The 112649-nt window shown below is 55.0% G+C and carries 108 protein-coding genes, 3 tRNA genes, 4 pseudogenes and 1 riboswitch (1 of these 116 only partly in view); of the genes and pseudogenes, 45 read left to right on the top strand and 70 right to left on the bottom strand.

Annotated features, from left to right (window positions below; genetic code table 11):
* Window positions 1–367: 367 nt before the first annotated feature.
* The 4 genes and pseudogenes from ACXAGA_RS10160 to ACXAGA_RS10145 all read right to left on the bottom strand — a co-directional run.
* Window positions 368–538 (bottom strand): annotated as a pseudogene (locus ACXAGA_RS10160) (IS3 family transposase); the annotation flags it as partial.
* Window positions 471–695 (bottom strand): IS110 family transposase, encoded by a 225-nt coding sequence (locus ACXAGA_RS10155; protein ID WP_420845597.1) that lies wholly within the window; start codon window positions 693–695, stop codon window positions 471–473. The gene ACXAGA_RS10155 and the pseudogene ACXAGA_RS10160, both read right to left, overlap by 68 nt.
* A 454-nt stretch (window positions 696–1149) precedes the next feature.
* Window positions 1150–1368 (bottom strand): annotated as a pseudogene (locus ACXAGA_RS10150) (transposase); the annotation flags it as partial.
* Between the two features lie 97 nt (window positions 1369–1465).
* Window positions 1466–6601, bottom strand: a complete 5136-nt coding sequence (locus tag ACXAGA_RS10145) for a RecQ family ATP-dependent DNA helicase (protein ID WP_475117353.1) — start codon at window positions 6599–6601, stop codon at window positions 1466–1468.
* 407 nt (window positions 6602–7008) lie between these two features.
* Here ACXAGA_RS10145 and ACXAGA_RS10140 point away from each other — a divergent pair, with 407 nt between their 5' ends.
* From ACXAGA_RS10140 to ACXAGA_RS10110, 7 genes are read left to right on the top strand one after another with little or no spacing between them, the layout of a single operon-like run.
* Window positions 7009–8175, top strand: a complete 1167-nt coding sequence (locus ACXAGA_RS10140; RefSeq protein ID WP_475117352.1) for a nucleotide sugar dehydrogenase — start codon at window positions 7009–7011, stop codon at window positions 8173–8175.
* 4 nt (window positions 8176–8179) lie between these two features.
* On the top strand, window positions 8180–9190 hold the full coding sequence (locus tag ACXAGA_RS10135; protein ID WP_475117351.1) for an NAD-dependent epimerase/dehydratase family protein: 1011 nt from the start codon (window positions 8180–8182) through the stop codon (window positions 9188–9190).
* Window position 9191: 1 nt separating this feature from the next.
* Window positions 9192–9635, top strand: coding sequence for a hypothetical protein (locus tag ACXAGA_RS10130; RefSeq protein ID WP_475117350.1), 444 nt, complete (start codon window positions 9192–9194; stop codon window positions 9633–9635).
* Window positions 9632–10099: a glycosyltransferase gene (locus ACXAGA_RS10125; protein ID WP_475117349.1), complete on the top strand. Its 468-nt coding sequence runs from the start codon at window positions 9632–9634 to the stop codon at window positions 10097–10099. Before ACXAGA_RS10130 ends, ACXAGA_RS10125 begins: the two co-directional genes overlap by 4 nt.
* Before the next feature lie 10 nt (window positions 10100–10109).
* Entirely contained in the window at window positions 10110–10946 is an 837-nt protein-coding gene (locus ACXAGA_RS10120; protein WP_475117348.1) for a glycosyltransferase family 2 protein, read from the top strand.
* A 5-nt stretch (window positions 10947–10951) separates the two neighbouring features.
* On the top strand, window positions 10952–12229 hold the full coding sequence (locus ACXAGA_RS10115; RefSeq protein ID WP_475117347.1) for a hypothetical protein: 1278 nt from the start codon (window positions 10952–10954) through the stop codon (window positions 12227–12229).
* The gene (locus tag ACXAGA_RS10110) at window positions 12222–13388 is read left to right on the top strand and encodes a hypothetical protein (RefSeq protein WP_475117346.1); all 1167 of its coding nucleotides are present in this window, start codon (window positions 12222–12224) and stop codon (window positions 13386–13388) included. The genes ACXAGA_RS10115 and ACXAGA_RS10110 overlap by 8 nt, the downstream gene beginning before the upstream one ends.
* A gap of 603 nt (window positions 13389–13991) precedes the next feature.
* Here the strand turns inward: ACXAGA_RS10110 and ACXAGA_RS10105 are convergent.
* The 4 genes and pseudogenes from ACXAGA_RS10105 to ACXAGA_RS10090 all read right to left on the bottom strand — a co-directional run bounded on the left by ACXAGA_RS10105 (window position 13992) and on the right by ACXAGA_RS10090 (window position 18236).
* Window positions 13992–14704: pseudogene (locus tag ACXAGA_RS10105) on the bottom strand (IS5 family transposase).
* A 241-nt stretch (window positions 14705–14945) separates the two neighbouring features.
* Window positions 14946–16922, bottom strand: a complete 1977-nt coding sequence (locus ACXAGA_RS10100; RefSeq protein ID WP_475117345.1) for a hypothetical protein — start codon at window positions 16920–16922, stop codon at window positions 14946–14948.
* Complete coding sequence (locus ACXAGA_RS10095) at window positions 16922–17662, bottom strand: hypothetical protein (protein WP_475117344.1); 741 nt, start codon at window positions 17660–17662, stop codon at window positions 16922–16924. The genes ACXAGA_RS10100 and ACXAGA_RS10095 overlap by 1 nt, the downstream gene beginning before the upstream one ends.
* A 394-nt stretch (window positions 17663–18056) precedes the next feature.
* Complete coding sequence (locus ACXAGA_RS10090; RefSeq protein WP_475117343.1) at window positions 18057–18236, bottom strand: hypothetical protein; 180 nt, start codon at window positions 18234–18236, stop codon at window positions 18057–18059.
* A 477-nt stretch (window positions 18237–18713) separates the two neighbouring features.
* Between ACXAGA_RS10090 and ACXAGA_RS10085 the strand changes: the two genes are divergently transcribed.
* Window positions 18714–18938, top strand: a complete 225-nt coding sequence (locus tag ACXAGA_RS10085) for a hypothetical protein (RefSeq protein WP_475117342.1) — start codon at window positions 18714–18716, stop codon at window positions 18936–18938.
* On the opposite strand, the gene ACXAGA_RS10080 is transcribed toward ACXAGA_RS10085, so the two are convergent.
* From ACXAGA_RS10080 to ACXAGA_RS10070, 3 genes and pseudogenes are all read right to left on the bottom strand, one after another.
* The gene (locus tag ACXAGA_RS10080) at window positions 18904–19959 is read right to left on the bottom strand and encodes a hypothetical protein (protein WP_475117364.1); all 1056 of its coding nucleotides are present in this window, start codon (window positions 19957–19959) and stop codon (window positions 18904–18906) included. The genes ACXAGA_RS10085 and ACXAGA_RS10080 overlap by 35 nt on opposite strands.
* Before the next feature lie 93 nt (window positions 19960–20052).
* Window positions 20053–20223: pseudogene (locus tag ACXAGA_RS10075) on the bottom strand (DUF6538 domain-containing protein); the annotation flags it as partial.
* A 140-nt stretch (window positions 20224–20363) separates the two neighbouring features.
* A tRNA-Ser gene (locus tag ACXAGA_RS10070) sits at window positions 20364–20453 on the bottom strand.
* Window positions 20454–20633: 180 nt separating this feature from the next.
* Between ACXAGA_RS10070 and ACXAGA_RS10065 the strand changes: the two genes are divergently transcribed.
* From ACXAGA_RS10065 to ACXAGA_RS10035, 7 genes are read left to right on the top strand one after another with little or no spacing between them, the layout of a single operon-like run.
* Entirely contained in the window at window positions 20634–21479 is an 846-nt protein-coding gene (locus ACXAGA_RS10065) for an SPOR domain-containing protein (RefSeq protein ID WP_475117341.1), read from the top strand.
* 9 nt (window positions 21480–21488) lie between these two features.
* Window positions 21489–22673, top strand: coding sequence for a D-alanyl-D-alanine carboxypeptidase family protein (locus ACXAGA_RS10060; RefSeq protein ID WP_475117340.1), 1185 nt, complete (start codon window positions 21489–21491; stop codon window positions 22671–22673).
* Window positions 22674–22682: 9 nt separating this feature from the next.
* Window positions 22683–23300, top strand: a complete 618-nt coding sequence (tmk, locus tag ACXAGA_RS10055) for a dTMP kinase (RefSeq protein ID WP_475117339.1) — start codon at window positions 22683–22685, stop codon at window positions 23298–23300.
* Complete coding sequence (locus ACXAGA_RS10050) at window positions 23297–24427, top strand: DNA polymerase III subunit delta' (protein WP_475117338.1); 1131 nt, start codon at window positions 23297–23299, stop codon at window positions 24425–24427. Before tmk ends, ACXAGA_RS10050 begins: the two co-directional genes overlap by 4 nt.
* Window positions 24428–24434: 7 nt before the next feature.
* Window positions 24435–25220: a TatD family hydrolase gene (locus tag ACXAGA_RS10045; protein WP_475117337.1), complete on the top strand. Its 786-nt coding sequence runs from the start codon at window positions 24435–24437 to the stop codon at window positions 25218–25220.
* Complete coding sequence (locus tag ACXAGA_RS10040) at window positions 25220–26017, top strand: MBL fold metallo-hydrolase (RefSeq protein WP_475117336.1); 798 nt, start codon at window positions 25220–25222, stop codon at window positions 26015–26017. Before ACXAGA_RS10045 ends, ACXAGA_RS10040 begins: the two co-directional genes overlap by 1 nt.
* Before the next feature lie 31 nt (window positions 26018–26048).
* Window positions 26049–26978: an AEC family transporter gene (locus ACXAGA_RS10035; protein WP_475117335.1), complete on the top strand. Its 930-nt coding sequence runs from the start codon at window positions 26049–26051 to the stop codon at window positions 26976–26978.
* A gap of 28 nt (window positions 26979–27006) precedes the next feature.
* Here the strand turns inward: ACXAGA_RS10035 and ACXAGA_RS10030 are convergent, their stop codons facing one another.
* The 7 genes from ACXAGA_RS10030 to ACXAGA_RS10000 all read right to left on the bottom strand — a co-directional run bounded on the left by ACXAGA_RS10030 (window position 27007) and on the right by ACXAGA_RS10000 (window position 35405).
* Window positions 27007–27900: an ABC transporter permease gene (locus tag ACXAGA_RS10030; RefSeq protein WP_086450080.1), complete on the bottom strand. Its 894-nt coding sequence runs from the start codon at window positions 27898–27900 to the stop codon at window positions 27007–27009.
* Window positions 27901–27905: 5 nt separating this feature from the next.
* A complete protein-coding gene (locus ACXAGA_RS10025; RefSeq protein WP_475117334.1) occupies window positions 27906–29447 on the bottom strand; it encodes an ABC transporter permease in 1542 nt (513 codons plus the stop codon).
* Between the two features lie 86 nt (window positions 29448–29533).
* On the bottom strand, window positions 29534–30643 hold the full coding sequence (locus ACXAGA_RS10020) for an extracellular solute-binding protein (RefSeq protein WP_475117333.1): 1110 nt from the start codon (window positions 30641–30643) through the stop codon (window positions 29534–29536).
* Between the two features lie 91 nt (window positions 30644–30734).
* Window positions 30735–31835, bottom strand: a complete 1101-nt coding sequence (locus ACXAGA_RS10015; protein ID WP_475117332.1) for an ABC transporter ATP-binding protein — start codon at window positions 31833–31835, stop codon at window positions 30735–30737.
* A 222-nt stretch (window positions 31836–32057) separates the two neighbouring features.
* On the bottom strand, window positions 32058–34616 hold the full coding sequence (locus ACXAGA_RS10010) for a Hint domain-containing protein (RefSeq protein WP_475117331.1): 2559 nt from the start codon (window positions 34614–34616) through the stop codon (window positions 32058–32060).
* A gap of 146 nt (window positions 34617–34762) precedes the next feature.
* Window positions 34763–34848: transfer RNA gene (locus tag ACXAGA_RS10005), tRNA-Leu, on the bottom strand.
* Window positions 34849–34907: 59 nt separating this feature from the next.
* Complete coding sequence (locus ACXAGA_RS10000) at window positions 34908–35405, bottom strand: DUF2306 domain-containing protein (protein ID WP_475117330.1); 498 nt, start codon at window positions 35403–35405, stop codon at window positions 34908–34910.
* Window positions 35406–35506: 101 nt separating this feature from the next.
* Between ACXAGA_RS10000 and ACXAGA_RS09995 the strand changes: the two genes are divergently transcribed.
* The 4 genes from ACXAGA_RS09995 to ACXAGA_RS09980 all read left to right on the top strand — a co-directional run bounded on the left by ACXAGA_RS09995 (window position 35507) and on the right by ACXAGA_RS09980 (window position 39528).
* A complete protein-coding gene (locus ACXAGA_RS09995; protein WP_475117329.1) occupies window positions 35507–36292 on the top strand; it encodes a LytTR family DNA-binding domain-containing protein in 786 nt (261 codons plus the stop codon).
* 3 nt (window positions 36293–36295) lie between these two features.
* Window positions 36296–36955 (top strand): lipoyl(octanoyl) transferase LipB, encoded by a 660-nt coding sequence (gene lipB / locus ACXAGA_RS09990; protein WP_475117328.1) that lies wholly within the window; start codon window positions 36296–36298, stop codon window positions 36953–36955.
* Between the two features lie 271 nt (window positions 36956–37226).
* On the top strand, window positions 37227–38900 hold the full coding sequence (locus ACXAGA_RS09985; RefSeq protein ID WP_475117327.1) for a cytochrome c oxidase subunit I: 1674 nt from the start codon (window positions 37227–37229) through the stop codon (window positions 38898–38900).
* 121 nt (window positions 38901–39021) lie between these two features.
* Window positions 39022–39528, top strand: a complete 507-nt coding sequence (locus ACXAGA_RS09980; protein ID WP_475117326.1) for a DUF2244 domain-containing protein — start codon at window positions 39022–39024, stop codon at window positions 39526–39528.
* Window positions 39529–39567: 39 nt separating this feature from the next.
* On the opposite strand, the gene ACXAGA_RS09975 is transcribed toward ACXAGA_RS09980, so the two are convergent.
* Window positions 39568–40020: a GatB/YqeY domain-containing protein gene (locus ACXAGA_RS09975; RefSeq protein ID WP_475117325.1), complete on the bottom strand. Its 453-nt coding sequence runs from the start codon at window positions 40018–40020 to the stop codon at window positions 39568–39570.
* Between the two features lie 155 nt (window positions 40021–40175).
* Between ACXAGA_RS09975 and carA the strand changes: the two genes are divergently transcribed.
* On the top strand, window positions 40176–41336 hold the full coding sequence (gene carA, locus ACXAGA_RS09970) for a glutamine-hydrolyzing carbamoyl-phosphate synthase small subunit (RefSeq protein ID WP_475117324.1): 1161 nt from the start codon (window positions 40176–40178) through the stop codon (window positions 41334–41336).
* Window positions 41337–41529: 193 nt separating this feature from the next.
* Window positions 41530–43245, top strand: a complete 1716-nt coding sequence (locus tag ACXAGA_RS09965) for a glycosyltransferase (protein WP_475117323.1) — start codon at window positions 41530–41532, stop codon at window positions 43243–43245.
* On the opposite strand, the gene ACXAGA_RS09960 is transcribed toward ACXAGA_RS09965, so the two are convergent.
* A complete protein-coding gene (locus ACXAGA_RS09960) occupies window positions 43242–43889 on the bottom strand; it encodes a GntR family transcriptional regulator (RefSeq protein ID WP_086450069.1) in 648 nt (215 codons plus the stop codon). The two genes, ACXAGA_RS09965 and ACXAGA_RS09960, sit on opposite strands and share 4 nt — an antisense overlap.
* A gap of 99 nt (window positions 43890–43988) precedes the next feature.
* On the opposite strand from ACXAGA_RS09960, the gene ACXAGA_RS09955 reads away from it, so the two are divergent.
* Window positions 43989–44633 carry a pyrimidine 5'-nucleotidase gene (locus tag ACXAGA_RS09955; protein WP_475117322.1) on the top strand — a complete coding sequence of 215 codons (645 nt, stop codon included), beginning with the start codon at window positions 43989–43991 and terminating at the stop codon, window positions 44631–44633.
* 41 nt (window positions 44634–44674) lie between these two features.
* Window positions 44675–45874 carry a UbiH/UbiF family hydroxylase gene (locus tag ACXAGA_RS09950; RefSeq protein WP_475117321.1) on the top strand — a complete coding sequence of 400 codons (1200 nt, stop codon included), beginning with the start codon at window positions 44675–44677 and terminating at the stop codon, window positions 45872–45874.
* Between the two features lie 3 nt (window positions 45875–45877).
* Here ACXAGA_RS09950 and ACXAGA_RS09945 read toward each other — a convergent pair whose 3' ends face one another.
* The 3 genes from ACXAGA_RS09945 to ACXAGA_RS09935 all read right to left on the bottom strand — a co-directional run bounded on the left by ACXAGA_RS09945 (window position 45878) and on the right by ACXAGA_RS09935 (window position 47387).
* Window positions 45878–46417, bottom strand: coding sequence for a hypothetical protein (locus tag ACXAGA_RS09945; RefSeq protein ID WP_475117320.1), 540 nt, complete (start codon window positions 46415–46417; stop codon window positions 45878–45880).
* Between the two features lie 62 nt (window positions 46418–46479).
* The gene (locus ACXAGA_RS09940) at window positions 46480–46935 is read right to left on the bottom strand and encodes an Lrp/AsnC family transcriptional regulator (RefSeq protein ID WP_475117319.1); all 456 of its coding nucleotides are present in this window, start codon (window positions 46933–46935) and stop codon (window positions 46480–46482) included.
* Complete coding sequence (locus ACXAGA_RS09935; RefSeq protein WP_475117363.1) at window positions 46932–47387, bottom strand: Lrp/AsnC family transcriptional regulator; 456 nt, start codon at window positions 47385–47387, stop codon at window positions 46932–46934. The genes ACXAGA_RS09940 and ACXAGA_RS09935 overlap by 4 nt, the downstream gene beginning before the upstream one ends.
* Before the next feature lie 137 nt (window positions 47388–47524).
* On the opposite strand from ACXAGA_RS09935, the gene ilvC reads away from it, so the two are divergent.
* Window positions 47525–48547 carry a ketol-acid reductoisomerase gene (ilvC, locus tag ACXAGA_RS09930; RefSeq protein ID WP_475117318.1) on the top strand — a complete coding sequence of 341 codons (1023 nt, stop codon included), beginning with the start codon at window positions 47525–47527 and terminating at the stop codon, window positions 48545–48547.
* Between the two features lie 69 nt (window positions 48548–48616).
* On the opposite strand, the gene ACXAGA_RS09925 is transcribed toward ilvC, so the two are convergent.
* From ACXAGA_RS09925 to ACXAGA_RS09885, 9 genes are all read right to left on the bottom strand, one after another.
* Window positions 48617–48757, bottom strand: coding sequence for a hypothetical protein (locus ACXAGA_RS09925; RefSeq protein ID WP_475117317.1), 141 nt, complete (start codon window positions 48755–48757; stop codon window positions 48617–48619).
* A gap of 100 nt (window positions 48758–48857) precedes the next feature.
* A complete protein-coding gene (gene glmM, locus ACXAGA_RS09920; protein WP_475117316.1) occupies window positions 48858–50201 on the bottom strand; it encodes a phosphoglucosamine mutase in 1344 nt (447 codons plus the stop codon).
* Complete coding sequence (folP, locus tag ACXAGA_RS09915; RefSeq protein ID WP_475117315.1) at window positions 50191–51177, bottom strand: dihydropteroate synthase; 987 nt, start codon at window positions 51175–51177, stop codon at window positions 50191–50193. The genes glmM and folP overlap by 11 nt, the downstream gene beginning before the upstream one ends.
* Window positions 51178–51203: 26 nt before the next feature.
* Window positions 51204–52124 carry a dihydroneopterin aldolase gene (locus ACXAGA_RS09910; RefSeq protein WP_475117314.1) on the bottom strand — a complete coding sequence of 307 codons (921 nt, stop codon included), beginning with the start codon at window positions 52122–52124 and terminating at the stop codon, window positions 51204–51206.
* A gap of 90 nt (window positions 52125–52214) precedes the next feature.
* Window positions 52215–52871, bottom strand: a complete 657-nt coding sequence (locus ACXAGA_RS09905; RefSeq protein ID WP_475117313.1) for a cell wall hydrolase — start codon at window positions 52869–52871, stop codon at window positions 52215–52217.
* Window positions 52872–53044: 173 nt separating this feature from the next.
* The gene (locus ACXAGA_RS09900) at window positions 53045–55546 is read right to left on the bottom strand and encodes a putative PEP-binding protein (protein WP_475117362.1); all 2502 of its coding nucleotides are present in this window, start codon (window positions 55544–55546) and stop codon (window positions 53045–53047) included.
* A 125-nt stretch (window positions 55547–55671) separates the two neighbouring features.
* The gene (gene glyS / locus ACXAGA_RS09895) at window positions 55672–57732 is read right to left on the bottom strand and encodes a glycine--tRNA ligase subunit beta (RefSeq protein ID WP_475117312.1); all 2061 of its coding nucleotides are present in this window, start codon (window positions 57730–57732) and stop codon (window positions 55672–55674) included.
* The gene (locus tag ACXAGA_RS09890) at window positions 57732–58265 is read right to left on the bottom strand and encodes a DUF6446 family protein (protein ID WP_475117311.1); all 534 of its coding nucleotides are present in this window, start codon (window positions 58263–58265) and stop codon (window positions 57732–57734) included. Before ACXAGA_RS09890 ends, glyS begins: the two co-directional genes overlap by 1 nt.
* Window positions 58262–59194: a glycine--tRNA ligase subunit alpha gene (locus tag ACXAGA_RS09885; RefSeq protein ID WP_475117310.1), complete on the bottom strand. Its 933-nt coding sequence runs from the start codon at window positions 59192–59194 to the stop codon at window positions 58262–58264. The genes ACXAGA_RS09890 and ACXAGA_RS09885 overlap by 4 nt, the downstream gene beginning before the upstream one ends.
* Before the next feature lie 175 nt (window positions 59195–59369).
* Between ACXAGA_RS09885 and ACXAGA_RS09880 the strand changes: the two genes are divergently transcribed.
* On the top strand, window positions 59370–61124 hold the full coding sequence (locus ACXAGA_RS09880) for a trypsin-like peptidase domain-containing protein (protein WP_475117309.1): 1755 nt from the start codon (window positions 59370–59372) through the stop codon (window positions 61122–61124).
* Window positions 61125–61181: 57 nt separating this feature from the next.
* Here the strand turns inward: ACXAGA_RS09880 and ACXAGA_RS09875 are convergent, their stop codons facing one another.
* From ACXAGA_RS09875 to metZ, 4 genes are all read right to left on the bottom strand, one after another.
* Window positions 61182–62630 (bottom strand): TrkH family potassium uptake protein, encoded by a 1449-nt coding sequence (locus ACXAGA_RS09875; protein ID WP_475117308.1) that lies wholly within the window; start codon window positions 62628–62630, stop codon window positions 61182–61184.
* 76 nt (window positions 62631–62706) lie between these two features.
* A complete protein-coding gene (locus ACXAGA_RS09870; protein ID WP_475117307.1) occupies window positions 62707–62934 on the bottom strand; it encodes a hypothetical protein in 228 nt (75 codons plus the stop codon).
* A 128-nt stretch (window positions 62935–63062) separates the two neighbouring features.
* Window positions 63063–64163, bottom strand: coding sequence for a GTP cyclohydrolase FolE2 (gene folE2, locus ACXAGA_RS09865; protein ID WP_475117306.1), 1101 nt, complete (start codon window positions 64161–64163; stop codon window positions 63063–63065).
* 107 nt (window positions 64164–64270) lie between these two features.
* Window positions 64271–65449 carry an O-succinylhomoserine sulfhydrylase gene (gene metZ, locus ACXAGA_RS09860; protein WP_475117305.1) on the bottom strand — a complete coding sequence of 393 codons (1179 nt, stop codon included), beginning with the start codon at window positions 65447–65449 and terminating at the stop codon, window positions 64271–64273.
* A gap of 52 nt (window positions 65450–65501) precedes the next feature.
* Window positions 65502–65578, bottom strand: a riboswitch (SAM riboswitch).
* A 93-nt stretch (window positions 65579–65671) separates the two neighbouring features.
* Here metZ and ACXAGA_RS09855 point away from each other — a divergent pair.
* Together ACXAGA_RS09855 and ACXAGA_RS09850 are read left to right on the top strand one after the other, a co-directional pair.
* Window positions 65672–66367 (top strand): glutathione S-transferase N-terminal domain-containing protein, encoded by a 696-nt coding sequence (locus tag ACXAGA_RS09855; protein WP_475117304.1) that lies wholly within the window; start codon window positions 65672–65674, stop codon window positions 66365–66367.
* Entirely contained in the window at window positions 66364–66651 is a 288-nt protein-coding gene (locus ACXAGA_RS09850) for a Dabb family protein (RefSeq protein WP_475117303.1), read from the top strand. Before ACXAGA_RS09855 ends, ACXAGA_RS09850 begins: the two co-directional genes overlap by 4 nt.
* Here ACXAGA_RS09850 and ACXAGA_RS09845 read toward each other — a convergent pair.
* From ACXAGA_RS09845 to ftsY, 3 genes are read right to left on the bottom strand one after another with little or no spacing between them, the layout of a single operon-like run.
* Entirely contained in the window at window positions 66641–67243 is a 603-nt protein-coding gene (locus tag ACXAGA_RS09845) for an inner membrane-spanning protein YciB (protein ID WP_475117302.1), read from the bottom strand. The genes ACXAGA_RS09850 and ACXAGA_RS09845 overlap by 11 nt on opposite strands.
* A complete protein-coding gene (locus tag ACXAGA_RS09840) occupies window positions 67244–68146 on the bottom strand; it encodes a DMT family transporter (protein WP_475117301.1) in 903 nt (300 codons plus the stop codon).
* 15 nt (window positions 68147–68161) lie between these two features.
* Window positions 68162–69241, bottom strand: a complete 1080-nt coding sequence (gene ftsY / locus ACXAGA_RS09835) for a signal recognition particle-docking protein FtsY (protein ID WP_475117300.1) — start codon at window positions 69239–69241, stop codon at window positions 68162–68164.
* Window positions 69242–69341: 100 nt separating this feature from the next.
* On the opposite strand from ftsY, the gene ACXAGA_RS09830 reads away from it, so the two are divergent.
* Entirely contained in the window at window positions 69342–70364 is a 1023-nt protein-coding gene (locus tag ACXAGA_RS09830) for an alkane 1-monooxygenase (RefSeq protein ID WP_475117299.1), read from the top strand.
* 46 nt (window positions 70365–70410) lie between these two features.
* A complete protein-coding gene (locus tag ACXAGA_RS09825) occupies window positions 70411–70797 on the top strand; it encodes a hypothetical protein (protein WP_475117298.1) in 387 nt (128 codons plus the stop codon).
* A 3-nt stretch (window positions 70798–70800) separates the two neighbouring features.
* Here the strand turns inward: ACXAGA_RS09825 and xseA are convergent, their stop codons facing one another.
* Window positions 70801–72279 (bottom strand): exodeoxyribonuclease VII large subunit, encoded by a 1479-nt coding sequence (gene xseA, locus ACXAGA_RS09820; RefSeq protein WP_475117297.1) that lies wholly within the window; start codon window positions 72277–72279, stop codon window positions 70801–70803.
* A gap of 72 nt (window positions 72280–72351) precedes the next feature.
* Here xseA and purD point away from each other — a divergent pair, with 72 nt between their 5' ends.
* Complete coding sequence (gene purD, locus ACXAGA_RS09815) at window positions 72352–73614, top strand: phosphoribosylamine--glycine ligase (protein ID WP_475117296.1); 1263 nt, start codon at window positions 72352–72354, stop codon at window positions 73612–73614.
* A 64-nt stretch (window positions 73615–73678) separates the two neighbouring features.
* Here purD and ACXAGA_RS09810 read toward each other — a convergent pair whose 3' ends face one another.
* From ACXAGA_RS09810 to ACXAGA_RS09790, 5 genes are all read right to left on the bottom strand, one after another.
* Window positions 73679–74182, bottom strand: a complete 504-nt coding sequence (locus ACXAGA_RS09810) for a CarD family transcriptional regulator (protein ID WP_086450045.1) — start codon at window positions 74180–74182, stop codon at window positions 73679–73681.
* A gap of 235 nt (window positions 74183–74417) precedes the next feature.
* Window positions 74418–74753: a ferredoxin FdxA gene (gene fdxA, locus ACXAGA_RS09805; RefSeq protein WP_475117295.1), complete on the bottom strand. Its 336-nt coding sequence runs from the start codon at window positions 74751–74753 to the stop codon at window positions 74418–74420.
* 49 nt (window positions 74754–74802) lie between these two features.
* Window positions 74803–75201 (bottom strand): RNA-binding S4 domain-containing protein, encoded by a 399-nt coding sequence (locus ACXAGA_RS09800; RefSeq protein ID WP_475117294.1) that lies wholly within the window; start codon window positions 75199–75201, stop codon window positions 74803–74805.
* Complete coding sequence (locus ACXAGA_RS09795) at window positions 75201–78020, bottom strand: helicase-related protein (RefSeq protein ID WP_475117293.1); 2820 nt, start codon at window positions 78018–78020, stop codon at window positions 75201–75203. Before ACXAGA_RS09795 ends, ACXAGA_RS09800 begins: the two co-directional genes overlap by 1 nt.
* A gap of 27 nt (window positions 78021–78047) precedes the next feature.
* Window positions 78048–78602 (bottom strand): tetratricopeptide repeat protein, encoded by a 555-nt coding sequence (locus tag ACXAGA_RS09790; protein ID WP_475117292.1) that lies wholly within the window; start codon window positions 78600–78602, stop codon window positions 78048–78050.
* A gap of 75 nt (window positions 78603–78677) precedes the next feature.
* On the opposite strand from ACXAGA_RS09790, the gene ACXAGA_RS09785 reads away from it, so the two are divergent.
* The 6 genes from ACXAGA_RS09785 (at window position 78678) to ACXAGA_RS09760 (ending at window position 83277) form a co-directional block, all read left to right on the top strand.
* The gene (locus tag ACXAGA_RS09785) at window positions 78678–78965 is read left to right on the top strand and encodes an SCP2 sterol-binding domain-containing protein (protein ID WP_475117291.1); all 288 of its coding nucleotides are present in this window, start codon (window positions 78678–78680) and stop codon (window positions 78963–78965) included.
* On the top strand, window positions 78965–79903 hold the full coding sequence (locus ACXAGA_RS09780; protein ID WP_475117290.1) for an alpha/beta hydrolase: 939 nt from the start codon (window positions 78965–78967) through the stop codon (window positions 79901–79903). The genes ACXAGA_RS09785 and ACXAGA_RS09780 overlap by 1 nt, the downstream gene beginning before the upstream one ends.
* A 62-nt stretch (window positions 79904–79965) precedes the next feature.
* Window positions 79966–81783: a M3 family oligoendopeptidase gene (locus tag ACXAGA_RS09775; protein ID WP_475117289.1), complete on the top strand. Its 1818-nt coding sequence runs from the start codon at window positions 79966–79968 to the stop codon at window positions 81781–81783.
* A 38-nt stretch (window positions 81784–81821) separates the two neighbouring features.
* Complete coding sequence (locus ACXAGA_RS09770; protein ID WP_475117288.1) at window positions 81822–82283, top strand: histidine phosphatase family protein; 462 nt, start codon at window positions 81822–81824, stop codon at window positions 82281–82283.
* A gap of 95 nt (window positions 82284–82378) precedes the next feature.
* Window positions 82379–82957: a membrane dipeptidase gene (locus ACXAGA_RS09765; protein ID WP_475117287.1), complete on the top strand. Its 579-nt coding sequence runs from the start codon at window positions 82379–82381 to the stop codon at window positions 82955–82957.
* Window positions 82954–83277, top strand: a complete 324-nt coding sequence (locus tag ACXAGA_RS09760) for a membrane dipeptidase (protein WP_475117286.1) — start codon at window positions 82954–82956, stop codon at window positions 83275–83277. Before ACXAGA_RS09765 ends, ACXAGA_RS09760 begins: the two co-directional genes overlap by 4 nt.
* Here the strand turns inward: ACXAGA_RS09760 and ACXAGA_RS09755 are convergent.
* The 5 genes from ACXAGA_RS09755 to ACXAGA_RS09735 all read right to left on the bottom strand — a co-directional run bounded on the left by ACXAGA_RS09755 (window position 83274) and on the right by ACXAGA_RS09735 (window position 87132).
* The gene (locus ACXAGA_RS09755; protein WP_475117285.1) at window positions 83274–83564 is read right to left on the bottom strand and encodes a DUF4389 domain-containing protein; all 291 of its coding nucleotides are present in this window, start codon (window positions 83562–83564) and stop codon (window positions 83274–83276) included. The genes ACXAGA_RS09760 and ACXAGA_RS09755 overlap by 4 nt on opposite strands.
* Window positions 83565–83605: 41 nt before the next feature.
* Entirely contained in the window at window positions 83606–84586 is a 981-nt protein-coding gene (locus ACXAGA_RS09750) for a Gfo/Idh/MocA family protein (RefSeq protein ID WP_475117284.1), read from the bottom strand.
* Between the two features lie 114 nt (window positions 84587–84700).
* Window positions 84701–85600 (bottom strand): RNA polymerase sigma factor RpoH, encoded by a 900-nt coding sequence (gene rpoH / locus ACXAGA_RS09745; protein WP_475117283.1) that lies wholly within the window; start codon window positions 85598–85600, stop codon window positions 84701–84703.
* Window positions 85601–85762: 162 nt separating this feature from the next.
* Complete coding sequence (locus ACXAGA_RS09740; RefSeq protein ID WP_475117282.1) at window positions 85763–86026, bottom strand: peptidase; 264 nt, start codon at window positions 86024–86026, stop codon at window positions 85763–85765.
* Between the two features lie 74 nt (window positions 86027–86100).
* Window positions 86101–87132 (bottom strand): RluA family pseudouridine synthase, encoded by a 1032-nt coding sequence (locus ACXAGA_RS09735; RefSeq protein ID WP_475117281.1) that lies wholly within the window; start codon window positions 87130–87132, stop codon window positions 86101–86103.
* Between ACXAGA_RS09735 and ACXAGA_RS09730 the strand changes: the two genes are divergently transcribed.
* Complete coding sequence (locus tag ACXAGA_RS09730) at window positions 87131–87427, top strand: DUF6476 family protein (RefSeq protein WP_475117280.1); 297 nt, start codon at window positions 87131–87133, stop codon at window positions 87425–87427. The two genes, ACXAGA_RS09735 and ACXAGA_RS09730, sit on opposite strands and share 2 nt — an antisense overlap.
* Here the strand turns inward: ACXAGA_RS09730 and ACXAGA_RS09725 are convergent, their stop codons facing one another.
* The 5 genes from ACXAGA_RS09725 to ACXAGA_RS09705 form a co-directional block, all read right to left on the bottom strand.
* On the bottom strand, window positions 87428–88333 hold the full coding sequence (locus ACXAGA_RS09725) for a DMT family transporter (protein WP_475117279.1): 906 nt from the start codon (window positions 88331–88333) through the stop codon (window positions 87428–87430).
* Between the two features lie 46 nt (window positions 88334–88379).
* A complete protein-coding gene (gene lysE, locus ACXAGA_RS09720; protein ID WP_475117278.1) occupies window positions 88380–88982 on the bottom strand; it encodes an L-lysine exporter in 603 nt (200 codons plus the stop codon).
* A gap of 84 nt (window positions 88983–89066) precedes the next feature.
* On the bottom strand, window positions 89067–89810 hold the full coding sequence (locus ACXAGA_RS09715; RefSeq protein WP_475117277.1) for a YebC/PmpR family DNA-binding transcriptional regulator: 744 nt from the start codon (window positions 89808–89810) through the stop codon (window positions 89067–89069).
* A 90-nt stretch (window positions 89811–89900) separates the two neighbouring features.
* A complete protein-coding gene (locus tag ACXAGA_RS09710) occupies window positions 89901–91688 on the bottom strand; it encodes an SLC13 family permease (protein ID WP_475117276.1) in 1788 nt (595 codons plus the stop codon).
* Between the two features lie 71 nt (window positions 91689–91759).
* The gene (locus tag ACXAGA_RS09705) at window positions 91760–92581 is read right to left on the bottom strand and encodes a TIGR00282 family metallophosphoesterase (RefSeq protein WP_475117275.1); all 822 of its coding nucleotides are present in this window, start codon (window positions 92579–92581) and stop codon (window positions 91760–91762) included.
* Window positions 92582–92737: 156 nt separating this feature from the next.
* Here ACXAGA_RS09705 and ACXAGA_RS09700 point away from each other — a divergent pair, with 156 nt between their 5' ends.
* Entirely contained in the window at window positions 92738–93079 is a 342-nt protein-coding gene (locus ACXAGA_RS09700; protein WP_475117274.1) for a copper resistance CopC family protein, read from the top strand.
* Window positions 93076–93912, top strand: coding sequence for a copper resistance D family protein (locus ACXAGA_RS09695; protein ID WP_475117273.1), 837 nt, complete (start codon window positions 93076–93078; stop codon window positions 93910–93912). The genes ACXAGA_RS09700 and ACXAGA_RS09695 overlap by 4 nt, the downstream gene beginning before the upstream one ends.
* 47 nt (window positions 93913–93959) lie before the next feature.
* Here the strand turns inward: ACXAGA_RS09695 and proS are convergent, their stop codons facing one another.
* Both proS and ACXAGA_RS09685 read right to left on the bottom strand, forming a co-directional pair.
* The gene (gene proS / locus ACXAGA_RS09690; RefSeq protein WP_475117272.1) at window positions 93960–95315 is read right to left on the bottom strand and encodes a proline--tRNA ligase; all 1356 of its coding nucleotides are present in this window, start codon (window positions 95313–95315) and stop codon (window positions 93960–93962) included.
* A gap of 140 nt (window positions 95316–95455) precedes the next feature.
* Window positions 95456–95532: transfer RNA gene (locus ACXAGA_RS09685), tRNA-His, on the bottom strand.
* 124 nt (window positions 95533–95656) lie between these two features.
* On the opposite strand from ACXAGA_RS09685, the gene ACXAGA_RS09680 reads away from it, so the two are divergent.
* Complete coding sequence (locus ACXAGA_RS09680) at window positions 95657–95857, top strand: DUF6324 family protein (RefSeq protein ID WP_475117271.1); 201 nt, start codon at window positions 95657–95659, stop codon at window positions 95855–95857.
* On the opposite strand, the gene ACXAGA_RS09675 is transcribed toward ACXAGA_RS09680, so the two are convergent.
* The 7 genes from ACXAGA_RS09675 to ACXAGA_RS09645 all read right to left on the bottom strand — a co-directional run bounded on the left by ACXAGA_RS09675 (window position 95841) and on the right by ACXAGA_RS09645 (window position 100105).
* A complete protein-coding gene (locus ACXAGA_RS09675; protein WP_475117270.1) occupies window positions 95841–96302 on the bottom strand; it encodes an MmcB family DNA repair protein in 462 nt (153 codons plus the stop codon). The two genes, ACXAGA_RS09680 and ACXAGA_RS09675, sit on opposite strands and share 17 nt — an antisense overlap.
* Window positions 96303–96557: 255 nt before the next feature.
* Window positions 96558–97112, bottom strand: a complete 555-nt coding sequence (locus tag ACXAGA_RS09670; RefSeq protein ID WP_475117269.1) for an HdeD family acid-resistance protein — start codon at window positions 97110–97112, stop codon at window positions 96558–96560.
* Window positions 97113–97120: 8 nt separating this feature from the next.
* Window positions 97121–97264: a hypothetical protein gene (locus ACXAGA_RS09665; protein ID WP_165767706.1), complete on the bottom strand. Its 144-nt coding sequence runs from the start codon at window positions 97262–97264 to the stop codon at window positions 97121–97123.
* Window positions 97265–97353: 89 nt separating this feature from the next.
* Window positions 97354–97821 carry a transcription antitermination factor NusB gene (gene nusB / locus ACXAGA_RS09660; RefSeq protein WP_475117268.1) on the bottom strand — a complete coding sequence of 156 codons (468 nt, stop codon included), beginning with the start codon at window positions 97819–97821 and terminating at the stop codon, window positions 97354–97356.
* 13 nt (window positions 97822–97834) lie between these two features.
* Entirely contained in the window at window positions 97835–98353 is a 519-nt protein-coding gene (locus ACXAGA_RS09655) for a 6,7-dimethyl-8-ribityllumazine synthase (RefSeq protein WP_475117267.1), read from the bottom strand.
* A complete protein-coding gene (ribB, locus tag ACXAGA_RS09650) occupies window positions 98353–99483 on the bottom strand; it encodes a 3,4-dihydroxy-2-butanone-4-phosphate synthase (RefSeq protein WP_475117266.1) in 1131 nt (376 codons plus the stop codon). Before ribB ends, ACXAGA_RS09655 begins: the two co-directional genes overlap by 1 nt.
* 25 nt (window positions 99484–99508) lie before the next feature.
* Window positions 99509–100105, bottom strand: a complete 597-nt coding sequence (locus tag ACXAGA_RS09645; RefSeq protein ID WP_475117265.1) for a riboflavin synthase — start codon at window positions 100103–100105, stop codon at window positions 99509–99511.
* A 136-nt stretch (window positions 100106–100241) separates the two neighbouring features.
* Between ACXAGA_RS09645 and ACXAGA_RS09640 the strand changes: the two genes are divergently transcribed.
* From ACXAGA_RS09640 to ACXAGA_RS09630, 3 genes are all read left to right on the top strand, one after another.
* Window positions 100242–101528, top strand: coding sequence for a capsule biosynthesis protein (locus ACXAGA_RS09640; RefSeq protein ID WP_475117264.1), 1287 nt, complete (start codon window positions 100242–100244; stop codon window positions 101526–101528).
* A 140-nt stretch (window positions 101529–101668) separates the two neighbouring features.
* On the top strand, window positions 101669–102799 hold the full coding sequence (locus ACXAGA_RS09635) for a polysaccharide biosynthesis/export family protein (protein WP_475117263.1): 1131 nt from the start codon (window positions 101669–101671) through the stop codon (window positions 102797–102799).
* Window positions 102799–104832 carry a capsular polysaccharide biosynthesis protein gene (locus tag ACXAGA_RS09630; RefSeq protein ID WP_475117262.1) on the top strand — a complete coding sequence of 678 codons (2034 nt, stop codon included), beginning with the start codon at window positions 102799–102801 and terminating at the stop codon, window positions 104830–104832. The genes ACXAGA_RS09635 and ACXAGA_RS09630 overlap by 1 nt, the downstream gene beginning before the upstream one ends.
* On the opposite strand, the gene ribD is transcribed toward ACXAGA_RS09630, so the two are convergent.
* The 4 genes from ribD to ACXAGA_RS09610 all read right to left on the bottom strand — a co-directional run bounded on the left by ribD (window position 104829) and on the right by ACXAGA_RS09610 (window position 107318).
* Window positions 104829–105860 (bottom strand): bifunctional diaminohydroxyphosphoribosylaminopyrimidine deaminase/5-amino-6-(5-phosphoribosylamino)uracil reductase RibD, encoded by a 1032-nt coding sequence (ribD, locus tag ACXAGA_RS09625; RefSeq protein WP_475117261.1) that lies wholly within the window; start codon window positions 105858–105860, stop codon window positions 104829–104831. The two genes, ACXAGA_RS09630 and ribD, sit on opposite strands and share 4 nt — an antisense overlap.
* Before the next feature lie 59 nt (window positions 105861–105919).
* Window positions 105920–106387, bottom strand: a complete 468-nt coding sequence (nrdR, locus tag ACXAGA_RS09620) for a transcriptional regulator NrdR (RefSeq protein WP_086450016.1) — start codon at window positions 106385–106387, stop codon at window positions 105920–105922.
* 115 nt (window positions 106388–106502) lie between these two features.
* Window positions 106503–106925, bottom strand: coding sequence for a secondary thiamine-phosphate synthase enzyme YjbQ (locus ACXAGA_RS09615; RefSeq protein ID WP_475117260.1), 423 nt, complete (start codon window positions 106923–106925; stop codon window positions 106503–106505).
* Between the two features lie 3 nt (window positions 106926–106928).
* Entirely contained in the window at window positions 106929–107318 is a 390-nt protein-coding gene (locus ACXAGA_RS09610; protein WP_475117259.1) for a winged helix-turn-helix transcriptional regulator, read from the bottom strand.
* Between the two features lie 104 nt (window positions 107319–107422).
* Between ACXAGA_RS09610 and ACXAGA_RS09605 the strand changes: the two genes are divergently transcribed.
* Entirely contained in the window at window positions 107423–108265 is an 843-nt protein-coding gene (locus ACXAGA_RS09605; protein WP_475117258.1) for an SDR family oxidoreductase, read from the top strand.
* A gap of 63 nt (window positions 108266–108328) precedes the next feature.
* Window positions 108329–109888, top strand: coding sequence for a tetratricopeptide repeat-containing sulfotransferase family protein (locus ACXAGA_RS09600; RefSeq protein WP_475117257.1), 1560 nt, complete (start codon window positions 108329–108331; stop codon window positions 109886–109888).
* 67 nt (window positions 109889–109955) lie between these two features.
* Here the strand turns inward: ACXAGA_RS09600 and rpoD are convergent, their stop codons facing one another.
* Together rpoD and dnaG are read right to left on the bottom strand one after the other, a co-directional pair.
* Window positions 109956–111938: an RNA polymerase sigma factor RpoD gene (gene rpoD / locus ACXAGA_RS09595; protein WP_475117256.1), complete on the bottom strand. Its 1983-nt coding sequence runs from the start codon at window positions 111936–111938 to the stop codon at window positions 109956–109958.
* Window positions 111939–112046: 108 nt separating this feature from the next.
* A protein-coding gene (gene dnaG, locus ACXAGA_RS09590; RefSeq protein WP_475117255.1) for a DNA primase crosses the window boundary here: on the bottom strand, window positions 112047–112649 show its 3' end. 1362 nt of this gene lie beyond the right edge of the window; 603 of the gene's 1965 nt are visible here — the last part of the coding sequence; its start codon lies off the right edge, out of view; the stop codon is at window positions 112047–112049.

Genomic DNA, 112649 nt, shown 5'->3' with positions numbered 1-112649 from the left:
GTAAAATGCGATGCCAACCGCTCGTTCTCAGGCGCAGATATGCCACGAGATTTTCAACACAATAGCCTCTGCGCACTTTTTTCAGATTTTTCGCGGGCACATGGTCCGCAACCTGAACTGGCTCTATAAGTGCAGGCTTGGTGGAGCTCATTTACATGAAACTCCACCAAGCCTACGATCCCACCTGAGTGGGAAAAAACCTCTTGCGACACAGGTTCGCGGTTCGGTCCATTCCCGCCCTGAGCGGGAAAAGTAGCCCACCGATGTGGGCAAGAACGAGCGCCGCTGACGCGGAAACATCGCATTCGGCGCGAAGCCTGGACAATGCCTGGACCTGTCCCGCTTTTGTGCCGCCCCTCGCGCTCGTTTAGGCTACCTTCCGTTCGATAGCGACCGGACTTTTCCATCCCAGTGCTGAGTGGCGACGTCTCGGGTTATAGAAGCCGTTGATGTACTCGAAGATCGCCATCTCAGCTTGTCGCCTTGTTTCCCATGATCGTCTCCAGATCAGCTCGGCCTTGATCGTTTTGAAGAAGGTCTAAACAGCCGCATTGCCGCAGCCAACTTGCATCACTCACGTCGGTTTTGCGGCCCGGCACATTCTTGGCGTACCGGGCGTTCACCAGGATCACTTCGAGACCATGCGCCTCCAAAACCTCGAAGGCAGGTATCCAGTAAACGCCCGTAGATTCCATCGCCACGATGGTGACGCCACAAGACCGGAACCAATCGGCCAGATCATGCAGATCCAGAGTGAATGTCCCGAAGGCCCACACCGGCTTGACGTCCGCGTCAGGGGTTGACGGCGGCCATATGCAATGTTGAGCCGATATCGATTGCAGCCGCATTGGGATTGACCATCTTCAGATCCGGGTGGCTGCCGGTCTTACACTTCGTCATGTTAACACCTCCGTTCAAATCGAAGGGCGTGGACCATGCAAGTTCGTCATCTTCCTAACCGGGATCAATGCCGAGCAGTGTCGCCACGCTAAAGTGCGCATCAGTCCATGTGCCACGTTTTTTTTAACAGGGTCTGACCCACCAATAAGCTATCGGCAACTGCCCTTCGATCACACCATAGCACGGGCTGTTTCTACCGCGCACAGGCGGGCGACGGCTCGGAACAGTTTTTAGAATTTCTCTCTCCTACTTGAGGAGCTTGATCTCGCGCCGAAGTCGGTCATTCCCTTTGGCGAGATCTAAATCTTCTTTCGACACCACATCAGTGTCTCGATGCGCGGCGATCCATTTGTTCAGCATCGGCATCCCGACACCCAGATCGTCAGCCACTTGCTTGCGCGTAAGCCCGCTGGTAAGCGCGATGCGCACCGCATCAGCGCGGAATTCGTCCGTTCGTTTCAGTCCCATAATGCGTCTCCTTTGTTGTAGTAAATGCTAGCAAAGGAGCGGCATCAAACCGCGACAGGTCCAATCACTTTCCAATTTAATCTGTTAGCACAATTACTTAAGCATCTCTCCTAAAAATAAACTCAGGCAAAACCGTTTCCCAATCATCACGTTTAATGGATGTTTGGAACTTCTCTTCGTTGTCAGCTTTACGCCATCGAATAATTGCGCCGACTTTTCCAGAAACCAAAACATGCCCTGCCGGCGGTTCCCATTTTGCCGCCATTTGACCGATCACGACGCCCTGACTATCAATCAAAAGCCACTTTCCTGACTGTTTTTCTATCCGCAGCGGATCATCAACTTTCGCTTTGGAAATAGCTGCCAGCGTTTTATTGCCCTCCTTTAACCGACCCGCGTAAGATAGATTTACGGTCGACATTTCGGGGAGCTGGTATTGGTCAGGATTAGGTAAATCGTGTTTTTTCGGCGGTTCAATCTTACGTAGCAGTTCGCTTTCACTATCAGCCAACACAAACGGGTGTTCGCCGCTGACCACGACAGACACACTCTTCATTGCGCGTGTCATGGCGACATAGAACAGGCGGCGCGGCGCCTCTCCGTCTTCACCGCGAGAGATGGACTGCCAGCCGCCATTCAATATGACTACATGATCGAATTCCAACCCTTTGGATCGGTGCGCAGTCAGCAACAATAGGCCACGTTGCGTCCCGCGGACATCTTGCGCCCATTCAGCCAGCCATTCGATAACGTCTGGTACGGGCATCGTCTTTTTACCTAGCTCGCGGGCTAGGTCTGCGATCCCATCAACGATCAGTTCTATCCAGCGGTTCGATGGCTGTTCATTCAGAACCATCAGCAAATCGGTCACCGACAGCATCGCTGTCGGGTTCTGCCGCAGGCGCGCGATGAACCGCTGCATCTCGCGCAATCGCCAAACGCTGGGCAGTTTTTCATTGGCCATTTCTACGGCAAGTCCCAGCTGCTCTGCATATGCCCGAACAGGGCCTAGACTTTTCCAATCGCGCGAAATGATTGCACAACGGGTCCAATTGAAATCAGGATCCAGTCGCGACAATCGAACCATTTCATCAACCGCTGCCATCGCTTGGACTGTAGGGTTGCTTTCTACGTCTAGGAATTGAACACGCCCCTGCCCGATTGGATCGTGATTTGCCATTGCGCCGCCGCCCATTTCCAACATGCGGGCCTTATCGACGCTGATCGGATGATCTTTCTTCATGCGGTCACGCGCGGGTTCAATGACCTGATTGGACGCGTCTACTATGAACTTTGTGGATCGATAGTTTTCGGTCAGGAAGACAGGTTTGGCGCGGTAGTCTTCTTCGAATTGGCGGATAAAAGATACCGATGCACCGGTAAACGAATAGATGTTCTGGTCGTCATCGCCGACCGCAAACAGACTGAGTTTTTGATCTGCGTCTTCAAGTGACCGCCCTGCCACGGCTGAAATCAAGGCGTATTCTTCGGCACCTATGTCCTGATATTCATCAACCAAGATCCACCGATATCCTTGGATCAAAGCTTCGCGTTGGGCCTCGGCTTCAGATTTGCTCAACCCTTCGCAATCAAGCAGCCGCACAGCCTCCATGATAATGCCGTCGAAATCGCGTTCTTCGTTCGATGTGCCGGTAAAGCTTGCTCCGACCAGCCGCATCGCCAACGAATGGCATGTTGTGACCGTGACAAACGATGCGTCGTCCCCAACAAGGTGCCGCAGCCGCGCCCTGATTTCTGCGGCGGCGTGGCGGTTGTAGGTCATGACCAAAATTTCACGCGGATTTTCACGGCGCACACGCAGCAGATAGGCAATGCGATGCACCAACACCCTTGTCTTGCCAGCGCCAGGCCCGGCCAGAACCAAAACATTCGTTTCTTCGCGATCGTCGGCAACGATGGCTTGTTGCACAGGGTTGTTCAGGTTTTCGACGATTTCTTTCCACGCTTTGCCCGTTGTACGGCGTCGTATTTCCACGCCCCGTTTCGGCATCCAACGCTGCAAAAAACGCTCTTGCTCTAGTTCAAAATAGTCTTTGGACAATCTGATCGCATCATTGATGTTATCCAAACCTTTGGTCGCGTATTCCGCCATGACATGGGTTTGAATCGTTTGTTCGCGATAGTGTTCTTCTAACGGCGTGAAATCCTTTTTCGTGAAACTGGCGCGGGTTTGGTTCAAATAAATCGTCATCGCAGAACGGAAAACGGTCAGACCTTTGCCCAAGGTGACGACTTGCTGTTCGTGCAACCACAGCAGCGCGCGCTCCATCAGTTTGGTCATATCTTTGACGCCCGCAGCTTTGAAAACTGCATTGTTGGACAGCACGCCCAGCAAATCGCCGATCGTGGTTTCCACCTGAATGTCTTTACCGCGCGATCCTGTTGGCGCTGCTTTGATCAAGAAATCCAAGAGTATATCCGCAGCCGCATGGCGGATGGTCGAGGTTTGTTCGATAACCTTCCATGATCGTTGCAGGATCACCTCGTGAGTTTTGTGTGTCAGTTTACGCAGACGGACGTTGCCGAAACCGCCATCACTGTCACGCCCGTCGCGTTCGATACTGCGCAGCAAACGGTCAATTATGTGGGGGCTACCGTTTTCGTGACCCTTTTCACGCAACATCTGACTGGCCGAATTGATGTCGATCTGGGCGCCTTCACCAACGTCCACATCAGGGGCATATTCACGCATCGAAGCGATCAACGCTGTTTCCAGCGCCATGGCTTTGGACAAACGCTGTTTTGATTGATTTTCGATACCAATATGAACCGAAACAGTGATCGCAATATCGTTTCGCGCAATTCCCAAGGTTTCCAGATCGGCCATCGCTTTGGACAATTCGCGATGCGACATTCCGCTGACGCCCGTCAGTTCATCTGTCGAAATTCCCTGATCCGAAGGCGTGTTCATCACATGCACGACAATGGCCCGCAGACGATTGCGATGCGCCTCGGAAATTTGTGCTTTGCCTAATTTTTCTTCTGCTTCGGCCATTGTCCGGACAAGCAAAGACGAAGGAAACACCTGAACACGGTTTTCTTCGCGCGATAGCAGCTTTGCCTCTTCTAACCACGAAACGGCTGTTTTGACCCGCGTATCTTCGGTCGTGCAGTCACGCAGGAATTCGCGATCCTTTTCCTCTCGGACGATCTCTCCTGGTGTGGCGACAATCTTGCCACTGTTGCGCGTGTGTTCATCAATGCGGCGCAGTGCCTTTAATATTGCGCCAATTTCATGTCTTTCCAATCGCGACCGCGCAGCCAATGAAAACTGCCGTTCAACATCGTCAGAATGATACAGCAGAACGCATTCAGCTGGGGCGCGGTCACGGCCAGCCCTGCCCGCCTCTTGAAGGTAGTTTTCCAACGATCCGGGCACGTCAGCATGAACAACCAACCGAATGTCTGGTTTATCAATGCCCATACCAAACGCGTTCGTCGCGGCAATGATCCGCAGATCGCCAACACGAAACCGTTCTTGAACTATTTGTTTATCGTCAGCCGTTAGCCCCGCATGGAAATGCTCTGCCGACAACCCCTGAGCCTTTAGGAAAGAAGCCACACGTTCGGTTTCACCGCGGGTCGCACAGTAGACAATCGCCCCGGATTTTGCGTCTGGCTCCATCTTTTCGTTCAGGACGTTCAGAATATCGCCTAATTTGCTGCCTTTGTTGGTTGGCTGCACGTTGAACGTCAGGTTCGTCCGACTGGCACCGCCATCAAACAAACCCAGCTCGACACCCAGTCCGCCCCTAAAATGATCGGTGATGTCTTGAACGACTTCGGGTTTAGCCGTTGCTGTCAAACAAAGCAAAGGCGCAGGTTTACGATCACCAGAGAAGTCTTTGATAAAACGCGCGATATACCGATAATCGGGCCTGAAATCGTGTCCCCATTTGGAAACGCAGTGCGCTTCGTCCAGCACCCACAGTCCAACTTCGCGTTGTTGCAGAACAGATCTGACCGATACGCTGCGCAGCTGTTCGGGCGAAATAATAAGGATGGACGCCCCACCCATGCGCACTCGGTCCAGCGCCTCTTGCCTTTCGGGCATGGACAGCAAACCGTTGATCGTCACCGACGATGAAATTCCAACACGTTCCAGCCCCTGAACCTGATCAACCATCAATGCAACCAGCGGAGATATCACGACAGTCAGCGCACCTGTCTTTTCATAAAGGCTCAGCGCGGGCACCTGATAACAAACGGATTTACCTGTGCCCGTTGGCAAAATGCCCAGCACGTTTTCCCGACGCATGGATTGGTCGACGATAACCTGTTGCAGCGGGTTGCCGTCGACATCTACAGGCTGCGGCCTGAACTGTTCGAAACCGAACCATTTTTTCAACGCTCCGACTGGGTCGTTTTGATGCGCACACCACTGACAGTTTGCATCGTTACAGTTGGTATCGCGCAGTTCACGCACCAAATCTGCGGCCTCGGGAAATGATTGCCGGACCCATGGCGGCATAACCGAATTGCCGCCTGAAACCGATATCCAAGCCAAGGCATAAGCCAGCGGCCACCCCATCCGCGTATCATTGAGCCGACCAATGACGCGGCCAATCTGTGCTGTGCAACCCTGATCCCGAAGAAGATTTTGGATTGCTTCAATTGCGGCATCCCGTTTGGGGCGTTTATCCTTTCGCACGTCCGCAAAGACAGCGTCAAAACCAGCCGATCGATCAGACAGCGTACAAAGATAATGATAGGCGGTCAGCGTATCTTTGTTTCCATGATTTAGATCACGCAAAGCCTGCAACTGATTTTCCAGAACATCAAAAACCAACCTAGCATCCAGTTCCGGATCATTGATGTGCCCCGCTTGCAGCCGCCCATCGTGATAATGTTTGACAAGGTGGTGATATGGATTTCGTGGAAACGCCAATGGGTTAAGCCACAAGGTATCGATTGGAGCATCCATTTTGGCTCGCAGCTCTCGGCGCGAAACCAACAGGTGTTCAATATCGTGCCGCAACACATTGTGGCCCACAATAAACGGATAGTTCGCGAGGCTTTTTTCGAGCTTAGTCAGTCCCGCTTCCAGGCCGGATTTAGGCGCCACAATCGCTGGGCCGTCGCCATATGCCACGGCCGCCAGATCGAAAACCTTCGCCGTTTTAGGATTGACCTCTAAATCAACCGACAAACACTTTTCCAACAGAGGTCGATCGTCATTCTGCTGGGTACGAAGAAATTTGAAAAGTGCCATAAACCGAACGTTTTAGTAGTTGTGAAACCAACCTAAAGGTGGTGCAACTATACCGCAAGCGAACTTAACACCGCATACATCAACTGGAAATCGCCATAATCCTACCGGCCATCAGCGCGCGATAAGTTTAGCAACGGCAAATCGAGACGCAGCGCGTCTTGGCTGCCTGGTGCAGTCTTTAATATGCATCAAGAAATTATCATCTGATGGAAATTTAGGCAGACAACCGCGAGTCTGAACTCCAGTCGATAATAAGGTTTAAGAACCTTGATAACACCGCGCACACGCAGTATGCGTTAGGTATATTTTTAAGCTTTTTAGCACCAATACACATCCCCTCGGGCGAATTCAGACACTTACTTACCGGTCAGGTCATCCAACCCGAGAACGAATTTAAGGAACTACGGATGAAAATTGCCGTTGCTGGACTTGGCTATGTTGGCCTATCGAATGCAGTCCTGCTTGCCCAGAACCACTGTGTCAAAGCTGTTGATATCGACAAAAACCGCGTGGCGATGGTCAACGCCCGTCAGTGTCCGATTGTCGATGCCGAACTCGAAGAATTCCTTGCGGAAAAAACGCTGGATCTGACCGCCACAACATCGGCCGAAGATGCCTTTCGCGAGGCGGATTTCGTCATCGTGGCGACCCCGACGAACTATGATCCCGTGTCGAACTATTTCGACACACGGTCAGTCGAACAGGTCATCGGCTATGTGCTCGCCTACAATCCGCGCGCGACGATCGTTGTCAAATCGACGATCCCTGTGGGATTTGTTGCCAGCATGCGCGAACGGTTCCAGACGGACGAAGTGATCTTTAGCCCCGAATTCCTGCGCGAAGGCCGCGCGCTGTACGACAACTTGTACCCCAGCCGGATCATCGTCGGTGACCGCACAGCTAAGGCACAGCAATTCGCCGATCTGCTGCTGGAAGGCGCCGTGAAAAAGGACGTCGAGGTTCTGTTGACCGACAGCTCAGAGGCCGAAGCGATCAAGCTCTTCGCTAACACCTATCTGGCGATGCGCGTCGCGTTCTTTAACGAACTGGACAGCTACGCCCTGTCGCGCGGGATGGACAGCCGTCAGATCATCAACGGCGTCAGCCTCGATCCGCGGATCGGGTCGCATTACAACAATCCGTCGTTCGGTTATGGCGGCTATTGCCTGCCAAAAGACACCAAACAGTTGCTCGCGAATTATTCCGAAGTTCCCCAGAACCTGATCGCGGCAATTGTCGACGCCAACCGCACGCGCAAGGATTATCTGGCCGATTTTATCATCGCCAAATCACCCAAAGTCGTCGGCGTCTACCGCCTTGTTATGAAAGCCGGTTCCGATAATTTCCGCCAGTCGTCGATCCAGGGCATCATGAAACGGCTCAAGGCGAAAGGCGTCGAGGTCATCGTGTATGAACCCGTGCTAGAGGACGATGAATTCTATCGGTCCCGCGTCGAACGCGATCTGGACGCGTTCAAATCGCAATCCGACATCATCATCGCCAACCGCATGACCGACGACATTCGCGATGTGTCGGACAAAGTCTTCACTCGCGACCTATTTGAATCGGACTAATTCAATGCCCACTGCCCTAGTCACCGGCGCTGCCGGATTTATCGGATCGTTCGTTTGCCGCACCTTGCTAGAGGAAGGCTGGCGCGTGATCGGGCTGGATTGCATGTCGGATTATTATGACGTCAGCCTAAAAGAACGCCGCGAAGACACCCTGCGTGCCTACGACAATTATCGGTCGGTGCATGATAAGGTTGAAACGCCTAACCTGTTGATGTCGTTGTTTGAACAGGAACGCCCTGACGCGGTGATCCACCTCGCAGCCCAAGCTGGCGTGCGCTATTCCATCGACAATCCACGCGCATACCTAGAAAGCAACATCGTCGGCACTTTTGAGCTGTTAGAGGCCGCCCGCGCGTTTCCGCCAAAACACATGCTGCTGGCGTCTACGTCGTCGGCTTATGGCGCGAATACCGAAATGCCATATGTTGAAACGCACAAGGCCGACCACCAGATGTCGTTCTATGCGGCGACCAAAAAATCGACCGAAAGCATGGCGCATTCCTATGCGCATTTGTTCGATCTGCCGATGACGATGTTCCGTTTCTTTACCGTCTACGGGCCTTGGGGTCGCCCCGATATGGCGCTGTTCAAATTCACCAAAGCGATTTTGGAAGGCAAACCAATCGACGTCTATAACTATGGCGATATGAAGCGTGACTTTACCTATGTCGAAGATCTGGTTCACGCAATCCGCTTGTTGATCGACGCCGTGCCTGTGCGCCCCGCAGATGGCATCGTGCCTGAAGGCGACAGCCTATCCCCCGTCGCCCCGTTCCGCGTGGTGAACATCGGCAACAACGACGCCGTCCAACTGACTGACTTTATCGAAGCAATCGAGGCCGCAACCGGCGCAACCGCCGAACGCAACCTGATGCCGATGCAGGCAGGCGATGTCCCAGCGACGTGGGCCGACGCCGATTTGCTGAAATCCCTGACGGGCTACGCCCCGAAAACATCCGTCCGCGAAGGCGTCGCCAATTTCGTCAGATGGTATCGGCAATATTTCGGAGTATAAAATGAAAGTAGCATTCGCTTCATCCAGTGGAGGCCACTGGGAACAGTTACTCTTGATAGCAAATGGCATCGAGGCAACTGAGAAACTGTTTATCTGCACTGACACAACACAAAATCACCGTGTTTCTCCCTACAACTTTCAAACGATCACAGATTGCAACCAAAAAACACCATTAAAAATTATAAAATGTCTCATCCAAAACATTTTTTTAATACGTAAAGAACGACCAGATCTAATTTTAAGTACAGGCGCAGCACCTGGCCTAGTAACAATTTTTGCAGCAAAAATATTAGGACATAAAAAGACAATTTGGGTAGATAGCATCGCGAATGCCGAAAGAATTTCACTGAGCGGTAGAATAGCTAAGCGAATAGCTTCAAGAACCTACACACAGTGGGAACACTTAAGATCAAATGACATCTTTTACTCTGGGTCGACAATATGATCTTCATAACCGTAGGAACGCAACTACCTTTCGATAGACTCATCAAAGGACTAGACCGCTTACCATACTTTTCCAGTCATGAAGCGTTAGCTCAGATTGGTACAGGAGCAACATATATCCCCCAAAATATCGACTATGAGAAAAACCTTTCTCAGCTAAAATTCCAGGAAGCATTCGAAATGGCGTCGGTCATAATTAGCCATTCTGGCATTGGCACTGTTTTGACAGCCCAACGACTCGGCAAACCACTAATAGTTTTTCCAAGAATGTCAGCTTTTAAGGAACACCGCAACGATCACCAAATCGCCACAACAAAGCAATTGGAAAGCATCCATGGAATTTATTGCACAAGAACAATCGACGAAATTGACGACCTTCTGAAGAAAAAACTACAAGCACCAAACAGCGAACAAAATAAAAGCTTAGAAAAACTGCAAAGGGACATTAACAACTATGCAAAGTAAGATACACATAGTGACCCCGCTGCGAGACGAAATTGAAAATATTGACTATCTTTACCAATCGATGTCATCGCAAAGCACAGAAATAGACACATGGGTGATAGTTGAAAATGGATCAACTGACGGTTCAAAAGAAAAACTCCAATCAAAAGAAAGACCACAAAATGTAAAAAATTTGATAATTCTGAACAAGGACTTTCCAAACAGGAACTATGCACTTGGAAGCAAATACGCCCAAGTAATCCAATGCGGCTTTGAGGAAATTTTCAAACTTCTCCCCTTGGATTCAAATGATCTCATTGGAATCAATGACGCTGATAGCTTTCCTGAACCAAATTATTACAAAAAGATCTCTATGGCATTTGACAAAGCGCCATCACTAGGTATCGCAAGCGGAAGATGTATCGACATCAATACGAACGAGTATTCAGCACATGCAAAAGATTGGGTCCTAGGAAGCTGTAGGCTGTGGAGATACAAATGCTTGAGGGAAGCAGGTTATATTATAGGCCCATCAGCAGACACATTATCGCTCGCGAAGGCACATATAAACGGTTGGGAAACTACTGTAATTCAAGACGTAGCATTCAGATCACGCGAAGTCGGCCAACGAGCTAAGCAAAACTACTATGGAAAGTCAGCCTATTTTCGCGGAAATACAGCTTTGTATGCAATTTTACGAACTGTGAAATTTGCATCTCGAGGAAAATTTGACAGCGCATTGCAATACAGCGCTGGGTATTTTGGAAGTGTGATACAAAGAGCTCCAAAGACTAGCGATCAAGAGATTAAACTATATTTTAGAAACTACTTGAAGAGAAAACTAACAAAGAGAACTTCCGGGATTTGAATTAAATGCTCACCCGAAACTTTCAAATTACGATACTGCTTATATCTGCAATTTTATGCCAGATCCTCAATAGCTATGCAGCGATATACATTTCATTCACCGCTGCACTAGTATTTGTCGCAGTCACAGAAAGTGAAAAACTAGAGTCGTACATCTTAATATCGATTATCACCTTTCTATCCATCGGGTTACTAAACATTTCAACCTATAGAAACTTTATATCTACCGATACTATAAAGATTTATTCTGCAGCCTTCACCTTGATGATCGCACCCAGATTACTGGCTCCCAAAAGCAAAAACAAATCCGCCGAATGGAGAACAAAACGCCTCTTTGCACCAATGATGTATACGCATATTGCAATTAGTTGGATCGCGCTTTTATACATCTATGCAACAATTGGACCAATTATCGTAAACCAAGACTTGCGCTTTCAAATCCCAACGTCCTTCGGCTACATTATCCGCTCATGTCAATTTATACCATTGTACCTGTTCGCAACAAGAAAGGCAAAGGATCGATTGAGTCATCAAGTTTCAATTTCAATCATCTCAATACTGCCAACAGCTTTAATTGCAAGCAGATCAACCATCTTTTTAGTTTTCTTATCTATTTTTCTCTTATGGTTACACCAAAACACAAAAACCAATAATTTGTCCACAACACTAAAACAGTCCTTAAAAAATATGTCTGGAGGCGCAATAGTCTTCTTGGCTGCAATCCTGTTCATTTCGGGAGGTTTCTATTTACGCCGCTCCTCAACAGTTGAATTACTAGACGGTTTAATATTCGTCGAGTTATTTATGGGAGATTATCCTAAGCTTTTAACAATACCACTCGCTCCATTTCACCAAGGCTTCAATGAGGCCGCTGCACTTACATCAAGGATTGTCGATTTTGGCTATTTCAATCACTTTACATCCACCCCTTTAATTTTGGCTGACTTTGATAACCTTCTCGGCCGAAGTGACATTTCGGCAGCACAGTACTTTGGAAACTTGATAGGCCGAGCACAGGCTGGTGGCCTGACACCTGGTATAGTAGGCAGCGTCCTTCTCGATTACCCTCAGTACTACCCAATAGTATTCCTAATTATAGGTCTGGTTTTATTGTTTTTTAAATATTTAACCGCAAAAGATCAAAGGTGGATGATTATATACATCATCTTCATCGTTAGTTTCATGCACTTGCTGTTACGTGGCTTCATCAAACCCGAATACCTCACCAATCTATTTATCGCAATTTGCTACATGTCACAGGTAAAAGTTTTCCAAAATGACTAAACCGGATCCGAAAAAAATCGGCCTTGAAGCGATAGTGACTGTACTGAATAGAGTATCAAATCCAATTTGCATATTTGTCAGCATAGCATTTTTGTCGCGAACACTTAGCCAGACGAATTTCGAAAATTTTCTTATTACATTTAGCATAAGCCAATGGGGACTTCTAATTGGGTTCCAGTGGATCAAAAATAGCATAGTAAAAACATTTAGATCGAGCAACTTTTTTTACTTAACCACCTATGCGTCTCTTGGTAGCTCATTGGTTGTTTCCACTTTCATCTTCACAACGCTAAAAATGGATTTCATAACATCCATCAGCGTCACTCTTTTCACATTATCAAATGGAATAATCTATATCACCGTAACAAGACGAAGAATTCAGGGAGAAATAGTTACACCTCAATCTTTTGAGCTTTCCGGCGTAGCAATCAGATGGACCCTCGGATGCCTTTGTGCAGAAATATTCCAAAATATCCATTCAATTTTCTTGGCCATGACACTAGTCAACGTGCTGACTATATTGCTCACATTTCGATCCAAGCTGAATATAAACCTGCCCCAAAATGCATACCAAGTTAAAAAATTTGTCGTATTGAGCATATCCCTTCTGGTAACTGACATTTCATCATCAACGATGTTATATTTAGATAGAATAGTTACGAAAGATGCGAGCTTGATAATCCATTCGACCATCGGCACTCAAGCAACAACAGTTATTTTCGGAGCGCTATTAGCAATGATCATCCCACGGATTGCTCTTAAAGCAACAATTGATACATCATGGCCGCGAAAACACGTTAATTATAGTTTGATCTTTCTTGCCTTTTCGATACCGTCGCTCTTTTTTATTTATATTTCGGGTCCAATCGCGCTAGATTTCATTGCCCCCGACATTGAACCAAACGCAGTGCGCTTGACATGGTATGCGGCTGCTCAATTGACGCACTTTGCCTTTACGCTTTTCGCGCTATATTTTGTTCTGAAACACCGCTCGTACATACCGGCCATAATCTACCTTTTCTGCTGTGCTTTGTATGTGACTTTAGTAAAATTTTATCCTGAATATATACAATCAAATTACCCTATTTTACGATTTTCGATACTGGCTCTTGCCGGGGTTACTTTATGGTTGATAAGACTAAAACGAAATCTCGACTAAATGCTCAAAAACTTAAGGCGAAGCTCGCACTTATGATACACAAGCCAATTTTCTCAAGTCATTTCTCGAGCCCACCTCCAATCCATCTGTACGCGCCAACTGCTTCGCTCTCAAGATATCAAAATCGGACGGTTTTAAAAATTGGTTTCTCAAAAATCTACTAATTTCACTACATAGAATTGACAATGTCAAAGGTGCTAAAATTGATACCATCAAGTTTCCGCATGCAACAAATATTGTTATAGGAAGAGGCTGCGTCGTAGGTAAGAACACCACAATTTTTCACAATAAGACATTAGAGGCTATTGAAAATCTGCACCCAAATCTAGTCGATAACTGTGTTATCTGCCCTCATTCAGTCATCTTGGGAAAAGTTGTTTTTCCTTCTGGAAGCTTTGTAAAAGCTGGGAGCTTTATAGCAAAAAAATAAATAGGTTAGAGCTGAATGATCACGTTCATCCCTTAAGTATTTCAAACTACAAAGACCTTGCCGCACCTCAGCTTTTATTTCATTTTGAAAAATACCTTACCTACCGTTCACCCTTCTAGGGTCAGGACTCATAACCAATAGATGACGGTTACTGCGAATGCGATTGCGGACAGTTAGACCTTTGGGCATCGGTCGTATCGGGTTGCGACCCGTCGCCAGTCTTTCAATCTGCCGAACATGATTTCGATACGATTGCGACGTTTGTACCTGCGCTTGTCGTACCGCACAGCTACGGCGCGGGACTTTCGGCCGGGGATGCATGGCCGAATTCCCTTGTCTTGCAGGGCTTCGCGGAACCAATCTGCATCATAGCCATGGTCTCCAAGTAGCCAGTCGACCTTTGGCAAGCTACTCAACAACGCCCGTGCGCCGATATAATCGCTGACCTGTCCGGCGGTGACAAAGAGCCTGATCGGTCGTCATTGGCTGTCACTGGCCGAATGAAGCTTCGTATTCATCCCACCTTTGGTCCGGCCGATCAGACGTCCACGCCCCCCTTTTTGACGCCCATGCTGGTCGCGGTGCGGTGAGCTTTCAAATAGGTGGCGTCGATCGTGACGGTCTTTTACTCGCCATGTTCGGCGGCCAGGGCCATCATGATATGGGCAAAAACACCTTTCTCGCTCCAACGCTTCCAGCGATTGTACAGGGTCTTGTGAGGACCATATTCCTTGGGCGCATCACGCCAGGGTAAACCATTGCGATTGATGAAGATAATGCCGCTGAGTACACGTCGATCATCCACGCGAGGTTTGCCATGGGACTTGGGAAAGTACGGGGCAAGACGGGCCATTTGCGCGTCATTCAGCCAATATAGGTTGCTCATATCACCGCTCAATTTTCGCCCGGTGAATCACGCCACAAGGAGGAAATCAATGGGTCCTGACCCTAGATCAATAGTCGTTGTGGATGTAAGGCTTTAAGTCCTTTTAGATGGCAATCGAACCATTCGAGAACCTACCAGTGCGTCAAATAAGCCCGCTCACTGACATCTGAACAAAGTCAATTGCAGAAGATTGCGCCCTTTCGCGTCGGCAAAAAGGGCGCATTTCCCTTGCTCTCCATTATTAAACGATCTTCATAACCGCTTTCGGCGCCTCCACTTCGATGCGCCATAAGTTGGTTCCTGCCCTTTTGCGGGCGGTTAGTTTGGCTCCGTTGTAGTTGACGCCCTTCAATTTCGACATGAGCGCGGCTACGCTTCGGACCGACAGCGACGGATCAGAGTCCGAGATTTCACGGCACAAGCGTTCCAGCATCTCATCAGCGAAGATTGCTGTGCGGACTTGATCGGCCGTGAAATCGTCTGGGCCGAATTTTTCGGCCAAGGAGAACAGGAACGAATGATAGGTTTCGACTTCGGATGCATCACTGATTGCCTGTTTGAACAGGTCCAGCGGATCGCAAAGGCCCAGCTCGGGAATTTCCCGCGACAGCCGCAGGATCGGGTCCCTAACCATACGTGTCCAGCCTTCGAACGATCCCAAAGTTCCGGACAACGCTTTGTCCGGACGAGCCGCGACCGCAATCGACAATGCCGCCGAGATGATGTCTGCGCGCATGCGTTTAGCCTCGCCCTGCGGCGTGAAACCGAAATCTGCGGTGATGTGATCGTCGCAAGCTGGCAAGAGTTCGACCAACAGATACCGACGGTTCATCCCGCGGGGAAACGTCATGTTCACCCCATTTGCAATCAATAGCGCGGTATTACGGATCGAACCTCCTGTCCGGCTTTCGCCCAGAATGCGGTCTGACCAAATCGGCGACGCGATAAAGCTGGTCAGCACCTCGTTCCGGAAATTGCCGTCCATGTTGTCATAGATAATCACCGGATTTTGTTCGAGCAGATCCGCGTGCAGCAGTTTGCGCATCTCCGCGCTGCCAGATCTTTCCACGCTCTTCATACGGGGCAATTCGCCAGTCGCCAGCACGCCAAGCGCCTGCGCGATGAACGATTTACCCACGCCAACTTCGGGACTGCTGACGGCGATCATCGGTGCGGTATCTAACGCCGGACGCAAAACGGCCGTCATCACAGCGGCAAGAAGCGCTGTACGCCCCAACACCTTGTCCGGAAAATGATAGGCGCGAAATGGTGTCAGGCAGGTTTCGACCGCCGCTTTCATTGCGGGCGCGTCGAACGAGCGAGAAATCTCGGGCACCGCGTCGGTCCCGTTGAAAATAAACACGCCTGTTTTGTCATCATAGCCAGCATCGGCAATCAGGGTTCCATCCAAGCGGCACAGTGGATGGTCCGACGTGCCCGCTAAGTTCGGCAATTTGCCGTCACATAACGTTTCGACCTGCAACAGCAACCGACGCGGAATGTCGATGGATTTGCGCGCGGGACCTTTCTTGGTCATCTCGTATTTGAATGGCGCGACGATCCGCGACAGGTCATAGTCCAAACGTTCCGTCCGGACAGGTTTGAATTGCTGACCATTGCGGCACACCGTCGTCGATCCTGACGTGTAATACAGACCAGTGGCCCTCAACGCCTCGACACAGCGATCGACAAAACCGGCAGGGTTGTCAGGCGTAAATTCAATCTGGATACGCTCGATCGTGTTTTCGGACATCCCGCGCACCAATGCGTAAGTCGCGCCGCCATGAGCCTGCGAAACCAATTTAGGCGCCCTGCCCTTAAGGAACAACACACCGACGCTTTTGTAATCGCAGTACTCTGGCTCTAGCGGGTCCAACGTCGTGCGATTGTGATATGTGTCCGGGTTTTCCAGCACGTCCCGAACCGTTACGACTTCCGCTTCGTAGGTTTTGGGATCGACGACATGCAGTTCGAACTCTCCGGACAACTCCAGCTGATCGGCTGCGCGGACCAGCATTTGATCCGCGACATCTGCGGTCAAACCGTGCTTGCGCATGATTTCATCGCGGCGTTCCGCCAACCAGATTTTGCGCTGCGTAGCTGCGTCCTCTGTAGCCGCCCTTGCTGCCTCATCTTCGCGCTTTTTCGCTTCGGCCTTTGATGCCTCTTCGACCATGACAGAGGCAACGTTCAAAAAATCATCGATCATCGCACCCATCACACGACCTCCGGCTGGCCGCGGCGCTGGATCAAATGGGGGCCCGTACTCGCCCCCGCTGCAAAATCCAGGCGGCTGGGCTGATAGACGCTTTTGTCAAAAATCGTCCGTTTCAGGATACTGCCCGATTTGCTAATGGCGATATACCCATGACCCGCTGCCCAACACCGCACCCATAGATGTTCGGCAAACTCCGGTATCTGCTTTGCATCTGTCACGGGAACATAGAACCTTTGCCCCCGCAGACCTGACATTTCAGTGCCATCGTCTGTATAGATCATGCTACTGGATGACGGATACCACAGCATGGGCACATCCTTGAGTTCAGGCGCAACGCCGCGGATCAAGTTGATCGCCTCGGCCTTAGACAATGCCGACGCGTCTTTGGGTGGATCAATGTCGATCATGAAAATGCCGGGACCGTCAGGCCATTCGAAATGGTCGTTGATCCGCGCGATACGCCCCTCCCGCTGTTCAACGGGCAGCGCCTCATACACTGCGCGGGTCACGACCATGCCCATTTCTGCACCTTTGGGCAGGCCATAGGACAGGGCCTGATTGGTACGCAATGAAGCGATATGGTCACCGAATTCAGAGATGTTTGCACATTCATCCACCACATACATGCCGCGCGTCATGTAACCACCAGCCTTGGTCACCAGCGCCCCGTCCTGCAGGGTGATATGCTTTGTCAGCCGCTTCGGGGCTTCGCTCGTAAATGTCGTGAACCTGATCGTCATTCCAGTACCTTCGTTGTTCGATTTGAAACAAATGAAGGTCGCGCGAACACGCATTACAAACTGTTTTTTCGGCGAAACTGCGAAAATCTTAGGAAATAAAATATCAGGTCTTTGATTTATCGAACCAATTCGATCTGACAACAATTCAGTTAATTTTGCTAACATCTCCAGATCCTATATCGGAGATGAATTTGGGATAATTTATTTCCTAAATCTGATGGTAGTATTGTAGTGATGTACCGATTGGAACGTATAGAAACAAAGCAGAAAACCAGGTGACGTTTTCCCGAAAAAGGCGGCCATCGGTGCAACGCCACACCAGCATCCTGAATGACTGTTGTTGCAATACGCAACAAAGCCCGCAGCGGTAGATCGTTCCGCAATGCCTCTTGCGTTAACGCACGGACCAAATCCTCGGGTGATCCGATCGGTTCGTACCAATGCGCGACACAGGTTCCGCAAGCCGGACAAGATTACCGGTCTTGCGCCGCATCACCATCCCTAAGGAATCTACCAGTAAATCATCGTCGTCGCCCGACCCTGCCATCAGGTCCTGCGGCTCATAATAGGTCATTGAACCACCCCCAGAACGCTGTGGTGATTTCAAAACAGATGCTGCCGACCTCGTACAAGTCAGTCGCAGATTTTAGCAGTTTTGCAGAATATCGGATGGGCGCCACAAGGCGCTGAACACGAAAAACAGTCATGGAATACCTTCATATATCGCGAAAAACGAACAGAGTGTGCGTTACGCGGATATGAGGGCCTGTCTTTGCATAATCGTTTAATAATGGCTCGCGATTTCTATTTCAACTCAATCGCCGACATTTTTTGCCAGAGATAGTGTTTTGCACTTTCACCACCCCGATCGACACTGATTTCGAAAAGGAACCGTGGGAACCAGAAAAGTTGGGGAATTGTCTTGCATTCGCAAATCAAAACTCCTCTATCTGATCAGTTTCGGAAAAAACGCGACAAAGGCCATAATGATCAATCCCCCCCAAAAGCTGTATTTCGATGCAGCCCCCTATTTGCAGGGGGTGTATTCGGGATGGTGACAGCAGGGGAAATCACCGCAGCGCAGTTAGAACGCGCATTGGTCACTATCGCAGAGCTGGCGTTGGAAAACGAAGCCTACCTGCCGATTTTCGAACGACTAAACAACGAACTCTCTGCCATGCGTGCAAAGCGCGATCTGCTTGCGCAAGCGCGGCGTATCGTTGATGCACACCGACCAGCGATCACTTCAGATAGTCTGGAACCGGAAATGCAATAGCCTGCATGATCGCGGCGCGCTGTTCTAACTGCATTTCATCCCCGTACCATTCGCGACCACGGATATTGGTAACAGAATGGCCCATCAGCTCACCGCGGTCATCCGACTGCACTTCGACGCTCTTCAATCGGCTTTCGAACGTATGCCGCAAACCGCCCACTGTAATACCGCGGGGCAACAATCCATTTTTGCGCAGCGTTTTATGCACCCCATTGCTGTAGCTCGTTTTGCCGCGATAACGCGGAAACCCATTCGGGTTTCGTTTGGCCGCCGCGAGCGCCACGCCAAACAACGGCACCAATCTCGCGGAATGCTTGTTCTTGATCTGGCGCACTCCCTCTTCGTTTTTGATGACGATGTGGGGGATGGGCGCATCTAACTGAAACGCGGACGCTGGCAGGTCGTAGATTTCGCTTTGGCGACAACCTGTTTCAATGCTGATTAACAGAATGTCGCGCGCTTCGGTATTCAAGCAATCCAGCGCGCCATTTGCGAACCATTTTTCCAAAATGAATGCTACAGGCACTTCGTCCTTGCGCGTGCTTTTTTTGTGTCGATCAGTCAGATTAACGCCGTTGTAGATACGCGGAGGATCCTCGACCCCCAAATCGTCATAATAGCGTGACAACATCCCGGACATGTTCGTAAAATCTTTGTTGGCCGTTTCGATATCCAACCCGCGCTGTTTGATGCGCTCCTGCCAATACCGGCGGTGCAACAGCACGTCAGCACGCGTTAATTGCGCTACCGGTTTGTCACCGCCTATCGCCGCCACTAGGTTCTTAACCGCGCGTTTGCGTGGATTACGCCAGGCCTTCAACTGAGCATCGTTTTTGAACCGATTTTCATGCGCGGACAGGTCTTCAACGTGATCTACCAGCTGTGAAAGTAATAACTGTGGCTCTGATACTGTTCCCAGCGTTGCCGCTGCCACATTTGCATCGACATGACCATTCGACTGAATGGCGGCCTCTACCCGTTTTAGCAAATCGACCAGTGGCAGGTCGGCGACCTCGGCCACGGGCAGATATTGAAAACCTTTGTTTGCGCAAATACGTTGGGCGGCCTTAAACCGAACATCGGCATCGTCAGAACGGCCATCTTTCAGAGCCTGCCAGCCCTCCAACAAATTGTCCCACACCTGCGCGGCCTTTTCGGCGGCAAGCTTTTTGGAGTCGGTCCTTAGACTAAGAGTAAGTAAACGGCGCGGTTCAACATCATGAAAATCGGTCGGAACGCGGCGCACTAAATGCCACGTCGATCCGCGTTTCTTCAAACCTTTCATACCGCCCCCAGCCCATTGGTGTCAGCGATATGTATAGCAAAATGTATAGCAAAACAACGGCGGCGATTTTCCCGAATGCACAAACAAGAGCGAAACTCCCTTATTTACAAGGGTAAACACCAAATTTTCGACTTTGGAAATGGCGGAGGAGGTGGGATTCGAACCCACGGTACGCTTCCACGTACGTCGGTTTTCAAGACCGGTGCATTAAACCACTCTGCCACTCCTCCGACCGTTCGGTGTGCATAAATAGCCCGCTGCGATTCTAAAAGAGGAAAACCGCCGACTGAGATGCGCGGAGGCTTCAAAAACGGTATTCTCACCGCTAAGGTGTCCCTGAAAAACAAAGCAGTCGCGGTTTTCAACGTTCAGGCAGACGGAAAATCGTTTCAAAATAAGGGGCATAAGCAATGGCAGGCATTCAGAGCATGTTACGCAACAGCGTGATTGGTGCGGTCGTCATGGTGGCGTTAGTAGGATGCGATGAAACCGGCACGTTTCAAATGCCGCAATTCGGCGGTGCCGAAGCGCAAATAGAAGACAGCGGTCAATCTGTTCAGCTGGTCGAACGCGATGTCGAAGCGCCGGACGTGTTTCAGGTGACAGAATCCGGCCTGTGGGATGGTCGCCCATCTTTGGGCGGGGTTTGGGTTGCCCACCCAGATGTTGCCGAACCAGAGCGCGTGATCATTCGCAACCAGTCCAACGGAAAATTCGTGATCGGTGCCCTATTCCGACGCGAACGTGCACAGCCCGGCCCTGCGTTGCAGGTATCGTCGGACGCTGCGCTGGCCCTTGATCTACTTGCCGGTTCGCCAACACCGCTACAGGTCACCGCACTGCGCCGCGAAGAGGCCCCAGTCGAAGCCCCCGCCCCAATCGCGAATTTCGACGAAGCCGAAGCGTTAGAAGCCCCAGCCGTCGAAACGATGGCATTGGATCCGATCGCCTCTGCCGAAGCGGCAATCGCAAATGCCGAGGCAGAACAGGCATCGACGCCCCCTGCCCCTGTCAGCAGCAGCTTGACCAAACCATTTATTCAAATCGGTATTTTCTCGGTCAAAGAAAATGCTGACCGCACTGCCCAACTGTTGTTATCCAACGGGATCACACCATCCGTCCTGACGGGCGAAACATCGGGGCGTGCGTTTTGGCGCGTGGTTGTTGGCCCATCGCAAACCAGCGACGAACGTAGTGCAATGCTAAACCGTATCAAAGGGTTGGGGTTCGAAGACGCCTACCCTGTCACGAACTAAGAGGTCCCAATGTTCCGCATTCTTTCCCGACTGCTGACCGCGCTGACCTTTGGCGTATTCGCAGTTTCTGCCCAAGCGCAGGCATTCGAGACGCCAGCGCGCGCCGCATATGTCTATGACGTATCGACAGGCACGGTCCTGCTGTCGAAAAATGCGCAAACCGCGCTGCCCCCTGCGTCAATGTCGAAACTGATGACCATCTACATGGCGTTCGAGGCAATCGCAGACGGCCGGCTTAGCATCGACGACGAACTGCTCGTGTCTCAGCACGCGATGGATTACCAAGGGTCGTCCATGTTTCTGCGCGCAGGCGAACGGGTCCGCGTCGAAGACCTCATTCGCGGCGTGATCGTATTGTCAGGCAATGACGCAAGCGCGGTTCTGGCCGAAAATTTGTCGCCAGACGGCACCGAGGCAGGCTTTGCCCAGATGATGACGACCCGCGCCCAGCAAATGGGCATGCTAAATTCGACGTTTGCCAACTCTAACGGCTGGCCGCACCCGATGCAGCGCATGTCCGTCGAAGATTTGGGTATCCTTGCCAACGCCATCATTCGCGATTTCCCGACCTTTTATCCAATTTTCGCCGAAGAAAGCTTTGCCTTTGACGGTCGCGTTCCATCGAACAGCCAAAACCGCAACCCGATCTTGGGGTTGGGCCTAGGCGCAGACGGTCTGAAAACCGGCCACACTCAAGAAGCAGGGTACGGGTTGGTCGGATCCGCAAAACAAGGCGATCGCCGCGTGATTTTCGTCGTGACAGGTTTGGATAGCGCCGCATCGCGCGCAGAGGAATCCGAACGCATCCTGAACTGGGCCTTTCGCCAATTCGCGCAAAAGGACGTCATCGCAGCAGGTACGCGCGTCGCCGAAGCCGATGTGTGGATGGGCCAATCCGAAACGGTTGGCCTGACCGTGGCAGAAGATGTTTCCATGCTGATCCCTATCCTGAACCAGGGTCAGGTCGAAGGTGACTTGGAATTCAGCGCACCGCTAGAGGCGCCAATCGTCGCTGGACAAGAAGTCGGCGAACTGGTGATCAAACTGGACAACCTACCCGAACACCGCATCCCGTTGATCGCGGAATCCGATGTGGCGCGTGGCGGTTTCACGACCCGCGTGAAAACGGCTGCTCTGGTTCTTTTGGATAAAATAGTGCAAGACCCAACAGACGCTTCTGCCGACAATTCCTAAGGCCCGACTATGACCGGACAATTGATCACATTCGAAGGGATCGACGGGTCCGGAAAATCGACCCAAGCCCGCATGCTGGTCGAACGCCTGCGCGCCAAAGGATACGACGTGATCCACACCCGCGAACCGGGCGGCAGCACAGGCGCCGAAGAAATCCGCGCTCTGATCCTGAACGGGGACGCGGATCGTTGGTCGGCGGAAACCGAAATCCTGCTATTTACTGCTGCCCGCCGTGACCATCTGGAAAAAACGATCCTTCCGGCCATCGAGGCCGGTCAGATCGTGGTCTGCGACCGTTTCGCGGATAGCACCCGTGTCTATCAAGGGGCCACCCGTGGGGATTTGCGTCCCATGGTCGACAAATTGCACGATTTGATGATCGGGCGCGAACCTGACCTGACCTTTATCATCGATATGGACCCAGAAATCGCACTAAACCGCGGATTGGCCCGCGTGGGTGCCGAAGAACGGTTTGAAAACATGGGTCTGGGTTTTCAAGAAACGGTGCGCCACGGGTTCCTATCGATCGCACATAGCGCCAAAGACCGCTGCGTAATTGTTGACGGAAACCGCACACCTGAACAGGTCAGCGCCGAAATCCTAGCCATATTCGAGGACCGCGCATGAGCGACGACGCTCTGCCAGAACCGGATCGGATCGAAGGCGCCCCGCATCCGCGTGAAACAGCACGTTTGATCGGACAGGCCCGCGCCGAAGAGGCGTTTCTAGAGGCCTATAATTCCGGCCGCCTACATTCGGGATGGATGATCACCGGCCCCAAAGGCATCGGCAAAGCCACGCTCGCCTATAAAATCGCAGCCTTTTTGTTGGCCGAACAGCCCGAAGGCGAAGTTGGCCTGTTTGGTGACGCCCCGCCCCTGCCGACGACGTTGGACATTGGCGACGATCATCCAGACATGCGCCTGATCCGCGCGGGCAGCCACCCGCGCCTGACCATTGTGCGCCGCCCCGTGGATGAAAAGACCGGCAAGCTAAAGACAGAAATCACAGCCGACCCTGTGCGTGATCTGAAAAAATTCTTTCACATGTCATCAGCAGACGGCGGCCGCCGCGTGGTAATCGTGGACGCAGCCGATGAAATGAATGTCACAGCCGCGAACTCGATCCTGAAAGAGCTGGAAGAGCCGCCCGCTCGCACCACGATCCTGCTGCTATCACACCAGCCGTCGAAATTATTGCCAACCATCAGATCCCGTTGCCGCGAACTGCGCTGCACAACGTTGAACGCGGACGACATGAACGATGCACTGGCCCAAGCGGACATCCATGTGGACGAAACCGAAAGCCTAGCCACGTTATCAGGCGGGTCCGTCGGCGAAGCGATCCGTTTGGTCAATCACGACGGCCTGCAATTGTATCGCGAACTGGTCCACCTGTTTGACCGCCTGCCCACCGTTGACCGCAGCGCTGCATTAAAACTGGCCGAAAGCTGCACGGGAAAAGCCGCCGAGGTGCGGTTTGAAATGACGCTGGACCTGATTGACCTTTTCCTAGCCCGCACCGCCCGCGCGGGCCTGCTGGGCGAACCCAATTCCCAAGGCGCAAACGGCGAAGCCCGCCTGTTGGCCCGTCTGTCGCCCCACGATCGGGCGGCGCGAAAATGGGCCGATCTGCAACAGCAACTTAGCCTCAAGGTCCGTCGCGGACGGGCGGTGAACCTTGACCCTGCTGCATTGATCCTAGATATGATTTTCAAGATCGAAGAAACGGCGCGCAGCACCGCCGCAACCTGAGGCACCCATGACCGCAGCCATCGTAGATAGCCATTGCCACCTAGACTTTCCCGACTTTGACGAAGAACGCGCCGATGTGATCCAGCGCGCCGTCGATGCGGGCGTCGAACGCATGGTGACGATCTGCACCAAACTGCACAACGAACCAAAGGTCCGCGAAATCGCCGAAACCTTTGACCCTGTCTTTTACGCCGTCGGCATCCATCCAATGAGCGCCGCCGATCAGCCTTTGGTCAGCGTTGATCAGCTGGTGGCATACGCCAAACACCCGAAAATGGTGGGCATTGGCGAAACGGGTCTGGATTACCACTACACCCCCGACAGCGCCGACATTCAGAAAAAGTCGCTGCGCATTCACATCGATGCCGCCCGCGAAACGGGTTTGCCGCTGATCATCCACAGCCGTAACGCGGATGACGACATGGCCCAAATTCTGCGCGAAGGCATGGATAACGGCGCCTATACATGCGTCATGCATTGCTATTCGTCGGGGCCCGAACTGGCCCGCGCGGCGCTGGACATGGGATTTTACCTGTCGATGTCGGGCATCGCGACCTTCCCAAAATCCCAAGAGGTCCGCGATATTTTCGCAGCCGCCCCGCTGGACCGCATTCTGGTGGAAACCGATAGCCCCTACCTTGCCCCCAAACCGTTCCGCGGCAAACGCAACGAACCAGGCTACACCATCCACACGGCCCAAGTCGGTGCGGATGTGTTCGGCATGACCTATGATGATTTTGCGGCGGCAACGACCGCGAACTTTGACCGACTATTTACAAAGGCACATCTGTAATGGCGCGACTGGATATCACCATTCTGGGCTGCGGATCGTCGGGCGGCGTGCCGCGTATCGGCGGCAACTGGGGTGACTGCGATCCATCAAACCCGAAAAACCGCCGCCGCCGTTGTTCCATTCTGGTCGAACGGACGGAAGGCGACGCCGTTACCCGCGTGTTGATCGACACGTCGCCCGATATGAAGGATCAGTTGGTTGACGCAGGCGCGGGCACGTTGGACGGGGTCGTGTTCACGCACGCCCATGCGGATCACACCCACGGGTTGGATGACCTGCGTCAGGTGGTTTTCAACACGCGCCAGCGGCTACAGGTTTGGGCGGATGGCGATACATCCGAAAGCCTTCTGTCGCGGTTCGGCTATGCCTTTGTCCAACCCAAAGGATCGCCTTACCCGCCCATTTTGGAACTGAACTACATCGACGGCGATGTGACCGTTCCCGGCGCTGGCGGCGATATCGTTCTGACCCCGTTCCGCGTGAACCACGGATCGATTGACGCGCTGGGGTTCCGGATTGGCGATGTGGCCTATCTGCCTGATGTCGCGACGATGTATGATGACGCGTGGGACAGCCTGAACGATCTGGACTGCTGGATTGTCGACGCCCTGCGCCGTGATCCGCACCCAACCCATTCGCATCTGGCGCAGACGCTGGAATGGATCGACCGCGTACAGCCAAAACAGGCCGTATTGACCAACATGCATATCGACCTTGATTATGAAACGGTTGCAGCAGAAACGCCTGACCATATTATCCCAGCTTATGACGGCCTAAAGCTGTCGTTTACTATTTAATGTCCGGCGGGCTCCGCCGAAGGAGCCCAACATGGCCACCCTGTTACAGGTCGTTTTACCTGTCTTTATCGTAATCGCCTTTGGCTATGCCGCTGCGTGGCGCGAATATTTCAGCAAAGCCGCCGTTGATGCGCTGATGACCTTTGCCCAAGGGTTCGCCATCCCGATGCTGCTGTTTCGGTCGATGACCCAATTGGATCTGGCCGCCAGCTTTGACCCTGCGCTGTGGGGCGCGTTTTACACGGGCGCTTTGTCCGGTTTCGCCGCCGGTATTTTGGGCGCGCGGTTCCTGTTCAAACGTGATTGGGAAGACTGCATTGCCATCGGGTTTATCGGACTGTTTTCCAATTCGCTGTTGCTGGGTCTGCCGATCACCGAACGCGCCTATGGCGCAGACGCGCTGGCCGCGAACTATGCCATCATCGCGATCCATTCGCCGTTCTGCTATGCCGTTGGCATCACCGCGATGGAGATCGTCAAAAATCGCGGCGGATCACTGGCCAAACTGCCGGGTAAAGTGGCCAACGCCATGCTGCACAACGCGCTGATCGTGGGCATTCTGGCGGGTATCGCGGTGAATGTGACCAACCTGCCCCTGCCGACCGTATTTACCGAAGCCGTCGATCTGATGGCCCGCGCGGCGCTGCCGACGGCTCTGTTCGGGTTGGGCGGCGTTCTGTATCGCTACAAACCCGAAGGCGACATGCTGACCGTGGCCTATATCGTTGGCGTGTCCCTAATCGTCCACCCAGTAGTCGTCTACGTGATGGGCGGCGCATTTAACCTGCCGACCGACAGTTTCCGTTCCGCTGTGGTCACCGCGGCAATGGCACCGGGCGTGAATGCGTTCCTATTCGCATCCATGTACGGCCATGCCCAAAGGGTTGCCGCCTCTGCCGTGTTGATCGGCACGGCCGCAACGGTCGTCACGGCGTCCATCTGGTTGACAATCCTACCATAGAAAAAGGCGGCCAATGGCCGCCTTTCTTTTAACCCGGGCTCATCCCGCGGAGCCGTTCAGACCGCCGCCGCAGAATTTCCAGCGTTGTCAGCAAACAGATTGAGATAAAGACCAAGATCGTTGCCACTGCCAAAATGGTTGGGCTGATCTGTTCACGCAGGCCCGTAAACATCTGCCAAGGCAGCGTTTTCTGCTGGGCCGATCCGACGAACAGCACCACGACGACTTCGTCAAACGATGTGATGAAGGCAAACAGGCCACCCGAAATAACACCGGGCAAAATCAGCGGCATTTGCACACGGAAAAATGTGGTCACTGGGTTTGCGCCCATCATCGCCGACGCGCGGGTCAGGGATTTGTCGAAACCCACCAGCGTTGCGGTCACGGTGATGATCACGAACGGAATGCCTAATGCCGCATGCGCCAGAACCACGCCCGCGTATGTCCCCGTCAGGGTGAATGGCAGGTACACTTTGCCAAATGGCGTTGGGATGTATGGGTTCGAGTAGAAGAAATACATGCCCGTTGCCGAAATGATCAGCGGTACGATCATCGGGGAAATCATGATCGCCATGATCGCGCGGCGACCCGGCACGTGGGACTGCGACAGACCGATCGCTGCCAACGTACCCAAAGATACCGAAATCAGCGTCGCAATCGGAGCGATCTTGAGCGAGTTGCTAAGCGCCAATTGCCAATCAGAATTCGTCAGGAAATCCTGATAGTGCTTTAGCGAATAACCCTCTGGGTCCAAACGCAGCATTTCAGGCGTAAAGGTAAAGAAATCCTGCGCGTTGAACGACAGCGGAATGATCACAAGGATCGGCGCGATCAAGAAGAAAAAGATCAGCCCGCAGATCACGCGGTAGCTATAGAACCACGCGCGTTGACCTGTGCTTGCATATGGGGGGAGTGCGGACATGTCTTTTAGCCTCCGAGTTTCACGTTATCGATGCCGACAAGACGGTCATAGAGCCAGTACAGCGCCAGAACGAGCACCAGCAGGATGCTGCCCAGTGCCGCCGCCAGACCCCAGTTCAAAGAACTAGAGATGTGGTAGGCAATACGGTTCGAAATGAATACGCCCTTGGTACCGCCGACAAGTTCGGGGGTGATGTAGTAACCAATCGCTAGGATGAACACGAGGATCGACCCTGCCCCGATACCTGGAATGGAGTTCGGGAAATAGACGCGCCAGAACGCCGTCCAATCGGTTGCGCCCATGGATTTCGCCGCACGCACGTAAGACGGGTTGATCGTTTTCATCACCGAATACAGCGGCAGGATCATGAACGGCAGCAGGATATGCGTCATCGCGATGATCGTACCGGTTGCGTTGTTGATCAGCTCTAGTCGGTTATCGTCCGATATGATCCCGATCCACACAAGGATGTCGTTAATAACACCCTGATTTTGCAGCAGAACTTTCCACGCGGATGTACGGACCAACAGCGATGTCCAGAACGGCAGTAGCACAAGGATCATCAGAACGTTCGCGCTGCGCAGTGGTAGGTTCGCCAGCAGATAGGCGATCGGATAGCCCAGCAAAATACAGCTGCCCGTGATCAGGATCGACAAAACGATCGTGCGGACGAACAGAGTGATGTAGATGCGTTCGTCTTCGGGGCGGGTTTCAACGCCATCAGGCGTTAGCTGCAAATCGACCGAGTTCAGGAAATACCCCGATGTGTAATTGCCGCCATAGGTTTTGATGGTTGCCCAAACCTCTGGGTCGGCCCAGCCGTCGTTTGCGTCGATGAACTGTTCGCTGATTACGACAGGTTCCCATGCCGATACGTCCACGGCAGGCATCGCAGCCGCCGCATTGCCGTTCATCAGATCGCGATACAGTGCGGTGTAGACGAAATCGGCGGGGTCTTCTTCGGCGGGAATGTCGTTGTTTTCTTCGACTGTTAGCAATGCCCATGCGTCATAGGCGTCGGTGGTCAGTGGCAGCGACGAACGCACCGCGTCATCAGCCATCCACGCAGCCCATTGCGCAGGATCGGCATAGGCCGCATCCGCATCGGTAAAGCCATCGGTATATGCGTCGGTATCGAAACGGCCCACTTTGCGGCCCGTCGAACGGAACATCGACGAAATACCCGTTTTTTCATAGTTCAAACGCGATCCCAAACGGGTGTGCGATTTGTATTCTTCGGCAATGGCAAGGTCAGTGTAAAAAGATGCGAACACCTCTTCTGACGGCGCAGTGCCGGTTTCTGGGTCCCACTCCTCTAGCGCTTCGATTGTGCGCGGGATGGTGTCTGGAACGATCTGGTTTTCGACCGACCGCAAAAGCATGTCAAAGATCGGCGCGATAAAGCTGATCAGGATGAACAGCAAAAGCGGCGCAATCAGCATCAGCGCGCGGATTTTCTGTCTGCGCAATGCACGGTTCAAACTGGATTTGAGCGATTTACCGTCGGCTGTTTGAATCAGCTCGGCGCTCTGGGTCTGGTCTGTCATGAAATGGTCCTGTCCGGTGACCATGCCCCCCGCGTTCAGGGGGCATGGTGTATTCGTTACAAACCCGAAAGGTTTGTCAGGTCAGATTATTGTGCCAGCCACGCCTGGAATTTTGCATCCAGATCGTCGCGGTAATCAGCCCAGAAATCGTACTGTGTTACGAATACGTTCTGCGAGTTCGCAGGGTCGGTTGGCATGTGTGGCGCCATTTCGATGCCCAGAGTTGCGTGGGTACCAACCAGTGGTGCCGACGATGCGCGTGCAGGACCATACGAAATGTATGCAGCCTGATCAGCCAGACGCTGGGTGTCGGTTGCAAAGTTCAGGAAGTCCATGACGCGTGCCAGACGGTCTTCTGGTAGGTCGGCAGGGATCACCCAACCGTCAAAGTCCAGCATCTGTGCGTCCCACAGCATGCCGATTGGCTGGCCTTGCTCTGCGATCGCAGCGAACAGACGACCGTTATAGGTCGAACCCATCACGATTTCGCCATCAGCCAACAGCTGTGGAGTTTCCGCAGCAGCAGTCCACCAGATCACGTCGTCTTTGATGGTGTCCAGTTTTGCGAACGCTTGGTCCTGACCTTCTTCGGTTGCCAGAACGTCATAGATTTCGTCTTTGGCAACGCCGTCACACAGCAGTGCCCATTCCATGTTTGCCAGCGGGCGTTTGTTCAGCGCGCGTTTGCCTGGGTATGCGTCGGTGTCGAAAATCGCACAGATGGATTCAGGCGCAGTGTCGCCAACCATGTCGGTGCGGTAACCAACAGTGGTCGAGAATACGATCTGCGGGATAAAGCAATCCGAAATGATCGAGTCGCCAAAGTCGTCCGATGCGGACGAACCGTCAGCGCCTGCTGCCAGCATTTCGTCGTGGTCGATTTCCATCGCCAGACCTTCGTCACACAGACGGATTGCGTCAGCGGCTTCTACGTCGACCAGATCCCAGGTGATGTTGCCGGATTCTGCCATCGCGCGCAGTTTCGCAACTGCCTCGGCCGAGGATTCATCCCAAACGATCGACACGCCGTCGTTCATCGCCAGATATGGGTCCGAATAGGCGTTGATCTGCGACGACTGGTACGCGCCGCCCCAGGATACCAGGGTCATGTCGGATGCCATGTGGCCTTCGGCCATTGCGGCGCCCGCAGCAACGGTCAGAGCCGAAGTCGCAAGTAGGGTTTTTGTTAGTTTCATAATCATAACTCCCGTAAAGATCCCGGTTGATTTATTTGCGCCGCCCCTCCCGGGTAAGAACGGTGCGTTTTGATACGCAAAGGACGCCTGATTAGGCGTCCAAAGCGTGGCAATCGTCCGCAAGCCAACCAATTTCGATCTGTTGTCCGCGCTGTAGGCGAACCTGATCGGGGGCGTTACGGGTTTTAATGACGAATTCGTCGGTTCCCGCAACGCGCAGGCGCGTGCGGAAAATGTCGCCCATATAGATGAACTCCAACACTTCAGCTTTGAGCGTGTGGGCGTCTGGGGATAAGCGATCTTTGTTGATCTCGACGCGTTCTGGGCGGATCGACACTTTGGTCCGGTCGCCAACTGCGCTGACGTTGACCGCGCGGGCGTCGATCAGGTCACCGCTGTCCAAACGGACGGTGCAGCGTTCGCCGGACAGCGTTTCAACTTTACCCGTCAGCGTGTTGTTTTCACCAATGAATTGCGCAACGAAACTGTTTTCTGGCGATTCATATAGCGCGTCAGGCGGGGCCAACTGTTGAATGCGGCCATCGTTGAACACGGCAACGCGGTCGGACATAGTCAACGCTTCGGTCTGGTCGTGGGTCACGTAAACGGTCGTGATGCCCAGTTCATGCGCCAGACGGGTGATTTCGAACTGCATATGTTCGCGCAGCTGTTTGTCCAGCGCGCCCAGCGGTTCGTCCATCAGCACCAATTCAGGCTGGAACACCAGCGCGCGTGCCAGCGCGATACGCTGTTGCTGACCACCCGATAGCTGTGCAGGACGGCGCCCACCGAATTGGCCCATCTGAACCATATCCAATGCACGCTTTACCTTTTCTTCGCGTTCCGATTTGCCCAGTTTCCGGACTTCCAACGGAAAGGCCAGATTTTCGGCAACCGTCATATGCGGGAACAAGGCGTAGTTCTGAAACACCATCCCGATGCCGCGTTTATGCGGCGGGATGTTGTTGATCGACGTGCCCCCGATGCGGATGTCACCATGCGTTGCGGTTTCAAAACCAGCCAGCATCATCAGACACGTGGTTTTACCCGAACCCGAAGGCCCAAGCATGGTCAGAAATTCGCCCTTGGGCATGGTCAGGTTGAGATCTTTGACGACGAGCGTTTCGCCATCATAACTTTTCTGTACGCGTTCGAATTCGACGAACGCTTTGTCCGTTGCGCTTGCGGCCAAAACGGCACTCCCTGATGTTTACGGCAGTTTGCCCGCCTGTTCTCATCAAACTAAAGCCGCCGTTCAGGCATATTGCAACCTGTTAAACCGTTTAAACGCCGAAAACGCCCAATTTACAGACAAAAGACCGACGAAAGGCATCTTCGCAAAACTATTCATCGCGAAATTGTGACCTTTCAGGAAAAAAGGTCAGCTAGATATGCAATGATGGTCGGCTGTCCTTTAGATTGTATCTAGGGACAGGTCGCGAATATGTCGCGGCAGGTCGTTAAATCGCGCGATGGGTCGTGCCAAATCACCGTACCCAACAGCCGCACCGAGTCGCGCCACCTCAGGGAACAGTTTCATCACTTCGACCAGCGACTCGCGACCTAGTGCGGTTAACCCAAAGCGTCCAGGGTAAAAGCTTTCGGAGGCGATCCCGTTTCCGAAAATAACCTGATGCTTTTCAAACATCAGATGCACATAGGTGACCGACTTTACCCCATTTGCAACGCGAACCTTACCGCCCTTCATACGCGCCAAATGTGTCGCGCGGATGAAACGATCCGAACCGTCAGAATGACGCGCAGAAATCGCGTGCTGCGGTGACACCAATAGCCCGCGATCCCCTGCCCAATCGCCTGCCTGAATCAAAACGGGTCGTAACGATGGCATCGAACGCAGTTCATTTTCCTGCAAATGACGGGCACCGGCCCAAACAATTGGTTGCGGCCCATTATCGCGCGTCACCACCAGATCACCCGGGCGCAACATTTCAACAGGCACTTCGCCCGCTGGCGTCAGGATCATCGTCCCCGTTGTGAAACAAGGGATGCCGATTTTGAACATTTCCGGTCCGGTATCAACCTGATCGGCCGTCACGTTGTACAGGACCATGACCTCTCCGTTCGGAAAGGACAGCATGGCAAAGCCTGTATCCGGATCAACACCAACTGTGACGTCGTGATAATCGATCGCATTGCCATCGGCATCGGTAATACCACTGACGTCCAACTGGTCGTTGGTAAATCCATCGGCATTGGCATCGCCCATGTCGAAATCGCCGACATAGTTGGTCCCCGACGACACAACAAAGGTGTCATCCCCTGCACCGCCGACCAAAACGTCACTGCCGCCGCCGCCGTTCAGAACGTCATTGCCGTCTTCGCCATAAAGCCAGTCGTCGCCGTCCCCACCGAATATCGTATCGTTACCGCGGCCCGTCCAAACGCTATCGTTCCCAGCACCGCCATAGATGGTGTCATTGCCGTCCAGCTGGGTTCCTGGAACGTCATCGATAACGTCGTTACCGTCGCCGCCGTACACAACGTCATCACCCGATTGGAAATAAATGGTGTCGTCGCCACCGCCCGCATAGATCGTATCGGTTCCATCACCGCTGTCGATCACGTCGGTATTGTTGCTGCCGGTGATGGTATCGTTACCGCCGCCGCCATAGACGCTCGCCCACCCCGTCGTTGCAGAGGCATCAATCGTATCAGCCCCGTCGCCGCCGTTGACGCGTTCGATATCGGTAAACGTCCCTGTCGTCAGACCACCGTCATCGCTAAACGTGCCGGATTCATTCGATGAATAGGTGATCGACACACCCCCATCCGACATTTCCAGCGTGTCCCAATCATTTCCACCGGACCCGCCATCAATGATGTCAGCGTCTGATTGGAAAATCGTATCCGCATCATCGCCGCCATAGATCGTATCGACTCCAGCGTCGCCATACAGCAGATCATCGCCCGCGCCGCCATAAACGGTATCCGAGTCATTGCCGCCATAGATCGTATCATTGCCCATCTGACCGCGCAGGTCGTCGGTGCCATCTTCACCGTAAATGGTATCGTTGAACGTTCCAGAATAGGTGACGGACAGGTTAAAACCGCCTTCGATACTGTCCAGAAAGAAACCGTTTTCATCGCGCAGGACGAAATTGGTCTCGGTGTGGGTGGCCAAGACATAGGTTTCACCTTCGGCCAAGACATATATGTTGGTCGCCAATCCATCCGTGCCAATCTGGCTGAGCGTGATTGGCCCGTCAGAGCTGTTTGTGATCGTCAGCGTTGTCGGCGTGATCGGCGTGCCAGAGGCATGAACGGACAGATCATATAGTTGCCCATCACCAACGACGATATCGGCGCCAGATCCACCAAATAGCTGATCGTTTCCTTCACTGCCGACAACTGTATCGTTGTCTGCGCCGCCGTATAGAACGTCATCACCCGACAGGCCGGACAATTTGTCATTGCCGCCCCCGCCGTACAGCGTGTCGTTCACGTTATCCTGACCGGTAAATTCGTTATCCGCGTTCAAATCGAACGATTGATCGACAAAGCTACTGTAGGGGGCACCGTTCGTGTTGCCAGATGAGGTGACTTCGTACGTCACACCAGGCTGCATCTGGCCCGTTGCGATCGAACCAACGTACACACCGCCAATTTCGACAGTGTACACATCAATGACAGACCCGTCAGACCCAGTCAGAGTCATCTTGTCTTCTAGATACGAACGCCCAGATGCGACCACGGTTCCGCTCGGATCGCGCAAAGTAAGCGTTTGTTCATAAGTATCGTCACCCAATTCTTGTCTGGATCCGTCACCGCTGAAAAAATCGTCGGTCGTTTCCAACAACAATAAGAGGCTCGCGTCTTCGATATCGAAACGATACGCGTCGGTAGAGGCTGACCAATTGGGATCTAAGGTGATGGTGGTGCCGACTTGCGGAAATCCACCCGAATAACCGATCAGATCATTCGGTCCAAAACCATAAATCGTATAAACAGCCATAACTCGCTCTCTCACACCGGTGGATAAGCGTGAAAACGGAGCCGTTTTGGCTGTGTTTAATCAAAGTTGCGCAAGCTATACGTTCAACACGTGGACATATACGATTGGACGAACGAACAGCAGGGATCCACTAACCTTTGGGATATTGGTGCGGTCGAGAAGACTCGAACTTCCACGGGTGTTACCCCACAGCGACCTCAACGCTGCGCGTCTACCATTCCGCCACGACCGCACGCCCTGACATGGTGCGTGGTCTCTAACCGAAGACCCACACCTAGACAAGACCTAACTCTAGGCGGTTTGCATCGATTTTCGCTGCCCCAACTGACGCGCCAAACGTAGCCCCAATAGCGTTGCGCCGATAACGATGACATAGACACCCGCCGTGCGATATTCATCGAAAAAGACACGGTTCACGACACGTCCCGGTAGGAAATTGAACAAAGCCGCGACCAATACGCCATTCCAGTACAGGCTGCGAAAAACGGCGCGGTGTTGTGCGACCCGCCCCTGAAAAATATGGCGCATCCCGATGTACAGCGACCACAATGCCAGAACGGACAGCGCATGGATCGGGCTAAGGATCCAGACAATCGCAAAATCATGGATCCAGAATGACGATAACGCTGTAATAGCCATGGCAACGACCCAAATATAGCCAGATACCTTGTGAACCAGATCACGTTTGCGCCGATAAATCGCCAGCGGCCCCAACCCCAAAGCAATCGTTGCGCTAATCGCGTGCATTTGGACCACAAAACCTGCGTCGATAAATGGCTGCAATGTCATGGTAATTTCCTTTTCACTTACTCAATGTCGATCTGGAAATTTTTGTGCCTGACGGGTATTGATGGCTCAACCATAGATACGCAAACCACACCGAGGCATTCGTGACCAACGCCCGATCGCATTTCGCGCTACGTGAATGGCGGCGACAATTTTCAAAGCCGATTACGTTCTACGCGTTGATGGGCGTGACAATCGTGCTGACCATCTCTGGACCATTCGACACGGCGACGGTCATGCGTTTCTTGCCTAGACTAGGATATTGGGCGTTCGTGACCTTTGGCGGTTATAGCATCGGCTTTTTGTTGTCGCGCACTATCATCGGACCGAAAACGCCAGCCGCCCTGCCGATCGCAAAAACAGTGCAGCTGGCCTGTATCGTTGCCGCCGCGTTGACCTGTTTTATTTTCGCGCTGAACCATGCCGTATTCGGACCATGGGTCACGGCCGAAACGTTTATCCCCACGGCCCTTTCGATGTTTGCGATTTCGGCGGTTGTGACGGCGACGATTACGCATGTCAGCATGCATTTCGCCCAATCGGACAACCATCCCACCCCGCAGGCATCACGCGGCATACCCATTTTAGACCGCATTGAATTGGAAAAACGCGCGCCGCTCGTCGCAATTTCGGTCGAAGATCATTATGTCCGCATACGAACGGAAAAAGGGGAAACTGTCGTACTGATGCGTTTGTCTGATGCAATGCGCGAAGTCGGCGATACGGACGGGCTTCAGGTGCATCGATCACATTGGGTGGCGAAAAGGGCTGTAAGCCGCGCCGAACGCAAAGGTGACCGCGCTATATTAACAATGACCCACGGCGCGGATATTCCCGTAAGCCGCAGTTACATCCCCACGATAAAAGAGGCCGGGCTACTGCCCGCGTAAGACATGGTAGAATGGATCACCTCGACGGGTCTGACCGATTATCAAGACGCCGTCGATTTCATGGAAACGCGCGCAGCGGCCATTCATGATGGCACCGCAGACGAAGCAATTTGGCTGGTCGAACACCCTCCGCTATATACGGCCGGCACATCTGCCAAAGTCGCGGACCTGTTGGAACCTGATCGGTTCCCCGTCTATCAATCCAAACGCGGCGGACAATATACCTATCACGGCCCCGGGCAACGCGTGGCCTATGTCATGCTGGACGTCGGCAAACGTGGCCGCGATGTGCGCTGTTTCGTGCGCGATATGGAACAATGGGTGATTGCGGCGCTGGCGGAATTCAACGTTCAGGGCGAAATCCGCGATGGACGGGTGGGTGTTTGGGTGCCTCGGCCCGAAAAACCGCTGCTATTTGACGGCTCTGTCCGCGAAGACAAAATCGCCGCCCTAGGCATTCGCCTGAAAAAATGGGTGAGCTTTCACGGATTGTCGATCAACGTCGAACCCGACCTGTCGCATTTCGGCGGGATCGTCCCCTGCGGGATTTCAGGCCACGGCGTAACATCTTTGGTTGATTTAGGCCTGCCCGTCACGATGGAAGACGTTGATGTTGCACTGAAATCCACCTTCGATCGGGTAGTGACGCCCTATTGCGAATAGGACTTTGGTCATATTGCCGCGCCCGAAATTTTTGAAATTTCGGCCCACAATTTGACCTATCTCAAAGTAAGCTCCCGATTTTTAGGGCAAACAAGGCCCTAGGCGCGCTTCGTCATTGTCTCCCCGTTGGATGGGGTGCGCCAAAATACCCCATAACATTAGGCCTTTCGGATATTGCCGATAAGGCGCTTTGGCACTAGAACCACCACCAAAGCTGCGGGACGAGTCTGACTCGGCCCCGTTTGTGGAATTCAAATAATGGGAGAGCCAAATGGCAGATGCAGCCATCCATGGCCATGAACACGAAGACAACCGGGGGTTCTTCACCCGTTGGTTCATGTCCACCAACCACAAAGACATCGGGATCATGTACCTGTTCGTATCAGGTATTGTTGGTTTCATTTCCGTCGCATTTACTGTGTACATGCGTCTGGAGCTGATGGATCCAGGTGTTCAATACATGTGCCTAGAAGGCGCACGTTTCATTGCCGACGCGTCGGCACCATGTACGCCTAACGGCCACCTGTGGAACGTTATGATCACCTACCACGGTGTTCTGATGATGTTCTTTGTGGTTATTCCTGCCCTGTTCGGTGGTTTTGGTAACTACCTGATGCCGCTGCAGATCGGCGCTCCGGACATGTCGTTCCCACGTATGAACAACCTGTCGTTCTGGATGTATGTTGCTGGTGTCGCACTGGGTGTTGCATCGCTGCTGGCACCAGGCGGTAACGGTCAGCTGGGTTCGGGTGTTGGCTGGGTTCTGTACCCACCTCTGTCCACCTCCGAAGGCGGCTACTCGATGGACTTGGCGATCTTTGCTGTTCACGTATCGGGCGCATCCTCGATCTTGGGCGCGATCAACATCATCACCACCTTCCTGAACATGCGTACGCCGGGCATGACCCTGCACAAAGTACCTCTGTTCGCATGGTCGGTATTCGTGACTGCGTGGCTGATCCTTCTGTCGCTGCCTGTTCTGGCTGGCGCGATCACCATGCTGCTGATGGACCGTAACTTTGGCACCTCGTTCTTCCAGCCTGCTGGCGGTGGTGACCCGATCCTGTATCAGCACATCCTGTGGTTCTTTGGCCACCCAGAAGTGTACATCATCATCATTCCTGGTTTCGGCATCATCAGCCACATCATTTCGACCTTCTCGAAAAAGCCGATCTTTGGTTACCTGCCAATGGTCTACGCAATGGTTGCAATCGGTGTTCTGGGCTTTGTTGTTTGGGCACACCACATGTACACCGTTGGTATGTCGCTGACCCAGCAGTCCTATTTCATGCTGGCAACCATGGTCATCGCGGTTCCGACTGGCGTGAAAATCTTCTCTTGGATCGCGACCATGTGGGGCGGTTCGGTTGAATTCAAATCGCCAATGGTTTGGGCTTTCGGTTTCTTGTTCCTGTTCACCGTTGGTGGCGTTACAGGCATCGTTCTATCCCAAGCTGCAGTAGACCGCGCCTACCACGACACTTACTATGTGGTTGCTCACTTCCACTACGTGATGTCGTTGGGTGCTGTGTTCGCGATTTTTGCTGGTATCTACTTCTACCTGCCAAAATTCTCGGGCCGCGCTGCACCTGAATGGGCTGCGAAACTGCACTTCTGGATGATGTTCATCGGCGCAAACCTGACCTTCTTCCCACAGCACTTCTTGGGTCGTCAAGGCATGCCACGTCGTTACATTGAATACCCAGACGCATTCGCGCTGTGGAACAAAGTATCGTCCTATGGTGCGTTCCTAGCATTTGCATCGTTCGTATTCTTCATCGGTGTACTGGCTTACACCCTGCTGGCAGGTCGCCGCGAAACCCGTCCGAACCCATGGGGCGAATTCGCTGACACGCTGGAATGGACACTGCCATCGCCGCCGCCAGAACACACGTTCGAACAGCTGCCAAAGCGTGAAGACTGGGACAAACAACCAGCTCACTAAAATAACGAAAACCCCGGCCACTGCGCCGGGGTTTTTCTTTGGCATAGTGCGACGACCTGTGCCTTGCCGTGCCCTGCCCTGCCGCTAGATTACGGATCAGCGAACAGACCAGACGACACTGATGCCTTATGAATGGATAGACCCCGTTGACGGCGATATGCCGCCTCGTGCCGAACTACATCTTTGGCCCTACCGCAGTTTGCCGAAAACCGGATTTGTCCGGTTCATAGGCATTACCGCGATTATGTTCCTGTTCCCGATCAGCGCCGTTTTGGGCACCCCTGTTCTGTGGGGTCTGCTGCCGTTCATCCTGCTGGTGACATGGGCCATCTGGGCAGCCATTCAGCGCAGCTACCGCGATGGTGATATTCTGGAAATTCTGCGCATCTGGGACGAAGAGGTCATCCTAACCCGCGCCTCGCATAAACAGCCCCTACAGACGTGGACCGCGAATCCCTATTGGGTGCGCGTGACCCAGCACGACACCGGCGGCCCAGTACCGCATTATCTAACGCTCAAAGGTAAATCAGTGCGCGAGGTCGAAATCGGGAGTTTTCTATCTGCCGAAGAACGCCAGCAATTGTTCAGTGAATTGAACGTCGTGCTTCATAGTCCGCAATCGAACTAAGCTAGCGGCCCGCCCATTGATACGGACGGGCCAAAATTGTTAACCCAGTTTGGATTTAACCATTGGGCCGACAGCGCCAAAATCCATTTGGCCTGTGTATTTGGCTTTCAGCTCGCCCATGACTTTGCCCATGTCACGGATCGATTCTGCGCCCACTTCGGCGATGGCTGCGTCGATGGCTGCGGACACTTCGTCCTCATTCAACTGGCGTGGCAGGAAATCTTCGATCACCTTGATTTCGGCGCGTTCTTTTTCAGCCAGCTCCAGACGGCCTGCCTCTTCATATTGGCGGGCGCTTTCTAGGCGCTGTTTGACCATCTTACCCAAGATCGCCAGAATTTCGTCGTTAGTGATGTCTTTTTCATCACCTTCACCGCGGGCCGCGATTTCGCGGTCCTTGATCGCAGCATTGATCAAACGCAAGGTCGACAAACGCCCCGCGTCTTTCGCCTTCATCGCTTCTTTCAAAGCAGCATTTAGCCGGTCGCGCATGATATCCCCATCCGGTTGCGAACGTTAACAGCGCCCAGCTTTACCCTTAGATCGAATTAGGGGCAACCTTCGCGATGCATTGTTAGGTTACGCCTTGACCCTATGTCGTGACCTGCCTAATACCGCATCAATTTGGCCAAATAGGAGTCGCTGTCATGCCGCACGGAACGAACGAAAAACCGACCGCTTGTCTTGCTTTGGCTGACGGCACGCTGTTTTACGGCAAAGGATTTGGCGCACCGGGTATGACGACCGCCGAACTTTGCTTTAACACGGCGATGACAGGCTATCAGGAAATCATGACCGACCCGTCCTACGCGGGTCAGATCGTCACCTTTACCTTCCCGCATATCGGCAACACCGGCGTCACCGCCGAAGACGACGAAACCAACGAACCGGTTTCGGCTGGCATGGTTGTGAAATGGGATCCGACAGAACCATCCAACTGGCGTTCGACCGAAGAACTGACCGTTTGGCTGGAACGCAAAGGCCGCATCGGTATCGGCGGTATCGACACCCGCCGCCTGACCCGCGCGATCCGCCAACAAGGCGCGCCGCACGTTGCGCTGGCCTATGATCCCGAAGGCAACTTTGACGCCGAAAAACTGGTAGCCGCCGCACGCGGTTTCAAAGGTTTGGTTGGTCTGGATCTGGCCAAAGATGTCACCTGCGCGCAGTCCTACAAATGGAACGAAATGCGTTGGGCATGGCCTGATGGCTATGCGCCGAACCTTGCGCCTAAACACAAAGTCGTCGCTGTCGATTTCGGCGCAAAACGCAACATCCTGCGCTGTCTGGCATCCGCTGGCTGTGACGTGACCGTTCTGCCTGCAACCGCAACTGCCGAGGAAGTTCTGGCACATAACCCAGATGGCGTATTCCTGTCGAACGGCCCTGGCGACCCCGCGGCAACTGGCGAATACGCGGTTCCGATGATCAAACAGGTTTTGGAAACCACTGATCTGCCTGTTTTCGGTATCTGTCTGGGCCACCAAATGCTGGCGCTGGCACTGGGCGCGAAAACCGTGAAAATGAACCACGGTCACCACGGCGCGAACCACCCTGTCAAAGACCACGACACGGGCAAGGTTGAAATCACATCGATGAACCACGGCTTTACCGTGGACAGCCAGTCGCTGCCTGAAAACGTTGTGGAAACCCACGTGTCGCTGTTTGACGGATCGAACTGTGGTATCCGCATGGCCGACCGCCCTGTGTTCTCGGTTCAATACCACCCAGAAGCATCGCCAGGCCCTCAGGACAGCTTCTATCTGTTTGAACGTTTTGCTGACGCAATGGACGCTCGCAAAGCGTAACCGTTAACGCGGCATTAACCAAAGTTATCGAAACTCCTGATCCGCAAGGGTCGGGAGTTTTCTTTTGCAACACGTCGATTGGACCGCAGTAAAGTCCGCCAGTCAGGCAGGGCCATCAACAGCACTGGGTCGGGAACTTTTACGTCGCGGTTTTGGATCAGCGACCCGTATTTGCGATATTGAAAGCCGCGCAATGCGAAACGGCGATCATGTCCCCAGCGCCCTGCGCCGCGATCTATCTGTTCCTGCGTCCGTGTTCGCCGATATCCAGTCGGCGCTTTATCAATCGAACCGAATTGATCTGAAAAAGGCACCGCCCGATCCGCGCCTTTTGTCCGACTTTGGCGTTTTAAACTGCCTAACCCGCGGGATTATGCCGTGGCGGCGCATATCGGGCGAAGTCGTTGTTCTAACCGCCAAACCCGAAGAATTCGCCGACCACATTGCGGATTTGACTGCAACCTTTGGCCCTGTGCGCATGACCATCTGTCCGTTGGCAGATATCGAACGGGCACTCTGCGTCAGCGGCGTCGAAGAACTGCGGCTCGCCGCCGAAACAAAGGTTGCAGCCGATCAAAGCTGCCGCGATTGGAATACGCGCCGCGCCGGCCTGATCTTGGGCATCTGTGCCGCGATTTTTGCCGTCTTATTGTCGATTTGGCCCACGTGGACGGCATTTGCATGTATCGCTTTTCCCATATTTTGGACCTGCGTGAATACGGCACTCAAGGCACTGACGTTACTGGGCAAACCGCCGGACTATTTACCGTTGGCGCCGATCCGATTGCCCGAAAAGCTGCCTATCGTGACCGTCATGCTGCCGATGTACCGAGAAAGCGAAATCGCAACGCGGTTGATTGATCGGATATCCGCGTTGGATTACCCGCCCGAATTGTTGGATGTGTGCCTTTTGTTGGAAGAGGACGATTTCATGACGCGGTTGGCGCTAGATTCGGCCAACCTGCCCCGATTTATGCGCGCGATCATCGTTCCCCACGGCGCGCTTAAGACAAAGCCGAGGGCCATGAACTATGGTTTGAATTTCGCACGAGGTTCGATTGTTGGGATCTACGACGCCGAAGATGCCCCAGAAACCCATCAGATCAAACGCATCGTATCAACATTCGCGCAATGCAGCAGTCGGGTGGCCTGCCTGCAAGGACGATTAGATTTCTACAACGCGCGCACCAACTGGATGTCGCGCTGTTTTACGATGGAATATGCCACGTGGTTTCGGGTCATTTTGCCCGGATTGGAACGGCTCGGTTTGGTCATCCCTTTGGGCGGGACCACTTTGTTTTTCCGTAAACGTATTTTGGAAAATTTGGGCGGGTGGGATGCCCATAACGTCACCGAAGACGCGGATCTGGGCATTCGATTGGCCCGCGCGGGCTATGAAACGCGGATCGTCCGCACCACAACATTCGAAGAGGCAAATTGCCGGCCGTGGCCTTGGGTCAAACAACGATCACGCTGGCTAAAGGGTTATGCCATCACCTATGGCGTTCACATGCGGCGGCCCGGTCGATTGTTGCGCGATCTGGGCCTGCGGAAATTTCTGGGCCTTCAGGTGCAGTTTCTAGGCGCGTTGTGCCAATTTGTGACGGCGCCTTTGCTGTGGTCGCTTTGGCTGATCCCGTTTGGTATTTGGCACCCTGTTTCTGCCGTCCTGCCAGACGCTGCAATTACGGCCCTAGCGTGGATATTTGTTGCCTGCGAAGCCGTGAATATCATCGCAGCATGGCGCGGCATCAATGCCGCTGATCGCAAATGGCTAGCGGTCTGGATACCGACCCTGCATTTCTATTTCCCCCTTGCATCGCTGGCGGCCTACAAAGGGTTATGGGAACTGCTGCACAGCCCATTCTACTGGGATAAAACCAGCCACGGAATTTTCGACAAACACTAGGCTTCGTCGGCCACGGCATCCAATTTCAGACGAGTCACAAAGGCCTTTGAAATGTGATCGCGCAATGCTTTGTCGGCGGCGTCACCGTTGCCTTCTTCGATGGCGCGGACGATTGCATCGTGTTCCGCCAATGCATCATCCCCGCGCCCATCAGCCGCCAAAGACGTGGTTGCCAATAGCGCCATGGATCGATGCACCAAATCCAGCTGCTGCACCAAAAAACGGTTGTGCGATGCCAAATGGATCTGTTTGTGGAACCGTTTATTTGCCCGCGCCAACGCCGCTGGATCACCCAATAGACTGCGGTCGGCTTCAACCATGTCGCGCAAAACGCGCACTTCTTCGGGGGTTGCGTGGCGTGCGGCCAATCGGGCGGCTAGGCCCTCTAACTCTCCGCGAACGACATATAGTTCCGCCATTTGTGTGTGATCCAGCGACGCAACGATCAAAGACCGACCGTCACGGGTCAAAAGACTCTGGGTTTCCAGACGTTGCAGCGCCTCGCGGATGGGCGTGCGCGACATGCCAAAACGATCCGCTAGGTCGCTTTCCACCAGACGATCGCCTGGTTTGTAAATATGGCTATCAATGGCCTCGAGGATCAGTTGATAGGCGTCTTTTTGCGGGGATTTCGGATCTAGCATGTCTATCTTCATCAATTTAATCGCCACACCCTACTCGGGTATGCGCAACAATCAACCCAAACAGTTGCGTTTGCGTCATTCTGTATCTACCAAATAGCTATGTTTGCTGCATCTTTTTCACATGTCCGCGTCTGGGTTTTCGATCTGGATCACACATTATATCCACCGGATTCCGCATTATTTTCGCAAATCGAAGTCAAAATGACCCAATACATTTGCGACCAATTGGGCATGGACCCTGACGCGGCGAACGAACTGCGGCACAAATACTGGAAAACATACGGCACCACGCTGAACGGGTTGATGCGCGAACACTATGTCGATCCCGACCCGTTTCTGGAACAAGTTCACCAGATCGATTTTTCGCACCTAGTGCCCGCGCCGGATCTGGCTACAAATATCGCGGCCCTGCCCGGCCGAAAAATCGTCTACACCAACGGCACGCGCCCCTATGCGCACCAAGTGTTAAAGGCGCGCGGCCTTACCGATGTGTTCGACGCGGTCTATGGCGTTGAACATGCCGGCTACCGCCCCAAACCGGATCAAGCCGCGTTTGAAGCCGTTTTTGCATTGGACGGTGTGGCCCCCGAAAAAGGCGCGTTTTTCGAAGACGATGTTCGCAATCTGTCGGTGCCACATGCGATGGGAATGCGCACTGTGCTGGTTGGCCCACATCCCGACCCTGCCCCGCACATTCATCACCACACAAATGACTTGGCGGATTTTCTGTCGCAGGTCGTCTGACCACCCTTTCCCCAGCCCGCAGACAGGCCTATGTCTGAGGTATGGAAAGAATTACCCCAGACGTAGTGATCGCAGGTGGTGGCGTTGCAGGTTTGTCCTGCGCTGCTGCTTTTGGAACGGCCGGATTTTCGGTTCTATGCGTGGACCCAACACCGCCCGTGACGGATGTTAACAGCGATGGCACTGACCACCGCACCACGGCCTTTTTCCAAGGGTCGCAACAGTTTTTGGCAGATGCGGGTATCTGGAACCATCTGGCGGAACACGCCGCCGCACTGCAAGTCATGCGGATCGTTGATGCTGGCGGCGTCGACCCCGACCCGCGCGTGATCAAAGATTTCGACGCCTCGGACATTTCCGACCTGCCGTTTGGGTGGAACCTGCCGAACTGGTTGCTGCGACGTGAAATGGTTGCGCGATTGGCTGAATTGCCCAACGTCGATTTCCGCGCAGGGGTCGGTTTCAAATCGATGACCACGCGCATCGGCGAAGCCATCGTAATGCTAACCGACGGCACCCAAGCGCGCTGCAAACTGGTGATCGGTGCCGATGGACGAAACTCTGCGGTGCGCCAAGCCGCTGGAATTGACGCTAAAACTACGCGTTACGGTCAAAAGGCGGTTGTGTTCGCCGTCACCCATGACCAGCCGCACAACAATGTATCGACCGAAGTTCACCGTTCGGGCGGGCCGTTCACATTGGTGCCTTTGCCCGATCTGGATGGAAAACCGCGGTCCGCTGTTGTTTGGATGGAACATGGACCGACCGCTGTGGACATTCGCGATATGCCAGAGGCAGAATTCAATGCCGCCGCAACCACGCGATCTGCGGGGGTCTATGGCGATTTGGCGTTGTGCAGCAAACGACAAGCTTGGCCCATCATTTCCCAAATCGCCGATCGCCTGACCGCGCAGCGTACCGCATTGGTCGCAGAGGCAGCCCATGTCGTCCCCCCAATTGGCGCCCAAGGTTTAAACATGTCGATGGGCGATATGACCTGCCTGTTGGAGTTGGCAAAGGCCGATCCCGAAAATATCGGCAGCCCCAAAATGCTGGACGAATACCAACGCCGCCGCCATTCCGAAATCGCACTGCGTGTCCGCGGCGTAGATGCGCTGAACCGCGCATCTATCGCTGGCGCCCAAGGCATCCGCGATTTGCGGGCCAAGGCTGTTGAAACGCTGTATTCGGTTAAACCCGTGCGCAAGGCGCTGATGGAAATGGGCCTAGGCGCGCGATAGCGCCTAGTGCATCCGCCCCATCATCTGTTCGTGAACGGCTTGCATACCGCGTGCGGCCATGTCCGACACTTCGGCGGCGTGGATGTGCATTGCTTCTACCAGTTCTGGATCGTCCGAGGTCTGCACAACAACGATACCGTCATCCGTCACATCAATCGTCGTTTCGATCTTTTCTGACCGTTCGAAAAAGATGTCCAAGGTCGGGCTTTGGATGAAAATCTGGGGGTCGTCTTTGGCGTCAACACGTCCAATCATGCCAACGACATGACTGACCAATGCGTCCATCACTTCGGTGTCGGAACTAGACGTCACGGTGCGGATACCGTTGGGCAGATTTTCAACCGTGCGCGATAGCGTGTTGAATCTATTGAACATGATCGCCAGCTCTTCGCTTTCGTGCGGTGCCGCATTCCGCCCCTGTAGACCCGGCATGCCGCGCATGTCGTGCACCAGATGCCCGTTTTCATCTGTTGCATGCCCATGCATCTGCGCAACTGCAGGCGTTGCCATAGAAAGGATAGCAGCGAATAAGGCGAATTTCATGGGACCTCCAATATTTCGGCGGACCATAGCAGAGCCCTAAAACATTACAACTTACAAATATGTTACAGGGGCCCAGGCAACCTTTCTTCGGTCAGCAACACGTTCGCTTCGACGTTGCCAACCCCGGGCAAGGTCATAATGCGCCGCCGCAGGACCCGTTCAAAATCGGCAATATCCGTTGCGACCACACGCAGGCGATAGTCATACAATCCCAACACATGCTCGACTGTTTGCACCTCGCGGATTGCGGACACTGCCCGTTCGAAATCCTCTAGACTCACGCGGCCCTTTGCAGCCAGTTTAACGCCCAGAAAAACGGTCACGCCAAATCCCAGCTTTTCTTTGTCCAACACAACGCGGCGTCCTGCGATCACGCCAGCGTCCTGTAACCTTTTGATCCGGCGCCACATTGCGGGCTGAGACATCCCGAAACGACGCCCCAGCTGACTAGCGGATTGCGCCGCATCCCGTTGCATGGCCCGCAGGATATCGCGGTCAATATCATCCAGACCGATCATACAGGCAGCACTTCTTCGCGTTTGAGGGTGGCAATGGTCAGCAATGATTCCAGTTCCGCAATATGTGGCAGAGTTAGAACCTGATCGCGATAGATTGCCTGCCAATGGGCCAAATCACGGGCGACGATGTGCAACCGAACGTCCACGCGGCCCAAAAACGTTTGGATCTCTATGACTTCGGGCACCTGACGGGCTGCGTCCATGAAATCATCAAACGCGCGCGGGACCGTTTTATCTAATGTGCACCGCAAGGATACCGCGACCGCGAACCCCAGCGCCGTCCAGTCTATAATGGCTTCTTGCCCTAACAGGATGCCTGCTTCGCGCAGCTTTTCAATCCTGCGGGTCAAACGACCAGTTGTCAGGCCACAGGCCTCTGCCAAATCAGGCAGCGGCATTTCAGGATCAGCCTGCATCAGGCGCAGTATTCGTCGATCAACATCATCAAGCATGAAATTCACAATAATTCATCCACACGCGAATAACTATCCCGAAATCTCCAGAAAAATTATTAAAACAACCATCGCCATTCTGCCCCAGCATCCCTATTCTGCGCCCAATTGAAACGCTAACAGTAAGGACCGCCAAAATGCGCGTTTATTACGATCAAGACTGCGACGTTAACCTGATCAAGGAAATGAAAGTCGCTATTCTGGGCTACGGTTCGCAAGGCCACGCACACGCACTGAACCTGCGTGACTCCGGCGCGAAAAACGTTGTTATCGCTCTGCGCGAAGGTTCCCCATCGGCGAAAAAAGCCGAAGGCGAAGGCCTGGCAGTTATGGGTATCGCAGAAGCAGCAGCATGGTGTGACGTGATCATGTTCACCATGCCAGACGAACTGCAGGCAGACACCTACAACAAATACGTCAAAGACAACCTGAAAGAAGGCGCAGCGATCGCTTTCGCTCACGGTCTGAACATCCACTTTGGTCTGATCGAAGCGCCAGCAGGCGTTGACGTGATCATGATGGCGCCAAAAGGCCCAGGTCACACCGTTCGCGGCGAATACACCAAAGGCGGCGGCGTTCCTTGCCTGGTCGCTGTTCACCAGGACGCAACCGGCAAAGCGCTGGAAATCGGTAAATCCTACTGCTCCGCTATCGGCGGCGGTCGTTCGGGCATCATCGAAACCAACTTCCGCGAAGAATGTGAAACCGACCTGTTCGGCGAACAAGCTGTTCTGTGCGGCGGTCTGGTTGAACTGATCCGTTGTGGTTTCGAAACTCTGGTCGAAGCTGGCTACGCACCAGAAATGGCCTACTTCGAATGTCTGCACGAAGTGAAGCTGATCGTAGACCTGATCTACGAAGGCGGCATCGCGAACATGGACTACTCGATCTCGAACACTGCTGAATACGGTCAGTACGTCACCGGCCCACGCATTCTGCCATACGAGCAGACCAAAGCAGCAATGAAAGCCGTTCTGGAAGACATCCAGCAGGGCAAATTCGTTCGCGACTTTATGCTGGAAAACGCTGTTGGTCAGCCAACCATCAAAGCGTCCCGCCGTGCAAACGACGAACACATGATCGAAGAAACCGGTGCAAAACTGCGCGAAATGATGCCTTGGATCTCCAAAGGCAAAATGGTCGACAAAGCGAAAAACTAATTTGGTTTTGGCGGGCACTGCCCGCCAGCTACCGAAACGAAAAGCGCCCCGAATTTCGGGGCGCTTTTTTTAACGTTCACGATTTTTATTCAAGGCCTGAAACGGAATGATCCGAACATTCGGATCATACACTTCTTTCTCCCACCGATTGTCTTCGCCTTTGCGAACCAGACCGGCCAAAGATCGCCCATACTCAATCAAAGAAATCATTACCCACCTCGTGAAGCACCATTTACACAATCACAGGGTAACTGAACCGACCGAAATAGCAGCCGCCTCAGATGGGTAATCTCATTTCCAAAAGAATAGATCAGGCGACCTTTTGAATAACGTCGACGATGCCATCCACCACCAAACCTAGCAGATTGTCATCTTCGCATTCCGCCATGACGCGAATCAAAGGTTCTGTTCCCGATTTACGGATGAGCAGTCGTCCCTGTCCTGTCAGTTTGTTTTCCGCATCAGAAATGGCTTTTTGCACCTCTGCGTTGTCCAGTGGGTCCACTCCGCTTCCATAGCGCACATTTTTCAACATTTGCGGAACAGTATCAAAGACTTGGGTCAATTCGCTGGCTTTTTTGCCGGTACAGACCATTGCAGCCAGAAATTGCAGACCCGCCAGCAGACCATCGCCCGTTGTCGCGTAATCGGTCATTACAATGTGACCCGATTGTTCGCCGCCCAGGTTGAATCCGCCCTGACGCATACGTTCCACAACATAGCGATCGCCGACTTTTGTCCGCTCTAACGATAGCCCGCGACCATCTAGAAAACGTTCCAGCCCCAGATTGGACATCACGGTTGCGACCAATGCGCCGCCCTTGAGCCGACCTTCGGTTGCCCAACGGTCTGCCATCAGGGCCATGATCTGATCGCCATCCGCCACGCGGCCGTTTTCATCGATGATCATCACACGGTCCGCATCGCCATCCAGACAAATGCCAACATCCGCCCCATGGCTGACAATGGTTTCAGCCGCCGTGCGCGGTGCGGTCGATCCGCAGTTTTCATTGATATTATAGCCGTTCGGATTGGTCCCGACCGTTACAACATCCGCGCCCAATTCCCACAGCACTTCGGGGGCGACACGGTGCGCGGCGCCATTGGCGCAATCGATGACAACCTTTAGCCCCTTTAGATCAACGCCCGCAGGAAGCGTGGATTTCACACGTTCGGCGTAACGGAAACGGCCATCGTCAATACGGCGCGCACGTCCGATGTTGATCGCCTGTGCGGGCTGAATATCGGAAAACACCATCTCTTCGATTTCAGCCTCGGCTTCGTCCGACAGTTTAAAACCGTCAGGGCCAAAGAATTTGATCCCGTTGTCGTGGTGCGGGTTGTGGCTCGCTGAAATCATAATACCCAGATCGGCACGCATCGAAGTCGTGAGCATACCAACAGCAGGCGTTGGCACAGGGCCCAGCAATAGCGCGTTCATACCCGTGCTGGTCAAACCGGCGGTCAGCGCATTTTCAAACATATATCCAGACAAACGTGTGTCTTTGCCGATCACTACGCGGTGGCCGTTTGATCCGTCGTTGCGGAAATAACGCCCAGCCGCCGCGCCAATTTTCAGCGCCATATCAGCGGTCATTGGATACTGGTTTGCGGTCCCGCGCACACCATCAGTACCGAAAAGCTTACGAGTCATGCCCTACCCCATTTACTGCGAACATCAGGCTTAGCGCCTGTTTGGTCTCTAATGTATCATGAACGCGCACAATCTGCACGCCGTGGCGAATGCCGTCCAACGCCACAGACACCGATCCGGGCGCCCTTTGGGCAGCATCCTGCGCATTGGATATTTCACCAATGAAACGTTTGCGGCTGGCCCCCAATAAAATCGGGCAGCCCAACGTGTGAAACAGCGATAACCTGCGCAGCAGCGCCAAATTGTGGCCCGTCGTTTTGCCAAAACCAATGCCGGGGTCCGTGATGATCCGCGAACGATCCACACCGGCTGCGACTGCGGCATCAATGCGGGCCGCCAAATAATCATACACATCCAGCAAAACATCGTCATAGCGAGGGTCATTCTGCATGACCTCTGGCAAACCCTGCGCGTGCATCAAACAGATCGGCAATTGGGTTTGCGCCGCGACGGTCGACATATCGGGATCGAATTCCATGGCCGACACGTCATTCAGGATCGCCGCGCCTGCCTTTGCCGCAGCGTTAGCGACGGGGGCCTTGCGCGTATCAATCGACACCACAGTCCCCGACCCCGCCACGCGGGCAACGATACCTTGGGTGCGTGCAATTTCCTGTTCGACCTCTACCTCGGCTGCGCCGGGTCGCGTGCTTTCGCCGCCGATATCGATGATGCTTGCGCCGTGTTCCACCATGGCCGTGGCTTGGGCCAGTGCGGCAGCTGGCGCATCGAATTTCCCACCATCACTAAAACTATCGGGCGTCACGTTTAGGATGCCCATAATCTGCGGCTGCGCCATCGACAGCCCTGCGATGTCAGCGCGCGGTTCGGTCATTGTGTCCAGCGCCCATTGGGGAACGTCACAGACCGATACGATCTGGGATTGGCCGCCGCGTTCCAATACTTCGACCCGATCAAACCAGCACCAGCCGCCAGCGATCATCAACGCACCTTTGGGGCGCGCAGGATCAATCATGGGTATAGGTCGAAAGTATTGCGTCGTCATACGACGTCTATAGTGCCAACTTTTACTGACCGCACGGGGAGTTTTGTCTGCGGCGCGTCATCACCAATCAGCAACAATTCGGCGGCTTCCATATGTTCGGCGAACCACGCACATAGTGCGACCGCGTCATCAGGCCCTGCCGAAGGGCTTTCGACGGCATCCAAAACAATCTTGGACGGTGCCCAGACACAAATCTGATCGTGCTTCATCGCCCAATCCAATTCGGTGCGCGTACCAACAACCATACAGCGCTTGTCACGCCCCGCCAAAACCCAAGCATTCTGTTCAATCGCCAGCAAATCGATGCGACGCTGCGCAAGTGCAGCCCCCGCACGCGGCGCAGAGGTATCAGCAGCGCCAACACAAATGATCAACGGCATAGGATCGGCGGCCAGCTGATCGATCCATGTTTTCAAATCGTCAGATGCGATCGCGGCGTTGGATAGGTAAACGACACGCGGATGCGGGATTTGAACGTGATCCTGACCTTGCTTGGCAACTTCGCCTTTGGCGCGGACAATTTCGACGCCCAATGCAAACGGACCACGATCCAGTTTTTCGATCCGCACAAAAACGCGCTGCGCCAATGGTTCGGACAAAATACGTTCGGCAACCCGCGCAGCCAGCGTTTCCAACAGATTGATCCGTTCAGCGCCCAGTTCGATCTGAATGGATTCTGTGATGGTGTCGTATGACAGAATTCGGTCAACGTCGTCATCAATGTCACCCGTTTGCGGGGCGACTTCGACCACGACATTAAACCGCACGCGTTGCAGATGGCCGCGCTCCTGTTGAAACGCACCGATTTCGACCTCAACGACATAGTCGCTTAGGGAAATGCGGTCGCACGGCTGGGTCGCGCTGGCTTCGGCGCGTTCGGCGGGATGGGCAAAAGCCATGCGGATATCGTTGTTCATGGTCGCTCTTTCATCTGTCGTGTCCCCGCATACTAGCTGAGGGACAAAGGAACAAGCGACCAGCCGCGGCCAAATCTTTTTTGAAAACGACTAGCCGTTAGACGCAGTTCTGACCGGCTGACGGTAGAACAAGTGCGAATCAATCGCGGCGGTGCGGGTAAAGACACGCGCCCACGATGGGTTCACTGCACGGGTGTGATAGTGAGTCGCGCCATTGGTCAATTCGCGCGGTGCACCGTCGATCAACATACGGGCAATTTTGCCGACGCGTGCCCATGCGCGGGGTTCGTTGATCACCTCGGCATGACCATCACAGGTATAGGTAAATTGGCAGGCGTAGCGGCGGCCTGTGCCTTGGTTCACCACATCGCACACGGTGTCAGGAAAACGGGCACTGTCGACACGGTTCAAAATGACTTCGCCAACAGCGAACATACCGCGCACGGATTCGCCACGTGCCTCAAAATAAAGGGCTTCTGCCAAACATTCCCACTGGGAACCGCCAGAGGCCTCTGGCATCGACGCGATATTTTCGTGGTCGTACAGATTACGTGGAACCGTCTGAATATCGCGATCAGCGGGCGATGGAATGGTCGTCAAAAACGCCAATTGTACCGAAGGGACTTCTTGAACTTCAGCGGTGTATTCGCCCAGCAAAGACGAGAGACGCACAGAGGTCAGATCGTTCGCCGACACGAAAGTGCCAGCCGATACAAAACAAAAAACCGCCGCGGCGGTCTTGGTCATTTTCTTGACGATCGAATGCAACATCGTCCAACTCCGGATACACGCGGTTTGCCCCACGCTAGCGGGCGGGGTGTTACAAGATTTTCACAAATAGAGTCCACCCACCTTTTTGTAGCACCGACTACACAAATGGGTGTTTAGTTGTGTCTACCGCATACAATCCTAGGTTTTGGTTAACGCAATTCGGCCCGAGCGTCCGAAATTGCCAGCTGCGCTGCCGACAGCCGCGCGGCAGGCACGCGGAACGGTGAACAGGACACGTAATTGAAATTTTGCTTACGGCAAAAATCAATCGCAGACCGGCTGCCGCCGTGTTCACCGCAAATGGACAAGACGACATCGGGGCGTCCTGCGCGGCCTCTTTCCGCGCCCATTTTCAACAATTCGCCGACGCCATCGACGTCCAATGTGTGAAACGGATCTTCTTCGTAGACATGCGCATTGACATAGGCCGACATGAAACGGCCAGCGTCATCGCGCGACAACCCATAGGTCATCTGGGTCAAATCGTTTGTACCAAAGGACAAGAATGCAGCGTATTGCGCGATATCTTCGGCGCGCAATGCCGCGCGCGGCGTTTCAACCATGACGCCGTAGCGATAGTTGAATTGAACGCCTGTCTCTGCGCGGACGTGGCCAGCAACAGCGTCAATGCGCGCTTTGACCAATTCGACCTCGCGCATGGCGCTGACCAGAGGGATCATAATTTCAGGCACAACGGGGGCGCCGGAACGGCTGGCCTCGACGGTTGCTTCGAAAATAGCGCGCGCCTGCATGTCATAGATTTCAGGATAGGTCAGACCCAAACGCACCCCGCGCATCCCCAGCATGGGGTTGTATTCTGACAATGCTTCGACCCGCGCGTGGACTTCGGACAGGGGCAAAGACAATTGTTCAGCCAATTCGCGATGGCCCGATTTATCTGCAGGCAAAAATTCGTGCAAAGGCGGGTCAAACAGGCGAATACAGACCGGCTGCCCCTGCATGATATGGAACAATTCCGCAAAATCCCCCCGTTGCATCGGCAACAGGCGATCCAGAACAGCTTGGCGATCTGTGACCGTATCCGCGAAAATCATTTCACGCATCATGCCCAGACGGTCACCTTCAAAGAACATATGTTCCGTGCGGCACAGCCCAATTCCTTGCGCCATAAAATTGCGCGCCGTCTGCGCGTCCGTGGGTGTATCGGCGTTGGCACGCACACCGATGTCGCGGTATTGGTCCGCCCACTGCAGCAATTGCTGGAACGCACCATCCAGTGCAGGTTCGACCAATGGCGCAGCCCCAGCCAGAACGTCACCAGAGCTCCCATCGACGGTGATCATGTCACCTTCGTTGAATTTCCGACCATCTGGCGCGATCAGGCGTTTCCCCTTGCGATCAATCACCAGATCAGAGGCCCCAACCACGCATGGCAGGCCCAAACCACGGCCAATCACCGCAGCATGGCTGGTGATACCGCCGCGCACCGTCACAACAGCCGCTGCCGCGTGCATGCCGCGGATATCTTCGGGGGTGGTTTCGCGGCGCACCAGAATGCAGGGCTCTGACCGCGCTGCGCTGGCTTGCGCTTCGTTCGCGGTGAACACGATACGACCCACCGCTGCGCCGGGGCTGGCAGCGATGCCGCGCACGATACGATCACGCGGCGACACGCTGTCCACCTGACGGTGCAACAGTTCGGACAAAACGGCGGGATCAACGCGCATGACGGCTTCGTCCGTCGGGATCACTTTATCCTCGGCCAATGCCACAGCGATACGCACGGATGCCCGATTAGAGCGCTGCACGCGCACAGCGTCCAAAATGTGTAACTGACCGTTTTCAATGGTGAATTCGATCTGCATTTCTTCGCGCAAACGGGTGCGGCAGACATCGCCGTATGTGCGCAACTGTTCAAAGACTTCGGGCAGTTCTTCTTCGACCGAAGGACCACGCCCGTCTTTGCACAGGAACAACGCGCCCTTGGCAACCGACAGCGCATCACGGCCCTGACTTTGGCTTAGGTATCGGCCTTTGATACGGCGTTCGCCTGTGACGTCATCGACAAACTGGATAACTCCCGACCCTGAAGTGCCCTCACCAACACCCAGCGCCATAGACTGCACGACAAGCCCCAGACCTGCATCTGCAGGCGCACCTTTGGCCTGACGCAGCAAACGGGCGGTCGTGCCATCCCATGCCCGCGCCATCGACCGCAGCACCTGACCCAACTGTTCGGCAGGGTCTTGGGGGAATACTTCGTCCGTTTCGTATTCATACGCATCCAGCATAACCCGAAGCGATTCTTCGGTCGGGGTGTCTGGCAGGTGGAACGGTTCGGGATCCAGACGCGCGACTTGGACCGCATAGGACTGAATAAACCGCAGATATATCGACGTCGCGGCATCAGCCCCCAGGCTTTCGACCAGTTGACCGTACCGGATATCGTTCATTCCGATGTTCAAAATCGCCGACGGCCCGCCCCAATCGGGGTCTTGGCTGCTGGGACGCACCGATAGCAACGGGTTTGCCCCAAACGGGTCTAAAATCCCAGCCATATCAGGCATTTGGCCGCGCGCGATTTCACGCACCGCTGCGAAAGACAACGCCACAGTTGTGGGCACAGGCATGTCCAGACGGATCAATCGCTGCAAACATTTCGCACGGCCACCATGGACCGAAGGCGACATTGCCGCAGTGGGTGTGATCAGCGTAACCGGATCAAATCGTTTTTCTTGCTGCACTGCGGCATCTCCTTGCTGCGGTTCACTTTAGACAAAGCGACAATCGCAGCAAGGGGGGAAAGGCGTAATTCTTAGCCTTCGATGCGGGAAATATCCGCGACCGACAAACAGATCGTGCGGATGCGCGACAACAGGTTCAAACGGTTGCGACGGATGATTTCGTTGTCCGAATTCACCTGCACCGCGTCAAAGAACCCGTCGATGGGCGCGCGCAGCGATGCCATAGCCGCCATGGCCGCACCGAAATCTTCGGCGGTCATGGCTGGGGTGATCTCTGCTTCGGCTTTGTCCAGCGCTGCGAACAGCGCCTTTTCTTCGTCGCCTTCGGCAAATTTCACGTCTGCACCGAAAGAATATTCGACGCCGTCTTTTTCTTCGGCTTGGGCCAGAATGTTGGACGCGCGTTTGTAGCCTTGGATCAGGTTTTCGCCGTCTTCGGTCGCCATGAAATCCTGCAACGCGCGGGCGCGTTTCACCAGCAGGGTCATGTCGTCGTTCCCCGGCATCGCCAGACAGGCATCGATCACGTCGTGACGGATACCCTGATCACGCAGGAACACCTTTAGACGGTCGTGGAAGAACGACAAAAGGTCAGCCGCATCGGCATCCGCGTTCGCAGCGCCGAAATATTCGGTCAGCGAAAGGGGCAGATCGTTTTCCAAAATCAAACGGATCACACCCAGCGCCGCGCGGCGCAGGGCGAATGGGTCTTTGGACCCCGTTGGTTTTTCGTCGATCGCCCAGAAACCTGTCAGCGTGTCGATTTTATCGGCCAACGCGACAGCGACCGAAACAGGGTCGGTCGGCACGTCGTCCGATGGACCCAAGGGGCTACGGTGATCGCGGCAAGCGTCTGCGACAGCGTCGGACAGATTTGCACTTTTCGCGTAATAACGGCCCATGATGCCCTGTAATTCAGGGAATTCGTATACCATTTCCGATGACAGGTCGCATTTCGCCACTTTGGCGGCCAGCTCTGCTTCAGCTCCGTCTGCACCAACAACTGGGGCCACTTTGGACACCAGCGCCGCGATGCGCGCGATGCGTTCGGCCTCCGATCCCAGTTTGTTGTGGAATGTCACGTTGGCCAATGGGGCGCCCATTGCTTCGAACCCGTTGCGTTCAACGGTGCGCAGGTCATTGTTCCAGAAGAACAGCGCATCCGACAGACGTGCCGACAGAACCTTTTGGTTGCCCGCAAGGATCGTCGCGCCGTTATCTGCGGTTTCATTGTTCGCAACTGTGATGAATTTTTCAATACGACCCGTTTTCGGATTCCGAACCGAGAAGAATTTCTGGTGCTCTTTCATCGAGGTTTGCAGAACCTCGGGCGGCAGGCCAAGGAACTGATCATCGATCGAACCCATCAGAACCACAGGCCATTCAACCAGACCGGATACTTCGGCCAACAGGCCTTTGTCTTCGACAACTTCCAAACCAGCGGCAAAGGCCATGTTGGTCGCGTCATGCCAGATGTGATCGGCGCGTTCATCTGCACGCAGAACCACGCGGGCCTGTTTCAGTTTGGATTCGTAATCGTCGAAATTGTTGACCAAGATTTCGCCCGACGACAGGAAACGGTGACCACGGGTGGTTTTGCCCGATTTGATGCCGTCGATGTCCAATTCGACAACTTCGTTGCCGTCATCCGTGGTCAGCAGGCAAATGATCGAATGCAGCGGACGCACCCAACGCAGCGGGCCCGCGCCCCAGCGCATGGATTTCGGCCATGGGAAATTGCGAACGGTTTTTTCCAGAACCTCTGCGATCACGTCCGCCGCTTTGCGGCCCGGTTTTTCGATCACAGCAAAATAGGCTTGGCCTTTTTTCACATCGCGAATTTCCAGCTGATCTTTGGTCAGGCCAGTGGACCGCAAGAAACCCTCTAGCGCCTTATCAGGGGCCGAGGTTGCGGGACCTTTGCGTTCTTCGCGGACGGGTTTGGATTCAGCCAGCAGATCGTCAATCGACAGGGTCAAACGGCGCGGAGTCGCAAATGCAGCGGCACCTGCGTAGGTCAGGCCTGCGTCCACCAGACCATCGGTGACCATTTTGCGCAGATCATCGGCGGCTTTGGCCTGCATGCGCGCTGGGATTTCTTCAGAGAATAATTCGATTAGCAGGTTTGGCATTAGTTGCCCCCCTCTGGTGCGGGTTCGCAGCCCGATGGCAGCGGATCACCCTGAAATTTCGCTTCGCCACATGCGTTGATCTGTGCCCAGACATAGCCATTACCGGCCTGATCAAACGCCACAACGCGGTCGATACCGTATTGAATGTTTTCGGTTCCCAAGAATGCGATCATCTCGCCACTTTCAATCGCTTCGCCTATGGTGCGGGCGTCATAGCAATCGAACCAACCAGGGCCGTTCAGCGGTTCTGCGGCATCGTAGATTTCATAGGTATCGGTCAAAGTACCCAAGCTGATCGGCGTTGAAAAACACGCACGGAACCGGATGGGGGAACTTTCACTATCGATGGCCTGAAAATCATTCGTCAGGATCGGTTCGGGCAGCCCCGTGATGGCCGAGGTCAATTCGACCTGACCGAAATCAGCGGCGTCTACGCGGTCATAGAACGCGTAGACCTGATTGTAATACATCAGACCGCCCGCCGCTGCGGCGGACACAACGATTGCCGTGATTGCCATTTGAACCGGTTTCATTCCGCAGCCTCTGGCACGTAGCCGCCTGCCTCGGTCTGAACAAAGGCGTCAGCGCATAGTTTCGCCAGCGCGCGCACGCGGCCAATATAAGCCTGACGTTCGGTGACAGAAATCACGCCGCGCGCGTCCAGCAGGTTGAACAGGTGCGATGCTTTGATGCACTGGTCATAGGCAGGGTGCGCCATGACGATCCGTTTGCCGGTTTTCGGATCAACGGCTGGGTTGTCCAGAATGCGTTGGCATTCGGCCTCTGCGTCGATGAAATGCTGCAACAACTGATCGGTGTCTGCCACATCAAAGTTGTGGCGCGAATATTCTTCTTCGGTTTGGCGGAAGATATCACCGTATTTCAGCGCGATTGGCGATTCAGGATCGTTGAACGGCATGTCCATCACGTGATCCACGCCCAACACATACATCGCCAGACGTTCCAGACCATAGGTCAATTCGCCCGATACAGGTTTACAGTCGTGGCCGCCAACCTGTTGAAAATAGGTGAACTGCGACACTTCCATGCCGTCACACCAGACTTCCCAGCCCAGGCCCCATGCGCCCAGCGTCGGGGATTCCCAGTCGTCTTCGACGAAACGGATGTCATGCAGGGAACTGTCGATGCCAATCGCCTCTAGCGACCCCAGATAGAGGTCCTGCAGATCAGGCGGCGATGGTTTGATCAGCACCTGATATTGGTAATAGTGCTGCAAACGGTTCGGGTTTTCACCATAACGACCATCGGTCGGACGGCGCGACGGCTGAACATAGGCTGCGGCCCATGCACGGTCACCCAGCGAACGCAGAGTCGTTGCAGGGTGGAACGTGCCAGCGCCGACCTCCATATCGTAGGGTTGCAGCACTGCGCATCCTTTTGCTGCCCAGTAATTCTGGAGTCGCAGGATGATCTCTTGGAAAGAACGGGGTTTATCGGCCATGGTCGCCCTCTTTTCGGTTCCGCGCCTGAATATGCCGCATAGGGCATGGGGTCAATTGGGGCATGCAGGTCACATTTACCCATTCGCGCTGTTTTTGAACCGTTTCGGGGCTATGTTCATGCGGGAACAGGTGCGATAGACACGCAATTGGTAAAGATCGGATTTTGGATACACTATGTTAAAACGACTTCTGGGAATTGTTTTCGCAGCTGTAATCGCAGTACAGGCCCAAGCACAGAGCGCAAGCTGGCTCCAGATCGAGGCGCACCCCACCCTATCGGCCGCCCAAGACGCAGCGCGCAAATTTTCGGCGCAGCTGGATGATGTGGTCGGGTTTCATTTGGGATCAAACTGGTATGGCGTGGCCCTAGGCCCCTATTCCGAACAGGATGCCGAAAACCTGCTGCGCCAACTGCGCCGCACGGGTCAGATCCCACGCGATTCATTTGTCAGTGACGGGCAACGATACGGTCAGCAGTTCTGGCCCGTCGGCGTTGGCATCAGCACCACGCCAAAACCTTTGCCAACGGAACCGGTCACCGACGCCACCCAGATCGAACCGCCAATGGCACCCGAAGATGCCGAACCGATCGTGGCACCTGAACCAACCCTACCCGATGAAACACCAGCCGAGGCACGCGCATCCGAGGCGCAGCTGACCCGCGAACAGAAAATGGACCTGCAGGTGATGCTGCAATGGGCAGGTTTTTACACCGCCGGCATCGATGGGTCCTTTGGTCGCGGCACGCGTAATTCTATGGCCGCATGGCAAGACGCGAACGGTTATGAGGCTACAGGTATCCTGACCACGGCGCAGCGCGCTGACCTGTTCAGCCAATACAACGCTATCCTAGAAGGCACCGACCTGACGCTGGTCGAGGACGCGAACACAGGCGTTGCGATGCAAATCCCAATGGGTTTGGTCCAGTTTGACGCAAATGAAACGCCGTTCGCGCGCTATACCGCAAAGGACGGTTCAGGTGTTCAGGTGTTGGTCATTTCCCAACCTGGTGACCGCACGCGCCTGTACGGCCTGTATGAAATCCTGCAAACGCTGGAAATCATGCCGCTAGAGGGGCCACGCGAACGCGGCCGCGATAGTTTTGAAATCGAAGGCCTATCCGACACCCGCCACAGCTATGCGACCGCGCGCCAAGAAAACGGCGAAATCAAAGGCTTTGTTCTGGTGTGGCCTGCGGGCGATGACGAACGTCGGGCACGAGTGCTGTCGGAAATGAAAAACAGCTTTGTTTCGATTGACGGCGTACTTAGCCTTGCAGCTGCCCCTGCTGAAACTTCGGTTGATATGCTGTCTGGGCTGGCCATCCGCACACCGAAAAATTCTGCATCGGGGTTCTTTACCGATGCGCGCGGCACGACTGTCACCGCTGCTGCAAACGTGGATCAATGCGAACGCGTCACCATTGGCCGTGGCGATTATACTGCAAATGTTGTGTTCAATGACGGCACGCTGGCTGTGCTATCGCCCGAAACAGCGCTATCGCCGCTAAGCCATGCCGCAATCCAGACCCAAGCCGCAGCACGCAATGCGACGGTCGCTGTTGGCGGCTACCCATATGGCGGCGCGTTGGCATTGCCGACGGTCACATTCGGCACCATTGCAGACGGCGCTGACCTAACCGGAGACGCCAGCAAACTGCGCCTAAGCATGACAACGACCCAAGGCGACGTGGGCGGCCCTGTGTTTGACACCAGCGGTGCTGTTGTGGGTGTTTTGGTCCCGACCATCGCGCAAGACGGTCAGATGCTGCCGGAAAACGTGGGCTTTGCCGCAAATGCGGGCGCAATCCTTAGCGCGCTCGCCGAATCTGCGGCCCGCGCAGATCAATCGACCATCAGCGGCCAAATGGCACCAGAGACGCTGACGTCGGTCGCATCGGATGTCACCGTTTTGGTGAATTGCTGGTAACGCAGCGCCCGTTGGAAAAACAAAAAACCGGCCGCTCATTGGCCGGTTTTTTTATGCCTATGCCCGCCAGAAACGCGGCAGCACCAGAACCAATACCGAAACAATTTCCAATCGACCCAACAGCATTCCGACGATCATCAGCCATTTGGCAGTATCCGGAAACAGGTTCACCGCGCCTGATGGGCCGACTTCGGGGCCGAAAACAGGGCCGATGTTGAAAATCGACGTCCACGCACCTGTCACGGCGGCCAGAAAACTAATGCCGGTCATACCCATCAAAACGATCAAAATGCCGAACGTCAGCACAAAACAGGTGAACAGCAACATAATCGACGACATAACGTCGTCCGACACGGCGCGGCCTTCGAAACGAACGGACACAACGCGGTTCGGGCTATACAGGCGTTTGATCTGGGCCGAAATGGCGCGCAGCATGATCTGATAGCGGAACACTTTGATCGAACAGCCCGTCGATCCCGAACAGCCGCCAATCATGCCGACGCAAAACAGGATCGCAAAGGCAAAAGGCCCCCACGCCATCACATCGCCATCGCCGTACCCCGTGCCCGAAAAAATCGACACGACGTTGAATAGCGTTGATCGGAACATCTCTTCGGTGAATTCGCCCTCTAGCGTCATGCGATAGACTACGATCAATGCGACTGCATAGGCGCTCCATGTCAGATAGCCACGCACCTGCATGTCCTGAAACAGGGGCTTTGGCTCTCCTACGATGACCTGCAAGAAACGGATGAACGGGACCGACGCCAAAAACATGAATAGGCTTGCCACATATTGCGGCGCCCCAGGGAAGGCCGCAAATGACGCGTCTGTCGTTGAATAGCCGCCCGTCGCAATCGTTGTGAAAGAATGCACAATGCTTTCCAACACCGACATGCCCGACACGACATAACTCAGCGCGCAAACGATGGTCAGGCCGATGTAGATGTTCAACAAACCCTTTGCGATGTCCAACGCCCGCGGCAACGATTTACCCAGCGTGTCAAAGCCTTCGGATTGGAAAAACTGCATCCCGCCGACTTTCATCACGGGCAGGAAAATCATGGCAACGATGACAATCCCCAAACCGCCCAACCATTGCAAAATCGCGCGCCATAGCAGAATGCCATAGGAATGCGTTTCCAACCCTTCGATCGCAGTCGCGCCCGTGGTGGTCATGCCGGACATGGATTCGAACATCGCATCGACCAGCGGTAGATTAGTTTCCCCGATGATAAATGGAATCGCCCCGAATGTAGGCAGTGCAATCCAGACGCCTGTCGTCAGGATAAAACTTTGACGCAGGTTTAGGCCCTGCCCTTTGCCGTTGGCGCAGGCCATCGACGTAAATAACCCTGCAGATATGGTGATGACGGCACTTTGCATGAAAGTCTGCCATTCAGGATCACCATGAGCGAGATCAAACAACAATGGTCCGATCATCGCGCAGCCCATGACTGCGGTCAGCAAACCGATTACATATCCAACTGGTCGCAAGTCCATCATGAACGAAGGCTTGGCGTGACTATGCGGTTAAGTCAAGCGGTGCCAGCGGGTTAGCCCCGCCAGCATCGAAAATCGATTAAACGTAGAACAGGTCGTTGAACACATGCACGGCGATTTTATCGCGGCGTAGACCCATTTGTGCCAGTTCTTCGTCGGTTTTGGACTGCAGCGCCTGAATTTCAGCGAAACGCGATTTGCGTTCCATATACAGTTCTAGGCTGTGACCGACGGATTTGAAGAACGATTTGAATGCGTCTGCGATGTGTAGTTCAGGTAGGTGTACGTTGACTGCCAGATTGGCCATTTTGGAAACTCCGTTAATTCGGTTGTTTCCCCCCTTGATCCAAATCTAGTTCAAAGCCTGCCTTGCGTGTAGCGTAAATACTGCAACGCAGCATTTACACAGACGCAAAGCAGGTCAATATTGTTGCCTTATCCAACGTGGATCAGTGTGGTGAACAACTGTGGGTCCAGACTATCGCTGTCAAAGGTGTCACCTTCGGTCAGCACAGACACCGCATCATGGCTGTGCAGGCTTTCCTGATGGCTGGCGACCACGCGGAAATCACCGACGCGTGGATCGATCTGCAACTGTTCACAGAACAGGCGCGCCGCGTCTTCGACGAAAATCGGGTTGGCAGCGTTTAGTTCGGCGAATGCCTGTTCGTCTTCGCGTTTGACCATAACCTGAGTTTCGGTCGGCACAGCGGTGCGCGACATGTCGATCAGGTCTTCGAACCACAGCATTTCATCGCCTTCGATCACGGCGGACAGACGCGCCACGGACCGCTGCGAATGCGGGGTCGCCAACTGGCCGCGGAACTGGCGGGCGTGTTCGGACAATTCCAACGAACATGGGCAGGTCGACGAATAGACGTAATCCAGATGGATGATTTTCTTGCGAACGCCCGCCTTTTCCACCAGCTCTAGCGCGATATCGTAGTACTGATACCCTTCCAATCCAGACCGCAGTGACGCGACCTTCATCGGGAAACGGAAACGCATCTGAATGCGCGCGTCAAAGCTTTCTAGGTCGGCCTTATACGCGTCCAGCGCGGTTTCCATGACTTCGAAACTGAACGTGTTCGACGCATGTTTGTAGAAGGACCGCATGATGCGGGACATGTTAATGCCCTTCTTTTCCGCCTCTAGGCTAACGGTGCCTGTCACAGATGTTTCCAACGTCACATCGCCGTTGTCGCGGGTATGAAAACGGATTGGCAGTCGGAAATTCGAAATGCCGACGTGCTGAATCTGCTGTTTCGCGCCACGGATCAGGCTGGACGGGCCGTTCTGCAAATCGGGCATCGACGCTTTGTAATCTTCGTCGACTTTGAAATCTTCGGGGTAGGCACGGGCCAGCGCGGGGTAATTCGACACCTCTTGGCCCGGGATCAGGCGCGATACCAGCGGGTCCAGCGTTGCCACCTCTTCCGCTGTCACATCTTTGGCCCAGCGACGTAGCAGCGCCAGCGCGGCTTCTGCCTCTTCGCGGGTTGGTTCGCGATCCATGTCTTGACTATGAATGTTCATTTCGAGGTCTCCGCCCTGTCGCGTCTGATCCTCAATATGGGATGCGCGCGACGGTTTTCCATAACGTTCAAAAGGAATACGTTTGTTACCGTCGCGCGGATCAGTCATCAGATTGCATCCAATGCTTGTTTTAGATCGGCCAACAGATCGTCGGCATCCTCTAGCCCGCAAGAAATGCGAACCAGACCCGGGGTGATACCCAGAGTGTCCTTTTGTTCCTGCGGCAAACGCTGGTGCGTGGTGGTCGCCGGATGCGTGACCAACGATTTGCTGTCAGCAAAGTTATTGGTGATCGTAAAGATCTTCAACGCGTTCAAGAAACGGAAACATTCGTCTTTGCCGCCTTTGATATCGATGGCAAACACGGTGCCCGCGCCTTCATACTGTGCGGCGGCCAGTTCGTACTGCGGGTGGCTGGGGTGCAGCGGATAACTGATCGAATTCAGCTTTTCATGCCCCTGCAGCGCGTCCACGATTTTCAGCGCCGATTGCGACTGATGCCCAACACGCAAGAATAGCGTGTCCATGGATTTCAGCATGACCCACGCGTTAAACGGGCTCATCGCGCCACCGGTGTGTTTCAGGTACGCCTCGACCGGGCCGCGAACCAATTCTTTGGATCCCAGAACGATCCCGCCCAGACAGCGGCCCTGCCCGTCGACGTGTTTGGTCGTGGAATAAACGATCAAGTCTGCACCCAATTCGCCCGCGATCGAATAGATCGGCGTGGCCATCGCGTTGTCTACGACCACCTTGGCGCCGTTTGCGTGGGCCAGATCAATGACCGCTTTCATGTCGATGACTTCTAGCGTCGGGTTCGAAATGGATTCAAAGAAGACAAGCGCGGTGTCAGGGCGAATGGCGGATTTCCATTCTTCCAGATCACGGCCATCAACCAGCGTCAGTTCTACGCCGAAACGGACCAGAATGTCCTCTAGGATGTACAGGCACGACCCGAACAGTGCGCGGCTGGATACCACGTGGTCGCCTGCCTTTAGCAGCGACATTAGCGCGCCATTGACCGCAGCCATGCCCGATGCGGTGGCAAAGCCTGCCTCGACGCCCTCTAGGTCGGCCAGACGGTCCTCTAGCATAGCGGTGGTCGGGTTGCCGTAGCGGGCATAGATGAATTCGTCATCTCCCAGCGCGACAAAACGCGCCTCGGCCTGTTCGGCGGTTTCATAGACAAACCCTTGGGTCAGGAACATCGCCTCGGACAGCTCGTTGTATTTGCTGCGGCGAACGCCCGAATGTACGGCGCGGGTACGTTTGGATAGTTTGTCCATGTCTGTCGTCCTTTCGACCTAATAAAAAACCCTGATACCGGAAATAGGCAGCAGGGTTTGGCCTGTTTCCTGTTTAGCGGTTTGTTTTACGTGGTCCGCAATCCGGTTCAAATCACCACAGACACGCGGATACGCCTGACCAACCGTTAGGTCAAGGAAAACAGGGGTTGAACCCCGTCCGCATTGCCCCATTGTTGCAGCCAGCAACAGCATAGGTGTGCGATGTCCCCAATCGATTTGTACTACTGGCCAACGCCCAACGGCAAAAAGATCAGCATCTTGTTAGAGGAGTTGTCCCTGCCCTATCAGGTCCACCTGATCGACATCGGCGCGGGTGATCAATTCGCCCCTGATTTTCTGGACATCGCGCCGAATAACCGCATTCCTGCGATTGTTGATCCGAACGGCCCAGACGGCGAACCGATTTCGATTTTTGAATCGGGCGCGATCCTGCGATATTTCGCCCGCAAAACAGGGCAGCTGTACGGGGCAACAGAACGAGACCGCGTGGACATTGACCAATGGCTGATGTGGCAGATGGGCGGCGTTGGCCCAATGGCGGGTCAAGCGCACCATTTCCTGAAATACGCCCCCGTCATGGACCCGCCCCACGTCCTGCCCTATGCCCAAACCCGTTACCGCAACGAAGTCGCCCGCCTGTACGGCGTGTTGAACAAACGGCTGGACGGGCGCGACTACGTCTGCGGCGATTGCTCTATCGCTGATATAGCGATCTACCCCTGGGCCGCAGAATGGGAAGGCCAGCAGCAAACGCTGGACGACAAACCGCACCTTGCCGCGTGGCTGGACCGAATGGCAGCACGCCCTGCGGTAAAAAGGGGGATGGAACTCGCCCACGAACTACGCCAGAAGGGTTACACCAAAGAACAAATGGAACGCCTGTTCAAACAACAATGATCCGTCACATCGTCTTTTTCACCGCGCAGAAACCCGAATATCGGGACACAATTTTCAACGGCCTGAAACGTCTGGAAACCATTCCTGACAGCATCCGTTTGGAAATTCGCCCCAACATGAACAAAGACCCGATTAGCCCAGACGGACCTGATTTCGTTGTCTACGGCGAGTTTGAGGACGAGGCCCAATTGGCCGCCTACAAAGCGCACCCCCTGTATCAGGAATCCATCGATATCGTCCGTCCGCTACGCGACATGCGCATAGCGGCAGATTTTATTGTGTAGGTTCTTCGATCAGGTATTTTTGCAGGCTCACGATCTGAGACCACAAAAACAGGAACATGACCGCTGGGAACGCAAAGGTTTCCAGCGTGACCCACAGTTCGTCCGACTGCGTGCGCCAGATGATTTCATTGGCAACCGCTAGAGCCGCGAAAAACGCGCACAAACGGCGGGTCAGGATCATCCAGCCCGCACGCTCCATCGGTAGCAATTCACCCATCACATATTCCAGCCAGCTTTGGCCGCGCAGCAGGCCGATGCCCAGCAATAGGGCAAACAACCCGTAAACAATCGACGTTTTCATTTTGAAAAACGCCTCGTTATTGAACCACGCGGTTAGGCCGCCGAAAAATATCACCATGAACGCGGTAAAGACCTGCATCCGCGACAGTTTTCCCGTCAGACCCCACAGCGCGCCCATCGCCGCCAACAAGATCGGGATGAACACGACAGCCGACACGATGAACCCCGAATATTCGGTGCCCGCAAAGGTATAGGTGTTGTCCTTGATCTTTACGTAAAGCAGGAAAAACGCGACCGTTGGGCCCAGTTCCAGAACCTGTTTCAACAGCGGATTGATTTGTTTTTCAGCCATTTAGCCACCTACCTCAACAATTACGGCGCCCAGCGCGATCAGCGCCATCAGGAACAACCGGCGCGGGCCGACCTTTTCGCCCAAAATGAACCAGCCAATCAAGGCCGCAAAGACGGTCGACGTTTCGCGCAGAACGGCTGCTTCGCCGACTTTATCCAATCGGGTTGCGATCATCACGCCGCCAAAACTGACCCAGCCGATCACCGCGCCCAGCGCCCCGCGCCACATCAACGGCGCAAGGTCGATCTTTAGCCCCGACCGGCGCGTTTTGACATAGGCGATCAGCGGCATATCGATACCGCTTAGGAAAAAGAACCACGCAAGGAACGTGAACGGATCGGCCGCCTGACGGATGCCCCACGCGTCATAGGTCGTGTAGACCGCCACCATAACGCCGCACAGCGCGGCCCAGATCAGCGCGATTTTCACCCGCTGTTTTGCAATCGTTTCTTCGGCCAGATTGCGCAGCGCCAGCAACAAAATACCGCCCGACAAACAGCCCACACCGATCCATTGCATCAACGTATAGGGTTCATGAAACACGATGGATGCAAAAATCACAGTGATCAGCGGCCCCGTTCCACGCACCACCGGATAGACCACCGTATAGGCCGCGTATTCATAGGCCAACGCCATCAGTAGTTTGTAGATGAAATGGATAACAACGACCCCAACCAGGATCAGCCACATGTCGCCTTCGGGCAATGGAAACACGAACAACGCAAAAGGCGCCGATAGGATCGTGAACCACAGGTCAATCGACCCGCGCGCCACCCAAGGATCATGTTTGCCCTTTTGCAGCGCCCCGAACAAAGCATGCGCAATCGCCGCCGTCAGCGCCAGTATTGTCGCCAGCTGCGCACCAAACGGGGTGCCCGAAACAGAGACGAGCCACTCACCCATGGGTGATTGCCTTCATTACCCGCGCCCGACCAAAGCGTTCGCGTAATCTTCGGGATCGAACGGGGCCAGATCATCGATCTGTTCGCCAACGCCAATCGCGTGGATCGGCAGACCGAATTTATCCGCCAGCGCCACCAGAACGCCGCCCTTGGCCGTGCCGTCCAGTTTCGTCATGACCAGACCAGACACATCCGCCAATTTCTGGAACGCATCCACCTGATTAACAGCATTCTGGCCCGTCGTCGCATCCAGAACCAACAGCGTGTTGTGCGGCGCATCGGGGTCTTTCTTGCGAATGACGCGAACGATCTTGGCCAATTCTTCCATCAGATCCTGACGGTTCTGCAAACGACCCGCAGTGTCGATCATCAACAGGTCCGCGCCGTCCTCTTGTGCCTTTGTCATTGCGTCAAAGGCAAGGCTGGCAGGGTCCGACCCTTCGGGCGCGGTCAAAACAGGCACGCCTGCCCGTTCGCCCCAAATCTGCAACTGCTCAACAGCTGCGGCACGGAACGTGTCACCTGCGGCGATCACAACGGATTTGCCCGCCGCGCGGAACTGGCTGGCCAATTTGCCGATGGTCGTCGTCTTACCTGCGCCATTCACACCAACAACCAACACCACCTGAGGCTTCTTCGCATATAGCGGAAGCGGCCGCGCCACAGGCTCCATGATGCGCGTGACCTCTTCGGCCAATAGCGATTTGATCTCGTCCACAGACAGCTTCTTGCCGATGCGCCCCTCGGCCATGTTGGATGTGACACGCAGGGCCGTATCCACGCCCATATCTGCGCTGATCAACAGCTCTTCCAACTGCTCGACCATTTCGTCATCCAACACGCGGCGCGGGGATGTATCGCGGCCAACCAACCGATCAATGATGCCCTTCTTCGGGGCTTCATCCTCGACGGTTTCTTCTATCGCAATGGGGGTGACATCCACCTCTACGCGCTCAGGCTCTGGCGCGGAATCAACTGCGACGTCGGGTTCGTCTTGCGCTACATCCGCGCCTTCCTCGACGATTGCCTCTAACCCTTCGTCCAACTTTGACGACGATTTGGTCAGACGATCGCGGAGTTTTTTGAAAAACGACATGAATTGGCCTTTGCAAAGCTTTCTTATCACCTAATACCTAAGCCAAAGGATGGAAAGCCCCGTCTGCGCCCACTAAACTCTGCCCCGACAGGAGTTTCCAATGCCGCCGATGATCCTTTTTGCCTTTGCGACGCTTTTTCCCATACCCCTAAGTCTGATCGCCGCATTTTCGGGCGGGATGTGGGCTTTGGCCGCGCCGCTCTACATGACGGTCATGACCGCACTGCTAGATGAATGGGTGGACCGTATTACACCGGCGACCTCGGACGCTGAATTTCCTGTGGCAAACGCCCTTTCGGTCGCAATCGCCATTGGGCAATTCGCCATGATTGCAGCCACCGTGTTCGCGCTGACCTCTGATCTGGCGACCCACGCCAAATTTGGCGTCTTCATCGCGGCGGGTCTGTATATCGGTCAGGTCGGCAATTCGAACGCGCACGAACTCATCCACCGCTCCAGCCGTTTTTTGCGCAATTTGGGCAAATGGGCCTATATTTCGGTTCTGTTCGGTCATCACACGTCCGCCCATGTATTGGTTCACCACATCCATGTCGGCACGAAAAACGATCCAAACACATCACGCCTGAACGAAAGCTTTTATCGTTTCTTTGGCCGCGCATGGCGCGGGTCCCTGCGCAAATCCTATGCAGCGGAAACACATAGAATGACCCGATCAGGCAAACCCATATGGGCGCATCCTTTTGTCACCTACACGGGCGGAGCTATTGTGATGCTGTGCATAGCGGGTGCGATCGGCGGCGGCGCAGGAATCGGGGCCTATCTTGGCCTTGCATTTTTTGCCCAGACCCAGCTGATGCTGTCGGATTACGTTCAGCACTATGGCCTGACCCGCGCGATTGATCAGGCAGGGAAACCCGAACCGGTCGCCGCCAAACACAGCTGGAACAGTCCCCATTGGTTTTCTTCGGCGCTTATGTTGAACGCGCCGCGCCATTCTGATCACCATGTTTCGCCGATGACCATTTACCCGGCCTTGCAATTACCTGACGCGCCTATGCTGCCGCGGTCATTGCCCGTTATGGCCTGCGTCGCGTTGATCCCACCGCTATGGCGCCGCGTTATGAATCCGCGTGTCGCCGAATGGCAGGAAACCGCACTTTAATCAGAAAACTCTGGCGCAGCCCTGCGCGTTCGCCGATAGTGCGCGCATGAGAGTTTATGCTTTGTTTTTATCCATTTTGGCAGCGCCGCTTGCCGCACAATCGCCCCTTACACCGTCCGAATTCGAAGCGCGGGTTTTGGGCGGAACCTTTGACTTTGGATATGTTGGGTCCGCGCCTTATGGGATCGAACGGTATTTGCCAGAAAACAAAGTAATCTGGAGCTGGGGCGACGGCCAATGCGAAGCAGGCACATGGTACGCAGACGGGCCGTCCATCTGCTTTGTCTACGATTTCGATCCCGACCCGCATTGTTGGCTATACTTTGCCGAAGGCGCAAATACGCTGGCCATCCTACAAGATGACGATAGCGGGGGCATTTATCAGCTGACCCCCATCAGCCGAGAATTGGTTTGTGATAATTTTGGAATGTAATTCCTAGAACAAACTGCCCTGATCTGGTCCATCATCCGTTTTGGTTTTCTTGACCTTTGGCGCAGCGCCGCCGACGGCGAATTTACCATCTGCGAATTCAATCTCTAGGCTGCTGGCCTGTTTGGCCGATTTGGTGTCGGTGACGATGGCATCACCGCTGCGCACAACGGCATAGCCGCGTTTCAGCGTTGCCTTATACCCCAGCGTCGAATGCAGCCGCGCAAGGCTATCCAACTGCGATTTACGCCGTTCGACAATGCGGCCCCAACCATCGGACAAACGGCGATCAGCCTGCATTTTATCAACGTCGCGGCGCACGGTCGCCACGCGGCGGGTCAGCGCGGGTTTCAAACGCGCGGCACGGTCATCTACGGCATTTCGGAAATTGCCAACACGCACCGACAATAGACTAGGCCGCAAATGCCCCGCCGTTTCGGTCAACGCGATCCGTTTACGGGCGGTATATCCCCGCAGCGCCCCATCCAGTTTTTCCGAAAGCATGTCCAAACGCTGGCGCGGGGTGTCCAGCAATTCCTCTTTGCGGGGCAATGCACGGGACAGATCATTCAAACGCTGACGACGCAGACCCACCATTTGCGTCGCCGCCCGCGACAACCGCGCGCCCTGATTATCGACCCAGTTGATCAGCTCCAGCCGCACAGGCACCGCATGTTCGGCCGCCGCCGTCGGCGTTGGCGCGCGCAGATCGGACGCATAGTCGATCAGCGTTGTATCCGTTTCGTGGCCCACCGCCGAAATCAGCGGGATTTGCGACGCCGCCGCCGCGCGTACAACGATTTCTTCGTTAAAGCCCCACAGATCTTCGATACTGCCGCCCCCGCGGGCGACGATGATCACATCGGGGCGCGGCAAAGCACCACCCGGGGTCAAACGGTTGAACCCTTCGATCGCGTGGGCGACTTGGGCCGCGCAATCACGGCCCTGAACCGCAACGGGCCAGACCAACACCTTGCGCGGGAAACGATCCCGCAGACGGTGCAAAATATCACGGATAACCGCCCCCGTGGGCGACGTCACAACGCCAATGATTTCGGGCAAATACGGCAGCGGGCGTTTGCGTTCGGGGGCAAACAAACCTTCGGCTTGCAGCGCGGCCTTGCGTTTTTCCAACATAGCCATCAACGCGCCTGCCCCTGCGGGGCGCACGTCATCGACGTTTAGCTGGTATTTCGACTGCGGCCCAAACGTGGTCAAACGACCAGTGGCGATGACCTCCATGCCCTCTTCTGGGCGATGGGCCAGTTTCGCGACCTGACCTTTCCAGCTGACCGACGCCAAAACGGAACGATCATCTTTTAGGTCAAAATACATGTGGCCCGTGCGTGCGATCACGACGCGGCCCACCTCTCCGCGGACACGAACAAAGCCGAATTCGTTTTCCAGCGTCTTCTTTACCGCCCCTGAAATTTCGGAAACGGAAAACTCGTGTGCGTTGTCTTGTGGGTCTTCGAACAGATCCATTGTCGGTCGGCCTTGTTATATTTGCCTACCAACCTTAGAACGCCGCAAACAAAAGGCCAAGCGGAGGGCACCATGAACATCCTGATTCTAGGCAGCGGCGGGCGTGAACACAGCCTTGCATGGGCTGTAAAACAGAACCCGAAATGTGATCGCCTGATCGTGGCGCCCGGGAATGCGGGAATCGCATCGATTGCAGAATGCGCGAACATCGACATCCTGTCGGGCGATGCGGTCGCGACCTTTGCCGAAGAAAACGCCATTGATTTCGTGATCATCGGCCCAGAGGCCCCATTGGCCGCCGGCGTTGCCGACCAACTGCGCGCTGCTGGCCTGACCGTTTTCGGCCCATCCAAAGCCGCCGCCCAGCTAGAGGCATCCAAGGCGTTCACCAAAGCGATCTGCGACGCCGCAAACGCACCAACCGCTGCCTACGCCCGTTTCACCGAAGCTGAACCAGCCAAAGCCTATATCCGCGAACAAGGCGCCCCAATCGTTGTCAAAGCGGACGGTCTGGCCGCAGGCAAAGGCGTGATTGTCGCGATGAACGAACAAGACGCGCTGGACGCCATCGACGATATGTTCGGCGGTGAATTCGGTTCCGCTGGCGCCGAAGTCGTGATCGAAGAGTTCATGGAAGGCGAAGAGGCATCCTATTTCATCCTTGTTGACGGTGACTCCGTGCTGCCGATCGGCACCGCCCAAGACCACAAACGCGTGGGCGACGGCGACACCGGCCCGAACACCGGCGGCATGGGTGCCTATTCCCCTGCCCCAGTTCTGTCCGACGACATCGCGGCCAAAGCGCTGAACGAAATCGTCATCCCGACCATGCGCGAGATGAAAAATCAGGGCATGCCATATCAGGGCGTTCTATACGCTGGCCTGATGATCAAAGACGGCCAGCCGCGTCTGGTGGAATACAACTGCCGCTTTGGTGACCCTGAATGTCAGGTACTGATGATGCGTTTGGGCGGTCAGGCATTGGATCTGATGCTGGCCTGCGCCGAAGGCCGTCTGGACCAAGTTCAGGCACAATGGGCGGACGACCACGCGATGACCATCGTTATGGCGTCCAACGGGTATCCTGGTGCGTACGAAAAAGGCACCGTTATCCGCGGTCTGTCTGCTCTGCCAGAAACCACCGATGCCTACACGTTCCACGCAGGCACGACAGAATCCAACGGCGACATCACCGCAACGGGCGGCCGTGTTCTGAACATTACCGCGCGCGGCGCAACATTGGCCGAAGCCCACGCCAAAGCCTATGAGATGATCAAACAGATCGATTGGCCCGAAGGGTTCTATCGTAACGACATCGGTTGGCGCGCGCTGTAAGTGCCCGCCACAAACAAAAAAGCCGCGCTGGTTAGCGCGGCTTTTTCTTTGGATGTGTCGCAGATTACGCTGCGCGGGAAACCAGAACGCTATCGATTTCTTTGGCAGCTTCTTTTTCGTCATTGCCGCCAACAGCCGCGATTTCGCGGGTCAGGCGTTCCAGAGCAGCTTCGTACAGCTGACGTTCGGAATAGGACTGTTCACGCTGATCGTCTGCGCGGTGCAGGTCGCGGACAACTTCGGCAATTGCGATCAGATCGCCCGAGTTGATTTTCTGTTCATATTCCTGAGCGCGGCGCGACCACATAGCCTTTTTGACTTTGGCTTTGCCCTTCAGGGTTTTCATCGCGTGCGCTACGACGTCAGGCGACGACAGGCCACGCATGCCGACCTCTTCTGCTTTGTTCGTTGGCACGCGCAGGGTCATTTTATCCTTTTCAAAGGAAATCACGAAAAGCTCTAGCTCAAAGCCAGCAACCTCTTGTTTTTCGATCGAAACGATCTGGCCCACACCGTGAGCTGGGTAAACAACGTAATCATCAGGATTGAAGTCGTTCGATTTGGTCATGATTATCCTTCCTCTGGAACCCGCCCCAAAAGACAACAAAACCGGCGGAGCACTACGCCTCCGTCGGGGTGTCTGGGGTATTGGGATGGGTTAATTTCTAGGCAACATTGGCGATATCATATCACAAAATAGCCCCCCGTGGAAGCGGGACATCGATTCGCCCGAAAACCGCGATTTTCAACGAAAAAACGGCCCTGAATGATCAGAGCCGTTCAAATCACGCGTTATGTGCGAATCAATCGCCTTCGCCGGGCGCTTCGGACAACAGCTCCAGCTTGCCTGGTTTGCCGTCCATTTCTTCGGCATTCGGCAGCGGGTCTTTTTTGGCGGTGATGACCGGCCACATTTCCGAATACTTGCGGTTGAATTCGACCCATTTTTCCATGTCTGGTTCGGTATCCGGACGGATCGCATCCGCAGGGCATTCAGGTTCGCAAACGCCGCAGTCAATGCATTCATCAGGATGGATCACCAATGTGTTTTCGCCTTCATAGAAACAATCTACGGGGCAAACTTCGACACAGTCCGTGTATTTGCAGGCAATACAGTTTTCGGTAACGACATAAGTCATGTGGGCTGTCCTAATTAGTTCGGGCCATTAGCTAGACCCGTGGGCACAATCATTCAAGCCCGAATGGCCCATCACCCGAAAGATGCGACGCCATGTTCCGTCTCTCGCGCTTTCCAGGGCGTCCTTTCCCATCAAATGATGGATTTTTAGAAGCTTTTTCTACGGATTTCTCTTCTGGTGGAGATAAATCTTCGTATAGGGCCTGCGCTTCGGGGGCGGGGCCGCGGCGTTCGCCGATGTCCAAGATTCGCACGACGCGCACGTTGGTCGCCTGAACAAAGGTCAAAACGTCACCCGGCCCGACAGTGCGGGCCGGTTTACTGATTGGATTGCTGTCCACACGCACCTTGCCCTGTTTGACAATCGTGGCAGCCAGCGTGCGCGTCTTGAAAAAACGCGCATGCCACAGCCATTTATCAACCCGGATCGTAGGGCGTGTGTCGTCCATTATTTGGTTTTGAAACCAGACAATGCAGCGGCGAACGGGTTATCAGGATCGATCTGTTTTTCCCGCTTTGGTTTCGCCTCAAAGGATTTGGCTTTGTTGCCGCCCTTTGGACCTTTGCCTTTGCCTTTTGCGTTCGGTTTACCGCCCTGACGAGGTTTGCCAGCGGGTTTACCACCCTGACGGCGGTTGTTACCGCCCTGCCGACCACCCCAAGTAAAGGTGTAGAACACTTCGACTTCGGCAGTTTCAACGCCTGCATCAGCCGCTTCGCCGGTTGGTACTTCGGTTTCGGACACATCAGCGATTGGATCTGCTGGGGTTTCCTCTGCCGGAGTTTCCGCAATCGGCGCAACGCCAGCGTCAACGATGGCATCTGCCGCAGGAACGCTGTCTGCAGCGGCTGCTTCTTCGCCGCCAGCAGCCGCAGGAACAACCGCATCCACGGCCTTTACCTTGGTCCGTTCGCCTTTTTCTGCGCGGTAGCCTAGGCCCTGCATCAGATCAGCGAACTGTTCCAGCGTCATACCTGTGATCGACAGCATGTCTGGGTTGGCTTCGAAACCACCACGGCTGTCTTTGTCGCGCAGCATGTCAGCCAGACGTTCCAGCATGTCGATACGGATCGCGCGTTCACCAGCAGCGCGATACCCCGCCATGGTGAAATAGCCCTGAGGCATGTCCGAAATCGCAGGAACCGTGACCAGACCTGGAGGCGGAGCTTCGGGGAATTCGTCCAGTTTGTTTGCCAGCGACCACAGAACCAGACGCAGACGGGTCGGCGCAGGTTTCAGCAGCAAAGGCATAAAGATCGTGAACTGACCAAAACGCACGCCGTGTTTGCGCAACGCGCCACGGGCGTCTTGATCCAGTTCTTTGACTTCGTTTGCAATTTCGCCGCGCGAAATCACACCGAAACCTTCGACCAGACGGAAGGCGAAACCTTTGGCCAGACCTGTCAACGCTTCGTCGCGCTGCATGTTCAGCATCGGTTCGAACAACGCCGCGATTTTGCGGTCGATGAAATGCTGCAAACGGCGCTGGACCTTTTGGGCCACGTCATCACCAGCTTCGTCATCGACGAACGCTTGTACTTGCGGTTTCAGCGGGTCTTGCGTTGCGACCAGTTTACCAACCGCATGTTCACCCCACATCAGACCACCCTGTTCGGTATAGTCGATTTCGGTGTCCGGCGCGTTATAGAAACGGTCCGCACGCAGATGGAACTGCGGCGCCAACGCCTGAACGGACGCTTGGCGCAGGGTTTTCGCCTCATCGGGGCTCCCTGTTTTGTCCATGCGGAAACGGAAACCTTCCAACTTGCCGACGTATTCGCCGTCGACAGTCACTTCACCCTGATCGTTTACTTCGGCCACAAGGCCCTCCTTCTGCTTGAGCCGGCGAAGGAGAACGCTCGTCCGCCGGTCCACAAATCTTTGGGTCAGGCCTTCGTGCAAGGCATCTGACAATCGGTCTTCTACAGCGCGAGTCGCATCGCGCCAATGGTTTTCGTCTTTTAACCACCCTTTACGCTGAGCCACATAGGTCCAAGTGCGGATAAAGGCCAATCGTTTGGATAATGTGTCAATATCACCATCCTTACGATCAATGCGTTTCACCTGACGGGCGAACCAATCTTCGGGGACATGCCCATGTTGGTGCAAAAATCCGAAAATGTCGCGCAAAAGGTTCGCGTGTTCGCCCTGACTGATCCCGCGAAAATCAGGGATTCGGCACACGTCCCACAGCAAACGCACAGATGGGCCGTCAGATGCGCGGGCCATCACCTCGGCATCGTTCGATAGATTTTTCAGCGCGGCCAAATCATCGGATTCGCGCACGCGGGTCAGCCACGGGTCATCGGTGCGCTGTTCCAGCGTCTGGATCAAACGGCCAACGCTGCCAAATTGTAGGCGACCATTGCGCCATTGCAGTTTTTTGACGGGTTTGAATTGGTGATTTTCAATCGCGGCAACAACGCCTTCGTCCAGCTCATGCGCCTCGCCCGTGACGCCGAACGTGCCGTGCGACATGTGACGCCCTGCGCGGCCTGCGATCTGGGCCAATTCGTCCGGTTCCAGATACCGCATCCGCCGTCCGTCAAATTTGGTCAGCGCGGAAAAACCGACGTGATCAATGTCTAGGTTCAGGCCCATACCAATGGCGTCTGTCGCGACCAGATAATCGACATCGCCGTTCTGATACATATCGACCTGCGCGTTGCGCGTACGCGGCGACAGTGCGCCCATAACCACCGCAGCGCCGCCTTTGGTACGGCGCAGCAGTTCGGCGATGGCATACACATTTTCAACAGAAAACCCGACGATTGCGGTGCGTCCGGGCATTCTATTTATCTTTTTCGAACCTGCGTAGGTCAGCGTGGACATACGTTCGCGGCGAATAAACTGCACGCCGCGCACGTTGTCCGCAATCGCCTGACGCATCGTGTCAGACCCCAAAAACACCGTTTCTTTTAGCCCGCGCGCGTTCAGCAATCGGTCGGTAAAGACGTGCCCGCGTTCGGGATCAGCGCATAGCTGGATTTCGTCGATGGCTAGGAAATCACAGCCCATGCCTTCGGGCATCGCTTCGACCGTGCAGACCCAGTATTTGGCGCGCGGCGGCATAATCCGTTCTTCGCCCGTGATCAGCGCAACAACAGACGGGCCGCGAATAGCGACGATGCGGTCGTAGACCTCTCGTGCCAGCAACCGCAGCGGCAGGCCGATAATGCCCGTTGGATAGGCCAGCATCCGTTCGATGGCGTAATGGGTTTTGCCGGTATTGGTCGGGCCCAATACAGCCGTGACGCGCGCGTCCATGGTGCCTATCCCCGATTGGAACAGCGATCAGAGCGTCTGACCCTGCAAGTCTAGTGTTAAACGGTCAATCGCCGCGTTGGCGTTTGGATCCGCAGGGATCATGTCCTGAATTTTCTGATAAACTTCAAGAGCGCGTTCCGGCTGCCCCACCGTTTCCAGAATCGCCGCGAAACCCATCAGGGCGCCAAAATGGCGTGGGTTCAGCACCAGTGTTTGGCGAATATCATCAATCGAAGGCCCCAATTCGCCCATCATGAAAAATGCGGTGGCGCGTCCGTTGTAGGCTTCGGCGAAATCGGGGGCATAATTTATCGCAGCGGTGAAATGATCCACGGCCGTCGGAAAATCACCAGCGCCAATCGATTCTTGCCCGCGTTGCAGCAGCAAATCGACCGATGGGGACCCCGATTTGCTCCATTCCGTCATGACTTGCGATTCTAGGCGGACGACTTCAGCCTCGTCGGCGCGCTCCAGCCGATCGAACAATTCGTCTACGGTTGCAGATTGCCCCCAAGCCGCTAGGGTGCCCACAATAACAAAGGCGAATGCCGTAACGATAGGTTTGTACGTTTGCGTAATCATGCCCATAACATGAATGTAGCGTAATTCGCGCCGATCACCAGAGGTGGCGCGCAAACTTAGACGAAAGGAAGTCAAATGAGCGATATCGTGACCAAAGCAGTCGAAGCCCTAAGCGAAAAAATCGACGGCGGTTTTGACGGGTCGGCCAAATTCGTGATCGAAGGCGAAGGCGCGATCATGATCGACGGCGCAGGCGTACATGCAGGCGACGACGACGCAGACGTGACCCTGACCGCGACCGCCGAAACGTTCCAAGCCATCCTAGAAGGCGAAGAAAACCCAACCACCGCATTCATGACCGGCAAACTGTCCGTCGACGGTGACATGGGCACCGCGATGAAACTGGCAGGCGTTCTGGCCTAATGTCCGGCGCGCCCTTTTTCGCAGATATCGCCCAAGGTCCAAATGGTGGCCATGCCGAATGGCTGACCACATCTGACGGGGTGCGCGTGCGCGTGGCCCATTGGACGACCCAGAATGCCGTTGGCACGATCCTGCTATTTCCGGGGCGCACGGAATACATTGAAAAATATGGCCGCGATGCTGTTTCTTTGACCGATCGCGGCTTTAACGTGCTGGCGATTGACTGGCGCGGTCAGGGCATTGCGGATCGCCTGCTGGATAACCCGATGCTGGGCCATGTGGACCGTTTCACCGATTACCAGCGTGATGTTCAGGCCATGGTGGACTATGCCCGCCGTATCAAATTGCCCGAACCGTTTTTCCTGATCGGCCATTCGATGGGTGGCTGTATTGGCCTGCGCGCGTTGCACAACGGCCTGCCCGTCCGCGCGGCGGCCTTTTCTGCGCCGATGTGGGGCATCAATCTGGGCGCTGCGATCCGCCCTGCGGCGTGGTTCGTGTCATCGCTGGCGCGTCCGCTTGGGATCAACGGCAAACTGGCCCTAGGCCAATCCGAAGACACCTATGTCGCCGTGAACCCGTTTGATGGCAACAACCTGACCACTGATGACGACATGTACACCTACATGCGCGATCAGCTGCAGGCGCAGCCCGATCTGGCATTAGGCGGGCCGACATTAGGCTGGCTGTTTCAGGCGTTGAACGAAATGTACAAACTGCGCGCCATGCCTGCGGCTAAAACGCCCGCGATTGTCCTGCTGGGCAGCGACGAAAAAATCGTCGATTCCAAATGCGTGCGCTATGTCGCGGGCAAATGGCCCGGCGACGCGCTGGTGGAATATGACGGCGGCCGCCATGAAATCCTGATGGAGCGCGCCGAAATCCGCACCGATGCCTTTGACCGTATCGCCGAACATTTCCGCGCGCACGCCAGCTAAACCTTTCATCCCGCCCCTTGCCGCACTATCTGTTGTGCAAGACGATTTGAAAGGACGCAGTAATGTTTACCAAACAGCCCCTTTGGGACGCGAATGCAAATGGCGGAGCTGATCTGGGCGATCTGCCCGAATGGGATCTGACCGACCTGTATCCGGCCGCCGATAGCGCCGAATTCAAACGCGATATGGATTGGCTGGAACAGGCCTGCGCATCCTTTGCCGCCGATTACGAAGGCAAACTGGCTGATCTGGGATCCTCTGACCTGCTAGAGGCGATCCTGCGCTATGAACGCATCGACACCGTAGCGGGGCGCATCATGTCCTATGCGGGCCTGCGGTATTACCAGCTGACCACCGACGCCGACCGCGCGAAATTCATGTCCGACTGTCAGGACAAAATCACCACCTACACCACGCCTCTGGTGTTCTGGTCGCTGGAATTCAACCGCATCGCCGATGACCGCTATGCGCAGCTGATGTCGGAAAACGAACAGCTGGCCCGCTATCGCCCTGTGCTGGACCGTATGCGCGCGATGAAACCGTACCAGCTGTCGGACGAATTGGAAAAATTCCTACACGACAATTCGGTCGTTGGCGCGACCGCGTGGAACAAACTATTCGATGAAACCATTGCAGGCCTGACGTTTACCGTTGATGGCACAGACCACAACATCGAAGGCACATTGAATTTCCTGTCCGAACAGGACCGGTCCAAACGCGAATCCGCCGCCCGCGAACTGGCCCGCGTTTTTGGTGAAAACATCAAAACTTTTGCCCGCGTTCACAACACGCTGGCCAAAGAAAAAGAGGTCGAAGACCGTTGGCGCGGATTTGAAACCCCGCAGATGGCCCGCCACCTGTCCAACCACGTCGAATCCGAAGTCGTCGAGGCCCTGCGCAACGCCGTAGTCGACGCCTACCCGCGCCTGTCGCACCGCTATTACAAGCTAAAGGCCAAATGGCTGGGCCTAGACAAAATGCAGGTCTGGGACCGCAATGCGCCTCTGCCTATCGAAACGGACCGTATCGTTGACTGGCCCGAGGCAGAAAAGATCGTCATGGACGCCTATGGCGATTTCGACCCGCGCATGGCTGATCTGGCGAAACCGTTTTTTGAAAAAGGTTGGATCGACGCGCCTGTTAAACCGGGCAAAGCGCCAGGCGCATTCGCGCATCCAACGGTCACCACCGTGCACCCCTATGTGATGCTGAACTATCTGGGCAAACCGCGTGACGTGATGACGCTGGCCCATGAACTGGGCCACGGCGTGCATCAGGTACTGGCCGCCGAACAGGGCGAAATGCTGTCGTCCACCCCGCTGACGCTGGCCGAAACGGCGTCTGTGTTTGGCGAAATGCTGACCTTCCGTGCGCTGCTGAAAAACGCCAAATCCGACACCGAGAAAAAGGTCCTGCTGGCCGGCAAGGTCGAGGATATGATCAACACGGTTGTCCGTCAGATCGCGTTCTATGATTTCGAATGCAAACTGCACGCCGCCCGCACCAACGGCGAATTGACGCCAGACGATATCAACAATCTGTGGATGTCGGTTCAGGGCGAAAGCCTTGGCGACGTGTTCGAATTTATGCCCGGATACGAAACATTCTGGGCGTATATCCCGCATTTTGTCCATTCTCCGTTCTATGTGTACGCATATGCATTCGGAGATGGACTCGTGAACGCACTTTATGCTGTGTACGAACAGTCCGGTGAAGAATTCAAAGATAAATACTTTGCAATGCTGAAAGCGGGCGGATCGAAACACCACAAGGATCTGTTGGAACCGTTCGGTTTGGATGCATCAGATCCTGCATTCTGGTCCAAAGGTCTGTCGATGATCGAAGGTATGATCGACGAACTGGAGGCCATGGAAGACTAACATGGGCGGCCCCGATCGTCGGGGCCGATTTTGACAATATGTTCTATTACCTGTCCCACCCAGAGGTGACACCTGACCCAACCTGCGACCCTGCTCTTTGGCGGTTGTCACAGATCGGGCGGGACAGGACGCTTGACATCGTTCAATCAGGCGCAGTGGCCCATATCAAACAGGTCGTCACCAGCGCCGAAACCAAAGCGGTGGAAACGGGCGCGATCATCGCGGGGGCCTTGGGCTGTCCGATCCTGATCCGACCGCGTTTGAACGAAACCTCGGACGACACGGCGGATTTACAGACCCGCATCGTCGCCGAGGTATCGTTGATCATGCGCACCGCACCTGACAACACCCTGTTTATCGGCCACCCCTACGTGGGCACCGTGTTGCGCAGTAAATTAACGGGTATCGATATATCTCCGTCCACCGCAGGCAGTTTTTATGCGTGGTCAGGGGAAACATCTGTCGTTACGGCGTGGACCCCGATGGAACATATGGGCTGACGTCACGCAGCCTATTAGAAAGAATCCCCAACCCGTGCCAGTCTGAAATCAGAGGTAGGGGGATTATCGATGTTCAAAAAATTTTTAGCTGTCGTTTGGGCCTGATCGTCGCAGCGGCTGCGGCTTTTTTCATATTTGCGCCAAAGATCGTTGAAAAAGGCCGTAACAATGTCATCGCGCATGATCCCTACCCCGTATCGCAAAATGCCGCCGAATTGCACGCAAACCTGATTGTAGGCGATTGGCATGCGGATAGTTTGCTGTGGAACCGCGACCTGACAGAACGCGGCAGTTACGGTCAGGTCGACCTACCCCGCCTGACCGAAGGCAACGTGGCCGTTCAGGTTTTCACCGCCGTCACGAAATCCCCTGCGGGGCTGAATTACGATGAAAACAGCGATGATGCCTTTGATAACATCACGTTACTGGCGGTCGGCCAACTATGGCCCCTGCGCACGTGGGATAGTTTGTTAGAACGCGCGGTGTATCAGTCGGAAAAGCTGCACCGTTTCGAACACCGCGCGCCTGATGCGTTGCGCATTGTCACCGACAAGGCCGGCCTGGACGCTGTATTGGCCGACCGCGCGGCGGGTTCCGATATCACCGCTGGCATTCTGGGCATCGAAGGCGCCCACCCATTAGAAGGCGATATTGGCAACATGGACGTCCTGTGAAACGGAATTTTCCTGACGATCTGATGCGCGACATTGCCGCGACTGGCGGTGTGATCGGCATGGGCTATTGGGCTGATGTTGTGTGCGAATACCCCAGCCCTGATGCGATCGCCAAAATGATCACAACCGCCATAGCCGAGGTCGGAGAAGACCACGTATCACTGGGATCGGATTTTGACGGATCGGTCGAAACGGCGTTTGACACATCCGAATTACCCGCCTTGACCCATGCATTGATCGATGCGGGCCTGACGGACGGCCAGATCGCAAAGGTCATGGGCGGAAATATGATCCGCGTTTTGCGGGCGCGTCTATATTAATCCAGATCGGTCCACGGCCATGGTTTGGCAGGGCTTGCCGCAGATTGATAGCGGACGGCCTTGGCAAACCACAAACCCAGCGCGGTGCCGAATTCCGCCAAGTTTTCGTTGGGTTTGCCTTTATTCACGATCATGATGATGAACTGCACGACGGCCAGCACGAACTGAACCGTGTTGGCAAGGCTGATCAAAATCGCGACCAAGATCAGCCACAGCAGCCGCATCCACATATTTTCGTCGTTCGTAACTTGTGCCGCAGGTTCGGGCGTAAAGTCATTATCGGTCATCGGGGCCTCCAATCGGTTGAACGCCCCGATGATACACCCGGTTAGGATTCGGTATTGTGATCCTTATCAACAACCATGTCGGTCATGGCCTGTGTGCCGCGACTAAATTCCAATGGGACTGGATATTCAGCACCGTTTCGCACTGTCGCACAGAAATTTTGCACCTGCAGGACGTAATGATTGACCGCGGGCCAGCGTTCGACGTGGCGTTCCATTGCTGGGGCTTCGACGGTCAGTTCGGCAATGTCATAAACGCCCGCGTTATACGGCGCTGTCAGGGTCATGTGACCTTTGGTGCCGTGGAACGTCAGATGCTGGCGGTTCGACATGCGCATGGAAACCGTACCTTGGTATTCGAACGACGGGAATTCGGCCATGGTTTGGCTGAACACGTCCACACCGTTTTCACGGCGGATGTTGGCGGCGCGGATTTGAACGGGTTCTTCGCCCGTAACCATACGAACCGACCCAAAGGCATAAACGCCGATGTCACCTAATGCGCCCCCTGCCGTTTCGGGACGGTTGCGAATATTGTCTTTGTCCGCACCATTGTTGAAACTGAACACAGTATCGACCAACACCAAATCGCCCAAAACGCCCGATTGCAGCACCTCTTTGGCGCGGGCAAATTGCGGGTGGTGGGCGATCATGAACGCTTCGGCGGCGAGTTTGCCCGATGCATCGCGTGCTGCGATCAAACGATCAAAATCAGCCTCGCCCATGGCGATCGGTTTTTCACACAAAACGTGTTTTCCAGCCTCTAACGCCTTGATCGTCCATTCCACATGCAAATGGTTTGGCAGCGGAATATACACCGCGTCGATGTCCGGATCAGAGAGCAGCTCTGCGTAGTCGGTGTAGACTTTCAGATTTGGTTGAAACGCCTGGAACGGTGCGGCTTTTTCGACGGACGACGTCGCAATCGCATAAAACTCTGCGCCTTCGGCGGCATGGATGGCGCGGGCCATGTGTTCACGCGCGAATTTAGCGGCGCCCAAAACGCCCCATTTGACCGGTTTCATAATTTAAACTCCTAATCCTACCCACACGCGAATCCTAGGCAGGGTTGGTGCAACCAACAACTGAAGAAGCCGATCATCGATTAAAAAAGGCGACCATCTAGGCCGCCTTTGATTTTATTCAGCTTCGATCAGCAGTCCCTTTTCGACCGCAAGTTCCTGCATCCTTTTCTGTAGCTTTTCAAAGGCGCGGACTTCGATCTGGCGGATACGTTCGCGGCTGACTTCGTACTGACCCGACAAATCCTCTAGGGTCACTGTTTCGTCCGACAAACGGCGTTGAACCAGAATATCCTTTTCGCGATCATTCAGCACAGTCATCGCTTCGGCCAGCAGTTCGCGGCGCGTGTCCAATTCGTCGCGCGCCTCGTAATCAGCCGCCTGATTGGCGTCTTCGTCTTCTAGCCAATCCTGCCACTGCGCCGACCCTTCGTCATCCGAACCAACGGTTGCGTTCAGGGATGCGTCACCGCCGGACATACGGCGGTTCATCGAAATCACTTCGTCTTCGGTCACGCCCAGATCTGTAGCGATCTTTTTCACGTTTTCGGGGCGCAAATCGCCATCCTCTAACGCGCCGATGCGGTTTTTGGCTTTGCGCAGGTTAAAGAACAGTTTCTTTTGCGCCGACGTGGTGCCCAGTTTCACAAGGCTCCATGACCGCAGGATGTATTCCTGAATGGACGCACGGATCCACCACATTGCATAAGTCGCAAGGCGGAACCCTTTTTCAGGGTCGAACCGTTTGACGGCCTGCATCAGGCCGACGTTTGCTTCGGAAATCACCTCGGCTTGCGGCAGACCATAGCCGCGGTAACCCATGGCGATTTTGGCCGCCAAACGCAGGTGCGATGTCACCAGTTTATGGGCCGAATTGCTGTCTTCGTGATCGACCCAGCGTTTGGCCAGCATGTATTCTTCTTCGGGTTCCAGCATCGGAAATTTACGGATTTCCTGTAGATAGCGGTTTAACCCCTGTTCCGGAGACGGAGCCGGAAGGTTTTGATAGTTACTCATTCCCAATCCCCTTTCTTATAATGTTTAAGGGCTTAACATTCCAAATAGGAACGCCCAGACCCCGTTTCAAGAGGTCCGAATTAGCAGTTATACGGGAATGTAACGCTACTCCGTCGCGGCACCAGTGGATTTTGCGCGCTTTCACGCACATGCGAACCAATATTACAGCGCAGCAATATGCAGGTCGTAATACCGCCACAGCCCATACACATACAGCGCCATGAACAGCATGTTGATGTATTTCAGCTGCCGTTCGCCGTGCAGCCACGCGCAATAAATCCAGATCAGGCAGAATGGCAGGCTGAGCACCATTGCGCCCAATTGATTGTCGAAAACCACGCAAATTGCGCTGCCCAGCCCCAAACCAAAGGCTAGCCACTTTAAACGCTGCTCTAAATGAGCAAACCGCATCAAGGTATTTGTCATAATGTTCCGAATGTTCACAGCGCCGTGGACCCGGCGTTCTGCAACCTTAGGCTACATCAAGACGCGGATTTTGATCAAGCCTCGCCGCCTAAAGCGGTCACCAGTTCGGCCATGTCTTCGGGCAAGGGGGAATCGAATTCCAGCCATTCGCCCGTGACGGGGTGTTCAAAACCCAATGTTGCCGCATGCAGTGCCTGACGCGAAAATGCCGCCGCTGCGGCCGCGCCTTTTTCGCCCACCGCGCGGGTGTTCATTTTGCGTTTGCCGCCATAGACGGGATCACCGATCAACGAATGGCCGACATGGGCCATGTGAACACGAATTTGGTGCGTGCGGCCTGTTTCCAACCAACATTCGATCAATGCCGCAGCAGGCGGCGTGCCTAAATCCTGCACAATCCGCGCGCGGGTCACAGCGTGGCGGCCCGTATCAAAATAGACCGCCTGTTTCTGGCGATCGGTTTTATGACGGGCAAGGAACGTCTGGATTTTCAGGATATTGCCCGATTCAAAATTGGTCCCGCGAATGCCGTGGATACGCGGATCGTTCTGATCGGGCGCCCCATAGCACACCGCCAGATAACGGCGGTTAACGGTGTGTTTTTCGAACTGCGCAGCCAGCCCATGGTGCGCTTTGTCCGATTTCGCGGCGACCATCAGGCCGCTGGTGTCTTTGTCGATGCGGTGCACAACACCGGGGCGTTTTTCGCCGCCAACGCCCGATAGGCTATCGCCGCAATGGTGGATCAGCGCATTGACCAGCGTGCCGTTCGGCGTGCCAGGCGCGGGGTGCACCACCATGCCAACGGGTTTGTCGATAACGATCAGATCGTCGTCCTCATAGACCACGTTCAGGGGAATATCTTCGCCTTCGATGTGGCTTTCGATTGCGACCTCGACCGTGATTTTGATCTGGTCGCCCTCTTCGGCCTTGTGGCGCGGGTTTTCGACGACCGCACCGTTCACCAGAACCGCGCCCTGTTCGATCAGTTTGGACAAACGCGACCGGCTTAGGTCAGCCTCTGCTGGTACATCGCGCGAAAGAGCCTTATCAAGGCGCGCAGGCGGGTTTTCCGCGATGATGAATTCGACAAAGGTCTCGGCCATGGATCAGGCTCCTGAAAACGAAATCGACCCTCCGCTGGTGACGTATTTGAAACGTCTGGTGACTGCGATGGCCGTGGTCATGATTGCGGGGTTCGTAGTCCTTATTCTGACGCTTGTCATCCGTTTGAACGCAGATCCTTTGCCCTTGCCCGAACAAATTACCCTGCCCGACGGTGTTTCGGCCATCAGTTTCACCCAAGGCACTGATTGGTTCGCGGTAACCACGGACGCCGATACTATCCTGATTTACGATCGCGGCACGGGCGCGTTGACCCAAACGGTCACGATCGACTGATCAGATTTTCGCCTGATTGGGCGCTGGGGTAATGCGGCGGCGCAACTGGGCTTCGCGTATGGTCATGTAACTGATCGCGGCAATGATCATCCCGCCGCCCAGCAACACATAGGGATCGATGGATTCGTGGAACACGATCCAGCCCATCAAACTGGCCCAAACCAACTGTAAGAATGTCACGGGCTGCGTCACCGTCATTGGCGCGGCAGCAAAGGCGCGGGTCATGCAGTAATGCCCAGCCGTGGCAAAGGCCGCGACTCCGCCCAGCCACAACACCTGCGCCAGCGTCACAGGTTCCCACAGCCATATGGCCAGAGGGGCGAGCGCAATGGTGACCATAGCGGACAACATAGCGACCACCGCCCCTGCTGGCGCATAGCGGGTCAGTGTTTTTGCCACCAGATAGGACGCGCCAAAGGACAACGCGGCCCCCAACTGTGCAATATGACCCGATGACAGTTCCCGCAAACCGGGCCGCAGAACGACCAGCGCCCCGATGATCGCGACCGAGATCGCCATCATGCGACGCCACGCGAACCCTTCGCCGAAAATCAGCGCTGCGCCGACGGTCACAACAATCGGGTTGAGGTATCCGATCGCTGTCACCTCGGCCAAGGATATCCGCGCCATGGCATAAAACCACAGGCTCACGGCCAAAGTATGCAGCAATGCACGCAAGGTGAACCGCTGCCATGCCTCGGCTGACAGGCCCCGTTTCAGAACGGGCGCCAGCACCGGCAAAAGGAACACAAACCCCCACAAAAATCGAATAAATGCAGACTGCGGCGCAGGCAAAGCCGTGCCCAAATAGCGCACAATGCCGTTCACCACGACAAAGCATAGGCCCGTCGCCAACATCCACAAAACACCCTGAACGGGCCGCGATTGATCGTTAAGAGTCGTCATACGCCAGTCATGACCCTGCGATCACGCAGGCGCAATGGAAATTTGATCAGATTTTCAAAAAAGCCAGTTTTAGGGCGACCGACCACATCAGCAGCCCGACCAACACATCCAAAATGCGCCACGCGGTTGGATTGCGGAACACGGGGGCCAACAGGCGTGCGCCAAAACCCAGAGCGCTGAAAAACAGGACAGACCCCAGCATGGCCCCTGCCCCAAATACCCATTCGCGCCCTGGAAATTGCGCCGAAATGGACCCCAGCAAAACAACCGTGTCCAGATAGACATGCGGGTTCAGCCACGTCAGCGCGACGCAGGTCGTGATCACCTTTTTCAGTGACACCTTGGCGCCGCCCGAGGCCTCCATCGTTTCGCCGCCCAGATAGGCCGCGCGGAACGCTTTGACGCCATACCATGTCAGGAACGCAACGCCGCCCCAGCGCAGCACCTCTAGCGCCCAAGGGGCGGCTTCGACCAACGCGCCGATGCCTGCGACACCTGCGGCGATCAGCAGCGCGTCCGAAATCGCGCAGACCAGAACCACCGCCAGCACATGTTCGCGGCGGACGCCCTGACGCAACACAAATGCATTCTGTGCGCCAATCGCCAAAATCAGGGCAATGCCCGTCCGTAGACCAATCCAGAATTCCATACGACTGCCTATCGCGCCATTTTCGACCAGACAATAAAAAACGGCGCCCGAATGGACGCCGTTTCGAAATGGTTTCGCAGGGGATTAACCCAACTGCGCTGCGACGTCCTCTGGCACGTCGAAATTGGCGGTGACGGTCTGTACGTCATCGTCGTCTTCCAGCGTGTCGATCAGCTTCATCAGCTTTTGCGCGGTTTCCAGATCCACGTCGGTGCGGTTCTGAGGTTTCCAGATCAGTTTGGTGTCTTTTGCTTCGCCCAGCTCTTTTTCCAAGGCGTCGGACACCTCTGCGAAATCTTCCATCGCGCAGTAGATCCAGTGGCCTTCTTCTTCGGACTCTACGTCCTCTGCGCCAGCCTCTAGCGCGGCCATCATGACGGTGTCCGCATCGCCAACGGATGCGTCATAAACGATTTCGCCAACGCGATCGAACATGAACGAAACCGAACCGGTGGTGCCCAGATTACCGCCCGCTTTGGTGAAAATCGAACGCACGTTCGATGCGGAACGGTTGATGTTGTCGGTCATCACTTCGACGATGATCGCGATGCCCGATGGGCCGTAACCTTCGTAACGGATTTCCGAATAATCGTCGCCGTCACCTGCCTGCGATTTTTTAATCGCGCGGTCGATCACGTCCTTTGGCACGGACTGCGATTTCGCGGCCTTTACAGCCAAACGCAGACGCGGGTTTTTTTCTGGATCAGGGTCGCCCATTTTCGCAGCGACGGTGATTTCTTTGGACAGTTTCGAGAACAGTTTCGAACGCGCCGCGTCTTGACGACCTTTGCGGTGCTGAATGTTCGCCCATTTACTATGGCCGGCCATGGGGACCTCTTTGTTTTATGTCTTTGGACAGTTCGCGTCTCTATATGTCAGGGCGCGGCCTGCCTGCAAGCCTGAGGGGGCATTTCTGGCCTAAAGCGGCCAGAAAATAGGGATAATCGCCGAACACAGGAACGCAAGCGACGCGTTCAGCGGCACGCCTACGCGCAAGAAATCGGAAAATTTGTATCCGCCCGGGCCGTAAACTAACGTGTTTGTCTGATACCCGATGGGGGTCGAAAAACTGGCTGATGCAGCGACCATTACGGCCACAACCAACGGACGCGGATCAACACCCAGCGCCTGCCCCAGACCAATCGCGATCGGCGTCATCACAACACCCACCGCGTTGTTCGACACCAATTCGGTCAACACCATCGACAATGTGTAGACGCAGAACACAACGACGAAGGGCGGCAAATCCATCAAAAACGGCGCAACCGCATTGCCGATCAACGCAACCGCGCCTGAATGTTCCAACGCGGCCCCGACGGCCAACATCCCGAAAATCAACGCGAGCAGTGACGCATCGACGTGTTCGAATGCCTCTTCCGCGTCGATACACCCCGTTAACAGGACAACAGCCACCGCTATCACCGCCAACAACAAAATCGGCGCAACGTTAAACGCCGCCAGTGCGACCACGCCGATCATTGCCGCAATTGCGATCGGGGCGTGGTTACGGCGATAGGCCCGCGCCGAAGGTTTCGACACGTCACCCAGGCTCATGTCATCTGCCAGACGCTGCACGTCTTCGGGCGCGCCTTCCAGCAGCAAGGTATCACCGACACGCACCACCAAATCGTCGATCTGACGGCCAATGTTTTTATCGCGGCGGTGGACGGCCAAAACATAGACACCATACCGACGACGCAGGCGCATCTGGCCCAAACGGCGGCCCACCATTTTGGATTCTGGTGTGATCAGCACCTCAACGGTCGAGGTTTCAACCGCAGACAACTGATCAACACGGCGCAGTGATTTATTCCGCTGCAACGACAGCAATTCCGTGATTTGGGTACGCAAAACCACTCGGTCGCCCACCTGTAGCTGCACATTCTGTAGATCTCGGCGCAGCGATTCATCGCCGCGCACCACGTCAATCAGACGGACGCCATCGCGTTTGAACAGCTGAACCGACAACACTTCGCGACCAATCAGGTTGGATTCCGGTGGAATCACAGCCTCGGTAAAGAACCGCATTTTGGATTTGTCGTTCTTTGACAGCATAGACGCCATGCTGGTCCGGTCCGGCAACATATGGCGACCGAAGAAATACAAATACCCCAACGTGTACAGCGCGATAATGACGCCGATTGGGGTGACTTCGAAAATGCCGAACGGCTCTAGCCCCGATTGACGCGCGACACCGTCCACCAACAGGTTGGTCGAGGTCCCGATCAGGGTTGTTGTGCCCCCGACGATCGCCGCATAGGACAGCGGGATCAGCAATTTCGATGCAGAAACGCCCAGCGTTCCCGCCAATTGGACAAAGACCGGCAGCATCACAACAACAACAGGCGTGTTGTTCACAAAGGCCGATGCAACAACGACAAACAGCATCAACCCAGCAAGCGTGAGTTTGGGGTTTGTGGCGGCATTGGTTTGCGCAAATTGCGTCATGCGTGACAACGCACCCGTCCGCACCAACGCGCCCATCACGATAAACATCGCGGCAATCGTCCATGGCGCAGGGTTCGACAGCGAAGCAACGGCCACGTCATACGGCAGCACACCGACCGCCAACATGACCGCGACGCCCGTTATCGCGACCACTTCGGTCGGATAGGTTTCGCGTAAGAACATGATGAACATGCCGATAACAATCGCAATCGCGACTATCGCCTCACCTGTCTGGGACAGGTTTAAATATTCAACCATGTGAATCCTCGCTTTGCTAGCAAGGCATATTTGCCATAGGCATTTCTACGCGCAAGTATATTTCGCCAAACTTACAGCGGACTAGGGCCCGATTGCGCCAAACGGCCACCATTGCGCACCATTTCAACGCGCGTGGCTTTGCCCGTGCGGTCGTCGGTTTCGACGTAGAGCCCGGATAGCGTCGCCTCTCCCATTGCGGGTTCAAACCGGCCTTTGGACATGCCCGTCACGAAACGGCGCATTGGTTCGGCTTTGTTCATGCCAATGACGCTGTCATAGTCGCCGCACATGCCCGCGTCCGACTGGAACGCCGTGCCGTTCGGCAAAATCTGCGCATCGCCCGTCGGCACATGGGTATGCGTGCCCACAACGACGCTGGCCTTGCCGTCACAAAAATGACCCATCGCCATTTTTTCGGATGTAGCTTCGCAATGGACGTCGACCAAAGCGGCCTGCACCAACCCACCCAAAGGAAACTGGCGTAGCACCTGATCCATCGCCGAAAACGGATCATCAAAGGCGCGTTTCATGAACACTTGGCCCAGTACCTGCGCGACCAACACCTTTTGGCCACGGGTCGTTGTAAAAACGCGCGCGCCTTTGCCTGGTGCGACTTTGGAAAAATTGATCGGGCGGATGATACGCGGCTCTTGTTCACAAAAGCTCATCATGTCCTTTTGATCGAATGCGTGATCGCCCAGCGTAATCACATCCGCGCCGGCATCCAGCAGGCCCTTGGCATGTTCACCGGACAGACCCATTCCGCGCGTCGCGTTTTCACCGTTCACAACGACGAAATCCAATTTCCACGCCTCGCGCATTTTCGCCAGCCGTTCCGTCACAGCCGTGCGTCCGCCGCGGCCCACTACATCGCCAAGAAACAAAATCTTCATTCGTTTGCTTTACGCCCGCGCGGTGGTTTAGGCAACCTAAGCCTTGCACACAAAGGGGCAATCCTGCAGGAACGCCCCCTCACGCTGTTGCGACCATCATCAGCTATATCTGCAAAGGCCACCGTGCTAATGATAGCAATTAAAGAAGGAGACGCCATGAAACGCTTTGCTTTGATCGCCATCATGACGTGCTTGGCCGCCCCTATTGCGGCCCATTCGCCCCTGCGCGAAACGACCCCTGCTGCGGGATCGGAAATAGCAATGCCGCCCGATGTCGTGACCCTGACCTTTGCCCGCGCGATACGATTGACCCGCGTTGATTGGTCGATGGATGACCAGTCTGGCACCTTTGATCTGTCCGCGCATAAATCCTTTGCTCAGGATTTCGCGCTACCGTTTCCATCACAGGCGGCCGGAACCTACGTCATCGAATGGCGCGGTCTGGGGGATGATGGGCATCCGCAAAATGGTCAATTCAGCTTTGTCGTTCAGCCATGACAGACATTTGGATCGTTGTTGAAATAGCCGCCAAATGGGCGATGTATCTGGGCATTCTGGGCGCTGCGGGAACGGCAATATGCACCACATTGTTCAGGCTTCGCGACACCAAAACCACGATCATTGCATTCGCCGTTTTGGGAATTGTGGGCAGCGCTGAATTTTTCGCCATGAAAGGCGCCGCATTGACCGGTGACATTTCAGGCATGACCGACCCTGAAATGCTGGGCCTATTGTGGTCAACACAAAGCGGGTTGTCGCTAAAGCTCCAGCTTGTGGGACTTGCGATATGTGCGTTGGGTGCGGTTTGGATGCCCATTTCGGTCGTTGGCGGATTGATCGCCGTGGCGTCATTGGTTGTCGTTGGCCATATCCCCGCCGTCGACAACATCACCCTTAGCGTGCTGCACTATATTCACCTGCTGGCGATCGCATTCTGGATCGGCATCCTGTTCCCGCTAAAACGTCTGGCCAGCGACCAGACCGCCACTGAAACAGCCGCGCAGCTGGGGCATGATTTCGGGCGGATTGCGGTTGTTATGGTGCCTGCGTTGATCGTTGCAGGCCTGTTCATGAGCTACGCTCTATTGGGGTCATTTGACGCGATTTTGACGGGGTATGGGCGCATATTGCTGATCAAAGTCCTGTTTGTGTCGACCCTGCTGGGATTGGCGGTGCTGAACAAATTGCGCCTGACGCCCGCAATGGCCCAAGGCGACGAACAGGCCGCCGCAATGCTGGTCACATCAATACGGGTGGAATGGGTATTGATGATGTTGATCATCGCATTAACCGCGATTTTGACCACCGTAGTGCCGCTGCCAACCCAATAAAAAACCCCGCCAGTTTGGCGGGGCTTTCTGTTCAGACCTTGTGCAAATTACGCGCCCTTCGGATCAGGGTGCTTTGCGTAAATCTCTTTGATTTTTGCAACCGCGTCGGCAGGCGCCAATTCGACGCTTTCGCCTGTGCGGCGGCTGGTCAATTCGACCACACCGTTTTTCAGACCGCGTGGACCGACAGTGATGCGCCATGGCAGACCGATCAAGTCCATCGTCGCGAATTTGCCGCCAGCGCGTTCATTGCGGTCGTCGTACAAAGGTTCAAAACCAGCGGCTGTGATTTCTTTGTACAGCGATTCACAAGCGGCATCCGCCTGTTCGTCGCCCTGTTTCAGGTTCACGATGCCGACGTGGAATGGCGTCACGCCCTCTGGCCAGATGATACCGTTGTCGTCGTGGTTCGCTTCGATAATCGCGCCCAGAAGACGGGACACACCGATACCATGCGATCCCATGTGCACTGGCACTTTGTTGCCGTCGCTATCGACAACGGTCGCGTTCATCGCTTCGGAATATTTGGTGCCGAAATAGAAGATCTGGCCAACCTCGATACCGCGGGCTACGCGGCGGCGTTCCTCTGGGACTTCGTTGAACACGGCCTCATCATGGGTTTCGTCTGTGCGTGCGTAACGGCTGGTGAATTCTTCCAACACGCCCTGACAAGCTGCGCGGTCATCATAGTCGATTTCGCGGTCGCCAAAGGTCAGATCGGTGATCTGTGCGTCATAGAACACTTCGGATTCGCCCGTTTCGGCCAGAACCAAAAATTCATGCGTATCATCGCCGCCAATCGGGCCCGAATCCGCACGCATCGGAATCGCCTGCAGCCCCATGCGTTCATAGGTGCGCAAATAGCTGACCAAGTGGCGGTTATACGCGTGCAGCGCATCCTCTTTGGTCAGGTCAAAGTTATAGCCGTCTTTCATGTAGAATTCGCGGCCACGCATCACCCCGAAACGAGGACGCATTTCATCGCGGAATTTCCACTGGATTTGGTACAGGGTCAGTGGCAGGTCTTTGTAGCTGCTGACATGCGCACGGAACACGTCAGTGAACATTTCTTCGGCGGTTGGCGAAAACAGCATGTCGCGGTCGTGACGGTCTTTCATGCGCAGCATTTCAGGGCCGTAGGCATCATAGCGACCAGATTCGCGCCACAGGTCTGCCGTTTGCAGGGTTGGCATCTGCATCGGGATGTGACCTGCGCGGATTTGTTCGTCATGAACAATATCTTCGATCTTGCGCAGCACTTTGAAACCCAACGGCAACCACGAATAGATGCCAGCGGATTGCTGTTTGATCATGCCCGCCCGCAGCATCAGGCGGTGCGATACGATTTGGGCTTCGGCTGGGTTTTCTTTCAAAACCGGCAGAAAATAGCGGGAAAGGCGCATGTCTCATCCGTCGTGGCAAAATAAATCGGTATTGGCCTAGTGGAAACTGTGCCCATGAGCAAGGTGGCACAGCCATTAGGCCCCAAAAACAAAAGGCCCGTAGCGTAAGCTGCGGACCTTTTTGTTTCTCTGGGTAAGAGTGGTACCACCTCCCCGGCTCGAACGGGGGACCTCCTGATCCACAATCAGGCGCTCTAACCAACTGAGCTAAGGCGGCACTGCGGGCGATTTAGCCCCAGTGCGATCTGAATGCAAGCCGCCTTTGACCGTTTTTTGCAATCACCTTGAAACTTTTATGCAGAACGCGATAGTCACCCCCATCGCCAGCTTAGGAGAATGTCATGGGGATCAACGACGAACGCGAGATCGAAGCGAACCTGCAAATCGGCCCGACCGACGCAGGCATGGTACGCCTGTTTATCGAAGCAACGGGGATCGAAATCCCGATGGATTTCGAACCAGAAGAAGCCGAAGAAATCGCCGAAGAAATCCGCGCTGCTGCAATGGCCGCCCGTGGATCGGCCCCTAAAAAGCGACGTTAAACTGCGGATCACGCGCCGCCATCTGACGGATCGCGGCGTGGCGCGCAAATTTCTGGATCATCACCTTGCGCCGCGCTGGCGCAAGTTTCGTTTCCGGCGACATGCGAACGATTTCACCGCCGTATCCGTCCGCAATGATCAGCCCCGTTTCGTCGGGCAACAGGTCTGTCGGAAAATCAGCATCGACTGCCCAGAAAAACCGGTCGCACCATTCCAGATATCCCTGCCATTTGTTGTCTGACTGATAATCAGCGCGGGACGATTTGCATTCGACCACCCAAATTTCGCCCTTTGGCCCCAACGCCATAACGTCCACACGCAACCCGCGGGTGGGAACCAATTCTTCGACCGTGACGAAATCATGGGACAAAAGGTGGCGGCAGACACCCCGCGCCAAAATCTGGCCGGGCATCAAAATGCGATCATCTGGGGTAATATCAGTCATGCAGGGATCATGAACAATACGTGAACATCGGTCAAGTGCGCCCTGCCCCCTTGAATGCGGCGACGCTTAACACTAGATGACGGATCAGGCGAGTTTCTGCTCTTCACGTGCCTTAAGCTCTTACATTCCAGTGGCCTTAAGCAAATCCGAGGGAGCTGGCTCTGTCTGGATCCTGGTCTAGTTATCTGGCGCCCACCTGAAATATCAGGTCCTCGGGAATAAAGGGTGGCACGGTCGCTGTGGTTCTCGCCTACCTTATGTCCGCATGCCATAGGCAATTGCGGTCAGGGCAACGCCCGTTGCCATTGCATTTGCCCCCAACGCCATACCGATCGCCCAATGCGCCGAATTGGGCAATAAAACCATCAGCATGATACCCACGAACACCGCCGCGATGCCGCTGGCCATCATCCATGCCCAACCGCGTCTGGGGCGTCGACGCTGAGCAAAGTACATTTTACCCAGACCTTCGATCAACAACGTCGCCGTGATGAAAATCGTCATGCCAACCAACCCTGTGGTCGGTTGCGCCAACAAATAAATGCCCAGCACCAAATACAGCACCGCGATCACGCCATGAACGGTGGCATCCGCAATCGTGCGGGACCAAACCGATTCATACAAAAACACAGCGCCTACCATCACGAACACAATGCCGATCAGGAATTTGGTCAGGATGCTAAAGATAAAAGGGAACGTGATCGACAATATGCCGATCACAATCAGGCAAAGGCCAGCCCAGATAAAATGACGGCGAAACCTTGCAAATTTAGGGCGGTCAATACTGTTGTTATGCGGCAGACCGGCCACATCGCACCTTACAAGTTGCGAGCGTTATAACGACGCTTTGGTTCTTGGGCGACTTTGATGCGCGCAGGTTCGCGCACATCAGGGACGAGAAACGATAGAGCCGCGTCAATTGCCGAAACAACAGTGCGTGCGATCATTTTGATACCGTTCATAGCGTCCACCTTTCGTGTTTACCTAATAGTAAGGTAGGCCCTATTTAGCGATCTGCAAGCCGATAATTTTCGGATGAGACAAAAAGCGCTTAGAATTCTTCTGGACGCGCTTCGCGGGCCATGTGGTCCAGAACGGCATTCACGAACTTTGGCTCTTTGCTGTCAGGGTGGAACGCTTCGGCGATCTGAACGAATTCCACGATGACCACCTTTGGCGGGGTTTCACCTGCGATGAATTCAGCGCCAGCCGCACGGAACAGCGCGCGCAGGGTGGAATCGATACGGCCCAATGGCCATTTTTCCACCAACGCGCGGTCGGTCATCTGGTCGATTTTCGCCTGATTGTTCACGGCCCCGTCAACCAACGCGCGGAACATGCCTGGATCACCGTCTTGCATTTCCACATCGTCAAATTCTTCGGCGAAACGAAAGTCGATGAATTCTTTGGTCACTGCTTCGACAGTTTGGCCCGACAGCTCCATCTGGAACAACGCCTGAACCGCGAAAAAGCGGGACGCTGATTTCAGTTTGCGGCGTTGGTTATTCGACATGGTCATAGAGCAGGTATCCTTAGCCTTCGCGGGCCAGCAGAATGTCGGACGTGAATCCAAGTTTTCCAGAAGGCCCCCACTTACGGCCCAATGCGATCAGGTGCAAGGCCGCAGCAGCCGCGCCGCCGCCTTTGTTTTGATCATTCACATCCGCGCGCACCGCCGCCTGATCATAGTTTTCAACCGTCAGGATACCGTTGCCGATGCAATGCCCCTGCAGACCCAACAAAGTGATCGCGCGGCTCGAATCGTTGCAGACGGTGTCATAATGGGTGGTTTCACCGCGGATCACACAGCCCAGCGCGACATAGCCATCGAAATTGGACATGCGCGCGGCGATACCGATGGCGGTTGGGATTTCCAACGCGCCGGGAACCTCGACCACCTCGTAGGTGCCGCCAGCGGCTTCGATTTCGGCTTTGGCGCCGGCAACCAGATTGTCGGCGATATCTTTGTAATAAGGCGACACGACGATGCAGATTTTCACAGCCTTGTCGAATTCAGGACGCGGCAGAATGTGATGTGAAATACCGGCCATTAGGCGTCTCCGTTGATTTTGCGGGTGCCCGCGATTTCCAGACCATAGGCGTCCAGCCCCACGACTTTGGGTTTCGGGCTGTTCGTCAGCAGGATGATTTTCGACAGACCAAGGTTGGACAGGATCTGCGCGCCCAATCCGTATTGGCGCAGCGTGCTGGGGTGTGGTTCTTCGGTCGAGGTGATTTTCATTTCCAGATCGCGCAGCAGAACAACAACGCCCCGCCCCTCCTCCGCGATCAAATTCATCGAGGTCGAAAATTCAAACGCGCGGCCCGCGTCGCCCGTGCCGACCATGTCCAGCATCGGATCCAGCGAATGCATACGCACCAGCACAGGATCGTCACCCGAAATGTCACCTTTGACCAGCGCCAGATGTTCTGATCCTTGGGTTTTGTCGGTGTACACCTTCATCGTCCAATCGCCGCCAAATTCGGATGTGATCGGGCGTTCGTCGGTCACCTGCACCAGATTGTCATGTCGGCGGCGATAGGCGATCAGATCGGCGATGGTGCCGATTTTCAGGCCGTGCAGCTGCGCAAATGCAACCAGATCAGGCAGACGGGCCATTTCGCCGTCTTCTTTCATAATCTCGCAGATCACGCCCGACGGGTTCAGGCCAGCCAGACGGGAAATGTCGGTCGCAGCTTCGGTATGACCCGCACGGACCAAAACGCCGCCGTCGCGGGCGCGCAGTGGGAACACGTGACCAGGGGTTGCGATGTCTTGCGCGCCTTTCGACGCATCAATCGCTACCGAAATCGTGCGCGCGCGGTCAGCGGCGGAAATGCCCGTGCTGACGCCTTCGCGGGCTTCGATTGATACGGTAAAGGCCGTTTCGTGGCGCGACGAATTGTTCGTCGCCATCAGCGGCAGGCCCAGCTGTTCGATCCGTTCGGACGCCAGTGTCAGGCAGATCAACCCGCGCCCGTGGGTCGCCATGAAATTGATCGCATCGGGCGTTGCCATTTGCGCGGGGATCACCAGATCGCCTTCGTTTTCGCGATCTTCATGATCGACCAGAATAAACATGCGGCCATTGCGGGCGTCGTCGATAATTTCTTCGACGCTGGAAATCGCGTTTTTTAGATCGCGTTCAATCGGGCCCGCATTTTCATAAGCGTTGGTCATCACCGTTTCCTTTTGCCGTCTGGCATCAATCCCATTCGCGCAGGCGCGCAACATATCGGGCCATCGTGTCGATCTCTAAATTAATCGCGTCCCCAATGGAAACGTTCCCCCACGTTGTAACCTCTTTGGTGTGTGGGATGACGTTGATGCCAAAGGTGGCACCATCCACATCATTCACGGTCAAAGACGTCCCGTTCAGCGCAACAGACCCTTTGGGCGCGATAAATTTCGCCAGATCATCCGGCGCACGGAACGTCATACGTGTGCTGTCGCCTTCGTCCTGTAGGTCGATCAATTCCGCAACACCATCAACGTGGCCAGACACGATATGCCCGCCCAATTCGTCGCCCACCTTTAGCGCGCGTTCCAGATTGATCGGTTTGCCAACGGTCCAGTCGCTGATGTTGGTTTTGGCCACGCTTTCGGCGCTGATTTCCACATCGAACCAATTGCGCGGTTCGCGGCCCAGCGCAACAACAGTCAGGCAGCAGCCGTTACAGGCGATAGACGCGCCGATATCAATGCCATCCACATCGTAAATCGTGCCGATCCGCGCCCGCAAATCGCCGCGCTGTTCCAGCTCTAAAACCTCGCCGACGTCGGTGATGATGCCTGTGAACATGTGCAATCCTTTCCAATTCCGGAACAGAGGTATCGCTCTGACTGCTAATAGACAAGAACCTGTCCTATTTTAGGCCTTAATTCTGCCAAAGGCTGCGGTTAGACTGTGTTAACCTAAATGGATCAAAGTGTACCGAGTGACCAATTACGCCAACCGACATTTTCTGTTTTTGCAGGGCCCCCATGGACCGTTTTTCCATCGGCTGGGGCAAATGCTGCGCGCGGCTGGCGCGTCCGTCTGGCGCATTGGGTTCAACGCGGGTGATCGCGCGTTTTCATTCGGCGATGCAGGGTTTATTCCCTACACAGGGACGCCCGATGATTGGGCCGACTATTTCACCGCCCTGATTACAGAACGCGGCATCACCGATATCGCCCTATACGGCGACGTTCGGCCGATCCATGCCCAAGCCGTTGAAATCGCCCGCGACCACGGGCTAACCATCCATGTATTCGAAGAAGGATACATGCGCCCCTATTGGGTCACCTATGAACGCGGCGGAACGAACGGCAATTCACGCCTGATGCAGATGTCGATCGACGACATGCGCAAGGATCTGGAACGATCCGACATGGACATACCCGAACCGCCAGCCCATTGGGGCGATATGCGCCAGCACGTGTTTTACGGCGCGCTGTATCATTGGTTCGTCATGTTCCGTAATCGCGAATTCCGCAATTTCCGCCCGCACCGCGAATTGCCCGTCACACGCGAAGCAGCGCTCTATACCAAACGCCTGCTGCTGATGCCCCTGATCGCGCTGGACCGTATGATTTCGACCGCGCGGGTGCGATTTGGCGGCTTTCCCTATCATCTGGTTTTGCTGCAACTGGAACATGATTCAAATTTCCAGCGCCATTCTCCCTTTGCGAATATGGAGGAATTCCTGCGCGTTGTGATCGACGGATTTGCCAAAGGCGCCCCGCGCCACCACCATCTGGTGTTCAAAGCGCACCCTTTGGAAAACGACAAATCCCCAACCCGCAAAAACATCAAACGCATCGCCGACGAACTGGGCGTTTCGGATCGCATTCATTATATCCGCGGGGGTAAATTGGCGCGGCTTCTGGATCATGCGCGCACGGCCGTCACGGTAAATTCGACAGCAGCGCAGCAGGTGCTGTGGCGGTCTATCCCGCTCAAGGTGTTTGGGGCCGCCGTTTATGACAAACCCGAATTCGTATCGACGTTGCCTTTGCCACAGTTTTTTGCCCAACCTGGCCGCCCGGATAACCGTGCCTATCGCGACTATCGTAAGTTTCTGCTGGAAACATCGCAGGTGCCCGGGGGCTTTTATTCATCGCGCGGCCGCCGCCAGTTGATGCGCCAAGTTGTCGATATGATGTTGGACAACGAAGACCCCTATGACGCGCTGCGATCTGGGAAAATCGCACCCCGACAATCACTGCGTGTCGTCAACTAGACCATTCATCGACATATCCATTCGGGCGGCACTGCAACAATTCGCCCCAGATTTTTGTAAATACTGGATTTTTGATGCAACGCAGGTTACGTTCGTGTCAAAATACGAGGCAAAAATAATAGGTCGAGGAGACCGTAGCAGTGACCACCCTGAGTTTACGCCTAGCCCGAGGCGTGGCCGTGATTGCCGCAGTGACCGCGTTGGCGTCCTGCGGGCTTCCGCGTTCGGGCCCCAATAAGTCCGAAATTTATGCGGGCTCTGTCATGCGCGAAGGCGATGCTTTCGTTCTGATCGTTGATGACCGCATCAACCGCATCGCATCCGTATCCCCCGCCCTTGGCTTTGCCGCGTCGCTGGAAAACGCTGGCGTTGTCGGATCCGACACCGTGCAGCCGGGCGATATTTTGGGCCTGACAATCTGGGAAAACGTCGATGACGGCCTGCTGGTCCCTCAGGGGCAACCAGCAACTGTGCTGAACGAAATTCAGGTGGACGGCAACGGATTTATCTTTGTTCCATATGCAGGCCGCATTCGTGCAGCTGGCAACACCCCAGAACGCATCCGCCAGATCGTGACCGAAAAACTGGCCGAACAAACACCCGAACCACAGGTTCAGGTGCGCCGTTTGGCAGGGGATGGCGCGACCGTTTCCGTGTCTGGTGCCGTCGGCGGACAAGGCGTCTATCCGATTGAACGCCCTACCCGTACTTTGGCTGCCATGCTGGCCGCAGCGGGCGGCGTTGCCGTACAGCCCGAAATCGCACAAGTGACCGTTCAGCGCGGCAGCGCCAGCGGCACCATCTGGTACGAAGACCTGTTTGAACACCCAGCGGCAGATATCGCGCTGCGCGCAGGCGACAAAATCTATGTCACCGAAGACAGCCGCACCTTTACCGCACTGGGCGCCACGGGCACGCAAAACCGTATCCCATTCGAATCCAAAGCGATTTCCGCTATCGAAGCCATCGCGACGGTTGGCGGTTTGTCGTCGAACCTTGCTGACCCGACGGGTGTGTTCGTGTTCCGCAATGAACCCGCTGAAATCGCGAACCAACTGTTGGCACGCAACGATCTGGTTGGTGACCAGCGCATCATCTACGTTTTGGACCTAACGCGCCCGAATGGCATGTTTATGGCCCGCGACTTTGCGATCCGCGATCAAGACACCGTTTACGTGACCGAAGCACCATTCGTTCAGTTCAACAAAGCCGTTGCAGCAGCGACCGGTTCGTTGACCGCAGCGGATACTGCACGGTCCGCGTTCCAGTAATGCACGCACCTGAATGGACTCCGGCCGCCGCAGGGATACCCCCGCGGCGGCTGTATGTTTATAACGGCGGTTTTTTAACGCAAAAACGGTTGCGCCGTATTCTGGACCTATGCGGCTATGACATCAGCATAGGCGCCCCCACAAACGGTGATATGGTCGGCGTCTGGGGACAAAGCCCCACATCCCCCCGCGGGATAGCGGTTGCATCCAAACGCGACGCCCCGATTTTGCGGGTCGAGGACGCGTTCATTAGGTCCGTTGGGTTGGGACGGGACGGCGCATTGCCGATTGGTCTATGCATTGACGACATGGGCGTGCATTTCGACCCCGAAACGCCATCGCGATTGGAACAGATCCTAAAGGAACACCCGCTAGACGACGCCGCGCTTTTGTCGCGGGCACGGTCTGGAATGGACCGCATTCGCCGCAATCACCTATCGAAATACAACACCCACGATCCACGGGTCAGCGCGCCCGAACCAGGCTATGTATTGGTCATTGATCAAACGGCCAAAGACGCAAGCGTCACCGCCAGCCGCGCCAATCGAAACACGTTCCGTGAAATGTTGTTCATCGCCCGCGAAGAACACCCAAACGCGCGCATCCTGATCAAAACCCACCCCGAAACCTCCGCTGGCCACCGCGAAGGCCATTATCGGGACAAAGACTGCACAGACGGGATTGAACTATACGACGATGCCATTAGCCCTCAGGCGTTATTAAATGGTGCGATTGCGGTTTACACCGTGTCGTCGCAACTGGGGTTCGAAGCGATCATTGCAGGCCACAAACCCCGCGTCTTCGGACAACCGTTTTATGCGGGCTGGGGCCTGACGCAAGACGAATACCCGATTGCCCGCAGGCAACGCCCCCTAACCCGCGCCCAATTATTCGCGGCATCGATGCTGTTGTACCCTGCATGGTATGACCCGTTCCGCGATTGCCTATGCGATTTTGAAACCGCCCTTGCCGCGATCGAGGCAGAAGCCCGCAGTTACCAAGAAGACAGTCACGGCTGGGTCGCATCCGGCATGCGGTTGTGGAAACGTGACCCCCTGCAAAAGGCGTTTGGCCGCTATCAGCCCGTTATTTTTGCAGATAAAAACACCATCCTAAAATCCGAAAGAACAGGCCGGCCGATCATGGTCTGGGCTGGACAGACGACAGACACATTAGATGCCGCTGGCGCGGTCCGCGTCGAAGACGGCTTTGTGCGGTCGCGTGGATTGGGTGCCGCGCTGACGCCACCGCTTAGCCTCGTTCTGGATGATATGGGGATTTATTACGATCCGTCGCGGCCATCGCGTTTGGAACATATCCTGAATACGCAAACGCCAAATGCCCCCGATCTGGTCCGCGCTGGTAAATTGATTGCGCGATTGAACCGTGCGGGCATCAGCAAATACAATATGGGCGTTGATGACATCCCCAGCGACCTGCCCGCTGGGCGGCGCATTTTGGTCCCCGGTCAAGTCGAAGATGACGCATCGATCAGGCTGGGCACGGCAGATATTTCCACCAATACCGCATTGTTAGAGGCAACGCGCAAAGCAAACCCCGCCGCCACGATCCTATTCAAACCACATCCCGACGTCGAAGCAGGCCTACGCAAAGGTCACGCCCCTAACGCTTCCGACTTTGCCGATGCGGTCCTGACCAATGTCAGCGCACATGCCGCATTGGACATCGTAGACGAAGTTTGGACCATGACCTCGACCATCGGGTTCGAAGCCCTATTGCGCGGCAAACGGGTCGTGACATTTGGTCAGCCATTTTACGCGGGCTGGGGCCTGACGTTGGATCGCGGAATGCCGATTGAACGACGGGCCGCACGGCCTGATCTGGAAACATTTGTCCACGCCTGCCTGATCGATTATCCGCGCTATTTCGACCCCGTCACAGGTCTGCCCTGCCCGATCGAGGTTATTCTAGACAGGCTAGAGGCAGACGATATCCCGAACGGGCCACCGATGCTGAATCTGCTGTCAAAACTGCAGGGCGTGTTTTCCAGCTTTGCGTTTTTGTGGCGTTAGCGGCGCTGCCAGCGCGACATGACATCCGCGCCAACGGGCGTTAATTCAACCAGATCAAATCGCGGCGCATCCGGTAGATGTGAAATCCCCATCGGGCCAAGCGCTGGCAAACCTTCGGCGCCTATGCCCATGCCTGCGGAAAAGACGATCAGTTCGTCGACGCAATTGGCCTGCAACATTGATGCGGCCAACGCGCCGCCGCCTTCGCAGAACACTCGCGTCAGCCCGTTTTGGGCCAAAGCAGACAACGCCGATGTGACGTCGATTTGGTCGTGTTTCACGACACAGGGCAGCGACATCGCGCCTGCGTCGACCCAAGGGGCCAATTTTTCGTCCGTCGCGGCGTGGCACAACCAAACAGGGATATCCTTGGCCGTGCGCGTCAACGTGCAGTCAGCCGGCACATCCATCAGGCGCGACACGACAACGCGCACAGGTTGGCGATCAACGCCCATATCACGCACAGTCAACGACGGGTCGTCTGCGCGGACCGTGCCCGCCCCGACCATAACCGCATCATGGCGCGCACGTTGGGCATGGACCATGCGGCGCGCCTGCGGTCCAGTGATCCACTGGCTTTCGCCCGTCGCCGTTGCGATCCGGCCATCCAGCGTACAAGCCAGTTTTAGCGTCACCCAAGGCCGCCCATTGGTGACCCGACCGAAAAATCCAGCGTGATCGCGCTGTGCTTCGGGTTCGCACAGACCAACATCAACTGTGATCCCCGCCGACCGCAGCATCGCGATGCCCTGCCCTGACACGCGGGGATCAGGGTCCGTACAGGCGATCACAACGCGGGCCACCCCAGCATCAATCAACGCATTCGCGCAGGGCGGCGTTTTTCCAAAATGTGCGCAGGGTTCCAACGTGACATAAACCGTCGCGCCGCGCGCACGCGCCCCTGCCTGCGCCAAAGCCACGGGTTCGGCATGTGGGCGCCCACCATCAGCCGTGCGACCACGCCCAACAATGATATCGCCCTGAACAATCACGCAGCCAACCGCAGGGTTCGGCCAGACACGCCCCATCCCACGCCGCCCCAAAGACAGCGCAAGGCGCATGTACCGATCGTCACTGGCCGAAAAAATCACGAGTTTGGTGGAACGTCAGGCCGCAGTTCGTCGATGAATTTGTCGAAATCATCGGCTGCTTGGAAATTCTTGTAAACGCTCGCGAAACGCACATAGGCAACGGTGTCGATGCGGGCCAAAGCCTCCATCACGATTTCGCCAATGGTTTTCGACGGAATGTCGGTTTCGCCCATGCTTTCCAAACGGCGCACGATGCCCGAAATCATCTGATCCATGCGTTCAGGTTCAACGGGGCGTTTTTGCAGCGCGATACGGATCGACCGTTCCAGTTTGTCACGATCAAAATCTTCGCGGCGACCATTGGATTTGATCACCACCAGATCCCGCAACTGGACCCGTTCGTATGTGGTGAAACGACCGCCACAGGCCGGACAAAACCGCCGACGACGAATGGCTACGTGATCTTCAGCCGGACGGCTGTCTTTTACCTGCGTATCGACGTTTCCGCAAAATGGGCAACGCATAGACCTGTCCCCTTACCGCCTAAATCTGGTTTATCCACCAGTTATCCACAGGTACTATAGGGGCCTCCGCTACATTTGGATAGAGTCAATTTTGCCCCACCAGATGATGTGGCAATCAGGATTCACCGATCAGCTGAGCAACCACCTGACGATCATGCGGACGGTCCCGATGTTCGAAAAGGTAAACACCTTGCCACGTTCCCAACATCGCACGCCCTGAAATGACGGGAATGGACAAACTGACAGGCAGCAACGCCGCCTTGATATGGGCGGGCATATCGTCCGGGCCTTCGTAGGTGTGGGTCAGATAGGACATCGACGGGTCGGTCGTGGGCGGCACCAGCCTGTGGAAAAATTCGCGCATATCGACCTGAACTTCGGGGTCGTGGTTTTCCTGGATCAACAACGAACAGGACGTGTGCCGCACGAATAGCGTCAGCAGGCCGTCACCGCGCCCGTGCACAAAATGCTGAACGCTTCGCGAGAATTCGTACAGCCCCTGCCCGTTGGTCGAAACGTTAATCAACTGATGTGTCATCGCCTAACCCTGCGCGTAGGCGTCGCGCGCCTGCTTGATGTGATCAAAATTGTCATCGGCCCAATTAAACAGCCCCTCCATCGCAGTTAGCAACGATCGGCCCATGGGCGACAACGTGTATTCCACCGAAGGCGGTTTTGTCGGGAACACTTTGCGTGTGACCAGCCCATCACGTTCCAGATCACGCAACGTCTGGGTCAGCATCCGTTTGGAAATATCCGGCAAAGACCGCCCCAGCGCATTAAACCGCGCGGGCCCGTTCGCCAATTCCAGCACGATCAGCATCGTCCATTTCGCGGCAACATGGTCCAACACTTCGCGCACGGGACAGGCCGCGGGATCAAACCCCTGCGCCTTCCATTCATCCAACCTGCTTTGCTGTACATCACGCATGGCGGTTCCCTTTTCGTAACCTATGGCAAAAAAACTGCCTCCTTACGGATCAGACATAAGGTCTCTAAATGAGACTAGCAACCGATTCTAAACTGGAGACTACAATGACCTATCTGATTACAGGCGCATCCGGCCAATTGGGCCAACTGGTGATCGACCATCTGGCAACGCTGGTGAACAAGGACGATATCATCGCGCTGGTCCGTTCGGATGAGGCCGCGAAACATTATGCCGATTTGGGCATCGCGACCCGCATCGGCGATTATGACAAACCTGAAACGCTGGCGCCTGCGTTTGCGGGCGTTGATAAATTGCTGCTGATCTCAGGCTCTGCCGTTGGGGAACGCGTCCGCCAACACACGGCTGTTATTGAGGCCGCGAAACAGGCGGGCGTCGGCTATATCGCCTACACATCCATCCTGCGCGCAGACGAAAGCCAGATGGCATTGGCCGCCGAACACAAAGCGACCGAAACCGCGATCAAAGCATCAGGCATCCCATTCACGATCCTGCGCAATGGCTGGTACATCGAAAACATCACAGGCCAAACCGAACAAGCCGTTGGCATGGGTAAACATTTCGGCGCAGCGGGCGACGGCAAATTCGCGGCGGCCACCCGCGCAGATTACGCGTCAGCGGCGGCAACCGTGCTGGCAGGGTCCGATCACGCGGGCAAAACCTATGAACTGGCAGGCGACACGGCGTTCACATTGGCCGATTTTGCCGCAGCAGTGACCGCCGCCAAAGGTACCGCCGTGGAATACGTCAACCTGCCCGAAGACGCCTATAAATCGGCGGTGGTCGATGCCGGCCTACCCGAAGGTTTCGCAGGCATTCTGGCCGATAGCGATGCCCGCGCAGCCGACGGATGGCTGTTCGATGACAGCCACACCCTGTCGCAATTGATCGGTCGAAAAACCACGCCTCTGGCAGATGTTTTAGCCTAATCGACCCCGCGCTTGCCAAGGGCCGCGACCTATGGTCTGTGTCGCCCAAACTTGGAGGCACGCATGGCAAACGCGATCAAAGACGCTGCAAAACTGGAACAATCCGGTGACATCACTGGCGCAGAAAAACTTTTGCGCCAGTTGGTTCAAAAAGATCCCAAATCGCTGCCTGCCTTAACAGCGATCACAGAATTTTACCTGCGCCGCCCAGGCGGGGCGCGATTTGCATCGGCTTTTGCGAAACAATTGGTCGCGAACACCAATAAATCGCCAAAGGCGCTGATCCTTGCCGCGCAGGTTGAAGCCGAACAAAACCAGCTGCCGACCGCTGTGAAACTGGCGGAAAAGGCGCATAAACTGGATCGCAAAAACGCCGAAATCCAATACATCTATGCGGTCATCCTGCGCAAATCAGGTGACGAAACCGCAGCACGCCCTCTGTTGGACGCGGTGATCAAAGCCAAACCAAACCATATGTTTGCCCGCCGCGAATTGGGGCGCCTGTTGGTGAACACGGGGGATATGGACGGCGCGACCAAAATCGCAGAGGCCTTGGCAAAGGATTTTCCAAACGACCTAAGCGGTCTGCTATTGTATGCGACCGCCAACAAAATCACCGCTGACAATCCGATTTATCAGGACGCCAAAGAACGGCTGCTGCCGCATCTTCAGAAAACGGACCGGCTGACCTTTGCCAGAGGTGCGCGCCTGATGTCGAAAATCGAAACGGATCTGGGCAACCACGAAGACGCGTTCAAACTGGTTCATATGGCCAAAGCAGCCGCGCCCGCCCGTTTTGACGAAAAACGCTATGTCCATTTTGTGCAAAGCCAGACGCAAAACCTGACACGCGCCGATTTCTTTGGTGCGACAGGGTCGAATGACGAAACGCCTGTGTTCATCGTCGGCATGCCGCGCAGTGGTAGCACATTGCTGGAACAGGTGCTGACCGCCCACCCCCAGATCGGCGGCATCGGCGAAAGCCTGATGATGAACGACATCAGCAGCCGTTTGAAAATGGGCGTCCACGACGGCAAACGCATGGTGGATGTGATCCGTGCCATCAATTCGGAAACATCCGGCCGTGCGGCGGATGATTACCTGACGCATATGAAATCGCGACTGCCCGACGGAGCCCTGCGCGGAGTCGATAAGTTTCTACATAATTTCGAACGTTTGGGCCTGATCGCGAAATTATTCCCCAAGGCGCGCGTCATTCATGCGGTGCGCGACCCAATGGATACCTGCACGTCGTGCTACATGAGCCCCCTGTCGGGCAACCACGGGTATACCCAGTCGCTGGATCAGCTGGGCCGCTATTACAAATACCATTTGGGCCTGATGCAGCATTGGAAATCGGTTCTGCCGCTGCAAATCACCACCGTCCGCTACGAAGATATGGTGAACGATCTGGAAACCACCGCAAAATCGACGATTGCCGCGCTGGGGCTGGATTGGGACGATGCGTGCCTGAACTACCAAGACAACGATAACGCCGCGCGCACCATTTCCACATGGCAGGTGCGCCAACCGATCTACAGTTCGTCCATCGGGCGCTGGAAACGCTATGATGCGTTCCTTGGTCCCCTGAAAAAAGAACTGGCCTCGCTGTACAAAGCCTAATCAAAACGCCCTTCGGGGCGTTTTTTATTGGCCAGAAACAAAAAGCGCCCCGTGGGGCGCTTTCGTTTTATTGATCCAAGAAACTGCGCAGCTTGCGGCTGCGGCTTGGGTGTTTCAGTTTCCGCAGCGCTTTCGCTTCGATCTGACGGATACGTTCGCGGGTCACGCTGAACTGTTGACCGACCTCTTCTAGCGTGTGGTCGGTGTTCATGCCGATGCCGAAACGCATACGCAGAACGCGTTCTTCGCGTGGGGTCAGCGATGCCAGAACGCGGGTCGTGGTTTCCTTCAGGTTTTCCTGAATTGCGGAATCCAGCGGCAGGATCGCGTTTTTGTCTTCGATGAAATCGCCCAGCTGCGAATCTTCTTCGTCGCCGATCGGGGTTTCCAGCGAAATCGGCTCTTTCGCGATTTTCATGACTTTGCGGACTTTTTCCAGCGGCATTTGCAGCTTTTCTGCCAATTCCTCTGGGGTTGGTTCGCGGCCAATTTCGTGCAGCATCTGACGGCCCGTACGCACCAGTTTGTTGATCGTTTCGATCATGTGAACCGGAATACGGATGGTGCGCGCTTGGTCAGCAATCGAACGGGTGATCGCCTGACGGATCCACCATGTCGCGTAGGTCGAGAATTTGTAACCACGGCGATATTCGAATTTATCCACCGCCTTCATCAGGCCGATGTTACCTTCCTGAATAAGATCAAGGAACTGCAGACCACGGTTGGTGTATTTTTTCGCGATCGAGATAACCAGACGCAGGTTTGCCTCGACCATTTCTTTTTTGGCTTGGCGGGCTTCTTTTTCGCCCTTTTGAACCTGCTGAACGATGCGACGGAATTCGCTGATGTCCACACCGACGTACTGACCGACTTGGGCCATGTCGTTGCGCAATTCTTCGACTTTGTCCGCGAATTTATCGCAGAACATTTGCCAACCACGACCGGACTTTTCGCCCATGCGTTCCATCCAGGTCGGATCCAGTTCGGCGCCGCGATAGGCGTCGATGAATTCACGGCGGTTGATGCGGGCTTGGTCAGCCAGTTTCACCATCGACGAGTCAATCGACATGATGCGGCGATTGATGCCGTACAGCTGGTCAATCAGCGCTTCGATACGGTTGTTGTGCAGGTGAAGCGAATTCACCAGAACCACGATTTCCGAACGCAGTTTCTGATACGTATCTTCGTCCGTATCCGAGAACGATCCGTCTTCGTTCAGGGTCGCCGACATACGGGCGTCCTGCATTTCGGACAGGGTGTAGAAATCGCGAGCGATGATTTCCAGCGTTTCCAGAACCTGCGGTTTCAGCGCAGTTTCCATCGCCGCCAGCGACATGTTTGCCTGTTCGTCTTCGTCGTCATCGTCGTCGGTGCGGATCGGGTTGCCGTCGGCATCCAGTTCCTGTTCCTTCGGTTTGTCCGATGGCGCAGCAGCGGCCGACGTATCAACAACAGGCTGAACGTCGTCTTCGTCGTCCATCTGGTTGCCGAATGTCGCCTCTAGGTCGATCACGTCGCGCAGCAGAATGTCTTCGGACAGCAATTCGTCGCGCCAAATGGTGATCGCTTGGAATGTCAGCGGGCTTTCGCACAGGCCCGCGATCATGGTGTTGCGGCCGGCCTCGATGCGTTTTGCGATCGCAATTTCGCCTTCGCGCGACAGCAGTTCGACGCTGCCCATTTCGCGCAGGTACATGCGCACTGGGTCGTCGGTGCGGTCCAGTTTTTCGGTGTCGCCGCTGGACAGCGCAACTTCGCGGTTGCCGCCGGTGGTCACCAGATCGGTGCCGCCTTTGTTTTCTTCGACTTCCTCGGATTCTTCATCCTCGGTCACCTGAATGCCCATTTCGGACAGCATCGACATAACGTCTTCGATCTGGTCAGACGAAACCTGATCAGGTGGCAGAACAGCGTTCAGCTGGTCGTAGGTAATGTAACCACGCTCGCGCGCCTCGGAAATCATCCGTTTGACGGCAGCCTGACTGACATCCATGGACATTTCGTCGTCTTTGTCTTCGACCTTGGAGTCGTCGTTATCTTTGGCGGCCATGCAATGTTCCTCAAAGCTTTAGCTAGAATCACCGATTCGCGTTTTTACGAATCAACGGTTTCGCGGCGCGATTCGCAACCACTACGCTATGTTTTTTATCGATAACAGTTACGAGCCCTGATTTTTTTGCCCAACTTTTTGCGCGTTAAGGGCCTGAACCAGTTTTCGCAGACTGTCACTTTCGTCTTTTTTCACCGCCAGCCCGTTTTGGGCGACGACCATTTCGGATGTATCTTCCACAGATCTAGAGGTGGTTGGATCGGCGGCAATCGCAGATGTGCCCAAACGCCATGTCAGCCCCTCCTCCTCTGAGGTTTCAAAGTCTTCCCATGCTTCGGCCAATTCGGCCTGATGCCCGCGGCGCGCCTCTAGTTTGGCGAATTCTTCGCGCAGTGAATTATAGGCCAATTCACTGTCACCGGCGCGGCGGATTGCGGGGATTAACGGGAAATGGCGATCCGCGAAAAAGGTTTCAAGGGCCATGGGGCCAATTTCTTCGGCCACGCGGTCGCGCAAGTCGTCTTCGCCCACGTAGCGCAGGATCGCGTCGCGGATATCGGAATGCAGCGGGTCACAGCATTTCAGCCGTTCCAGATCGGGTTCGAACGCCAAAACTTCGGTCGGGTTGGAAATCAGGATCGCCAGAATGACCGCTTCGCGCAGTTTGTCGTCGTTCATCTGGCCCGACCCGATGGCGGACGATTTCGTGGT

It is taken from the genome of Marivivens sp. ABH4_498 (genome assembly GCF_056160585.1).
This window is presented reverse-complemented; position numbering and strand designations above follow the sequence as displayed.

Bases quoted from the DNA above. Each gene is read 5' to 3' on its own strand.
- ACXAGA_RS09840 (WP_475117301.1), bottom strand. From the start codon at position 68,146: ATGGGTGAGTGGCTCGTCTCTGTTTCGGGCACCCCGTTTGGTGCGCAG.
- ACXAGA_RS09795 (WP_475117293.1), bottom strand. From the start codon at position 78,020: ATGGACGCGCGCGTCACGGCTGTATTGGGCCCGACCAATACCGGCAAA.
- nrdR (WP_086450016.1), bottom strand. From the start codon at position 106,387: ATGCGTTGCCCATTTTGCGGAAACGTCGATACGCAGGTAAAAGACAGC.
- ACXAGA_RS10110 (WP_475117346.1), top strand. From the start codon at position 12,222: ATGACTAAACCGGATCCGAAAAAAATCGGCCTTGAAGCGATAGTGACT.
- ACXAGA_RS09955 (WP_475117322.1), top strand. From the start codon at position 43,989: ATGTTTGCTGCATCTTTTTCACATGTCCGCGTCTGGGTTTTCGATCTG.
- ACXAGA_RS09725 (WP_475117279.1), bottom strand. From the start codon at position 88,333: ATGACGACTCTTAACGATCAATCGCGGCCCGTTCAGGGTGTTTTGTGG.
- nusB (WP_475117268.1), bottom strand. From the start codon at position 97,821: ATGACCATGTCGAATAACCAACGCCGCAAACTGAAATCAGCGTCCCGC.
- ACXAGA_RS09810 (WP_086450045.1), bottom strand. From the start codon at position 74,182: ATGACCAAATCGAACGACTTCAATCCTGATGATTACGTTGTTTACCCA.
- ACXAGA_RS10145 (WP_475117353.1), bottom strand. From the start codon at position 6,601: ATGGCACTTTTCAAATTTCTTCGTACCCAGCAGAATGACGATCGACCT.
- ACXAGA_RS10155 (WP_420845597.1), bottom strand. From the start codon at position 695: ATGGAATCTACGGGCGTTTACTGGATACCTGCCTTCGAGGTTTTGGAG.
- ACXAGA_RS09905 (WP_475117313.1), bottom strand. From the start codon at position 52,871: ATGACCAAGACCGCCGCGGCGGTTTTTTGTTTTGTATCGGCTGGCACT.
- proS (WP_475117272.1), bottom strand. From the start codon at position 95,315: ATGCGCCTTTCCCGCTATTTTCTGCCGGTTTTGAAAGAAAACCCAGCC.
- ACXAGA_RS09870 (WP_475117307.1), bottom strand. From the start codon at position 62,934: ATGGCCAATCTGGCAGTCAACGTACACCTACCTGAACTACACATCGCA.
- rpoH (WP_475117283.1), bottom strand. From the start codon at position 85,600: ATGAGTAACTATCAAAACCTTCCGGCTCCGTCTCCGGAACAGGGGTTA.
- ACXAGA_RS09750 (WP_475117284.1), bottom strand. From the start codon at position 84,586: ATGAAACCGGTCAAATGGGGCGTTTTGGGCGCCGCTAAATTCGCGCGT.
- ACXAGA_RS09890 (WP_475117311.1), bottom strand. From the start codon at position 58,265: ATGAAACCGGTTCAAATGGCAATCACGGCAATCGTTGTGTCCGCCGCA.
- ACXAGA_RS09790 (WP_475117292.1), bottom strand. From the start codon at position 78,602: ATGATTACGCAAACGTACAAACCTATCGTTACGGCATTCGCCTTTGTT.
- ACXAGA_RS09855 (WP_475117304.1), top strand. From the start codon at position 65,672: ATGTCCCCAATCGATTTGTACTACTGGCCAACGCCCAACGGCAAAAAG.
- ACXAGA_RS09710 (WP_475117276.1), bottom strand. From the start codon at position 91,688: ATGGTTGAATATTTAAACCTGTCCCAGACAGGTGAGGCGATAGTCGCG.
- ACXAGA_RS09645 (WP_475117265.1), bottom strand. From the start codon at position 100,105: ATGTTCACAGGCATCATCACCGACGTCGGCGAGGTTTTAGAGCTGGAA.
- ACXAGA_RS09975 (WP_475117325.1), bottom strand. From the start codon at position 40,020: ATGCGCGACCGGCTAAATGCTGCTTTGAAAGAAGCGATGAAGGCGAAA.
- ACXAGA_RS09935 (WP_475117363.1), bottom strand. From the start codon at position 47,387: ATGCTTGATGATGTTGATCGACGAATACTGCGCCTGATGCAGGCTGAT.
- ACXAGA_RS09880 (WP_475117309.1), top strand. From the start codon at position 59,370: ATGTTAAAACGACTTCTGGGAATTGTTTTCGCAGCTGTAATCGCAGTA.
- ACXAGA_RS09730 (WP_475117280.1), top strand. From the start codon at position 87,131: ATGGATCAGGCTCCTGAAAACGAAATCGACCCTCCGCTGGTGACGTAT.
- ACXAGA_RS10100 (WP_475117345.1), bottom strand. From the start codon at position 16,922: ATGGGTGCGATGATCGATGATTTTTTGAACGTTGCCTCTGTCATGGTC.
- ACXAGA_RS10095 (WP_475117344.1), bottom strand. From the start codon at position 17,662: ATGACGATCAGGTTCACGACATTTACGAGCGAAGCCCCGAAGCGGCTG.
- ACXAGA_RS09695 (WP_475117273.1), top strand. From the start codon at position 93,076: ATGACAGACATTTGGATCGTTGTTGAAATAGCCGCCAAATGGGCGATG.
- ACXAGA_RS09900 (WP_475117362.1), bottom strand. From the start codon at position 55,546: ATGTCGCCTTCGGTCCATGGTGGCCGTGCGAAATGTTTGCAGCGATTG.
- ACXAGA_RS09605 (WP_475117258.1), top strand. From the start codon at position 107,423: ATGACCTATCTGATTACAGGCGCATCCGGCCAATTGGGCCAACTGGTG.
- ilvC (WP_475117318.1), top strand. From the start codon at position 47,525: ATGCGCGTTTATTACGATCAAGACTGCGACGTTAACCTGATCAAGGAA.
- ACXAGA_RS10085 (WP_475117342.1), top strand. From the start codon at position 18,714: ATGGTGACAGCAGGGGAAATCACCGCAGCGCAGTTAGAACGCGCATTG.
- rpoD (WP_475117256.1), bottom strand. From the start codon at position 111,938: ATGGCCGCCAAAGATAACGACGACTCCAAGGTCGAAGACAAAGACGAC.
- ACXAGA_RS09925 (WP_475117317.1), bottom strand. From the start codon at position 48,757: ATGATTTCTTTGATTGAGTATGGGCGATCTTTGGCCGGTCTGGTTCGC.
- ACXAGA_RS09885 (WP_475117310.1), bottom strand. From the start codon at position 59,194: ATGGCCGATAAACCCCGTTCTTTCCAAGAGATCATCCTGCGACTCCAG.
- ACXAGA_RS09700 (WP_475117274.1), top strand. From the start codon at position 92,738: ATGAAACGCTTTGCTTTGATCGCCATCATGACGTGCTTGGCCGCCCCT.
- ACXAGA_RS09665 (WP_165767706.1), bottom strand. From the start codon at position 97,264: ATGAACGGTATCAAAATGATCGCACGCACTGTTGTTTCGGCAATTGAC.
- ACXAGA_RS09610 (WP_475117259.1), bottom strand. From the start codon at position 107,318: ATGCGTGATGTACAGCAAAGCAGGTTGGATGAATGGAAGGCGCAGGGG.
- folP (WP_475117315.1), bottom strand. From the start codon at position 51,177: ATGATTGATCCTGCGCGCCCCAAAGGTGCGTTGATGATCGCTGGCGGC.
- xseA (WP_475117297.1), bottom strand. From the start codon at position 72,279: ATGGATCTGTTCGAAGACCCACAAGACAACGCACACGAGTTTTCCGTT.
- ACXAGA_RS10140 (WP_475117352.1), top strand. From the start codon at position 7,009: ATGAAAATTGCCGTTGCTGGACTTGGCTATGTTGGCCTATCGAATGCA.
- ACXAGA_RS09875 (WP_475117308.1), bottom strand. From the start codon at position 62,630: ATGATGGACTTGCGACCAGTTGGATATGTAATCGGTTTGCTGACCGCA.
- ACXAGA_RS09675 (WP_475117270.1), bottom strand. From the start codon at position 96,302: ATGACTGATATTACCCCAGATGATCGCATTTTGATGCCCGGCCAGATT.
- ACXAGA_RS09735 (WP_475117281.1), bottom strand. From the start codon at position 87,132: ATGGCCGAGACCTTTGTCGAATTCATCATCGCGGAAAACCCGCCTGCG.
- ACXAGA_RS10135 (WP_475117351.1), top strand. From the start codon at position 8,180: ATGCCCACTGCCCTAGTCACCGGCGCTGCCGGATTTATCGGATCGTTC.
- ACXAGA_RS10125 (WP_475117349.1), top strand. From the start codon at position 9,632: ATGATCTTCATAACCGTAGGAACGCAACTACCTTTCGATAGACTCATC.
- ACXAGA_RS09740 (WP_475117282.1), bottom strand. From the start codon at position 86,026: ATGACAAATACCTTGATGCGGTTTGCTCATTTAGAGCAGCGTTTAAAG.
- ACXAGA_RS09600 (WP_475117257.1), top strand. From the start codon at position 108,329: ATGGCAAACGCGATCAAAGACGCTGCAAAACTGGAACAATCCGGTGAC.
- ACXAGA_RS10050 (WP_475117338.1), top strand. From the start codon at position 23,297: ATGAGCGACGACGCTCTGCCAGAACCGGATCGGATCGAAGGCGCCCCG.
- lipB (WP_475117328.1), top strand. From the start codon at position 36,296: ATGGTAGAATGGATCACCTCGACGGGTCTGACCGATTATCAAGACGCC.
- ACXAGA_RS10000 (WP_475117330.1), bottom strand. From the start codon at position 35,405: ATGACATTGCAGCCATTTATCGACGCAGGTTTTGTGGTCCAAATGCAC.
- ACXAGA_RS09775 (WP_475117289.1), top strand. From the start codon at position 79,966: ATGTTTACCAAACAGCCCCTTTGGGACGCGAATGCAAATGGCGGAGCT.
- ACXAGA_RS10060 (WP_475117340.1), top strand. From the start codon at position 21,489: ATGTTCCGCATTCTTTCCCGACTGCTGACCGCGCTGACCTTTGGCGTA.
- ACXAGA_RS10020 (WP_475117333.1), bottom strand. From the start codon at position 30,643: ATGAAACTAACAAAAACCCTACTTGCGACTTCGGCTCTGACCGTTGCT.
- ACXAGA_RS09845 (WP_475117302.1), bottom strand. From the start codon at position 67,243: ATGGCTGAAAAACAAATCAATCCGCTGTTGAAACAGGTTCTGGAACTG.
- ribB (WP_475117266.1), bottom strand. From the start codon at position 99,483: ATGACCAACGCTTATGAAAATGCGGGCCCGATTGAACGCGATCTAAAA.
- ACXAGA_RS09985 (WP_475117327.1), top strand. From the start codon at position 37,227: ATGGCAGATGCAGCCATCCATGGCCATGAACACGAAGACAACCGGGGG.
- purD (WP_475117296.1), top strand. From the start codon at position 72,352: ATGAACATCCTGATTCTAGGCAGCGGCGGGCGTGAACACAGCCTTGCA.
- ACXAGA_RS09965 (WP_475117323.1), top strand. From the start codon at position 41,530: ATGCGAAACGGCGATCATGTCCCCAGCGCCCTGCGCCGCGATCTATCT.
- ACXAGA_RS09830 (WP_475117299.1), top strand. From the start codon at position 69,342: ATGCCGCCGATGATCCTTTTTGCCTTTGCGACGCTTTTTCCCATACCC.
- ACXAGA_RS09850 (WP_475117303.1), top strand. From the start codon at position 66,364: ATGATCCGTCACATCGTCTTTTTCACCGCGCAGAAACCCGAATATCGG.
- metZ (WP_475117305.1), bottom strand. From the start codon at position 65,449: ATGGACAAACTATCCAAACGTACCCGCGCCGTACATTCGGGCGTTCGC.
- ACXAGA_RS10010 (WP_475117331.1), bottom strand. From the start codon at position 34,616: ATGGCTGTTTATACGATTTATGGTTTTGGACCGAATGATCTGATCGGT.
- ACXAGA_RS10065 (WP_475117341.1), top strand. From the start codon at position 20,634: ATGGCAGGCATTCAGAGCATGTTACGCAACAGCGTGATTGGTGCGGTC.
- ACXAGA_RS09780 (WP_475117290.1), top strand. From the start codon at position 78,965: ATGTCCGGCGCGCCCTTTTTCGCAGATATCGCCCAAGGTCCAAATGGT.
- ACXAGA_RS09950 (WP_475117321.1), top strand. From the start codon at position 44,675: ATGGAAAGAATTACCCCAGACGTAGTGATCGCAGGTGGTGGCGTTGCA.
- ACXAGA_RS10040 (WP_475117336.1), top strand. From the start codon at position 25,220: ATGGCGCGACTGGATATCACCATTCTGGGCTGCGGATCGTCGGGCGGC.
- folE2 (WP_475117306.1), bottom strand. From the start codon at position 64,163: ATGAACATTCATAGTCAAGACATGGATCGCGAACCAACCCGCGAAGAG.
- ACXAGA_RS09630 (WP_475117262.1), top strand. From the start codon at position 102,799: ATGCACGCACCTGAATGGACTCCGGCCGCCGCAGGGATACCCCCGCGG.
- ACXAGA_RS09945 (WP_475117320.1), bottom strand. From the start codon at position 46,417: ATGAAATTCGCCTTATTCGCTGCTATCCTTTCTATGGCAACGCCTGCA.
- tmk (WP_475117339.1), top strand. From the start codon at position 22,683: ATGACCGGACAATTGATCACATTCGAAGGGATCGACGGGTCCGGAAAA.
- ACXAGA_RS09755 (WP_475117285.1), bottom strand. From the start codon at position 83,564: ATGACCGATAATGACTTTACGCCCGAACCTGCGGCACAAGTTACGAAC.
- ACXAGA_RS10030 (WP_086450080.1), bottom strand. From the start codon at position 27,900: ATGTCCGCACTCCCCCCATATGCAAGCACAGGTCAACGCGCGTGGTTC.
- glmM (WP_475117316.1), bottom strand. From the start codon at position 50,201: ATGACTCGTAAGCTTTTCGGTACTGATGGTGTGCGCGGGACCGCAAAC.
- ACXAGA_RS09705 (WP_475117275.1), bottom strand. From the start codon at position 92,581: ATGAAGATTTTGTTTCTTGGCGATGTAGTGGGCCGCGGCGGACGCACG.
- carA (WP_475117324.1), top strand. From the start codon at position 40,176: ATGCCGCACGGAACGAACGAAAAACCGACCGCTTGTCTTGCTTTGGCT.
- ACXAGA_RS10035 (WP_475117335.1), top strand. From the start codon at position 26,049: ATGGCCACCCTGTTACAGGTCGTTTTACCTGTCTTTATCGTAATCGCC.
- ACXAGA_RS09940 (WP_475117319.1), bottom strand. From the start codon at position 46,935: ATGATCGGTCTGGATGATATTGACCGCGATATCCTGCGGGCCATGCAA.
- ACXAGA_RS10045 (WP_475117337.1), top strand. From the start codon at position 24,435: ATGACCGCAGCCATCGTAGATAGCCATTGCCACCTAGACTTTCCCGAC.
- ACXAGA_RS09980 (WP_475117326.1), top strand. From the start codon at position 39,022: ATGCCTTATGAATGGATAGACCCCGTTGACGGCGATATGCCGCCTCGT.
- fdxA (WP_475117295.1), bottom strand. From the start codon at position 74,753: ATGACTTATGTCGTTACCGAAAACTGTATTGCCTGCAAATACACGGAC.
- ACXAGA_RS09770 (WP_475117288.1), top strand. From the start codon at position 81,822: ATGTTCTATTACCTGTCCCACCCAGAGGTGACACCTGACCCAACCTGC.
- glyS (WP_475117312.1), bottom strand. From the start codon at position 57,732: ATGCCAAACCTGCTAATCGAATTATTCTCTGAAGAAATCCCAGCGCGC.
- ACXAGA_RS10115 (WP_475117347.1), top strand. From the start codon at position 10,952: ATGCTCACCCGAAACTTTCAAATTACGATACTGCTTATATCTGCAATT.
- lysE (WP_475117278.1), bottom strand. From the start codon at position 88,982: ATGGAATTCTGGATTGGTCTACGGACGGGCATTGCCCTGATTTTGGCG.
- ribD (WP_475117261.1), bottom strand. From the start codon at position 105,860: ATGGGGCGTGTCTGGCCGAACCCTGCGGTTGGCTGCGTGATTGTTCAG.
- ACXAGA_RS09825 (WP_475117298.1), top strand. From the start codon at position 70,411: ATGAGAGTTTATGCTTTGTTTTTATCCATTTTGGCAGCGCCGCTTGCC.
- ACXAGA_RS10025 (WP_475117334.1), bottom strand. From the start codon at position 29,447: ATGACAGACCAGACCCAGAGCGCCGAGCTGATTCAAACAGCCGACGGT.
- ACXAGA_RS09615 (WP_475117260.1), bottom strand. From the start codon at position 106,925: ATGACACATCAGTTGATTAACGTTTCGACCAACGGGCAGGGGCTGTAC.
- ACXAGA_RS09680 (WP_475117271.1), top strand. From the start codon at position 95,657: ATGGGGATCAACGACGAACGCGAGATCGAAGCGAACCTGCAAATCGGC.
- ftsY (WP_475117300.1), bottom strand. From the start codon at position 69,241: ATGTCGTTTTTCAAAAAACTCCGCGATCGTCTGACCAAATCGTCGTCA.
- ACXAGA_RS09785 (WP_475117291.1), top strand. From the start codon at position 78,678: ATGAGCGATATCGTGACCAAAGCAGTCGAAGCCCTAAGCGAAAAAATC.
- ACXAGA_RS09715 (WP_475117277.1), bottom strand. From the start codon at position 89,810: ATGGCCGGCCATAGTAAATGGGCGAACATTCAGCACCGCAAAGGTCGT.
- ACXAGA_RS09910 (WP_475117314.1), bottom strand. From the start codon at position 52,124: ATGAACAACGATATCCGCATGGCTTTTGCCCATCCCGCCGAACGCGCC.
- ACXAGA_RS09655 (WP_475117267.1), bottom strand. From the start codon at position 98,353: ATGGCCGGTATTTCACATCACATTCTGCCGCGTCCTGAATTCGACAAG.
- ACXAGA_RS10130 (WP_475117350.1), top strand. From the start codon at position 9,192: ATGAAAGTAGCATTCGCTTCATCCAGTGGAGGCCACTGGGAACAGTTA.
- ACXAGA_RS09960 (WP_086450069.1), bottom strand. From the start codon at position 43,889: ATGCTAGATCCGAAATCCCCGCAAAAAGACGCCTATCAACTGATCCTC.
- ACXAGA_RS09800 (WP_475117294.1), bottom strand. From the start codon at position 75,201: ATGGACGACACACGCCCTACGATCCGGGTTGATAAATGGCTGTGGCAT.
- ACXAGA_RS10090 (WP_475117343.1), bottom strand. From the start codon at position 18,236: ATGACCTATTATGAGCCGCAGGACCTGATGGCAGGGTCGGGCGACGAC.